The 80,941-nt window shown below is 62.5% G+C and carries 80 protein-coding genes and 1 tRNA gene (1 of these 81 only partly in view); 45 read left to right on the top strand and 36 right to left on the bottom strand.

Annotated elements, in window-relative coordinates; genetic code table 11:
• Positions 1-349 precede the first annotated feature (349 nt).
• Positions 350-440, top strand: a tRNA-Ser gene (locus tag ASD50_RS20265).
• Positions 441-554: 114 nt separating this feature from the next.
• Here ASD50_RS20265 and ASD50_RS20260 read toward each other — a convergent pair.
• Positions 555-1,448 carry an alpha/beta fold hydrolase gene (locus ASD50_RS20260; protein WP_056245447.1) on the bottom strand — a complete coding sequence of 298 codons (894 nt, stop codon included), beginning with the start codon at positions 1,446-1,448 and terminating at the stop codon, positions 555-557.
• A gap of 1,294 nt (positions 1,449-2,742) precedes the next feature.
• Between ASD50_RS20260 and rpsO the strand changes: the two genes are divergently transcribed.
• The 3 genes from rpsO to ASD50_RS20240 all read left to right on the top strand — a co-directional run bounded on the left by rpsO (position 2,743) and on the right by ASD50_RS20240 (position 6,540).
• Entirely contained in the window at positions 2,743-3,012 is a 270-nt protein-coding gene (gene rpsO / locus ASD50_RS20250; protein ID WP_056245440.1) for a 30S ribosomal protein S15, read from the top strand.
• A gap of 277 nt (positions 3,013-3,289) precedes the next feature.
• On the top strand, positions 3,290-5,437 hold the full coding sequence (gene pnp / locus ASD50_RS20245; RefSeq protein ID WP_056245436.1) for a polyribonucleotide nucleotidyltransferase: 2,148 nt from the start codon (positions 3,290-3,292) through the stop codon (positions 5,435-5,437).
• A 92-nt stretch (positions 5,438-5,529) separates the two neighbouring features.
• On the top strand, positions 5,530-6,540 hold the full coding sequence (locus ASD50_RS20240) for a class I SAM-dependent methyltransferase (protein WP_056245431.1): 1,011 nt from the start codon (positions 5,530-5,532) through the stop codon (positions 6,538-6,540).
• A 24-nt stretch (positions 6,541-6,564) separates the two neighbouring features.
• On the opposite strand, the gene fabI (ASD50_RS20235) is transcribed toward ASD50_RS20240, so the two are convergent.
• The 3 genes from fabI (ASD50_RS20235) to fabA are packed head-to-tail and all read right to left on the bottom strand — an operon-like array spanning position 6,565 to position 9,160.
• On the bottom strand, positions 6,565-7,377 hold the full coding sequence (fabI, locus tag ASD50_RS20235) for an enoyl-ACP reductase FabI (RefSeq protein ID WP_056245430.1): 813 nt from the start codon (positions 7,375-7,377) through the stop codon (positions 6,565-6,567).
• A gap of 12 nt (positions 7,378-7,389) precedes the next feature.
• Positions 7,390-8,610 (bottom strand): beta-ketoacyl-ACP synthase I, encoded by a 1,221-nt coding sequence (gene fabB, locus ASD50_RS20230; RefSeq protein WP_056245427.1) that lies wholly within the window; start codon positions 8,608-8,610, stop codon positions 7,390-7,392.
• Positions 8,611-8,641: 31 nt separating this feature from the next.
• Complete coding sequence (gene fabA, locus ASD50_RS20225) at positions 8,642-9,160, bottom strand: 3-hydroxyacyl-[acyl-carrier-protein] dehydratase FabA (protein ID WP_056245424.1); 519 nt, start codon at positions 9,158-9,160, stop codon at positions 8,642-8,644.
• Between the two features lie 253 nt (positions 9,161-9,413).
• On the opposite strand from fabA, the gene irrA reads away from it, so the two are divergent.
• Together irrA and ASD50_RS20215 are read left to right on the top strand one after the other, a co-directional pair.
• On the top strand, positions 9,414-9,839 hold the full coding sequence (gene irrA / locus ASD50_RS20220) for an iron response transcriptional regulator IrrA (protein WP_056245422.1): 426 nt from the start codon (positions 9,414-9,416) through the stop codon (positions 9,837-9,839).
• 20 nt (positions 9,840-9,859) lie between these two features.
• The gene (locus ASD50_RS20215) at positions 9,860-10,216 is read left to right on the top strand and encodes a DUF4260 domain-containing protein (protein ID WP_200952440.1); all 357 of its coding nucleotides are present in this window, start codon (positions 9,860-9,862) and stop codon (positions 10,214-10,216) included.
• A 205-nt stretch (positions 10,217-10,421) separates the two neighbouring features.
• Here the strand turns inward: ASD50_RS20215 and ASD50_RS20210 are convergent, their stop codons facing one another.
• Entirely contained in the window at positions 10,422-10,979 is a 558-nt protein-coding gene (locus ASD50_RS20210; RefSeq protein WP_056245415.1) for an SH3 domain-containing protein, read from the bottom strand.
• Between the two features lie 161 nt (positions 10,980-11,140).
• Here ASD50_RS20210 and ASD50_RS20205 point away from each other — a divergent pair, with 161 nt between their 5' ends.
• Complete coding sequence (locus ASD50_RS20205; RefSeq protein WP_056245413.1) at positions 11,141-12,142, top strand: 2-hydroxyacid dehydrogenase; 1,002 nt, start codon at positions 11,141-11,143, stop codon at positions 12,140-12,142.
• A gap of 10 nt (positions 12,143-12,152) precedes the next feature.
• Here the strand turns inward: ASD50_RS20205 and ASD50_RS20200 are convergent, their stop codons facing one another.
• The 13 genes from ASD50_RS20200 to ASD50_RS20140 all read right to left on the bottom strand — a co-directional run bounded on the left by ASD50_RS20200 (position 12,153) and on the right by ASD50_RS20140 (position 24,850).
• Positions 12,153-12,566, bottom strand: coding sequence for an aconitase X swivel domain-containing protein (locus ASD50_RS20200; protein ID WP_056245410.1), 414 nt, complete (start codon positions 12,564-12,566; stop codon positions 12,153-12,155).
• Positions 12,563-13,822, bottom strand: a complete 1,260-nt coding sequence (locus tag ASD50_RS20195; protein ID WP_082549763.1) for an aconitase X — start codon at positions 13,820-13,822, stop codon at positions 12,563-12,565. The genes ASD50_RS20200 and ASD50_RS20195 overlap by 4 nt, the downstream gene beginning before the upstream one ends.
• 1 nt (position 13,823) lies before the next feature.
• A complete protein-coding gene (locus ASD50_RS20190) occupies positions 13,824-14,582 on the bottom strand; it encodes a molybdopterin-synthase adenylyltransferase MoeB (RefSeq protein WP_056245407.1) in 759 nt (252 codons plus the stop codon).
• A gap of 31 nt (positions 14,583-14,613) precedes the next feature.
• The gene (gene recF / locus ASD50_RS20185; protein WP_056245403.1) at positions 14,614-15,756 is read right to left on the bottom strand and encodes a DNA replication/repair protein RecF; all 1,143 of its coding nucleotides are present in this window, start codon (positions 15,754-15,756) and stop codon (positions 14,614-14,616) included.
• A gap of 83 nt (positions 15,757-15,839) precedes the next feature.
• Positions 15,840-16,958, bottom strand: a complete 1,119-nt coding sequence (dnaN, locus tag ASD50_RS20180) for a DNA polymerase III subunit beta (RefSeq protein WP_056245398.1) — start codon at positions 16,956-16,958, stop codon at positions 15,840-15,842.
• A 172-nt stretch (positions 16,959-17,130) separates the two neighbouring features.
• The gene (dnaA, locus tag ASD50_RS20175) at positions 17,131-18,672 is read right to left on the bottom strand and encodes a chromosomal replication initiator protein DnaA (protein WP_056245394.1); all 1,542 of its coding nucleotides are present in this window, start codon (positions 18,670-18,672) and stop codon (positions 17,131-17,133) included.
• A gap of 802 nt (positions 18,673-19,474) precedes the next feature.
• The gene (gene rpsT / locus ASD50_RS20170) at positions 19,475-19,741 is read right to left on the bottom strand and encodes a 30S ribosomal protein S20 (protein ID WP_056245390.1); all 267 of its coding nucleotides are present in this window, start codon (positions 19,739-19,741) and stop codon (positions 19,475-19,477) included.
• Between the two features lie 169 nt (positions 19,742-19,910).
• Entirely contained in the window at positions 19,911-20,684 is a 774-nt protein-coding gene (locus tag ASD50_RS20165) for an enoyl-CoA hydratase (RefSeq protein WP_056245388.1), read from the bottom strand.
• Positions 20,685-20,724: 40 nt separating this feature from the next.
• Positions 20,725-21,612, bottom strand: a complete 888-nt coding sequence (gene mutM, locus ASD50_RS20160; protein WP_056245386.1) for a bifunctional DNA-formamidopyrimidine glycosylase/DNA-(apurinic or apyrimidinic site) lyase — start codon at positions 21,610-21,612, stop codon at positions 20,725-20,727.
• On the bottom strand, positions 21,605-22,861 hold the full coding sequence (locus ASD50_RS20155) for a phosphopentomutase (protein WP_056245383.1): 1,257 nt from the start codon (positions 22,859-22,861) through the stop codon (positions 21,605-21,607). The genes mutM and ASD50_RS20155 overlap by 8 nt, the downstream gene beginning before the upstream one ends.
• A 189-nt stretch (positions 22,862-23,050) precedes the next feature.
• A complete protein-coding gene (locus ASD50_RS20150; RefSeq protein WP_056245379.1) occupies positions 23,051-23,671 on the bottom strand; it encodes a TadE/TadG family type IV pilus assembly protein in 621 nt (206 codons plus the stop codon).
• A gap of 38 nt (positions 23,672-23,709) precedes the next feature.
• On the bottom strand, positions 23,710-24,294 hold the full coding sequence (locus ASD50_RS20145; protein WP_056245375.1) for a TadE/TadG family type IV pilus assembly protein: 585 nt from the start codon (positions 24,292-24,294) through the stop codon (positions 23,710-23,712).
• 136 nt (positions 24,295-24,430) lie between these two features.
• Positions 24,431-24,850, bottom strand: coding sequence for a pilus assembly protein N-terminal domain-containing protein (locus ASD50_RS20140; protein WP_056245372.1), 420 nt, complete (start codon positions 24,848-24,850; stop codon positions 24,431-24,433).
• A gap of 200 nt (positions 24,851-25,050) precedes the next feature.
• Between ASD50_RS20140 and ASD50_RS20135 the strand changes: the two genes are divergently transcribed.
• From ASD50_RS20135 to ASD50_RS20100, 8 genes are all read left to right on the top strand, one after another.
• Entirely contained in the window at positions 25,051-25,569 is a 519-nt protein-coding gene (locus ASD50_RS20135; RefSeq protein WP_056245367.1) for a prepilin peptidase, read from the top strand.
• 189 nt (positions 25,570-25,758) lie between these two features.
• Entirely contained in the window at positions 25,759-26,574 is an 816-nt protein-coding gene (gene cpaB / locus ASD50_RS20130; protein ID WP_056245364.1) for a Flp pilus assembly protein CpaB, read from the top strand.
• Positions 26,571-28,076, top strand: coding sequence for a type II and III secretion system protein family protein (locus tag ASD50_RS20125; protein WP_056245361.1), 1,506 nt, complete (start codon positions 26,571-26,573; stop codon positions 28,074-28,076). Before cpaB ends, ASD50_RS20125 begins: the two co-directional genes overlap by 4 nt.
• A gap of 14 nt (positions 28,077-28,090) precedes the next feature.
• Positions 28,091-28,828, top strand: coding sequence for a CpaD family pilus assembly protein (locus tag ASD50_RS20120; protein WP_056245818.1), 738 nt, complete (start codon positions 28,091-28,093; stop codon positions 28,826-28,828).
• A gap of 30 nt (positions 28,829-28,858) precedes the next feature.
• A complete protein-coding gene (locus ASD50_RS20115) occupies positions 28,859-30,139 on the top strand; it encodes an AAA family ATPase (RefSeq protein WP_056245355.1) in 1,281 nt (426 codons plus the stop codon).
• A gap of 29 nt (positions 30,140-30,168) precedes the next feature.
• On the top strand, positions 30,169-31,656 hold the full coding sequence (locus ASD50_RS20110) for a CpaF family protein (protein WP_056245352.1): 1,488 nt from the start codon (positions 30,169-30,171) through the stop codon (positions 31,654-31,656).
• A gap of 29 nt (positions 31,657-31,685) precedes the next feature.
• The gene (locus tag ASD50_RS20105; protein ID WP_056245349.1) at positions 31,686-32,699 is read left to right on the top strand and encodes a type II secretion system F family protein; all 1,014 of its coding nucleotides are present in this window, start codon (positions 31,686-31,688) and stop codon (positions 32,697-32,699) included.
• Positions 32,700-32,748: 49 nt separating this feature from the next.
• A complete protein-coding gene (locus tag ASD50_RS20100) occupies positions 32,749-33,786 on the top strand; it encodes a type II secretion system F family protein (RefSeq protein WP_056245347.1) in 1,038 nt (345 codons plus the stop codon).
• A 117-nt stretch (positions 33,787-33,903) separates the two neighbouring features.
• Here the strand turns inward: ASD50_RS20100 and ASD50_RS20095 are convergent, their stop codons facing one another.
• Entirely contained in the window at positions 33,904-34,728 is an 825-nt protein-coding gene (locus ASD50_RS20095; RefSeq protein ID WP_056245342.1) for a tetratricopeptide repeat protein, read from the bottom strand.
• 127 nt (positions 34,729-34,855) lie between these two features.
• Here ASD50_RS20095 and ASD50_RS20090 point away from each other — a divergent pair, with 127 nt between their 5' ends.
• The 3 genes from ASD50_RS20090 (at position 34,856) to ASD50_RS20080 (ending at position 37,558) form a co-directional block, all read left to right on the top strand.
• The gene (locus tag ASD50_RS20090; protein WP_056245341.1) at positions 34,856-36,220 is read left to right on the top strand and encodes a leucyl aminopeptidase family protein; all 1,365 of its coding nucleotides are present in this window, start codon (positions 34,856-34,858) and stop codon (positions 36,218-36,220) included.
• 88 nt (positions 36,221-36,308) lie between these two features.
• Positions 36,309-36,659 (top strand): MarR family transcriptional regulator, encoded by a 351-nt coding sequence (locus ASD50_RS20085; protein WP_056245338.1) that lies wholly within the window; start codon positions 36,309-36,311, stop codon positions 36,657-36,659.
• 38 nt (positions 36,660-36,697) lie between these two features.
• Entirely contained in the window at positions 36,698-37,558 is an 861-nt protein-coding gene (locus tag ASD50_RS20080) for an NlpC/P60 family protein (protein ID WP_056245335.1), read from the top strand.
• 909 nt (positions 37,559-38,467) lie between these two features.
• On the opposite strand, the gene moaB is transcribed toward ASD50_RS20080, so the two are convergent.
• The 7 genes from moaB to ASD50_RS20045 form a co-directional block, all read right to left on the bottom strand.
• Complete coding sequence (moaB, locus tag ASD50_RS20075) at positions 38,468-39,016, bottom strand: molybdenum cofactor biosynthesis protein B (RefSeq protein WP_056245332.1); 549 nt, start codon at positions 39,014-39,016, stop codon at positions 38,468-38,470.
• The gene (locus ASD50_RS20070; protein ID WP_056245329.1) at positions 39,003-39,908 is read right to left on the bottom strand and encodes a 4-(cytidine 5'-diphospho)-2-C-methyl-D-erythritol kinase; all 906 of its coding nucleotides are present in this window, start codon (positions 39,906-39,908) and stop codon (positions 39,003-39,005) included. Before ASD50_RS20070 ends, moaB begins: the two co-directional genes overlap by 14 nt.
• A 14-nt stretch (positions 39,909-39,922) precedes the next feature.
• Positions 39,923-40,108, bottom strand: a complete 186-nt coding sequence (locus ASD50_RS20065) for a hypothetical protein (protein ID WP_056245325.1) — start codon at positions 40,106-40,108, stop codon at positions 39,923-39,925.
• An 83-nt stretch (positions 40,109-40,191) separates the two neighbouring features.
• Positions 40,192-41,046 (bottom strand): S49 family peptidase, encoded by an 855-nt coding sequence (locus ASD50_RS20060; protein ID WP_056245815.1) that lies wholly within the window; start codon positions 41,044-41,046, stop codon positions 40,192-40,194.
• A gap of 60 nt (positions 41,047-41,106) precedes the next feature.
• A complete protein-coding gene (locus ASD50_RS20055) occupies positions 41,107-41,901 on the bottom strand; it encodes a tRNA1(Val) (adenine(37)-N6)-methyltransferase (protein WP_056245321.1) in 795 nt (264 codons plus the stop codon).
• On the bottom strand, positions 41,898-42,122 hold the full coding sequence (locus tag ASD50_RS20050; RefSeq protein WP_056245318.1) for a DUF2007 domain-containing protein: 225 nt from the start codon (positions 42,120-42,122) through the stop codon (positions 41,898-41,900). The genes ASD50_RS20055 and ASD50_RS20050 overlap by 4 nt, the downstream gene beginning before the upstream one ends.
• Before the next feature lie 69 nt (positions 42,123-42,191).
• The gene (locus ASD50_RS20045; RefSeq protein ID WP_056245314.1) at positions 42,192-43,838 is read right to left on the bottom strand and encodes an alpha/beta hydrolase; all 1,647 of its coding nucleotides are present in this window, start codon (positions 43,836-43,838) and stop codon (positions 42,192-42,194) included.
• Between the two features lie 184 nt (positions 43,839-44,022).
• Between ASD50_RS20045 and ASD50_RS20040 the strand changes: the two genes are divergently transcribed.
• Positions 44,023-45,039: a polyprenyl synthetase family protein gene (locus ASD50_RS20040; RefSeq protein WP_056245309.1), complete on the top strand. Its 1,017-nt coding sequence runs from the start codon at positions 44,023-44,025 to the stop codon at positions 45,037-45,039.
• An 8-nt stretch (positions 45,040-45,047) separates the two neighbouring features.
• Here the strand turns inward: ASD50_RS20040 and ASD50_RS20035 are convergent, their stop codons facing one another.
• Positions 45,048-45,479, bottom strand: a complete 432-nt coding sequence (locus ASD50_RS20035; protein ID WP_056245306.1) for a MerR family transcriptional regulator — start codon at positions 45,477-45,479, stop codon at positions 45,048-45,050.
• A 66-nt stretch (positions 45,480-45,545) separates the two neighbouring features.
• On the opposite strand from ASD50_RS20035, the gene ASD50_RS20030 reads away from it, so the two are divergent.
• On the top strand, positions 45,546-46,346 hold the full coding sequence (locus tag ASD50_RS20030) for a cation transporter (RefSeq protein ID WP_056245304.1): 801 nt from the start codon (positions 45,546-45,548) through the stop codon (positions 46,344-46,346).
• 47 nt (positions 46,347-46,393) lie between these two features.
• On the opposite strand, the gene ASD50_RS20025 is transcribed toward ASD50_RS20030, so the two are convergent.
• Positions 46,394-47,833: an FAD-binding oxidoreductase gene (locus tag ASD50_RS20025; protein WP_056245300.1), complete on the bottom strand. Its 1,440-nt coding sequence runs from the start codon at positions 47,831-47,833 to the stop codon at positions 46,394-46,396.
• A 285-nt stretch (positions 47,834-48,118) separates the two neighbouring features.
• On the opposite strand from ASD50_RS20025, the gene ASD50_RS20020 reads away from it, so the two are divergent.
• The 3 genes from ASD50_RS20020 (at position 48,119) to glyS (ending at position 53,481) form a co-directional block, all read left to right on the top strand.
• The gene (locus ASD50_RS20020; RefSeq protein ID WP_056245813.1) at positions 48,119-49,894 is read left to right on the top strand and encodes a tetratricopeptide repeat protein; all 1,776 of its coding nucleotides are present in this window, start codon (positions 48,119-48,121) and stop codon (positions 49,892-49,894) included.
• Positions 49,895-50,089: 195 nt separating this feature from the next.
• Entirely contained in the window at positions 50,090-51,019 is a 930-nt protein-coding gene (locus ASD50_RS20015; RefSeq protein WP_413813912.1) for a glycine--tRNA ligase subunit alpha, read from the top strand.
• A gap of 119 nt (positions 51,020-51,138) precedes the next feature.
• Entirely contained in the window at positions 51,139-53,481 is a 2,343-nt protein-coding gene (glyS, locus tag ASD50_RS20010; protein ID WP_056245294.1) for a glycine--tRNA ligase subunit beta, read from the top strand.
• 22 nt (positions 53,482-53,503) lie between these two features.
• Here glyS and ASD50_RS20005 read toward each other — a convergent pair whose 3' ends face one another.
• Positions 53,504-53,887 carry a hypothetical protein gene (locus ASD50_RS20005; RefSeq protein ID WP_156465196.1) on the bottom strand — a complete coding sequence of 128 codons (384 nt, stop codon included), beginning with the start codon at positions 53,885-53,887 and terminating at the stop codon, positions 53,504-53,506.
• A 90-nt stretch (positions 53,888-53,977) separates the two neighbouring features.
• On the bottom strand, positions 53,978-54,520 hold the full coding sequence (locus ASD50_RS20000) for a hypothetical protein (RefSeq protein WP_156465195.1): 543 nt from the start codon (positions 54,518-54,520) through the stop codon (positions 53,978-53,980).
• A gap of 153 nt (positions 54,521-54,673) precedes the next feature.
• Here ASD50_RS20000 and ASD50_RS19995 point away from each other — a divergent pair, with 153 nt between their 5' ends.
• From ASD50_RS19995 to ASD50_RS19985, 3 genes are all read left to right on the top strand, one after another.
• Positions 54,674-55,645, top strand: coding sequence for an L-threonylcarbamoyladenylate synthase (locus ASD50_RS19995; RefSeq protein ID WP_056245282.1), 972 nt, complete (start codon positions 54,674-54,676; stop codon positions 55,643-55,645).
• 9 nt (positions 55,646-55,654) lie between these two features.
• Positions 55,655-57,085 carry an FAD-binding oxidoreductase gene (locus ASD50_RS19990; RefSeq protein WP_056245278.1) on the top strand — a complete coding sequence of 477 codons (1,431 nt, stop codon included), beginning with the start codon at positions 55,655-55,657 and terminating at the stop codon, positions 57,083-57,085.
• Positions 57,086-57,266: 181 nt separating this feature from the next.
• Complete coding sequence (locus tag ASD50_RS19985) at positions 57,267-57,833, top strand: DUF6101 family protein (protein WP_056245273.1); 567 nt, start codon at positions 57,267-57,269, stop codon at positions 57,831-57,833.
• Between the two features lie 149 nt (positions 57,834-57,982).
• Here ASD50_RS19985 and ubiA read toward each other — a convergent pair whose 3' ends face one another.
• The gene (ubiA, locus tag ASD50_RS19980) at positions 57,983-58,966 is read right to left on the bottom strand and encodes a 4-hydroxybenzoate octaprenyltransferase (protein ID WP_056245272.1); all 984 of its coding nucleotides are present in this window, start codon (positions 58,964-58,966) and stop codon (positions 57,983-57,985) included.
• Between the two features lie 138 nt (positions 58,967-59,104).
• On the opposite strand from ubiA, the gene purD reads away from it, so the two are divergent.
• Together purD and arsC are read left to right on the top strand one after the other, a co-directional pair.
• Complete coding sequence (gene purD, locus ASD50_RS19975) at positions 59,105-60,385, top strand: phosphoribosylamine--glycine ligase (RefSeq protein ID WP_056245269.1); 1,281 nt, start codon at positions 59,105-59,107, stop codon at positions 60,383-60,385.
• Entirely contained in the window at positions 60,382-60,804 is a 423-nt protein-coding gene (arsC, locus tag ASD50_RS19970; protein WP_056245266.1) for an arsenate reductase (glutaredoxin), read from the top strand. Before purD ends, arsC begins: the two co-directional genes overlap by 4 nt.
• On the opposite strand, the gene ASD50_RS19965 is transcribed toward arsC, so the two are convergent.
• A complete protein-coding gene (locus ASD50_RS19965; protein WP_056245263.1) occupies positions 60,792-61,928 on the bottom strand; it encodes a glycoside hydrolase family 25 protein in 1,137 nt (378 codons plus the stop codon). The two genes, arsC and ASD50_RS19965, sit on opposite strands and share 13 nt — an antisense overlap.
• A 522-nt stretch (positions 61,929-62,450) precedes the next feature.
• Between ASD50_RS19965 and ASD50_RS19960 the strand changes: the two genes are divergently transcribed.
• A complete protein-coding gene (locus tag ASD50_RS19960; RefSeq protein ID WP_056245261.1) occupies positions 62,451-64,226 on the top strand; it encodes an acyl-CoA dehydrogenase family protein in 1,776 nt (591 codons plus the stop codon).
• Between the two features lie 28 nt (positions 64,227-64,254).
• On the top strand, positions 64,255-65,010 hold the full coding sequence (locus tag ASD50_RS19955; protein WP_056245257.1) for a crotonase/enoyl-CoA hydratase family protein: 756 nt from the start codon (positions 64,255-64,257) through the stop codon (positions 65,008-65,010).
• 98 nt (positions 65,011-65,108) lie between these two features.
• Here the strand turns inward: ASD50_RS19955 and pdxH are convergent, their stop codons facing one another.
• The 3 genes from pdxH to ASD50_RS19940 form a co-directional block, all read right to left on the bottom strand.
• Positions 65,109-65,714 carry a pyridoxamine 5'-phosphate oxidase gene (pdxH, locus tag ASD50_RS19950; protein ID WP_056245254.1) on the bottom strand — a complete coding sequence of 202 codons (606 nt, stop codon included), beginning with the start codon at positions 65,712-65,714 and terminating at the stop codon, positions 65,109-65,111.
• A gap of 204 nt (positions 65,715-65,918) precedes the next feature.
• Entirely contained in the window at positions 65,919-66,104 is a 186-nt protein-coding gene (locus ASD50_RS19945; RefSeq protein WP_056245252.1) for a hypothetical protein, read from the bottom strand.
• 68 nt (positions 66,105-66,172) lie between these two features.
• The gene (locus ASD50_RS19940; protein WP_156465194.1) at positions 66,173-66,442 is read right to left on the bottom strand and encodes a hypothetical protein; all 270 of its coding nucleotides are present in this window, start codon (positions 66,440-66,442) and stop codon (positions 66,173-66,175) included.
• A 370-nt stretch (positions 66,443-66,812) separates the two neighbouring features.
• Here ASD50_RS19940 and ASD50_RS19935 point away from each other — a divergent pair, with 370 nt between their 5' ends.
• The 4 genes from ASD50_RS19935 (at position 66,813) to ASD50_RS19920 (ending at position 69,885) form a co-directional block, all read left to right on the top strand.
• Positions 66,813-67,274 carry an RT0821/Lpp0805 family surface protein gene (locus ASD50_RS19935; protein ID WP_056245247.1) on the top strand — a complete coding sequence of 154 codons (462 nt, stop codon included), beginning with the start codon at positions 66,813-66,815 and terminating at the stop codon, positions 67,272-67,274.
• 124 nt (positions 67,275-67,398) lie between these two features.
• A complete protein-coding gene (locus tag ASD50_RS19930; RefSeq protein WP_056245244.1) occupies positions 67,399-68,331 on the top strand; it encodes a DnaJ C-terminal domain-containing protein in 933 nt (310 codons plus the stop codon).
• 99 nt (positions 68,332-68,430) lie between these two features.
• Positions 68,431-69,249 carry an enoyl-ACP reductase FabI gene (gene fabI, locus ASD50_RS19925; RefSeq protein WP_056245811.1) on the top strand — a complete coding sequence of 273 codons (819 nt, stop codon included), beginning with the start codon at positions 68,431-68,433 and terminating at the stop codon, positions 69,247-69,249.
• Positions 69,250-69,297: 48 nt separating this feature from the next.
• Positions 69,298-69,885 (top strand): histidine phosphatase family protein, encoded by a 588-nt coding sequence (locus ASD50_RS19920; RefSeq protein WP_056245805.1) that lies wholly within the window; start codon positions 69,298-69,300, stop codon positions 69,883-69,885.
• Positions 69,886-69,897: 12 nt separating this feature from the next.
• Here the strand turns inward: ASD50_RS19920 and ASD50_RS19915 are convergent, their stop codons facing one another.
• Positions 69,898-70,161, bottom strand: coding sequence for a DUF1344 domain-containing protein (locus ASD50_RS19915; RefSeq protein WP_056245241.1), 264 nt, complete (start codon positions 70,159-70,161; stop codon positions 69,898-69,900).
• Positions 70,162-70,346: 185 nt separating this feature from the next.
• On the opposite strand from ASD50_RS19915, the gene aroC reads away from it, so the two are divergent.
• The 11 genes from aroC to ASD50_RS19860 all read left to right on the top strand — a co-directional run.
• Positions 70,347-71,444 (top strand): chorismate synthase, encoded by a 1,098-nt coding sequence (aroC, locus tag ASD50_RS19910; RefSeq protein WP_056245238.1) that lies wholly within the window; start codon positions 70,347-70,349, stop codon positions 71,442-71,444.
• Between the two features lie 129 nt (positions 71,445-71,573).
• A complete protein-coding gene (gene ribB, locus ASD50_RS19905) occupies positions 71,574-72,671 on the top strand; it encodes a 3,4-dihydroxy-2-butanone-4-phosphate synthase (protein ID WP_056245233.1) in 1,098 nt (365 codons plus the stop codon).
• Between the two features lie 81 nt (positions 72,672-72,752).
• Positions 72,753-73,736, top strand: coding sequence for a hypothetical protein (locus tag ASD50_RS19900; RefSeq protein WP_056245231.1), 984 nt, complete (start codon positions 72,753-72,755; stop codon positions 73,734-73,736).
• Positions 73,737-73,806: 70 nt separating this feature from the next.
• Positions 73,807-74,733, top strand: coding sequence for a histone deacetylase family protein (locus ASD50_RS19895; protein ID WP_056245229.1), 927 nt, complete (start codon positions 73,807-73,809; stop codon positions 74,731-74,733).
• Between the two features lie 3 nt (positions 74,734-74,736).
• Entirely contained in the window at positions 74,737-74,988 is a 252-nt protein-coding gene (locus ASD50_RS19890; RefSeq protein WP_056245226.1) for an exodeoxyribonuclease VII small subunit, read from the top strand.
• A gap of 113 nt (positions 74,989-75,101) precedes the next feature.
• On the top strand, positions 75,102-76,022 hold the full coding sequence (locus ASD50_RS19885; protein WP_056245224.1) for a pirin family protein: 921 nt from the start codon (positions 75,102-75,104) through the stop codon (positions 76,020-76,022).
• A 91-nt stretch (positions 76,023-76,113) separates the two neighbouring features.
• Positions 76,114-78,027 (top strand): 1-deoxy-D-xylulose-5-phosphate synthase, encoded by a 1,914-nt coding sequence (gene dxs / locus ASD50_RS19880; RefSeq protein WP_056245221.1) that lies wholly within the window; start codon positions 76,114-76,116, stop codon positions 78,025-78,027.
• A gap of 122 nt (positions 78,028-78,149) precedes the next feature.
• The gene (locus ASD50_RS19875; protein ID WP_056245217.1) at positions 78,150-78,914 is read left to right on the top strand and encodes a TlyA family RNA methyltransferase; all 765 of its coding nucleotides are present in this window, start codon (positions 78,150-78,152) and stop codon (positions 78,912-78,914) included.
• A complete protein-coding gene (locus ASD50_RS19870) occupies positions 78,911-80,152 on the top strand; it encodes a class I SAM-dependent RNA methyltransferase (RefSeq protein ID WP_056245214.1) in 1,242 nt (413 codons plus the stop codon). Before ASD50_RS19875 ends, ASD50_RS19870 begins: the two co-directional genes overlap by 4 nt.
• 76 nt (positions 80,153-80,228) lie before the next feature.
• Positions 80,229-80,600, top strand: coding sequence for an antitoxin Xre/MbcA/ParS toxin-binding domain-containing protein (locus tag ASD50_RS19865; RefSeq protein ID WP_056245802.1), 372 nt, complete (start codon positions 80,229-80,231; stop codon positions 80,598-80,600).
• Positions 80,593-80,941 carry the 5' portion of an RES family NAD+ phosphorylase gene (locus ASD50_RS19860; protein ID WP_056245209.1) on the top strand. 164 nt of this gene lie beyond the right edge of the window, so only the first 349 of its 513 coding nucleotides appear in the window; the start codon lies at positions 80,593-80,595; its stop codon lies off the right edge, out of view. Before ASD50_RS19865 ends, ASD50_RS19860 begins: the two co-directional genes overlap by 8 nt.

Here is an 80,941-nt window from a genome sequence, read left to right as displayed (position 1 = left end):
AGACGCGCACCGCGCCTCTCCTTCGAAAGTGACATTACCCATCGATCCGCCCGGTTCAACAATGATCGTACCGCCAATGGGCTATGGTGAATGCTATCCACTGTTGTTGTTGAACAAATGACACGATTTAGGCCCGAGCCGAAAGCACTCGTTAACCATAGGGCGGTCCGACGCTCCTGCGCTGGGCTTTTTGTGGCCTCGAAGCATGGAATCAACCCGATCGCCGGCCGCACTTTGGCAAGTTGGCCTTGGTGGGAGCCGATATTTGCAAGGTTGGAGGCATTTTTCCAAGATTGCGGCGCACCCCTTATTGATTGTGCCGCCCCTTTTCTTTATCCACCGCCGCAACGGAGAGGTGGCCGAGTGGTCGAAGGCGCTCCCCTGCTAAGGGAGTAGAGGTCAAAAGCTTCTCGTGGGTTCGAATCCCATCCTCTCCGCCAGTCCTTATTTATCTCACGCCAATTCGCTTCGCTCGCGGCTCCGATAGGGTGCGCTGACCGCGCGATACCCCGGCCGGCTTGCGGGCGCTCCGCATCCGTTGAGGTGAGGGGTGATCAAGCACGCTGCGTCCGGTGGAGAAAGGCCGTGATGGTCTGCGGCAGGTTTCCCGTTTCCAGGAACGGGGCGTGGCCTTGCCCCGCGACGATGACGGTTTCCATGCCGGGATGGTGGCGCTGCATCGCCTCCAAGGTCGCGACCGAAAGCAAGCGGGAGTGTTCGCCGCGAATGGCGAGCATGGGGATTTGCGCCAGCGCATCGAATTGCGGCCACAGCGTCGACAGGGGTTGGGTGAAGTCGATCCCGGCAAGGGTATCCACCAGCGCCGGGTCGAAATCCGGCAGGAATTGGCCATTGTCCTCGCGGTAAAGGGCGGCGACCATGCGTTCCCAATCGTGTTGGCCAAGCGCCGGGAAGTCTGCGCCGTGAGCGGCTTGTTGCGCTGCGACCGCTTGTGCAAAGCCGAGTGGATGGGGTGAGCGCTGCAGATAGGAGCGGATATTGGCAAGCCCCGCGACCTCAATGACCGGGCCGATGTCGTTGAGAATGATGGCTTTCAGTATGCTTGGCTGCATCGCGCCGAGCACATTGATGATGAGGCCGCCGCGCGAGGTGCCGATGAAGGCCGCCTGCTCGATGCCGAGGGCGGAAAGTCCAGTGAGAATGTCTGCTGCTTCGATGCCGACATTATAGTTGTGCAGGTTCGGATCGTGATCGGACTGGCCGCGCCCGCGGTAGTCGAATGCCACCACCTGGCGGGGATTCGGGGAGCCCTGCGACAGATGGAGCGCCAGTTCATGGAAGTCGCGCGCGTTGCGGGTGAGGCCGGGGAGGCAGACGACTGGCCATAGGTCTGGCCGCGATTGCCCATAGATGCGGGCGTGAAGCCGCAATCCATCCGCGGATTGGTAGAAGAAGTCGGAATAGGTCTGGTTGTGCGCGGCGATCATGGTGGCGATTGGTATCGATATGGCGGGGAGGGGTCAAACGCGAGACATATCGTGCCGGGATGCGCCCAGGTGGGCCTTCTGCATCGCCATCGCTTTGCTCGCTTCCGGGATGACGAAGAGATGGTTGTGCTTGTTCATCGCCACGCCCGCTTTCGCGTCTGGGACTCTTTGCCCCGCYCTTAAGCTCCTCGCTACGCTCGTCGCTGGCGGGGACCCCGAGGAATGGCCAGACGGCTGGCCAAGGTTCGTGCTTTATGGTTGCCACGCCCGGCAAATGCCGTCTGGCCATTGTCAAAGAACTGACCATTGCCTTTGAAGCGCAGGTCGGGAAGACGGGCGGCCGTTCGGTCGCTCGTTTAGGTAGATAGCGCGGCCTCGCGGCCGCCCGTCCGGTGTCTGTCATCCCGTCGACCGGTCCCAAGACCGTCCGATGGGCTCACCCTGTCGCGACGATCAGACGAAATGCGTCTCCTGCCGCCACGGGTTCTCTTTCCTTTGTCATGGAAAGCCCGCCGCAGGACGCCGGCCTGTCGGATGCCCTCGGGTCCATTGGGCCGAACCAATGGGGGGAGGTCACCGCCGCCCTRACCGTTGCCCGGTGCGCAGCCGGTTCCCGCAAGAGCGATGGGACGGATTATGGGGGAGCGCGGAAGGGTGAGGATAAGTAGGGTGAAAGTTTCTGCGAGGAATGAGCAGGATCAAAGGGTTGGCGTGGGGTGTGGATAGGCAAGTGGGTAGTTCGGTCCACATCTGGCCCGCTTGGCGCTGCCCCTCACCCTTACCCTCTCTCCCTCCTCAGGGGGAGAGGGGGGCGTCGGCATTTGCGCCAGACACCCCTCATCCGACCTCGCTTCGCGTTGCTCGGTTCGGCCACCGCCCGGCCCTTCGCTATGGCTCAGGGCGTTCGTTGCTAGAAAAGCCAAATCGTTGGCTTTTCTTGGCCTTCGGCCACCGCGCCTCACCCCACAAGGGGCGAAGGTAAGGTTTGCAAAACCGCCTCTGCCAATCTCCAGCGTTGGTCATTTGCAGGAGCTGTTCATGCCAGCGGCTCCTTCGCCCCTCGTGGGAGAAGGTGGCCGAGCGAAGCGAGGTCGGATGAGGGGTAACGAAGCGTGGCGATACTGGCCTTCCACCCCTGCAACGCCGGCATGCGAATTGACGCTGGCTTTTTGCCGGCAATTGCACTATATGCGCCGCAGCATCGCGCCGGAAAGCGCGGTCATGAGTGGCCTTTGCTGGACGACATCCCGGCTCCAGGCGTCCCGTTTCCTCAAACATACAAAGGAAAAGCACGATGTCGATTACTGCCGAACGCAAGCAAGAATTGTTGGCCGAGTTTGCCACTGCCAAGGGTGACACTGGTTCCCCGGAAGTGCAGGTCGCCATCCTCTCCGAGCGTATCAAGAACCTTACCGAGCACTTCAAGGGCCACAAGAAGGACAACCACTCCCGTCGTGGCCTGCTCGCACTCGTCTCCCAGCGCCGCAGCCTGCTTGATTATCTCAAGCGCAAGGATGATGCGCGCTACCAGACGCTGATCGAGAAACTCGAACTGCGTCGCTGACGAAACTATCGGCGGGCTCTCGAAAGAGAACCCGCCGCTTGCATATTCGGGCCTGTGTAAAAAGGTAATAGGCCCAACCGGTTTCGACGCAGGAAAGGGCCACGTCGAAGCCGCCCATGGACGGTCATGGGGCAGGATTGCAGGTTGCTTGCCCCCGGCTTTGCGCCGGATCTTACAAGCTGCCCGTTGTCTTGCCCGTGGCTGCCCGAAAGAAGCCAGGAAAGCATAGTCGCGCATGAGAATTCTGCGCGGCCTTTCCGCATATGAAGGACAAGACATGTTCAACCAACACAAAGTGGAAATCGAATGGGGCGGCCGTCCGCTCATCCTGGAAACCGGCAAGATCGCCCGCCAGGCTGATGGAGCCGTGCTCGCCACCTATGGCGAAACCATGGTTCTGGCCACCGTCGTCTCGGCCAAGGAACCGAAGCCCGGCTTCGATTTCTTCCCGCTGACCGTGAACTACCAGGAAAAGACCTACGCAGCCGGCAAGATCCCCGGCGGCTATTTCAAGCGCGAAGGCCGTCCGAGCGAAAAGGAAACGCTGGTTTCGCGCTTGATCGACCGCCCGATCCGCCCGCTTTTCGCCGATGGCTACAAGAACGACACGCAGGTTGTCGTCACCGTCGTTCAGCACGATCTTGAGAACGATCCCGACATCCTGTCGATCGTTGCCACCTCCGCCGCGCTGACCTTGTCGGGCGTTCCGTTCATGGGCCCGATCGGCGGCGCCCGCGTCGGCTACATCAACGGCGAATATGTGCTGAACCCGCATCTCGACGAGATGCCGGAATCCAAGCTCGACCTCGTTGTCGCCGGCACTGCCGACGCCGTGCTGATGGTCGAATCGGAAGCCAAGGAACTCGACGAAAAGACCATGCTCGACGCGGTCATGTTCGGCCACCGCTCCTTCCAGCCGGTCATCGAGGCGATCATCAAGCTCGCCGAAGTGGCCGCCAAGGACCCGCGCGACTTCACCTCGCCGGATTATTCCGCACTCGAAGCCGAGATGCTGAAGATCGGCGAAGCCGAGCTGCGCGAGGCCTACAAGATCACCGACAAGCAGTCGCGCTATGCCGCCGTCGACGCGGTGAAGGCCAAGGTCAAGGCAGCGTTCACGCCGGCCGAAGGCGAGGAAGCCAAATATTCCTCCGAGCAGGTTGCGACCGTGTTCAAGGAACTGCAGGCCAAGATCGTTCGCTGGAACATCCTCGACACCGGCTCGCGCATCGACGGCCGTGACCTCAAGACGGTCCGCAAGATCGTTTCCGAAGTCGGCGTCCTGCAGCGCACCCACGGTTCGGCGCTGTTCACCCGCGGCGAAACCCAGGCGCTGGTCGTTGCCACGCTGGGCACCGGCGAAGACGAGCAGTATGTCGACTCGCTGACCGGCATGTACAAGGAGAAGTTCCTCCTTCACTACAACTTCCCGCCCTACTCGGTTGGCGAAACCGGCCGCATGGGTTCGCCGGGCCGTCGCGAAATCGGCCACGGCAAGCTGGCCTGGCGCGCAATTCGCCCGATGCTGCCGAGCGTCGAGCAGTTCCCCTACACGCTGCGCGTTGTCTCGGAGATCACCGAGTCGAACGGTTCGTCCTCGATGGCGACCGTTTGCGGTACCTCGCTGGCGCTGATGGATGCCGGCGTTCCGCTGGCAAAGCCGGTTGCCGGCATCGCCATGGGCCTGATCAAGGAAGGCGAGCGTTTCGCCGTTCTGTCCGACATCCTGGGCGACGAGGATCACCTTGGCGACATGGACTTCAAGGTGGCCGGCACGACTGGCGGCATCACCTCGCTGCAGATGGACATCAAGATCGAGGGCATCACCGAGGAGATCATGAAGGTTGCGCTCGAGCAGGCCAAGGGCGGCCGCGAGCACATCCTGGGCGAGATGTCGAAGGCGCTTTCCGGCGCCCGCTCCGAGCTTGGCGAGTTTGCGCCGCGCATCGAGGTCATGCACATCCCGACCGACAAGATCCGCGACGTGATCGGCTCCGGCGGCAAGGTCATCCGCGAGATCGTGGAAAAGACCGGCGCCAAGATCAACATCGAGGACGACGGCACGGTGAAGATCGCGTCTTCGAACGCCAAGGAAATCGAGGCGGCCAAGAAGTGGATCCACACAATCGTGGCCGAGCCGGAAGTGGGCGAAATCTACGAGGGCACGGTCGTCAAGACCGCCGACTTCGGCGCATTCGTCAACTTCTTCGGCCCGCGCGACGGCCTGGTCCACATCTCGCAGCTCGCCAGCGAGCGTGTCCAGAAGACCACCGACGTGGTCAAGGAAGGCGACAAGGTCTGGGTCAAGCTGATGGGCTTCGACGAGCGCGGCAAGGTTCGCCTTTCCATGAAGGTTGTCGATCAGGCGACCGGCAAGGAAATCGTTCGCGAGAAGAAGGCCGACGGCGAAGAAGACGCCGCCTGATAGGCCTCGCATGAAGGACAAAGCGGGCGCGCCGGAAGGTTGCGCCCGTTTTCTTTTGGGTGGCTGTTCAATGGTTCGGGTAAAGTTCTGCCATGACTGCTGAAGCGCTGAAGGCGCTGTTTTATCCGTTCGACGCGGAGACGCTGGCAGCGCCAGCCAAGGACGCCCGCGTGCTGTTTCTAGGCGCAGAGCCGGGGTTCCGGCTGCCGGAGGGTTTTGCGGCGGAAGTGCATTGCGTGCAGGGTTTTCGCCCGCACGTCCGGGCGCTTGAAGCGGCGGGGCGCCAGGTTGCACCGCGCGCGGACGGCGAGGGTTACGGTGCTGCGCTTGTGCTTGCCGGGCGGCATCGCGGGCAGAATGAGCTGTGGATCGCGGAGGCTTTGGAGCGCGTCGCGCCGGGCGGCCTGATCCTTGTCGCCGGCTCAAAGGACGACGGCATTGCCTCGTTGCGCAAGCGCATCGGCGTACTGGTGGACGTCGAGGATGCGTTGCCGAAATATCATGGCCTGGCGTTCTGGTTTCGATGCCCGGTCGAAAAAGATGCTGCGGCGACGTTGCGGGAGGCCAATCCGCCGGTGCTGGTCGATGGCCGATTTCGCACATCGCCCGGCATGTTTTCGCACGAGAAGATCGATGCAGGGTCAAAGCTGCTGGTCGAGAACCTGCCTGAGGGTGTTTCAGGCCGTGTTGCCGATTTCTGCGCCGGTTGGGGCTACGTTGCCGCCGAGGTCGCGGCGCGGTCGAAGAGCCTGAAGGCGCTTGACCTTTACGAGGCGGATTTCGAGGCGGTCGAGGCGGCGAAGAAGAATGTGCAGGCCGAATGCCCGGTGCGCTTCTTCTGGCGTGACCTGATCGCAGAGCCGGTCGAGGAGCGTTACGACTGGATCTTCATGAACCCGCCGTTCCATCAGGGCAGGGCGGCGGAGCCGGATATCGGAGTTGCGCTGATCAAGGCTGCGGCCAAGGCGCTGAAATCCGGCGGCAGGCTGGCGATGGTGGCGAACCGGCAATTGCCCTATGAGGCGACGCTTGCCGCCTCGTTCTCGACCGCAGGCGAGCTTGCCCGCGACAACCGCTTCAAGGTGCTGCTGGCGCGGCGATAGGCATGGCCGCCGGTTGTGGTTGGATCAGCCCTTGTCGCTGTCCATCCGCTTCAGCTCGTCCAGCGTCGGCATCGAGACGATGTGATAGCCGGAATCGACATAGTGGATTTCGCCGGTGACGCCGGACGACAGGTCGGACAAAAGATAGAGCGCCGAGTTGCCGACCTCGTCGAGCGAGATGTTGCGGCGAAGCGGCGAATTGCGCTGCTGGTAGCTGAACATATGGCGCGCATCCGAGATACCGGCGCCGGCAAGCGTGCGCACCGGTCCGGCGGAAATGCCGTTCACCCGGATGCCGCGCGGGCCGTAGTCGTTGGCGAGGTAGCGCACGCTGGCTTCGAGACCGGCCTTGGCGACGCCCATGACGTTGTAGTTCGGCATGACGCGCACCGAACCGGCATAGGTCAGCGTGATCATCGAGCCGCCTTCGCCCATGAGGCGGGCGGCATTGCGGGCGATTTCGGTGAAGGAATAGCAGGAGATGACCATCGTGCGGATGAAGTTGTCGCGCGTGGTGTCGGCGTAAGCGCCCTTCAGCTCGTTCTTGTCGGAAAAGCCGATGGCGTGGACGACGAAGTCCAGCCCGCCCCATGCCTTTTCAAGCTCGTCGAAAGTGGCCGTGACCGAGGCGCTGTCTTCGACATCGCACGGCACGACGAGCTTTGCGCCCAGCTGTTCGGCAAGCGGCTTGACGCGGCGGCCGAAGGCTTCGCCCTGATAGGTGAAGGCGAGGTCCGCGCCTTGCTCGGCAAGCTTCTGCGCGATGCCCCAGGCAATCGAATGGTCGTTGGCGACGCCCATCACGAGGCCGCGCTTGCCTTTCATCAAACCCTGCATGGTTGTGAACCTCTATGCCGAATAGCGTTGGAAAACCAACGTGGCGTTGGTGCCGCCGAAGCCGAACGAGTTCGACAGCACAGTATCTATCTTGGCATTGTCGATGCGCTTGCGCACGATCGGCATGCCTTCGAATTCCGGGTCGAGTTCCTCGATATGGGCGCTCTCGCCGATGAAGCCGCCCTGCATCATCAGGATCGAATAGATCGATTCCTGCACGCCGGCAGCGCCGAGCGAATGGCCGGTGAGGGACTTGGTGGAGGTGATGTTGGGCATCTTGTCGCCGAACACTTCGCGGATCGCGCCCATCTCCTTGGAATCGCCGACGGGCGTCGAGGTGCCGTGTGTGTTGATGTAGTCGACCGGGCCGGAAACGGTGGAAAGCGCCTGGCGCATGCAGCGGATCGCGCCTTCGCCGGAAGGAGCAACCATGTCGTAGCCGTCGGAGGTCGCACCATAGCCGACGACTTCGGCGTAGATCTTCGCGCCGCGCGCCTTGGCATGTTCCAGTTCTTCCAGGACCAGCACACCCGCGCCGCCGGCGATGACGAAGCCGTCGCGGTTGACGTCATAGGCGCGCGAGGCGCTGGCGGCCTTGTCGTTGTACTTGGACGACATCGCGCCCATCGCGTCGAACAGGTCGGACATGGTCCAGTCGAGGTCTTCATGGCCGCCGGCGAACACCATGTCCTGCTTGCCCCACTGGATCAGCTCGTAGGCGTTGCCGATGCAGTGCGCCGAGGTCGAGCAGGCCGAGGAAATCGAGTAGTTGACGCCGTGGATCTTGAACCATGTGGCAAGCGTTGCCGAAGCGGTGGACGACATCGCCTTCGGCACGGCGAACGGGCCGATGCGCTTGGGGCTGTTGTTCTTCAGCGTGATTTCGGCAGCTTCGACGATGGTGCGGGTGGAAGGACCGCCCGAACCCATGATGATGCCGGTGCGCTCGTTGGTGATGTCGCCTTCGCCGAGGCCTGCATCCACGATTGCCTGATCCATCGCGACGTGGTTCCAGGCGGCGCCTTGCGAGAGGAAGCGCAGCGCCCGGCGGTCGATCAAAGGCGTCGGATCGAGCGACGGAGAGCCCCAGACCTGGCAGCGAAAACCATGCTCGGCGAAGGAATCCGAGAAGCTGATGCCGGATTTCGCGTCATGCAGTGAAGCCTGCACTTCATTGGCATTGTTGCCAATCGAGGACACGATACCGAGACCCGTTACGACGACTCGTCTCATGGGCGGTTCCTTCCAGTTTGTCCGGCGCCGGTCAGGCGGCCGATCCCTGCTTCGACAGGCCGACCTTCAGGTCGGTCGCCTTGTAGATAGGCTCGCCATCGGCCTTGAGCCAGCCATCGGCAATGCCAAGCACGAGCCTGCCGCGCATGACGCGCTTGAAATCGATCCCGTATTCGACCTTCTTGACCGAAGGCGTGACCATGCCCTTGAATTTCACTTCTCCGGTGGAGAGCGCCATGCCCTTGCCTTCTTCGCCGAGCCAGCCGAGGAAAAAGCCGGTCAATTGCCACATGGCATCGAGGCCCAGGCAACCCGGCATGATCGGGTTGCCGATGAAATGGCAGGGGAAGAACCAGAGGTCCGGCTTGATGTCGAACTCGGCGCGGATGAAGCCCTTGTCGAACTCGCCGCCGGTCTCGCTGATCTCGGTGATTCGGTCGAACATCAGCATCGGCGGCGCAGGCAATTGTGCATTTCCCGGACCGAACAGCTCGCCACGGGCACAGGCAAGCAACTCCTCGTAACCGTAACTGGATTTCGCTGCCGCCATCAACACATCCCCGTTCAAGTCGGGCGGTCGGGCGCCCTTTTGTTGTTGTGTAGTAGCACAGTCCGTTTCAGGCCGGAAACCTGCACTCATCTAGCGATGTGGCTCTAACGCGCTGTTTTAGCCGGGTCAATGCGCGCTATTGATCGCTTTAGGGCGACAGAATATATCTGCTCTGGTAGCTTGGTTTGCATTGTTGTCCATTTTTGGCCCATATGGGCATGTTTGGATCGTTGAAACGGATTGTTGCGAACGGATGAGTTCGGTGGGTCAAAGCGAAAGGCACGCTGTGGATAAGCGGGTGCGAGATGCCGGTCTAAGACCGACTCGTCAGCGCGTTGCGCTGGCGGACCTGCTGTTTGCCAAGGGCGACCGCCATTTGTCGGCTGAAGAACTGCATGAGGAGGCGCTGGCGGCAGGCGTGCCGGTATCGCTCGCCACCGTCTACAACGCGCTTCACCAATTTACCGAAGCCGGGCTGTTGCGCATCCTGGCTGTCGAAGGGTCCAAGACCTATTTCGACACCAACACCTCGGATCACCACCATTTCTATATCGAAGGTGAAAACCGTATTTTCGATATCGAGAGCGGGCCAGTGAGCGTGGTCAACCTGCCGGAACCACCTGACGGCATGGAAATCGCCAACGTCGATGTCGTCGTCAGGCTACGCGCCAAGAAATAGCGAGCGAAGTTAACCGCCAAATGACAACGGCGCTGCTCAGGCTTGAGGGTGCCGCGCTGTGTCTTGCGGCGCTGGCGGGCTATTGGCTTTCAGGCGCAAACTGGTGGCTGTTCGCCATCTTGATCCTCGCGCCCGACCTCTCGATGCTTGGTTACCTCAAAGGCCCGCGCGTCGGCGCCTACGCCTACAACTGCTTCCATGTCACGCTTTGGCCGCTGGCACTGCTTGTCGGTGGCTATGTCGCAGGCAGTGCCCTGTGCGTCAGCATCGGGCTTATCTGGCTCGCCCATATCGGCATCGACCGGGCGCTGGGTTATGGGCTGAAGCTGCCGACGGATTTTCGCGATACGCATCTGGGCCGAATCGGCCGCGGCTGAAATCGCGACGGATGCGCCTGTGCCAGCTAGTGCATGTCTCCCGAAAGTGGGAACCGGTTTCGGGACAAAGACATGCATAAAATCAAGGAGCTAAAGCGTGTGAAGCGAATCTGAAAGATCGCGACACGCTTTAGGTCGTGGACTCATAAATATGATCGAAATGGCGCCTGGAACGACCGCAATCTGCCGCGTCGAACCGCTCGACCTAGTCCTTAACTTTTTCGCCGGGGTAGGCGCCCCATACCTGCGACTGGCTGATCCAGCCGGTCTGGCCGCCCAGGGTCATCTCGCACCACTGGCCGTCGCAGGATTTGATCGAACCGATCACGCCGGGCTCGACCATTGCCACGACGCCCGCGTCTTCGCGAGGCGCGCTATGGATGTTGATCTGCGTGCCCTTGCCGCGCTGCCACGGCGCGACGATCGCGGTGCGCTTGCCTGACAGCAAGGACTGGTTGATCCAGCCTTCCGAACCTTCCGCGTCGCGCACGCGCCGCCAGGTATCGTATTCCTGGATGATTTCCATCGGCAGGCCGGACTTGGTGTACATCCAGTCCACGGAGTAATTGACGCCGGGACCGACGCGGGAATTGACGCGCGCCGACTTCAGGCTGACGAATCGGGGCAATGGCAACCCGCTAGGGCCCAGCCGCACGTTCTGTGCGTTCGTCGCCGCCGATTGTGCAGACGCTGGCAGGGCGGCAAAACTGCTGCCCACGATCAATGCACTCAAGGCCAGGCGAAGCGACACGAGACCAGACACTTTCGTTCCCTTGCAATGGGTGAGGGTTCGTAACCCTGCTGCCCCTTTTTCTTTGTCATCCACGGCACCACTTGATACATGAGGCAATCGGGCCGCGACCGGTTTGCAGTTTCGCCCGTCTTGGTTAAAGAGGTCTCAACGTATCCGGGATCGAGGGAAATATGGCCGGCAAGAAGAAGCCTCTGGTCGTCATCACGCGCAAGCTGCCCGACCCGGTGGAGACGCGCATGCGCGAGCTTTTCGACGCGCGCCTCAATGTCGAGGACAGGCCGATGACGCAGCCCGAGCTTGTGGCTGCGGTCAAGGAGGCCGATGTGCTGGTGCCGACAGTCACCGACACCATCGACGCCGCCGTGATCGCGCAGGCGGGCCAGAACCTCAAGCTCATCGCGAATTTCGGCAACGGCGTCGAGAAGATCGACGTCGCCGCAGCGACCGCCAAGGGGATAACCGTCACCAACACGCCGGGCGTGCTGACCGAAGACACCGCCGACATGACCATGGCGCTCATCCTCGCCGTGCCGCGGCGGCTCACCGAAGGCGCAAACATTTTGCCGGACGGCAAGAAATGGGCCGGCTGGTCGCCGACCTGGATGCTGGGCCGCCGTATCTGGGGCAAACGGCTAGGCATTGTCGGAATGGGCCGCATCGGCACCGCGGTCGCACGGCGCGCCAAGGCGTTCGGCCTTTCCATCCACTACCACAACCGCCACCGCGTGTTGCAGGCGGTCGAGGATGAGTTGGAGGCGACCTATTGGGAAAGCCTCGACCAGATGCTGGCCCGCATGGACATCATCTCGGTCAATTGCCCCTCGACTCCGGCAACCTTCCATCTTCTGTCGGCCAGGCGGCTGGCGCTGATGCAGCCCAACGCCTACCTGGTCAACACCGCGCGCGGCGACCTGATCGACGAGGAATCGCTGGTAAAGCTGATCGATGGCGGCAAGATCGCCGGTGCGGGCCTCGACGTCTACGAAAACGAGCCGGCGCTCAACCCGAAGCTGCTCAAGCTCTCGGCCAAGGGCAAGGTGGTGCTTTTGCCGCATATGGGGTCGGCCACGCTGGAAGGCCGCATCGACATGGGCGAGAAGGTCATCATCAACATCCGCACCTTCTGCGACGGCCACCGTCCGCCGGACCGCGTGCTGCCGTTGAGGGCGTAAAACTCTTCCGTCAGTTTGGTAAGCTGATTGTACCGTTGGCCGCGACCTGAACGTTGCGGCCTTCGAATTTTTCGAAGGCGCTGCGGTCGAGCCGTATCGCGATCGGGCCTTGCCACGCCATTTCGCGCGCCACGATGAGGCCGAGCAAAAGGATGGCGTCCGGTTCGTGCAGGACGAGCGCGGCAGGCGCGTGGCCGTTGTGGACCAGTTCCAGAAGCACGGCGGATGCCGATGACGAGCCGATGGTGCCCGGCAGGAACAGGACGCGGCCCGCGATGCACTGACCGTGCTCAGGGTGCCGCACATCGGCGATGCGCCCGGTCTTCGGATCGACGCCGCCCCAGAAGCTGATCGGCTGGGTGAGGACCAGTGCCTCGCCTTCGCCGCTGCTGCCTGGAACAAGGATTTCGGCTCGTTCGCTCATGCCGCGCTATCCGTGAAGACGGGCTTGCCGGTGACCGCGCTTTCCACGCAATCGGCCAGCGAGCCGTAGAGCACCGCATAGCCGGTGTTGCCGGGCGCATAATGGGCGAACTTGCCGGAATTGGTCATGAGGACGCCGTTCGGCAGTTTGCCAAGGATCGGCGTCACCACCACGCAGGTGTCGGCGACGACGACGACCCCGCAAGCCTCCAGCGCCTTTCTGCGAGCCGTCTTGTCCAGCTCGGACACAACATGGCGCCCGGTGCAGGCGTGGATCGGAACGGCGAGCTTTCGGCCGGCAATCAGCCGTTCCAGACGCTCGAACTCCGCCAGCGACAGATGCGGACTGCCGATGGCGACCGCGTCGATGGTCTCGGCGTGCGCGGCGGTGGAGAGTCCGCGCTGTGCCGTGGCAATCATCTGCGAGGTGACCTTGATCGTACGCTCGGGCGCGACGTGGCCGAGGGCTGTCTCCACGTCGGGCGCTTCGGGCGTCACGCCGGCAATGTGGAACAAGCCGACGGCACCGGAGGAAGCGGCTGCGGCGCCGAAGGCTTTCAGCACGTCTTCGCCCGGGTGCGTCGCGATGCCTGCCACGACACCGATGGCGGTGCCGGTCTCGCGGCCATAGAGGCTGCCGAGGACCGGCCACGCGATTTCCGAGGCGAGGAAGGCAGGGGGCAGGGCGGAGACATTGAAGACGAGCCGGGCGCGCCGGTTTTCCGCCCGGTGCAGGCCGTAGTCGGGTGCGCGCCCGGCGATGGCGCAGGCGATGTCGAGGAAGTCGCCATAGCGGTTGGTGCGCGCGCCGAGCACGGAATTGCAGAAGACGACGGCGTTGGATTCGCCCCAGGCGACATCGCTGCCGAAGGCGGGCCGGTGGCCGGCCTGATAGGGTGTGCAGGTCCAGCTCTGTTCGCAGCCTAGCTTGCGGTAGGCTTCCATCATCCGCCGCGCCATGCCGCGCTGCGGTTCTTCCAGCCTGACGCGCGAGCAGCCCATGAGGTCGAGCGCGCCGACATTGAGCGTGGAGCGCACGGCGACTTGTGCTCCGCCTTCCACCAGTCTCTCGGCAAACAGCGTGCCGGAATCGCCGTGATAGAGCGCGCCGTCGATATGCGCGGAGGCGATCGGGATGAGACGCGGCGCGGCAAGCAGCCGGGCGCTTTCGGCAACGATGCGCATGGCGGCAGCGGCCCCTTCGCCGCGACCGCCGGAGGCGATGGCCTGTTCCTCGGCGGTCAGCGCGAGGGCCATGTCAGCGCCTCTTGTAGCGGATGGTGTCGAAGCGCGCGGCGAGCGCGTCGTAGAGCAGAAGCCGGCCGACGAGCGGCTCGCCGATGCCGGCGATGAGCTTGATCGCCTCCATCGCCTGAAGCGTGCCGATGACGCCGGTGAGCGCGCCGACCACGCCAGCGGCGGCGCAGGACGGCACGAGGCCGAGCGGCGGCGGCTCCGGGAACAGGTCGCGATAGGACGGGTTTTGCGTACCGTCGGCGGCCGTCTCGAACGGCTTCAGCACCGTTACCGAACCATCGAAGCGGCCGACGGCGGCGTGGACCAGAGGGCGCTTTTCCTGCTCGCAGGCGTCGGCAACCGCATAGCGTGTGTCGAAATTGTCCGAGCCGTCGATGACGAGGTCGTATTGCGCGACAAGGGCAGGGGCGTTTTCGGCGGTAAGGCGGAACGTATGCAGTTCCACGGCAACGGATGGGTTGATGCGGGCAATGCTCGCCTTGGCGCTTTCGCCTTTCGGGGTGCCGAGGGACGCCGTATCGTGGATCACCTGCCGTTGCAGGTTGGAGAGCGAGACGGTGTCGTCGTCGATGACGCCGAGCGTGCCGACGCCGGCAGCGGCGAGATATTCCAGCACCGGCGCGCCGAGGCCGCCAGCGCCGATGACCAAAACGCGCGCCTTCTTCAGCTTGCGCTGGCCCGCGCCGCCGATTTCCGGCAGCACGATGTGGCGCGCGTAGCGCTCAAGTTCTTCATCGGTAAGTGGCGGCAGTGGTGTCATCACCGGACCATAGCCTTGGGCAGAAATCTTGTCAGGCGCTATCGGTGGGGCCAGCAGTGCCGTGATCGACGGTAAGGAACTGCGCCCTGCCTTGCAGGCTGGAGAAAAGAGCGGCGTCGGTGCCGGTCATGAAGGTCTGGCAGGCGAGGTCTTCAAGGATCGAAAACAGGGCTGCGCGCCGACCGGCGTCGAGATGCGCGGCGATCTCGTCGAGGAGCAGGATCGGCGTCATGCCCGATATTTCCGCGGTCAGGCGTGCGTGCGACAACACGATGCCGACCAGAAGCGCCTTCTGTTCCCCGGTGGAGCACAGGTCGGCGGGCATCGCCTTGGGGCGATGGCGCACGACGAGATCGGAACGGTGAGGGCCGCTCAGCGTGCGGCCTGCCGCGCGGTCGCGTTCCCGGCCGGCGGCAAGTGCGCGGCGAAATTCCTCCTCGACATCGACAGCGGGCAGGTTGCCGATCCGGCTCTCGAGATCGCCGGCAAGCGCGATGTCGGCCTGCGGAAACGGTCCTTCGCCGGGCAGGCGCTCGATCATCGCGGTGAGTAGCCGCACCAGTTCGGCGCGCGCGGCGGCTATCGCCACGCCGGTTTCCGCCATCTGCGTTTCGATGGCTTCGAACCATGCGCCATCGCGGGAATTGTCGGCGAGCAGGCGGTTGCGCCCGCGCATCGCCTTTTCATAGTCGAGCGCGCGCTGGCCGTGACTGGCATCGATGGCCAGCACCATGCGGTCGAGGAAGCGGCGGCGGTCGCCGGCAGGGCCAGTGAAGAGGGAGTCCATCGCTGGCGTCAGCCAGACGACGCGCAGCCATTCGAGCAGGTCGTCGGCGGACCGCGCCGCAGCACCGTTGATGCGCACGCGCCGCCCGGTTTCGCCGGCATCCGCGCCTGCAAACCCAGTGCCGATATCGGCATCGCCATTCGGTCCATCAAGCTTGGCGTGGAGGGCGAAACCGCCGTCGCCACCTTCACGCGCCACCTCGCCGTAAGGAGCGCGGCGCAGCCCGCGGCCGGGTGTGAGAAGGGATATGGCTTCGAGGAGGTTGGTCTTGCCCGCGCCGTTGTCGCCGGTCAGCACGACGGCACCCGGCTTCAAATCAAGCGAGAGGGCCGCGTAGTTGCGGAAATTGGTCAGCGTGATCCGGCTGATATGGGTAATGAGCGCCATTGGCCCGGTGCCTTATGGCGCACTCCTCTGCCCTTTGGGACAGAGGCGGGCGACGTGACTAGAATGGGTAGGACGCCGAATGCTCACACCCGCATCGGCATCAGCACATAGAGCGTGTTCTGGTCGTTGGTATCGCGGATCAGCGTCGGCGAACCGGCATCGGCCAGCATGAATTCGGCGTCGCCGCCGCTGAGCTGGGCTGCGACGTCGAGAAGGTAACGCGCGTTGAAGCCGATCTCGATGGGGTCGGAGGAATAATCCGCCGCCAGTTCTTCCGTGGCGCTGCCCGAATCCGGGTTGTTGACCGCCAGCGTCAACTGGCCTTCGGCAATGGAGAGCTTCACGGCCCGCCCACGCTCGGAAGAGATGGTGGAGACGCGATCGACGGCAGCCGCGAAGGTCTGACGATCGATGGTGAGCTTCTTGTCGTTGCCGGTCGGAATGACGCGCTGGTAGTCGGGGAAGGTGCCGTCGATCAGCTTGGAGGTGAGAACGACGCTGCCGACGGTGAAACGGATCTTGGTGTCGGAAAGCTCTGTGGTGACGGCGATATCCGGGTCATCGACCAGCTTCTGCAATTCGCTGACCGTCTTGCGCGGAATGATGATGCCGGGCATGCCCTCGGATCCCGCGGGAGCATCGATTTCGGCCCGCGCCAGCCTGTGGCCGTCGGTCGCGACCGAGCGCAGCTTCAGCTTGCCGCCCACTTCATGGACATGCAGGAAAATGCCGTTGAGGTAGTAGCGCGTTTCCTCGGTCGAGATGGCGAACTGCGTCTTGTCGACAAGGCCCTTGAGAGCTGTTGAATCGAGCCGGAAGATATGCGGGAAGGAGCCGGCCGACAATTCGGGAAAATCCGACTGCGGCAGGCACTGCAGGCGGAAGCTTGAGCGTCCGGAGGTGACGGTCATGGCATTGCCGTCTTCGTCGGTCTTCAGCATGACCTCGGCGCCCTCGGCAAGCTTGCGCACGATGTCATAGAGCAGGTGCGCCGGCACGGTCGTGGCACCGGGGCGCTCCACCTTGGCAGGCGTTGCCTCGGTGATCTCGAGGTCGAGATCGGTCGCCTTCATCTCTAGGCTGGCGCCTTCCGCATTCAACAGCACGTTGGAAAGGATCGGAATTGTGTTGCGCCGCTCCACCACGCGGTGAACGTGGTTAAGGGACTTGAGAAGGTTTGACCGTTCCAGAATTACACGCATGATGAAACAGGCTCACTTGAAGGAAAGGGCAGGTGTCCGAATCGGCAACCTGCCTCAGTCTGAACTGGCATAGAATTTCGTCAAACTGACAGGAAAAAGCCCCCGAACGCAAGCCCGCGCGCTGCAATCGGAGGCTTTGTGGATAACGACAAAGCCTTGATGACGGGCTCGCCTATGCCTGATCGTTGATCAGCCTTCTAAGCAGTTCCAGTTCCTGCGCCAGCGTGTTGTCCGCGCCCGACAAATCCTCGATCTTGCGCACTGCATGGAGCACCGTGGTGTGGTCGCGACCACCGAAGCGCCGGCCGATTTCGGGCAGCGAACGCGGCGTCATCACCTTGGACAGATACATTGCAACCTGGCGCGGCTTGACGATAGTGCGGGTGCGCCGGTTGGAGAGAAGCTCGGTCTTGGACACATTGTAGTGGCGCGCGACGATGCGCTGGATGTCTTCGATGCGTACTCGCTTCGGTTCGCCGGTGCGGTAGATATGGCCGAGAATCTCATCGATACGGTCGATGGTGATCTGCGGCTCGAACGACTGCCGGAACAGAAGCTGATTGAAGGCCCCTTCCAGTTCGCGTCCGCTGCCCGTAACCGTGCGCGCGACGTGTTCCAGAATGTCTTCTGAAATGGCCAGCGACTGGTCTTCCGACTTGGCCGACGCAAGCCGCAGCTTCAACATGGCAAGCCGCATGGAAAAATCGGGCGCCGACATTTCCAGCGCAACACCGCCGTTAAGCCGCGAACGCACGCGAGGCTCCAGCGATTCCAGTTCCGATGGCGGCCGGTCGGCGGCGACAACCACCTGCTTGGCGCTGTCCAGCAGCATGTTGATCAGATGGCAGAACTCATGCTGGATCGACTTGCCCTGCAGGAACTGCATGTCGTCGATGATCAGAAGATCGATGTCGCGCAACTGCTCTTTCAATGTCAGCGCATTGTTGTCGCGGATGGCGGTGGCAAAGCGCCACATGAAATATTCCGCCGTCAGGTAGACAACGCGCGACCTCGGGTTCTGGCGCAGCGATTCCGCGGCGATTGCCTGCAACAGATGGGTTTTGCCGAGGCCGACCGTGGCATGCAGGAAAAGCGGATTGAAGCGCACGGCGCTCGACTGCGATTCCGCGACCGCACGAGCGGCGGCGAAGGCCACGCGGTTCGACGGGCCCTCGATGAAAGAGGCAAAGGTATAACGCGGATCAAGCGGCGAACCGAGTACGCTTTGGCGGAACTCCGGCTCCGCAGCCCCATTCCGGTTTGCGGGAGCGCGCTCGGGCTTGCCGGGATTTACTGTGCCAGCCGCGAGTACGGTCTGGGTCTGACGGGTCATCGTCTTGCGCTGCGGTGCATTTTCACCCTCGCCGCTGCGCGCGTGGCGCGTGGCAGTGCGGACGATGATCTCCACCTTGATGACGTCGGGATCTTCTTCCTTCCAAAGCTCGATGATCTGGTCGAGGTAGTGGCCGTTGATCCAGGAACGCAGGAATGCGGTTGGAACAGAAATGCGCACGACGCCTTTCGAAGCCTCAGCCAGCTTCATGCGCCCGAACCAGCTGGAATAGACCTCGGTTCCGAGGCGGGCCTTCAACTGCGCCTTGATGCGCTCGAACCTATGATCCACTGCTGCGGAAATCGTCAGGTCGTTTTCTTTGATCAAGTCCCCCGAAAGAGGGAGGTCGCCACCAATCTCCCTGTCGATGCCGCTCTGCATTCGCTACCCCTGTCCTATGCTCTGCCGCCACGATCGCAGTTGCCTGCGCCATGCCGCCTCGTTCTGTTGCGCCAAATAGCCGCCGCTGGCCAAAGGCGTTTGCCTGTAGTTGGCTCTTGCGAGCTCTTGGTCGTAGGTCCGGCAACACAAGGCAATACAAAACCGTCCGGCAATCCGCCGGTTCGGCTTCAACACCAAGTGCGCAAAACCCCGTTCCCCTTACCCGTACCGAAAAGGCAAACCCAACCTTCCGCGGAATAAGCTCCACGGCCTCAAACGTTTCCATTTTTGGTTAGGTCGAGGGCCGTTGGGCCCATCCCTTTCGATAGAGGGACACTACCGAAATCGTTGTGGAAAGGGCAAGGCCGCGTCTAACCGATTTTTAACGAATCTGGTTACCAGAAGACCACCAAAGGGTGCCCCTTTCGCGGGGCCGCTCGTGAAAGCTATTGTGATTCAACCCTTTTCCGCAAGCGTTGCCAAAAGGCTAGCTGGCGAGACTTTTTTTTTAATATTTCGCTTGACAGGCGATTGTCCCCCATCCGCCACATGCAATATGAACAGGCTGTGGATGACCTTCATTAAGAGTATGAATTTAAAGGACTTTTTGTGACAGATTGTATGTTAGGAATTGCTTTAGCGACCACAACATATTGAATATGCCGGCAAAATTTGGGGAGTTCCAAAACTACCGTTACGGTACCTTTGAGGCGACCATTCGGGATTTATGTCGACAAACGGAAAAACCCGATGCGAAGGCACCGGGTTCTTAAAAAAAATCAAAATTTTTAAATAAGCGGGATCAGGCCGACAGGGTCTTGAGACGCTGTGCAAGGCGCGAAACCTTGCGCGATGCCGTGTTCTTGTGCAGCACGCCCTTGGTGGCGGCGCGCATCAGTTCCGGCTGTGCGTTCTTGAAGGCGGCTTCAGCGGCAACCTTGTCGCCGGCGGCCAATGCTTCCTCGACCTGACGGACGTAGGTGCGAACGCGCGAGCGACGGTTCTTATTGACCGCGGCGCGGCGAGCTATCTTGCGCGTTGCCTTTTTGGCCGAGGAGGTGTTGGCCATGATGCCTCTCTTCTGATCTCAACGGTGAGCGCAAGCGGCGTACCGCGAGGCGCAAAAAACAAACGGGCAGCCATGGGCCGCCTCAGTTGGTGCGGCTTATAGTGCAGCTTTTCCGACCCGTCAATGTTGGCCCGAGTTCTTTTTGACGATATCGGCATGCCGCGCACATTTAGCGGTTCTTGAAGTCAGCCTTACGCTTTTCGGCGAAGGCCGCCATGCCTTCCTTCTGGTCTTCGAGCGCGAACATGGAATGGAATACGCGCCTTTCGAACCGCAGCCCCTCGGCCAGCGTGACCTCGTAGGAGCGATTGACGGCTTCCTTCGTCATAATGACTGCCGGCAAGGAGAAATCGGCGATCTTTGCAGCGGCTTTCAAGGCTTCCTCGACCAGGTCGCCTGCCGGCACCACGCGCGAGACGAGGCCGGAGCGCTCTGCTTCGGCGGCGTCCATCATGCGGCCGGTGAGGCACATGTCCATCGCCTTGGACTTGCCGACGAAGCGCGTCAGGCGCTGCGAGCCGCCCATGCCGGGCATGACGCCCAGCGTGATTTCCGGCTGGCCGAATTTGGCGCTGTCGGCGGCAATGATGAAGTCGCACATCATGGCGAGTTCGCAGCCGCCGCCGAGCGCGTAGCCGGCGACGGCCGCAATCATCGGCTTGCGCGTGCGCGTCAATTCTTCCCAGCCGGAGAAGAAGTCCTCCAGATAGGCCTCGACATAGCTTTTCGACTGCATTTCCTTGATGTCTGCGCCGGCGGCAAAGGCCTTTTCCGAACCGGTGACAACGATGGCGCCGACAGAGGCGTCGGCATCGAAGGCCTTTGTCGCGGCAAGGAGTTCGGCCAGAACCTGAGAATTCAGCGCATTCAGCGCCTTTGGCCTGTTCAACGTGATCAACCCGACCTTGCCGCGTTTTTCCGCGATGATGTTTTCATAGGTCACGGCGATGTCTCCCGATATGATGGCGTGCCTTGGCTGTAGCTTACTCCTGGCACGCGCGGCAATAGAAGGTTGAGCGGCCGCTTTGCACGATCCGTTCGACATGGCCGGCGCAACCCGGCGTCGGGCAGGCGACGCCTTCGCGGTCATAGACTGCAAATGAGTGCTGGAAATAGCCGAGCGAACCGTCCGTATGCATATAGTCGCGCAGCGAAGAGCCGCCCGCCGCGATTGCATCGGCGATGACGGAGCGGATCGCCTCGGCGAGTCGCTCGCTTTGCGCCTTGGCCTTGCGGCCCTTGGTGGCGATCGTGCCTGCGGCCCGCAATGGCGAAAGGCGCGCGCGCCACAGCGCCTCGGAGACATAGATATTGCCGAGCCCGGCGATCAGGCGCTGGTCGAGCAGGGCTGCCTTGAGCGGCGTTCGACGGTCCTTCAGCAATGAGGAAAGCAGCGCGCCGTCGAGCGTGTTGCCGGTCGGTTCCACGCCGAGGCCGGAAAGCATCGGATGCTCGTCGGGGACGGTTTCGCTGAACAGCATGAAGCCGAACCGGCGCGGATCGTTGAAGACCACGCGGTGCGAGCCTTGCGGGGAGGTGAGATTGAAGACGACGTGATCGTGCGCGCCATCCTTGGACCGCTCATAGTGGAATATGCCGGGCGTCGCGCTTTCCTCGCCAGCCTCGATGCGGAAGGAGCCGGTCATGCCGAGATGGCAGATCAGGGTTGGACCGCCATCCATGTGCATGGTGAGGTATTTGGCGCGGCGTCCGAGTGCGGTGACCGTCTTGCCCGTGAGCCGCTCGGCAAATTTTTCCGGGAACGGAAAGCGCAAATCCGGTCGCCGGGCCTCGACGCTGATGATGCGCGCGCCTTCCATGACGGGCTGCAACCCGCGCCGGACGGTTTCGACTTCGGGAAGCTCAGGCATGCTTGTTCACCGCCCCGCCGAGCGCCTTGTAGAATGAGGCGCCGTGCGGGCCAGGCGGCAATCCAAGATGCTCGGCAACCGTTTCGCCGATATCGGCAAAGGTTGGCCGCAACCCGATGGCGCCGCCGGCCATTCCCGGGACCATGCCGATGACCGGGATGCGCTCGCGCGTGTGGTCGGTGCCGTGCCAGGTCGGGTCGTTGCCGTGGTCCGCCGTCAAAAGGAAAAGGTCGCCGGGCTTCAGGCGGGCCAACGCCTCGGGTATGCGGCGATCGAAAGCTTCCAGGGCCGCAGCATAGCCTGCAACATCGCGCCGGTGGCCGAATTCGGTGTCGAAATCGACGAAGTTGGCAAAGACGAGTTCGCCGTCCCGGGCGTCGTCGATGGCGCCAAGCGCCTTGTCGAACATCGCCATGTTGCCGACACCCTTGCGGATTTCCGAAATGCCGCGATGGGCAAAGATGTCGCCGATCTTGCCGATGGCGATGACGCGGCTGCCGCGCCCGGTCAGGCGGTCGAGAAGGGTCGGTTGCGGCGGCGGAACGGCGTAGTCGCGGCGGTTGGGCGTGCGCGTGAACGTGGCCTTCGTCTCACCGACAAAGGGACGGGCGATGACGCGGCCGATATTGAGCGGGTCGCACAGCCGTCGCACGACCGCGCAGAACTCGTAGAGGCGCTCCAGTCCGAAATGCGTTTCGTGGGCTGCGATCTGGAGTACCGAGTCCACGGAAGTGTAGCAGATCGGCTTGCCGGTTCGGATGTGCTCTTCGCCGAAATTCTCGATGACCTCGATGCCGGATGCATGGCAGTTGGCCAGAATGCCCGGCACATTGCCTTGCCTGACCATGGCATCCGTCAGCGACTGCGGAAAGGTTGGCACGGTGTCTGGAAAATAACCCCAGTCGAAGCGGACGGGCAGCGCTGCGATCTCCCAGTGGCCCGACGGCGTATCCTTGCCGCTCGACACTTCTTGCGCCGCGCCATGAAAGGATGAAGCAGAAAGCTTTGAGCCCGGCTGGCCTTCAAGGGAGAAACCGGACGCGACCTTCGCGGCTTCGCCAAGGCCGAGCGCCATCATGTTCGGCAGCTGAAGCGGCCCTGCGCGCAAGGCGGCAACATCTGCCTTGCCTGCCGCACAGGCTTCGGCGATGTGGCCGAACGTGTTCGAGCCGGCATCGCCATAGCGGTCGGCATCCGCCGCGCCGCCGATGCCGAATGAATCGAGTACGAAAATGAATGCGCGCGCCATTTAAGCCTTGCCAAGCGGAAGCGTCGGCTAGGGAAGGCGTTACCGCTTCCGACTGCGCCTGGCGCGAATGAATGAAACGGCGTTGCGACAGGATAGATCGCAGCGCTGTTTCGTTGTCATCCAGACATAGGCATCAGTCCGACGCTTGGCAATTCGCAAGTGAACGGCTGATGGTTTTCCGAAGCCCGGTCAGCAGTTGGAGCAGGCGATTTCCTGCAGGACGCGGGGTCGCAGATAGTAGATTTCGTTCATCGGCGTATCGTTGAAGATGCCGGCAAGTCCGGTTGCCTTGTTGCCATCTACCGCCCAGGCAATGATCGGATTGTAGACAAGCTGGCTCTCGACCCTGATCAGGAACGTTCCCGCGACCTTGAGCGCAGGCGGCACCGAGGTGGGCGAATTCTTTGTGTAAGGCACTGTAAATTCAGTGCCGACGCCCTGGTAGGACCAGATGACCGTGGGGTTCGCGCCTGCGTCGTTCGATATCCTGATGCCGGTGATCTTGACCGTCGGAAACGAGCGGTCGTAGGGGCGCATTACCGACGCGCCGATCTTTATGATGTCCTGAAGTACGGTTGTGGAAACCTGGTCCTGCTGGGCGACGAGGTCGGCGACCATGCTGCCGAGCCGGCTGACCTTCTTGCTGGTTTCAATCGCCTGGACCGCCTCGACGGTGATGAAATACATGATGAGCAGGATCGGAGCGATGAAAGCGAACTCGACTGCCGCGACCGCCCGGCGGTCCCGCCCGAAATTCACCAGCCGCGACAGGAAGCCGGTCCTTTTTCGATGTGCCCCCGCACCCAGCATTTTTGTTGTCCCTTTGCCCGCCGATACCCGGATTGTTGTCAGAAAGGTTCGTTCTGCCAGGTCATGGTGGCGAAATGCAGCGTCGTTCCGTCACTCATGTTGGAGATATATTTGCTCATGAAGTCGGTTATGACCGGCCATTTGTAGAAGACGCGAAGCATGTTCTTCGTTCCTGCTTCACCGAGCTGCGTGGTGAAGGCGGTGTTTCCGCCGGCATAGAGCAGGGTGACCTGGTTGGACCCCTTGTCGATCATGAAACTATGCTTCGTTCCTTCGTTGAAGCTCGTCAGCGTGCGCAGATCGATCTTCAATCCCGGGCAGCCACTCGTCACAATGATTTCAAGACGGCTGCAGACGAGATTGCGAAGATCGGTTTCGTTGATGGTCCGGATCTGGCCCGTTCGCATCTGGCGGGCGATGTCGTCGGTGGCATTGGCCAGAACTTCCTGGCCAGCAAAGGAAATGCAGGTCTCAAGGACTGCAAAAACCAGCATGGAGAACGGAATGGCGAGCATCGTGAACTCGACGGCAACGCTGCCTTCGCGGTCCCGCCGAAATCTGGCCAGGAGACCGCTTCGCCTCGTGCTGCTGCGGCTGTCCACAATGCTGGAGACGCTACCCATGTCCGTTATGCCTCGACCCTTTACGGTTCGGGCAAACCTTATATGAGAGCTGTTGAAGTCCGGTTTGAATGACCGCTAAATTGCGCCGAGCGTGCTTAACTTTCCAATAACCGTACCGGATGCGGTCGCTGGCCGGCTACTGGTTGTTCATCTCGGCTTCGGAAATCCGTTCGGCATCGCTCTTGAACGAGCTTTCGCAATAAGGCGAACATGACATCGTCTGCACCTGCGAGCGGCGATAGATGCGCACCGTGGCTGCAGTCTGGCGAACGACGGTAACCTGCTCGTCGATGATAGGATTGCCATCCTTGTCGAGGATGACGAGGTTGGTGACCCCGAAGCCCCTGCCGGTCAGAACCACGGTCGAAGCGTCCTGCACCGAAGCATCCGCAATGGCCGGATTGCCGACCACGATTGTGTCGGCTGCGCGTGCGAGTTTGACGATCTTGGCCTGGTTCATGGTGACTTCGATACCGGAAGCCATTGCAGCTGATGAAACACAGGCAGCTCCAACCACCAGTGCCGCCGCAAGAAAAATCGATTTCGACATGGCCATCACCTGATCTCCGGACCCGCGAGTGTTCAACGGAATATGAACGGGATTGGTGAACCAACGGTTAAGCCGCACGACCGGAGGCGCAGCCGGCAGCCTCCGAACCTGCAATCCTCCCTTATTTTCCGATTTCTGCTCACCGATCCTTAACGCAGCGATTGTATGAGCATTGGCGTTGCTGATCGAATTCTCGTGTGGGACCCATGCTCGAGGCACTGATCTTTGTGGTTTTCCCCTTTTGCATGGTGTTTGCCGCCGTGTCGGACATGTTGTCCATGACGATCGCAAACCGGGTGTCGCTCCTGTTGCTGGGCAGCTTCGTGGTGATCGCTCCGCTGACGGGAATGGCCTGGACAGACCTTGGCTGGCATCTTGCAGCGGGTGCAATGATGTTGAGCGTAACCTTTGCGCTATTCGCCCTGGGCGGCATGGGCGGCGGCGACGCCAAACTCATGGCCGCGACGGCAGTATGGATGGGCTTCGATATCGCGCTTGTACAATATCTCGTCGTTGCCGCGGTGGTTGGCGGCCTATTGACGCTTGCAATTTTGATGTTCCGCAGCTCGATGCTGGCGCCGATTACAAAGGCCAACATGTTTCTGCGCCACTTCGCGGATGAAAAGACCGGCGTTCCTTATGGTATCGCGCTCGGCATTGGCGGCCTGATCGTTTATCCGCAGACGCCCCTCATGATCTGGGCGCTCGAACGGCTGTCGGCCTGATATTTCAAAGCAATTCCGATCTGGAGCTTGCCGCGCTTCCGCAGCGGGCCGCGCCAGCGCCTGTTCGGTACAATTTATATAAACGTTAAATTAATCACATTCGTAAGCATTGCATTAACCATAATTTGACGATTGCGGCTGCAAAGTCTCGCCTGGCTGAATGGTTTGCCAAGGGCGAGGTTCAAGCAGATGCCTGCATCCCGATTGATAATTCTGGGCGTGGCCGCAGTTGCTGCGGGCGGCGCGGGGTTTGTCGCCAAGAACATGGTGGCTCCTCCGCCGGCACAGGTGGTCGTCAGCCCCGGTCCACAGTCTCCTGCCGTTCCTGTGCAGGAAGTGGCTATCCTGTCAGGCGACGTCGCGATGGGAAGCCCGCTGGGCGACAATATAAAGTGGGCGCCTTGGCCAACCGGCACGATCGACCCCAATTTCATTACGCGGGCCAACGAACCTGACGCGATCGAAAAGCTGAAAGGCTCGGTCGCGCGCATGTCGATGTATAGCGGCGAGCCACTGCGTCGGGTCAAGCTGATCGACGAAGGTCAAAGTTTCATGTCGTCGATGCTGCCCGCAGGTGCCCGGGCCGTTGCGACTTCGATTGCCGCAGATACTTCCGCCGGCGGCTTCATCCTGCCGAACGATTTCGTCGACGTCATCATGACCCGCCGCTCGGACGCGGTTGGCGGGGGCACTGGTTTCAGCACTGAAACCATCCTGAAGAACATACGCGTACTCGCAATCGACCAGACCATCCAGGAAGACGAGGAAGGCAAGAAGACCAGGGTCGGCCAGACGGCAACCCTGGAACTCACGCCCGAACAGGCAGAGATCATCACCGTGGCGCAGCAGATGGCCGACCGGCTGACACTTGCGCTGCGATCCATCAAGGACACGCAGGAGACAAACCTGGACCAGGCCGACTATCTCGTGAACGGCGCAGGTCGCCGCGGCACGGTCCGGTTGATCAGGTCAGGCGAAATTTCCGAAGTGGGGGCAAGGAAATGATGTCATATCGCAAACTGCCGGCCACGCTTGCCGCGACACTGGCCCTGGTGTTCGTTGGGGCGAGCACGCTTCCGACAACCGATGCGAACGCGGCGGGAGGCACCCGGGTGGGTGCCACGTCCGCGAACCAGCGCGTCAAGCTGGGGCTTAACAAATCCGTCGTCATCGACCTGCCGAGCGATGCATACGACATTCTGGTGGCCAATCCCGCCGTTGCCGATGCGGTAACCCGCACCTCGCGGCGCATTTACCTGTTTGGCAAGTCGGTCGGGGAAACCAACATCTTCGTGTTCGGTCCCAACGGCGAACAGATCGTAAGCCTCGACCTCGCTGTCGAGCGCGACGTTGCCGGCCTCGAAGATTATCTCGAGCGTTTCATTCCGGGCTCGGACATCAAGGTCGAGTTGCTGAACGACAACGTTGTCCTGACCGGGACCGTCGAGACACCGCTGGACGCCAAGCGCGCCAGCCAGTTGGCGCAGGCCTTCGTCAAGGGTGGCGAGGCAACGACCGGCCAGTACTCGCAGACGGCCGCCGGTGGGTCCGCCAATGGCGGCGTCGATATCGACAATCCGGACTCGGAGCGCCAGGTAAGCGCCATCATTAACATGCTCCAGATCATGGGCGAGGACCAGGTCACGCTGAAGGTGACGGTCGCCGAGGTCAGTCGCTCCGTCATGAAGCAGCTCGGCGTCAACATGATCGGCAACGGCGGCAGCAACGGCATCGTCTGGAGCGCCCTGAGCCAGACATACCCCGGCCTCGGCAAGGTTCTTTCGGACTCAAATCTGACGATCGGAAACTCTGACCTGCGCGCCTACTTCAATGCAATGGAACAGTCGGGTGTCATGAAGACGCTGGCTGAGCCGACATTGACGGCGATCTCTGGCGAAAAGGCCACCTTCAAGGTTGGCGGCGAATACAACATCCTGAGCCAGGCCAGCAACGAGCAGAACGACGACGGCACCTCCGAGCGCACCTATACCCATCGAACGGTCGAATACGGCATCGGTCTCGAATTCCAGCCGGTCGTGCTTTCAGCTGGACGCATCAGCCTGAAGGTCAGGACTTCGGTTTCCGAGCCGACGACCGAAGCGTCGATCTCCATGCACGACTCGAACATCATCTCGATCCGCAAGCGATTGGCCGACACCACCGTGGAATTGCCTTCGGGCGGCTCCATGATGATCGCCGGCCTCGTCCGCGACGACATCCGGCAGGCTGTCAACGGCCTTCCCGGCCTGACCAAAATTCCGGTGCTCGGCACCTTGTTCCGCAGCCGGGATTTTGTCCGCAACGAATCCGAACTGGTGATCATCATCACGCCTTATCTGGCTCGCCCGGTCGCTCGAAACGATCTTGCCAAGCCTGACGACAACTTCAATGCCGCAAGCGACGGCGCCGGCATGTTCCTTGGCCGCGTCAACCGGGTTTACGGCACCATGCAGACGGATAGGCCCGCAGGACGCTATCACGGCGTTGTTGGCTTCATCTACAAATGAGCGGGGAAACGGGCATGTCCAAGACAGGTTTCCAGATGGGGACGACTGCTTCGGCTAAGCGGTCAACCGGTATGACCAGGCTCAAGCCGGCACTGCCAGCCCTGGTCGTGATCGCTACCGCCTTGCTGGCGGGATGCGCAAACCGCGACAGTGTCGTCGTCGGCTCGATCCCCGACGACTATCGCACCAATCATCCGATCATGATTTCGGAGAAGGACCAGAAGCTCGACCTGCCGGTTGCGGCCTCGACCAAGGGCATGACCCAGTCGCAGCGCCAGGTGCTGCTGGGCTTCTATGACGCCTATGACACCAGTGCGGCGCCAGTGCTGACGATCGCGACGCCATCGGGCTCGGCGAACGAACTGGCCGCCCGATCGGCAGCTCGCGATTTCGCCAAACTCGCGACCGCAAACGGTATCCGCCGGGACCGCATCGCGATGGTCTCCTATCAGGCGACATCCCTGGAAACATCGGCGCCGGTAAGGCTGGTCTACACGTCGATCCGCGCGCACACCGACAAATGCGGCCGCTGGCCGGAAGACATTACGGAGACGACCGAGAACAAGCACTACGCCAATTTCGGTTGCTCCTACCAGAACAACCTGGCCGCGCAGATCGCCAATCCGGCCGATCTTCTTGGGCCGCGCAAGCGCACCACGATCGATGCCGAGAACCGCAGCGAGGTCATCGACGCTTACCGCAAGCGCGGAATTCCAGATGAATTCATCCGTACTTCGGAAGTCGAGTACTAGGCCGCGCGAAGTCAAGGAAAGAGCACGATCATGAGCAATCTTGCCTATGAGCCCACGGACGACGCAGGCGAGCTCGCGCAGCGCGAAATCTCCGCCCTGCAGGCGCTGCGGCCGATACCGCGCATCTCCATCCAGGCATTCTGTGACACTGACGGCGTTGCCAATCCGATTGAACGCGCAGCCGAAGATCGCCGCATGGCGAAGGCGCATGTCAAGGTGCACATGGGCGGCATCGCGACGGCGATGGAGTTCTACCAGACTGCGCCGACGCCCAACCTGATCATGCTGGAATCGCGCAGCGAGCCGAAGCAGTTGCTCGAGCAACTCGCGCAGCTGTCGGAACACTGCGACCCCAGCACAAAGGTCGTTGTCATCGGCCATTACAACGACGTCGGCCTTTATCGCGAACTGATCCGCAACGGCATTTCGGAATACGTCATAGCTCCGGTGTCGATGGCGGACATCGTGAGTGTCGTCTCGACGATTTTTGTCGACCCGGAAGCGGAACCGATTGGCCGCTCAATTGCTTTTGTCGGCGCCAAGGGCGGCGTGGGATCTTCCACTGTTGCCCACAATGTCGCCTGGGCGGTCTCGTCCCTGTTCAAGTCAGAAGTGGTTGTGGCCGACCTCGACCTGGCCTTTGGCACCGCCAACATCAACTTCGATCAGGACCCGGCCCAAGGTATCGCCGAAGCGGTGTTTTCTCCGGAGCGGATCGACGAGGTTTACCTTGACCGCCTGCTTGCACAGTGCGCCGAACACCTGTCGCTGCTGGCTGCGCCATCAACGCTGGAGCGTGTCTACGACTTCGATTCCGATGCATTCTCGCAAATCATCGATACCGCACAGCGCACGGCGCCTATCCTCGTGCTCGACGTTCCCCACATCTGGAGCGGCTGGAGCAAGACCACGCTCATGAAGGCGGATGAGGTCGTCATCACGGCGACGCCCGAACTGGCCAACCTCCGCAACACCAAGAACCTGATGGACATGCTGAAGCGGCTGCGTCCCAACGATCCGTCGCCGAAGTTGATCATCAACCAGGCCGGCGTGCCGAAGAGACCTGAAATCACCGCGCAGGATTTCGCCGAACCACTCGGCATAACGCCGATGGCAGTCATCCCCTTCGAGCCGCAACTGTTCGGCAACGCCTCCAACAACGGGCGCATGCTTGGCGAGATGGACACAAAGAGCCCGGTGGTCGCCACGATCAACGAAATCGCTCACGTGCTGACGGGGCGCAGCGAGATCAAGGTCAAGAAGCGAGCCGGGCTGGGCAACATTCTGGGCAAGTTGAAACGCGGCAAGTAACGGTCGCTGGGCGGGACGGGTAGTCGATCATGTTTGGCAAAAGAGGCAACGACGATGCCGGCAGGCCGGTGACACCGCGGCCGGCTCCTGCATCTCCGCCGCAAAAGACGAATGACGGGGCGGCCGCGCTGGTTGCAGCCAAGCCGGTGGAGGCGAGCGCATCGGCAGCGCCGCGCCGCACCGTGGAAGCCCCGCCGATGGCCCCGGAGCCAAGGTCTGCCCAGCGCGAGCGCAACGAAAGCTACTACGATACGAAGAGCCAGGTCTTTGCGGCGCTGATCGACACGATCGACCTGTCGCAGCTTGCCAAGCTCGACCCCGAAAGCGCGCGCGAAGAAATTCGTGATATCGTCAACGACATCATTGCGATCAAGAACTTCGCGATGTCGATCGCCGAGCAGGAGGAACTGCTCGAAGATATCTGCAACGACGTCCTGGGTTACGGTCCGCTGGAGCCGCTTCTGGCGCGCGACGACATTGCCGATATCATGGTCAACGGCTCGCGCAACGTCTACATCGAAGTCAACGGCAAGGTTGAGCAGACCGGCATCCGCTTTCGCGACAACCAGCAGCTTCTCAACATCTGCCAGCGCATCGTCAGCCAGGTTGGCCGTCGTGTCGATGAATCCTCGCCGATCTGCGACGCGCGTCTTCCCGACGGCTCTCGCGTCAACGTTATTGCACCGCCGCTGGCTATTGACGGCACCGCGCTCACCATTCGTAAGTTCAAGAAGGACAAGCTGACGCTTGATCAGCTGGTCAAGTTCGGCGCCATCTCCCCGCAGGGCGCTGAGGTCCTGAAGATCATTGGCCGCGTGCGCTGCAACGTCGTGATTTCTGGCGGTACGGGTTCCGGCAAGACGACGCTGCTCAACTGCCTGACCAACTATGTCGACCGCGACGAACGTGTCATCACCTGCGAAGACTCTGCCGAATTGCAATTGCAGCAGCCACACGTCGTGCGCCTTGAAACACGCCCGCCCAACCTTGAGGGCGAGGGCGAAGTGACGATGCGCGACCTGGTCAAGAACTGCTTGCGTATGCGTCCCGAGCGCATCATCGTCGGCGAAGTGCGCGGACCGGAAGTGTTCGATCTTTTGCAAGCGATGAACACGGGCCATGACGGCTCGATGGGAACGATCCACTCCAACAGTCCGCGCGAATGCCTGAACCGCATGGAATCGATGATCGCCATGGGCGGTTATTCGCTGCCGCAGAAAACGGTGCGCGAGATCATTGTCGGCTCCATCGATGTGATCGTCCAGGCTGCCCGCCTGCGCGACGGTTCGCGCCGCATCACGCACATCACCGAGGTGATCGGTCTCGAAGGCGATGTCATCATCACGCAGGATCTGGTCGTCTACAATATCAAGGGCGAAGACGCGAGCGGGCGTCTGGTCGGCGAGCATGTGTCGACCGGCATCGGCCGGCCGCACTTCTGGGATCGCGCCCGCTACTACGGCGAGGAGCAGCGCCTCGCCAACGCTCTTGAAGCGATGGAGAAGCGCGCTGACTGAACGAACCCGGCAGCTGGGGCCTGACATTCATGTTCGGAATTGACAGTACCGTATTGGCATTCGTCTTGCTTGCCGGCCTTAGCGCCGGCGCCATCGCTTATGCGTTCCTGTTCAGCAGGATCAGCGACGAGAAAAACGTCGACAAGCGTCTGCAATCGATCAAGGCAGCAGAAACAGACCGTGCGGTTGTTAAGGCTTCGCGCGACCGCGTGGCCGAGGCTGCGAGGCGGCGCAAGTCCGTGCAGGATTCGTTGAAGGAACTGGACGACAAGCAGCGCGCCCAGAACGTCAATGTCAAGAAGCCGCCCCTCAAGGTCCAGATCCGCCAGGCCGGCATGAATGTGACGATCGAGCGGTTCTATCTCTATTCGGTTGTGTGCGGCCTGGTTGTGACCTTGCTCGCCTTCGTGGCCGGGCTGCCGCTGATCGTTCTGCCGGGCGTCCTTGTTGTCAGCGCGTTCGGTTTGCCGCGCTGGTTCGTCTCGTTTCGGCGTGGCCGCCGCGTGAAGGCGTTTCTCAAGGAGTTTCCAAACGCGCTGGACGTCATTGTTCGCGCCGTGAAATCAGGCTTGCCGCTGAACGACGGGATTCGCCTGATTGCCAACGAATCGCCTGAGCCGGTAAAGACCGAGTTCCGGCGCATCGTCGATTCCCAGCAGATGGGGCTTTCTATTCCCGAAGCGACGTTGCGCATGCCCGAAACGATGCCCTGCACGGAGGCAAGTTTCTTCGGCATCGTCATCCAGATCCAGTCGCAAGCCGGCGGCAATCTTTCTGAAGCGCTGGGCAATCTTTCCCGCGTGCTGCGCGACCGGAAAAAGATGAAGGCCAAGGTTCAGGCCCTGTCGATGGAAGCGAAGGCTTCGGCCGCAATCATCGGCGCGCTGCCGTTCATCGTCGGTCTACTCGTGTACTTAAGCAGCCCGACCTACATCATGCCGTTGTTCACAACCAGCACGGGACACCTCATTCTCGGTGTGTCGGCCTTCTGGATGTCGATCGGCATTTTCGTGATGCGCAAGATGATGAACTTCGAAGTCTAGGGTCAGGTCCTGACCCTGGCATATCGAGCCAATTGATGAGCAGCCACCCATGACCGACCAAGTCATCAAGACCCTGACCGATCCGACCTTCCTGATCGCCCTGCTCGTCGGCATTGCCGTGTTCGCCACCGTTTTCACGGTGCTTCCGGCTTTCGGCGGCAATCAGCTGAAGGCTCGCATGAAATCCGTAGCGCTCGAGCGCGATGAACTGCGCGCCAAGCAGCGCGCTTGGCTGGCCGCAAATGCCGAGAAGCGCAGCAGGGGAGGTGGGCTGCGCGAAGAGCAGTCGGTCGGTATGCGCAACATCGTCGAGAAACTCGACCTGAGACGCCTGCTGGCTGACGAGAACACAATGCGCCAACTCAGAGTGGCGGGTTTTCGCGGGCAGAATCCGCTGACCAAGTTCCTGTTCTTCCGCCTTGTCCTGCCTTTCGTGGGGTTGGCGCTGGCTGTCTTGATCATCTTTGGCCTCGGCTACCTGGCCGACAAGCCGACAATGATAAAAGTGCTGGTTTGCGTGGTTTCTGCTTATGCTGGTTTCTACGCGCCGATCCTCTACGTTTCGAACAGGGCGACCAAACGCAGGCAGTCGATCCAGATGGCTTGGCCGGATGCGCTCGACCTGATGCTTATCTGCGTGGAATCCGGCATGTCGGTCGAGGCCGCCATGCGCAAGGTGGCCGACGAAATCGGCGTACAGTCGGTAGAGCTTGCCGAGGAGTTCGTGCTGACGAACGCGGAACTGTCGTTCCTGCAAGAGCGCCGCCAGGCGTATGAAAACCTCGCCACGCGCACGGGTCTGGACTCAGTCAAGTCGGTGGCGCAGGCCCTGATCCAGGCGGAGCGCTACGGCACGCCGGTAGCGCATGCCTTGCGCGTGCTTGCCAGCGAAAGTCGCGACATGCGGCTGAACGAGGCTGAGAAGAAGGCCGCGGCCCTTCCGCCCAAGCTTACGGTGCCGATGATCCTGTTCTTCCTGCCGGTTCTCTTTGCCATCATCCTCGGCCCGGCCGGCATCCAGATCAGCCAGCGCGGCGTATTCGGCGACAAGCAGAATACATCGTCTGATACGAACACGCCGCAATAGTCGAAAGCGTATCCAGACAACAAAAAGGCCGTTCCGCGACATCGGGGAACGGCCTTTTGATTTGTCTCACTGGTCGCTTGCAGGCTTCCGGGCCTTGTTCAGGCCCGAGTCGAAAGGTCAGTTGGTGGTGGGCTTTTCGCCGTCCTGCGCCTTCAACTGGCTCCAGGCGTTCTGCTGCGACAGCATCGAACGCAGGTAGGTTACGTTGGCTTGCGCCTGCTCGGGCGCCAGTTCCTGCGAAGCTATCTGCTCGGCCTCTTCGAAACGGCCCTGCAATCCGACCACCAGCGCAAGGTTCTGGCGCACCCGGCTGTCAGAATTCGGCTGCTGGGTTGCTGACCGCAGATAGGTCTCGGCGGTCTTGAGGTCGCCGCTCAGCACGTAGGACATGCCGAGATTGGACAGGATGGATGGCTCGTTCGGCTTGAGGTCGAGGGCCTTGCGGTAGATCTGGCGCGCATCTTCCTTCTGCCCGATCTGATCGAGGATCGCGCCTTCGGCCGACATCAGCCGCCAATCGGGATATTCCGGTGTCTGCGCACGGCGCACGGCGTCAAGTGCCGGCTCAAGCTGGCCGTTGGCGGCCAGAGCCTTGCCGTAGGCTGCAAGGACGTCCCGGTCTTTCGGATAGGCGATGGCAAGCTTGCGCATGACCGCCAGCGACTGGTCGGCGTTGCCGTCCATCTGCAGCACGGTCGCGAACTTGATCGCAGTGGATTTATCGTTGGGGTTGGCAGCGTAGGAATTTCCTAGCTTTGCCGCGGCATCGCGCAACTGGTCGGTCGACATCGTCTCGATGGGCTGGCCGCTGGATCGCGAAATCGAGCCTGTGGTCATCTTGCTGGTCGATGCGCACCCGGCAACACCAGCCATCAAGGCAACTGCGAATGTCGTTGCAAGCAAACGCCTGTATGTCGCGGTATTTGTGCGCGTGAGCGGCATGGGAGCTAGACCTTCCGTTCGTGGCTGCGGCCATTCGAATGGCCGACTTCCCTTGGTGAGAAATATTCTGTTAACCCTAATTGTTGGTTAACGAGGCCGACTCGGGGCTTGGGTCGGAGGGGGAAAAATGGCGGTCGAGCTTGCGCCGAACAAATTTGCCAAGGCCTTGCCGGTTCACCTTGTGGCCAAGGACAGTTTGGAGACGGCGGGGCTCTCTCTTTCCACCGTGGTTTGGGCCAAGGCCAACGGATTTTCTGGCGAAGCGGGCAAGGTTCTCGTCCTTCCGGGGGAGGGTGGCGGTGTAAGCGGCGCGCTGTTCGGCGTCGGCAAGGGCGAGGGGGCGCTGACAGTCGGCGCCTTGGCAAAGGCTCTGCCGGAAGGAGACTGGCAATTCGCCACGGTGCCGCACAATCCCGAACTGGCCGCACTGGCGGTCGTCCTCGGCGGCTATGTTTTTACGCGCTACGGCAAGAAACCGAGCCGTGCCCTGCGCTTCGGATTGCCGGCCGGCGCCGATGCGGCAAGGGTGCGCCGCGTTGCCGACGGCGTTTTCCTCGCGCGTGACCTCGTCAATACGCCGACAAACGACATGGGTCCCGATGCGCTTGAAAAGGCGGTGCGTGACCTCGCAACCATCCATGACGCCGACGTCCGGGTGACGGCCGGCGAATATCTCCTGCGCAAGAATTTCCCGATGATCCACGCGGTGGGGCGCGCCTCTTCGCAGGCGCCGCGCCTCATCGATATGCGCTGGGGGTCCAAGTCCGCCCCCAAGGTGACCTTGATCGGCAAGGGCGTGTGCTTCGACACCGGCGGCCTCGACATCAAGCCTGCCGCCGGCATGCTATTGATGAAGAAGGACATGGGCGGCGCAGCCAACGTGCTGGGGCTGGCATCGATGGTCATGGCGGCCAAGCTGAAGGTCCGGCTGCGCGTTCTTATCCCTGCGGTGGAGAATTCCATTTCCGCCAACTCCTTCCGTCCCGGCGACGTTTTGATGAGCCGCAAGGGCACCACGGTTGAGGTCGGCAACACAGACGCCGAGGGCCGCCTGGTCCTTGCCGATGCGCTGACGCTGGCCGACGAGGACGAGCCGCAGATGCTGGTCGACATGGCGACCCTGACGGGAGCCGCGCGGGTGGCGCTCGGGCCGGACCTGCCGCCTTTCTATACGGACGACGAAAAGCTGGCCTCGGATATTTGCAGCGCTTCCGTGGCGGTGGAGGACCCGTTGTGGCGCATGCCGTTGTGGCGTGCCTATGATGCCAAGCTGTCGTCGAAGATCGCCGACATGAACAACGTCACCAGCGACGGTTTTGCCGGTTCGATCACGGCGGCGCTGTTCCTGAAACGCTTTGTCGAAAAGACGCACGCCTGGGTGCATTTCGACATCTTTGCCTGGAACCCGGTCGATCGCCCGCATGGACCTGCCGGCGGCGAGGCGCAAGGCATAAGGGCGCTGGAAAAGGTGATCGTCGATCGCTTCGGGTGAATTCAGGTAAGGACGGCCTGCGGACATTCAACCCCAGCGCTCCTTTGAATGAAACGGAACCGAAACAATTTGCCGCGATAGTGGACGGATGTCGATTACCATGCGTCCGATCCAGGCATTGCGGCTGTGGCAGCAGGTGGCGCTGCACGCGGTCAAGGACGATGCGCCAGACCTGACCATGCGCCAGATGGCGATCCTGTTCACGATCTATCTCGACCCGCCGCCGCACACGGTGCGCGGACTGGCCGCCAAGCTCAACGTCACCAAGCCGGTGATTACGCGCGCTCTCGACACGATGGGAGCGATGAAGCTGGTGTCGCGCCATCGCGACGAGAAGGACAAGCGCAACGTCCTGATCCGCCGCACCGTGGAAGGTGCGCTCTATGTCGAGCGCTTCGGCGATGATATCATCGCCAAGGCCCTCGACCTTCCCCTGTGATCGTCCCCTGTGATCGTCCTTTGTGAAAGCAGCTTGCCTTGACCGTCCGCGATACCCGCCTGCACGCCTTCCGTCCCGATCTTGCCGATGCCCGCCTCGAAGGCGAGGTCGTTGCCGAGCGCTTCGTCGCGGGGACGCCTGCGAGGGTTTCGGCGCCGGTTGCCGATGTCTTGAAGGAGCCGGCCGAGGGTGCCGGCATCAACACGCAATTCCTGTTCGGCGACGATGTGCTCGTCTTCGAGGCCGCCGGCGGCTTTGCCTGGGTTCAGGCGGAGCGTGACGGCTATGTCGGCTATGTCAGGAAAGACGATATCGCGGAACGGAGCGGAGGACCGACGCATATCGTATCTGTGCCGCGGACGTTTCTTTATCCCGGACCGGACCTGCGTTTCCCGAGGGCAGGTGAACTGTCGATGGGCTCGGCGGTGACGGTGACGGGCGGCGCCGAGACGCGCGGCACCCAATATGCGGTGCTGGAGGGCGGCCAGGCGGTGATCGCCAACCATCTGATGCCGGTGGCGGACCGCGCCGCCGACTACGTTGCGGTGGCCGAGACCTTCCTTGGCACGCCCTATCTTTGGGGCGGCGTTTCCGGCTTCGGCATCGATTGCTCCGGCCTTGTCCAGCTTTCCATGCGCATGGCCGGCCGTGACGTGCTGCGCGATTCCGACATGCAGGCGGCGGCACTTGGAGTGCCACTCGATCCGGGCGTGGATTTTTCCGGCCTGCGCCGTGGCGACCTCGTGTTCTGGAAGGGCCACGTCGCCATCATGACCGATGGCGAAAACATGATCCACGCCAACGGCCATACCATGCTGGTGTCGCGGGAGGGCCTGCGCGAGGCCATTGACCGTATCGGCTACCTCTATGGCGGCCCGACCGGGTTCAGAAGGCCGTAGGGCATATTTGTTCATCGCCACGCCCGCTTCCTCTCCTTCGTCATCCTCGGGCAAGCCTGAGCGTAGCGACAGGCGCGACCCGAGGATCCATGTCGTGAGGGTCGGGTTGGGTGGTTCCGAATGAGGGGCCTTCTTTTGCGCCATTTGCGTGCTGCCGGGATCTCACGGCATGGATCTTAGGGTCTGCGCGACGGCCTTCGGCCTGCTCCGCCCTAGGATGACGAAGAGATGGGTGTGCTTATTCATCGCCACGCTGCCTTTCGGCCCTAGCCATTGTCAAAGAACTGACCTCATCTGAGAGGTCGGGAGGACGGGCGGCCGTTCGGTCGCTCGTTTAGTTAAGTAGTGCGGCCTTGCGGCCGCCCGTTCATCACCCAGCCGCACACCGTCATGCGACCAATCCGGCACCGACGCCCTTCCCTGATACCCGGTGCGCACCAGGTCTCCCGCAAGGGCGATGGCATGGGTATGTCGGAAACGGCGAGGGTGGGGATAAGTGGGGTGAGAGTTTTTTGCGGAGGCGAGGCAAATCAAAAGTTTGGCTGGGTGGTGTGGATGGATTTGTCCACTATTCGAGCAGAAGCGCCACAGGAATTGTACCCCCCTCTGGCCTGCCGGCCATCTCCCCTCAAGGGGGGAGATCGGCAGCTTCAAGCTTGCAGCCGCCTCTGTGACCTCAGTACCGGATGAAAGCATGGCAATCGAGTGATCCCCCCCTTGAGGGGGAGATGGCCGGCAGGCCAGAGGGGGGTGCTTGGCTATGCATCCCGATCGGCAACCGGATCCACCCTCTCTACGTTGGGGAGGGCAAGAGGCGGCACTGCCGCCTATCGCGCAATGGATATCCCGAACATTCCGTTCTCGCAGCGCTCGGTAGGATGAGGGGTGAATCTTGACGACGCGGAAATGTCACTTGCCGCTGCGGCGCAGGTGTTCGTCGAGGCGCGGCATGATTTCCACGAAATTGCAGGGCATGTGGCGGTAGTCGAGCTGCGCTTTCAGGATGCCGTCCCAGGCATCCTTGCAGGCTCCTGGCGAGCCGGGCAGCACGAAGACGAAGGTTGCGTTGACGACGCCGCCGGTGGCGCGCGACTGGATCGTGGAGGTGCCGATCTTGTCGTAGGAGAGGCGGTGGAAGACTTCCGAGAAGCCGTCCATGCGCTTTTCGAAGATGGGTTCCAGCGATTCCGGCGTGACGTCGCGGCCTGTGAAGCCGGTGCCGCCGGTGGTGATGACGACATCGATGCCGTCATCCTTCGACCACGCCAGAACCTTGTCGCGAATCTTGTCCTTGTCGTCGGTGACGATGTCGCGGGCAGCCAGTGTGTGGCCAGCCTCCACGATCCTGTCGGCAAGTGTCTGCCCCGATTTGTCGTCGGCAAGCGTGCGGGTGTCGGAGACGGTCAGCACCGCGATGCCGACGGGAATGAATGCGCGGCCTTCGCTAGCTGTCGCCATTGCCATCGTTCTCCCATGCCATGCTGCGCGTCGCGGCGACGAACCAGCCGGGGTGCCTGGCTCTTAGGGCAACGGCGGCGCGCTTGGCGACGTTGCCGGTTTCGAACAGGCCGAAGCAGGTCGCGCCGGAACCCGACATGCGCGAAAATCCCGATCCCGCCTTGTCGAGAGCCTTGAGGACCTGTCCGATTACGGGCTGGACTGCAAACGCCGCCGGTTCAAGGTGATTATGCGTGGTTTCAAGCCAGTTTCGAAGTGAATGGAAATCCACTTTCGATGGAAGGGCGGGCAGGCTTGCGTTGTCGCGCTGCTCAAGCCGCTGGAAAATGTCGGGGGTTGATACCGCAACGCCCGGATTGACGAGGACCAGCGCCAGTGCGGGAAAGCCCGAAACGGGCTCGAGTTCCTCGCCGATGCCTGTTGCGACCAACGGGCGGGCAGTCAGGCACATCGGCACGTCGGCACCCAGCGTTCGGGCGATTTCGGCCAGCTCCTGCTGCCCGAGACCACAGGCCCATATCTGGTTCAGGGCCTTGAGGACGGCGGCCGCGTCGCTTGACCCGCCGCCGACGCCCGAGGCGACGGGCAGGTTCTTTTCGAGGCGGATCGAGATCGGGGGCAAGTTGGAAGCGCAAGCCTGCCTCAAGGCATCGCGGGCGCGAAGGACAAGATTGCTGCCGTCGTCAGGCAGGCCGGGGCCGAACGGGCCGGTGATCGAGAACGCATCCGCAGCCGCCGGTTCGAGATGGAGCCGGTCGCCAAAGCGGGTGAACACCGCCAGGCTTTCGAGGGTGTGGTAGCCGTCAGGGCGTCGGCCTGTGACGTGCAATGCAAGGTTGACCTTGGCAGGCGCAAGCACAGCCTCGGCCAGCGGCTCAGCCGGCGTCATCATAGGCTGAAGCGCGCTCAATCCTTGGACAGCCGGTATTCACCCGTTTCAGGATCCTTGACCAGCGTGCCGTGGGCACCGTTGGCGGCCTGTTTCTCCGCACGGCGGATCTTTGCGGTGACGCGCTCGGCCTCCCTGACGAAGGTGCGATAGCCGACATAGGCAACGACGCCGATGATGGCGAAGAAAATGATCTGCGGCATGTCAAAACTCCTCCAACTCTGCGTCGATCCCGATGGATCGATGGGTCGGGTGGTGCATCATCGTACCCGGTTGCGGCCCCGTGTCAAAGGCCGAACCGCGCCCAAAGCGCGCGTTCTTGTGCCGCATCGATGAAACCATCGGCAGCGCTGGCCGCGATATCGGACGAAATGCGGGACCCAAAGGGCGAGAAACGCGACAGCAGCCCGCGCTGGGCGCTGATGAGCTTGAGCTGGGTCTTGGGTCCATAGCGCTCCTTCAGCACCGAACGCATGTCGCCGAGTCCGTCGACGAGGCCGAGCTCCAGGCCCTTCTTGCCGGTCCAGAACAGGCCGGTGAACATGTCGGGATCGTCCCTGAGCTTTGCGCCGCGCCGGCTGCGGACCAGATCGATGAAGGTGTCGTGGATTTCGAGCTGGAGGGCTTTGAGCCGATCCACGTCTTCCTTCTTTTCCGGCTTGAAGGGATCGAGAACGGATTTGTTCTTGCCGGCGGTGTGGACGCGGCGCTCGACGCCGATCTTCTTCATCAGTTCGGGAAAGCCGAATGAGGCGGAAACGACGCCGATTGAGCCGACGATGGAGGAGGGGTCGGCGATGATCTCGTCGCCCGCAACCGCAATCATGTAGCCGCCGGAAGCTGCGACGTCTTCCACGAAGACCAGCACTTTCCTGTTCTTCTCGACGGCAAGGTCGCGGATGCGCTTGAAGATGAGGCGCGACTGCACCGGCGAACCGCCCGGCGAATTGATCGAAAACGCGACCGCAGGCGCTTCGAAGGCGAAGGCTTTCTCGATCAGCCCGGCGGTCGTGGCCAGCGAAAGCGAGGGCCGAAACTGGCCGCCGCCGGTCATGATGGCTCCGTGCAGGCGCACGACGGGAATGGTGACAACGCTTGAACGCCATGACTTCGGCAGCATGCGATTGATGAGGCGTTTCAAGGCAAAGGTCTCCGTGGTCGTGCGGGGCATGTAGGCATTCGGGCGGCTACCGCAATGCCGTCAATCGCCGAAAAGCGACGCAAGTCCGTTGTTGATCATGTCGGTATGCTGGGAAAAGCGGTCGCCATGCGTGTCGTGCAGGACAAGCGGCGGCTGTAGCGAAAGCTTGCCGCGCGCGCCGCGGATGGCCCGGACGACGATGCGGATGGCGGCGGCATCGGCGCGCGGGTGCACGGCCAGGATTTCGGTGTCGCCGAAGCGGCCCGAAAGCGCATCGAGGATGGGTCGCAGCGATTCCGGCCGCGCGATGATGGCGATGCCGCCGCGCGGGCGGGTGACGGCGGCCGCACTTCGCACCCAGCTTTCGAACAGGCCGTCTTCCATGACATGCGCCTGCCGCTTGAGATCGTCGGGCGTGGCCCTGTCCCAGGCGGCGTTGAAGGGCGGGTTCATGATGACGAAATCGAACGAATTGTCGGCAAGGCCGGCGGCGTTGCGAGCCGTGCCCACGAGCGTAACATCGGCGCGCAGCACCGACGCGCGATGGCCGAGATGGGCATTGGCGGGGTGGGCGAGCGTGGCGTCGGCAAAGGCCGCCATCTCCTCCGCGCGCTCGACGAGGACGGCGCTGGCGCTGGAGCAGCGGGTGAGCGCGGCAAGGCCGGCGGCGCCCGCGCCTGCACCGAAATCGGCCAGCCGGCCGGCGAAAGCGGAGGGGACTGCGGCGGCCAGCATCATGGCGTCCATGCCGGCGCGGTGGCCGCTTTTGGCCGGCTGCACCAGCCAGAAGCGCCCGCGGTGGAAGGCATCCACGGTGTGGGCCGGCATTACGTCAAGATCGGCCTCGGTGCTCATGGTTCGCGGATTTCGTTGGCGATGCCGGCATCGGTGAGGATCTTGCGCGCGGCATCGGCCTTTTCGGCATCGACCAGGATGCGGCGCGGCAGGATGCCGAGCGAGCCGTCGAGCACGCTCATGTTCTGGTCGGCGACGAGAAAGGCAATGCCGGCGTCGCGCATCAGCGACTCCACGAAGGAGATGATGACGGCATCGTTGGTGCGGACAAGTTCAATCATGGCGCAGGTTCGCAGGTTGCCGCGCTGATGTAAACGCAAGCGGGGCCGAGCGCCAGTGCCGGGCGTCGGTCATTTCTGCCGGAAATGCGCCTTCAGCCGGTCGATATCCTGAGCCGGCCAGCCCTTGACGTCGGTGACCTCGATCCATGCATCGATATAGTGCTGCGGCGCGTAGACATGGCCGTGGCCCATCGGGGCGGTGGTGGCGGTCGCCATGTCGACCAGCAATTGCAGGAAGCTGACGACGGGATACCAGCGCAGCGACGGCGAGACGTCCGGGCCGCGCGGCTCGCTCATCCATTCAGGCGCGCGGTAAAAGGACAGCGGGTCGAAGAAGGTGACGGAATCGCTGGCGTACTGGAGATAGACGACGCGCATCGGCCCCCAATGCGCGCCGGCAATGGCGAGCGCGTTTTGCTGGCTGGTGAAGCGCACGTAGGAGCCGTCGCGGAAGCGCGGCAGCCAGAATGGCGAGCCTTCGTTGCGCCGGTTGGTGATCGAGCGCCATATGCTGCTGGAGAAGGGCGGGCCGCTCAGCAATGCTCCCTGGTAGGGGTCGGCCAGGACCTCGAACAACTCGTTGGAGCGCTCGGTGTTCATGGCCCCCAGGCTGAGTCCGTAGAGGTAGAGCTTGGGCCGGTGGTCCTTGGGCAGCGTGGTCCAGTAGCCGTAGATCTCGTGGAAAAGCGCGCGCGAGGCTTCGCCGCCATAGCCCGGCTCGACAAGCAAAGAGAGCCAGCTTGCGAGGTAGGAGTACTGGATCGCGGCGCTGGCGACATCGCCGCCGTGCAGATATTCGAGCGTATCCATTGCCGCGGCATCGACCCAGCCGGTGCCGGTCGGCGTGACGATGACGAGGACGGAGCGGTCGAAGCCGCCGACGCGCTTCAACTCGTCCAGCGCCAGCCGGGCACGGGCCTCGGGCGTTTCGGCGGAGTTGAGGCCGGCATAGACGCGGATCGGCTCGCGCGCTTCGTGTCCAAGAAATGCGCCGATATCCTTGGCGAACGGGCCGGAGGCGATGAATTCGCGGCCCGCACGGCCAAGGTCGTTCCAGTCCAGCAGCGAGGCCGAACTTCCGGTCTTGGCCGGGTCGGTCGGCTGAACCGCGTCCGTCTCGATCAATTCGTCGAAGGCGCGGTAGGAACTGTCGGCGACGTGCAGGGCGTATCTGAGCAGCACGCCGTTGGCGAGGCTGGTGAAGATGGCGAGTGCCGCAGCGACACCGATGACGTTGGCGACGCGGCGCGGCACATAACGGCGCAGGCGTCCGGCGATGAGGCGAAGGGTGAGTTCGAACAGGCGGGCGACGACAAGAAGCAGCGCAAAGGTGACAAGCGCGATCAGCGCAATCCTGAGCGGATACACGCTGTCGACCGGCTCCATCCCCATGAGGTCGCGGATCGAGTTCTGCCAGCCCGTCGCCTTCCACAGGAACACGAACGCCACGAGGGCGCAGATTGCCGAAGCGCCTTGCTTGATCCATGTGCCGACGCTGCCCCTGGGTTGCGGCAGTTCCAGATAAGACCACAGCCACGAGGCAAAGACGCCGATGCCGTAGCCCGCGCCGAATGCGAACCCTGAAAGGACGCCTTGCACGAGATAGGCGCGCGGGATCAGCGACGGGGTGAAGGAGGCTGCGAAGAACAGCGTGCCCAAAAGCAGGCCAGTCGTCGAAAACGACAGCCAGAGCCGTGAAGCGAGGTTCTTGATCATGCTGCGGCTCTCGCGATCCGGGAGGGGGCTGCTACGTCACCAACCTAATGGTGCATCGTGCAAAGGGAAACCCTTGGCGCCGGACGCCGCGCCAATTCGCCACTTGCCGTAGCTGTGCCATCTCCCTAGAGTCTGGCGCGGTGGGTAGGCGCCGTCGCAGGCTTTTTTCAGACGGGAGTTCTGGTTGGGTATTGTTGTCAATCTCGAGGGCGGCAAGCGCGAAGCCGCTTCAATCAAGGATCTGATCGATCTGACCGCTTCGGACATGGGGCGTGTCAACGAACTGATATTGTCCAAGGCCGGCTCGGACGTGCAGATGATCCCCGAGGTTGCCAACCACCTGATTTCCTCGGGCGGCAAGCGCCTGAGGCCGATGCTGACGCTGGCTGCGGCGCAGATGTTCGGCTATTCCGGCGACAGCCATATCAAGCTCGCGACCAGCGTCGAGTTCATGCACACCGCAACGCTTCTCCATGACGACGTTGTGGATGAAAGCGGCATGCGGCGCGGCAAGAAGACCGCGCGCATGATCTGGGGCAACCAGGCAAGCGTGCTGGTCGGAGACTTCCTGCTCGGGCAGGCGTTTCGCATGATGGTCGATGTCGGATCGCTGGACGCGCTGGATATCCTCTCCTCGGCCGCATCGATCATCGCCGAGGGCGAGGTCATGCAGCTGGCGGCGGCCAAGAACCTCGAGACCACCGAGGACGAACATTTCGCGGTGATCAAGGCCAAGACCGCAGCGCTGTTTTCAGCCGCCGCCGAAGTCGGGCCGGTGATCGCCAATGCGTCGCGCACGGACCGCGCCGCGCTGCGCTCCTACGGCATGAATCTCGGCCTCGCCTTCCAGCTGATCGACGATGCGCTGGACTACGGCGGGTCGAGCCAGGATCTCGGCAAGAATGTCGGCGACGATTTCCGCGAGGGCAAGGTGACGCTGCCGGTGATCCTCGCCTACCGGCGCGGTTCGGCTTCCGAGCGTGCCTTCTGGAAGAAGGCAATCGAGGAAAATGTTGCCGACGATGCCGGCCTGGAAAAGGCGATCGGCCTGATGGCGCGCCACGGCGCGATCGCCGACACCATCGGCAGGGCACGGCACTTCGGCGAAATCGCCCGCGACGCGCTGGCGCCGCTGGAAGCGACGCCGCAGAAATCGGCGCTGATCGATGTCATCGATTTCTGCATCAGCCGCGTGAACTAAGAAGCTCCTTAGCCGACGGCCTCTTTCCAATCCTTGTGGGAATGGGAGCGGTCGGCCAGCGTTTCGATGACGCGGCAGTCGCCGATGCGCCCTTGGGCGCATTCCTCGACCATTTTCTTGAGTTCCTTGCGCAGCGCCTTGAGGCTGGCGATGCGCTGGTCCACTTCCCTGAGCCGTTCCTTGGCGATGTGGTCTGCCTGTGCGCAGGAATGATCGGGCTTATCCTGAAGCGAAAGCAGCGTGCGGATCGCATCGACTTCGAAGCCGAGTTCGCGCGCATGGCGGATGAAGGCGAGCCGGGCTACTGCCGGCTGTCCGTAGCGGCGCTGCTGGCCTTCGGTGCGCAGCGTCTCCGGCATCAGGCCAATCTGCTCGTAATAGCGGATGGTCGGTATTTTCACGTCCGCGCGCCGCGCCAACTCGCCAATTGAAAAGGCCATGAAAAATCCTCTTGATCCTCTAGTCACTAGAGAGATTACGGTGATTTTCAAATGGAGTCATCAAAGATGAGCGAACAGTGTTGCGGCCATGGCCAAGCGGAGGGGAAGGAGCAGCATTCCCACGCCAATGCCCCCGATCACGACCATGCCCACGAAGACGGCCATTCATGCAAGCACGATCATGAGCACTCGCATTCGGGGCAGGCCCCTGCAGCGGCGGATTCGGGCCATACTTGTTGCTCCGGCGGCGTGCCTGTTTTCGACGGCATGGACGTTCGCTACAAGCGCGTCTTGTGGGCGGTCATCGCGATCAACGGCGCGATGTTCCTGACCGAGATGACGGCAGGCCAGCTTGCCGGCTCGCAGGCGCTGAAGGCCGACGCGCTGGACTTCCTCGCCGACACCGTAACTTACGGCCTGAGCCTTGCCGTGATCGGAGCCAGCCTGCGTACACGGGCGACCGCTGCGCTGTTCAAGGGCCTGTCGCTCAGCCTGATGGCGGTGTGGGTGTTCGGCTCGACCGTCTACCAGACGCTGATACTCGGCTTGCCGAGCGCCGAGGTGATGGGCGTCATCGGCCTTTTGGCGCTGGCTGCCAACGTGGCCTCGGTGGTGTTCCTTTTGCCCTACAAGGACGGCGACGCCAACGTGCGCTCGGTCTGGCTATGCTCGCGCAACGACGCTATCGGCAATGTCGTGGTCATGGCGGCGGCGCTTGGCGTCTGGGGAACCTCGTCGGCATGGCCCGACCTTGCGGTCGCAGCACTTATGGCCGGTATTTTCCTGACGTCTTCGGTGCAGATTCTGCGCCAGGCATGGGCCGAATATCGGGTTGAAGGTCAACATTCGGCGCTGCCCGCCGAATAAGGTTGCAACCGGCGGGGAGACGATCTGTCCGCCGGTTGCCTGACCGATCAGGCTGCGCGCTTGCCTTCCATCGGTTTCACATTCTGGTTCATCCGGAACATGTTCATCGGATCATAGCGGCGCTTGATCTCGACCAGCCGCCTGTAATTCGCACCATAGGCCGCTTCGACACGATCGACTTCGTCTTCCGGCATGAAGTTGATGTAGGCGGTGCCGGCTGCGAACGGCTTGGCCGCTTCATAGATGCCGCGAGCCCAGCCGATGCAGGTCTTGTCCATGCTGGCCTCGCGCCAACGCGCATGGACGTTCATGACGAAATGCGAGCTTCGCTGCGGGAATGCCGTGGCATGCGGAGGCACGCGGCCTGCCGCACCGCCGACATGGCCGACGAATATCTCGCATTCGGGACCCGGAAGCTTGCGGATGGCCGAGGCGAGCACACCCACCGCCGAATCCGGCAGTTCGATGAAATCGTGGCTCTTCCAGTAGTTGCGGGCACCTGGTGTGAGCAGCGGGTCGAACGCCTGTTGCCAGCCGGTGAAAGGATTCGGGCCGACGACATCGGCGATCGGCTTGCCGATACCGCGCAGGCGCGCCATCGCCTTTTCGCCCTCCTTGATATCGCCGCCATAGCACATGGCCAGAACCACCACCTCCTTGCCGTGCCATTCGGCAGGCAGGAATGGCAGCGGCGGCGCTTGCCGCATGACCACCCAGCAGGTGAGCTCATCAGGGGCCTTTTCCAGGGCCGCGCGATATTCGCGCATGACGTTTTCGACGTCGGCGAACGGATGGACAACGAGACCGGACAGGACTTGCGGGCCGAATTTATGGAGCTGGAAGTCGAATGCCGTGACGATGCCGAAATTGCCGCCGCCGCCGCGCAACGCCCAGAACAGATCCGGATTTTCCGCCACGCTGGCGCGCACAAGCTCGCCCTTGGCCGTGACCACATCGGCGGAATGAAGGTTGTCCAGCGTGAGGCCGAACTTGCGCGTCGTCCAGCCGAAGCCGCCGCCGAGGGTGAGGCCGGAAATACCGGTGGTGGAGTTGATGCCGGTCGGCACGACCAGCCCGAAGGCCTGTGTTTCCTTGTCGACATCGGCAAGCGTCGCGCCCGGCTCGACGGTGGCGCGCCTGCCGGCCACGTCGACGCGCACGGATTTCATCGGCGACAGGTCGATCATCATGCCGCCTTCGCAGACCGCGGTTCCGGCAATGTTGTGGCCGCCGCCCCGCACCGAAACGAGCAGGTGGTTGTCGTGGGCGAAGCGAACGGCGCTGATGACATCGGATGCGCCGATGCAGCGCACGATCAGCCCCGGCTTGCGGTCGATCATGGCGTTCCAGATCGAGCGAGCCTCGTCGTAGGCTGCATCTTCCTTGCGTAAAAGAGTGCCGCGCAGTTGCGTCGAGAGCGCTTCGAGAGCCGCGGCCTTTATGCTTGTCTTTCCGAACTCAAGTGTTGTGAGGGTCAAATCTTTCATGGGTTCCTCCCGATTTGACTGCGGAATGCCCCCCTTTTGTTGCCCAGCGGATTGTGCGCCTATATTAGCAGCCGTACAAGTAAATCACTGTGTCTTCCGGCGGGAACGGCATCGCGCCGTGGGCTCGAAAACCGGATCGAAATGGCGGTGGAATTGCGAGTGACCTGATTGTGACGCGCTGGCGGATTGAAGCTGCATCGCAAAAAGGCCATGCTTTGCCGCGACATGAGGGATTGCGGCGGGTCCCGGCAGGTTGCCGGGGCGCTTTCGGCTGAAAGGAATACGATGCGGCAAAGACGCGTTCGCTGGCTCGCGGGCCTGGCTATGATGACGGGCCTGGTGTTTCCGGGGCAGGCCGCTATCGCCCAGGAAGCGGAAAAGCCTATTGAAATCACTTCGTTTTCCGGCGCTTTCCTGGCTGCCCGCGTAGCTGAAGGCGACAACGACCTCGATAACGCGATCACCTATTACAAGCAGGCGCTGGCCTTCGCGCCCGACGATACGACGCTACAGCAAAGCCTGATGCTGTCGCTGATAGCGCAGGGCCGTTTCGACGAATCGCTGCCCTATGCCGACAAGCTGAAGGAGGTGCCGGACGTCGAGCGCTTCTCGCGCCTGGCGCTGGCGGTCGATACGTTCCGCAAGAAGGACTACGCCAAGGCCGAGTATTGGCTGAAGCTCTCGCTGCAGGCTGATCTCGACCGTCTCATTGCCGGCGTGATGACCGGCTGGGCGCGTGCCGGCGCCGGCGACGGCACGGACGCCATGGCCTATGTCGACAAGCTGCAGGGGCCGGAATGGTTCGACCTGTTCAAGTCGTATCATCGCGCCCTGATCGCCGACGCCACCGGGCTGAAAGACAAGGCGCGCGAGGCCTATGAAGCGACGGTGAAGAATTCGGCGGCGGCGGGTGCGGCGCCCGAGACGTGGCTGCGCTGCGTCGAATCCTATGCCCGCTTCCTTGCCCGCAATGGCGAAAAGGACAAGGCGCTCGAAGCGCTCGACCAGGCCGAGACGTTCGTTTCCGGCAAGATCGAGATCACGGCCCTGCGCGAGCAGATCAGCAAGGGCGACAAGATCGAGCCGCTGGTGGCTGACCCTGCCGAGGGCGTTGCCGAAATACTGATCAACCTGGCGACCGCGCTGAACCGGGGCGGCGGCGAGCCGTTCGTGCGGCTTTACCTTGAATACGCGCTGGCGCTGAAGCCGAACAGCGATACCGCGCTGGTGCAGCTTGCGGCGGTGGCCGAGCAGCAGCGGGACGGCGAGCGCGCGATCAGTTTCTACAAGCGCATTCCTGAAACCTCGCCGTTGAAGGAAGTGGCCGAGCTCCAGCTTGGCCTCAACCTTGCCGACCTCAACCGCAACGACGAGGCGATCGCGCACCTGAGGAAGCTGGTCGAGGCGCGCCCCGACGAAATGCGCGGGTATATCGCTCTGGGCGGGGTCTATGCCTCCAAGGAGGATTTCCGCGCCGCCGCCGACCTCTACGACAAGGCGGTGGAGCGCCTGGCCAACCCGCAGCCGGAGAACTGGAACATCTTCTACCAGCGCGGCATCGCCTATGAGCGGCTGAAGGATTGGCCGAAGGCCGAGCCGAATTTCCGCAAGGCGCTGGAACTCAATCCGGAGCAGCCGCAGGTGATGAACTACCTGGGCTATTCCTGGGTCGACAAGAACATGAACCTCAAGGAAGCGCTGGAGATGATCCAGAAGGCCGTCGACCTGCGGCCAAGCGATGGCTACATCGTCGATTCGCTGGGCTGGGCCTATTACAAGCTCGGCCGCTTCGAGGACGCGGTGCGCGAACTGGAGCGCGCCGTTTCGCTGAAGCCGGAAGACCCGGTGTTGAACGACCACCTCGGCGACGCCTATTGGCGGGTTGGCCGCAGGTTGGAAGCGACCTTCCAGTGGAGCTACGCCCGCGACCTGAAGCCCGACCCGGACGTGCTTGCCTCGGTGCAGGAAAAGCTCGCCAAGGGCCTGCCGCCGATCGAGGCCAACACCGCGCAGGACACGCCGCCGGCAAAGCCCAAGCCGGCGCCGGCGCCGAAGGGGTAAGAGCCGGGACTTCCCGCAGGCGGCGGGAACCGGCCGGAACGGCGAAGTTCGAGGTTGGATTGCGCCGAAGCGACCATTGTCGCATGGCGCGCTCCGGCAGTCTGCCTTGACGCTTCCGGGCAGGGGCACTAGGGAAGGCCGCATCCTGCCATTGCCGCCGAGGCCATTCCCGTGAGCGCCGATCTTCCCGCCCATATGCATCCCAGCCGTTCGTTCCAGGGGCTGATCCTGACCCTGCACAACTACTGGGCAAACTACGGTTGCGTCGTGCTGCAGCCCTACGACATGGAGGTTGGCGCGGGCACTTTCCACCCGGCCACGACGCTGCGCGCGCTGGGGCCGAAGGCGTGGAACGCGGCCTATGTGCAGCCTTCGCGCCGGCCCAAGGACGGGCGCTACGGCGAGAACCCCAACCGGCTCCAGCACTACTACCAGTATCAGGTGATCCTGAAGCCCAATCCGGAGAACTTGCAGGAACTTTATCTCGGCTCGCTGAACGCAATCGGCGTCGATCCGCTGCTGCACGATATCCGCTTCGTCGAGGACGACTGGGAAAGCCCGACGCTGGGTGCCTGGGGGCTGGGTTGGGAGTGCTGGTGCGACGGCATGGAGGTGTCGCAGTTCACTTATTTCCAGCAGGTTTGCGGGATCGAATGCGCGCCGGTGGCGGGCGAACTGACCTACGGTCTGGAGCGCCTTGCAATGTATGTGCAGGGCGTCGACAACGTCTACGACCTCAATTTCAACGGCCGCGAGGGCGCCGAGAAGGTGACCTATGGCGAGGTTTTCCTGCAGGCAGAGCAGGAATATTCGCGGCATAATTTCGAGTTCGCCAATACGGCGATGCTGCTGAAGCACTTCGAGGACGCCGAGGGCGAGTGCAAGGCGCTGCTGGCCGCCGGTGCGCCTTCGTCGCAAGGCCAGCCGCACAAGATGGTGCTGCCGGCCTACGATCAGTGCATCAAGGCGAGCCATGTCTTCAACCTGCTCGATGCGCGCGGCGTCATTTCGGTGACCGAGCGGCAAAGCTACATCCTGCGCGTGCGCAACCTCGCCAAAGCCTGCGGCGAGGCGTTCCTTCTGACCGACGCCGGCGGATTTTCGCTCGTCGGGGAGGCTGCATAAATGCCTGATCTGCTGCTTGAACTTCGCTCCGAGGAAATTCCCGCCCAGCCGCACGACCGCAGCGCCGCAGGCGCGAGGACGTGCAAACAAGAAAATAGCATGCGGGTGGAAAAACTCTGATGCCCGACCTTCTGCTTGAACTTCGTTCCGAAGAAATTCCGGCCCGCATGCAGCGCAAGGCGGCGGGCGACCTGAAGAAACTGGTGACGGACGGGCTGGTGGAAGCCGGCCTGACCTATGAGGCGGCGCGCGAATACTGGACGCCGCGCCGGCTGACGCTGGACATTCGCGGGCTGACGGCGCGCTCCAAGGACATTCACGAGGAACGCAAGGGGCCGAGCACGAAGGCGCCCGAACAGGCGATCACGGGTTTTCTGCGGTCGGCGGGACTGAGCTCGATCAGCGAGGCGCACGTCCATACCGATCCGAAGAAGGGCGATTTCTACGTTGCCCATATCTCGAAGCCGGGCAGGGCGGCGGAAGAGATCATCGCCGATTTGATGCCGGGCATCATCAAGGCATTCCCGTGGCCGAAATCGATGCGCTGGGGCGCGGCGTCCGGCCCGAAGGGGATGAGCTATCGCGGCGTCGAAGGGCGCGGCGGCGATGCGCTGCGCTGGGTGCGGCCTTTGCAATCGATCCTGTGCACCTTCGGCCCGGAAACGGAAGAGCCGGTGGTGGTCGACTTCGAGGTCGACGGCATCCGTTCCGGCAACGTGACCTATGGCCATCGTTTTCACGCGCCTGACGCCATCACCGCCAAGCGCTTCGATGACTATGTGACCAAGCTGGAAGCGGCAAAGGTCGTGCTCGACGCTGACCGGCGCAAGGAAATCATCCTGTCGGATGCGAAGAACCTTGCCTTTGCCAATGGGCTGGAACTGGTCGAGGACGAGGGCCTGCTGGAAGAGGTGTCCGGGCTGGTGGAGTGGCCGGTGGTGCTGCTTGGCGAGTTCGAACAGGACTTCCTCGCCATCCCGCCGGAAGTGATCCGGCTGACCATCCGCGCCAACCAGAAGTGCTTTGTCTCGCGCCCGCAGGGCGAAGGCGAGGCGCTTGCCAACCGCTTCCTGCTCGTCGCCAACATCGAGGCGAAGGACGGCGGCAAGGAAATTGCCCACGGCAACGGCAAGGTGGTGCGGGCACGGCTTTCCGATGCGGTGCATTTCTGGAAGACCGACCAGGCAAATGTGCCTGACATCGACCAGTTGAAGGGCTCGGCGGAAAAGTTCGAGCTGGATCTGGCAAAGCCGCTCGACCAGCGCATGGCGCGCCTCGATCATCTCGGCGTGACCTTCCACGCCAAACTGGGCACACAAGGCGAACGGGTGGCGCGCATTCGCAGGTTAGCTGAAAGACTGGCGATGTTGACCAGGTTCGAGCCTGCTCTGGCCCGCCGCGCGGCGGTGTTGGCGAAGGCTGATCTGACCACCGAGATCGTCGGAGAGTTCCCTGAATTGCAAGGCGCGATGGGCCGCAAATACGCGCTGCTGCAGGGAGAGGATGCCTCGGTCGCGGCGGCAATCGAAGATCATTATAAGCCGCAAGGTCCGTCGGATCGTGTGCCGACCGATCCGGTTTCGGTCGCCGTGGCGCTGGCCGACAAGCTTGATACGCTGGTCGGCTTCTGGGCGATTGATGAGAAGCCAACAGGCAGCAAGGACCCGTTTGCATTGCGCAGAGCGGCACTGGGGGTGATCCGCATCGTTCTGGAGAGAGAGCTTAGACTGCAACTTGTCAAAATCACTAGCCTCTCAGCCGTGAGTTACTTTCAGAAATTTCAGAAAGAGGACTCTTGGCCTTACATAGATGCTGCAAGAAAGTTGACTTCGGTCGGGCTTGTTGATGAATCTCTATCTAACGAGGTCTTTCAACAGCTACTGGGCTCGCCTAGCCTGTCTGCTGCAATAAGTGCAGCGCGTGAGATGGTAGCAAGGATCAACTACGACCTCCTCTCATTCCTCCACGACCGTCTAAAGGTCTATCTGCGCGATCAAGGCGCAAGGCACGATCTGATCGATGCGGTGATCACACCTGAGTCCGATGATCTTCTCATGATCGTCCGTCGCGTCGAGGCGCTGGGCGAATTCCTTGAAACCGATGACGGCAAGAACCTGCTCGCCGGCACCAAGCGCGCGGCCAACATACTCGCTGCCGAGGAGAAGAAGGGCACCGCCGTTGCGGCTGCCGTCGAGCCTTCGCTGTTCAAGGAAGATGCGGAGAAAAAGCTGTTCGACGCGGTGAATCAGGCCGAGAAGAAAGCTGGCGAAGCGATTCAAAAGGAAGACTTTTCCGGCGCTATGCTGGCGCTTAGCGTTTTGCGTGAACCGGTTGATTCATTTTTTGAACAGGTGCTGGTCAACGACGACGACCTGGCGGTGCGGGCCAATCGCCTTGCGTTGCTGACGCGCATCCGCGCCGCGACCGATCAGGTGGCGGATTTCTCGAAGATTGCCGGGTAGCCGGGCCGGGAGCGGTGGGAGATCAGCGCTCCAGAATGATGACCTGCACGCTGCTGCTGTAGACATCGACCTGGATGAGAGGCCGGCCATTGGTGATGGCGCGGCGTGTGGCGGCGTCCATTGCACCGCGCTGTTCGAGCATCCTCTGGAGCCTCGAACGTTGCTGGTTGGTCTTGAACCAGCGGTCGTTTTCGTCCTCGCGGTCAACCTGCCCGAAGCGATGCCAGTTGGCGCGATCTTGCCTCACCATCTGCGCCGCGCTGTCGAGCGGGTAGCCGTCGCTGGCGAAATGGTCGTCCTGCGAGATGCGGGCGACATAGCTGCCGAGAAGCATGTCGGCCATTGCAGGCAGCGTCAGAAAACCAAGCGCGACGTTGGCCGCAAGCGGCTTCAACATCCAGTGCATGAACTCCCCCCACTCACGTTCTGGCAACTGTGAGGCAGGCTGCCTTGCGGAGCAGCCGATTGCAACTCATGCAAAAGGACGTGGGTGGAGCTAGCGCGCTTGTGGCGTAGGGTTGCGGTTCGCCGCCATTGGTTGCGCCGAAGTCGCTGGCGCTTCGGTAGGCGCAGTGGCGCCGCTTTCAGCAGAAGCCTGCTGAGGCTGAGCGCTGGCCGTTGCCGGCGCAAAGACGTCGCCGACGATGCCGCCGCGGATGACCATCGGCGCGAAGTGGGCCTTGGATGAAGTTTTCTTCGGAATGGCCGCGACCTTCTCATAGGTGACAGGCGGCCACGGCATGCCATAGGCGACGATGGAAGGGCTGACGACTTCCGGCTCGACGGCGGCCGTGGCAGGCAGTTGCTGCCAACTGCCCGGCGTCATCTGGCTGAGCGCCTTCTGAGACGGGTCGGTGGGGGTCTCTGGCTTGGCGGATTCCGTTGCGGCAACCACGATCGGGTCGGGCGCGCCCATGACCACGATGGACGGGGTCGAGGCCGGTGCAGGCTCGCCGAACGTGACGAAAGACGAGGCTGCCGCGCTGCCCGTCATGGCTGCAAGCGAAATCATTCCAATTGTGATGATACGCAAGGACAAGAGCTTGTTCCCCCAGCTTTCACCGCCAACATAGCGAAGGAGCGTTGATATCCGCTTGTGAGCACAGTTCGCATTTTAATGAATTGGCTTTTGCCGACGACGCTTGCCGCATCCTGCCCACCGCTGTAGGCAGGCGCCAGAAAGGTTTGGCTCGTGGCTGAGATACTTCCCGCCGACAAGGCACTGGACCGTGCGCTGGCGCTGCTTCAGGCGGGCGAGGTCGTCGCCATACCGACCGAGACGGTCTATGGCCTTGCCGGTGACGCCACCAATGGCGAGGCGGTCGCGCGCATTTATGAAGCCAAGGGCCGTCCGCGCTTCAACCCGCTGATCGCGCATGTCTGCGACCTGGAAATGGCCGAACGCATCGGCGTGTTCGATCCCTTGTCGCGCAAGCTGGCCGAACTGTTCTGGCCCGGACCGCTGACGCTTGTGGTGCCGCTCCAGCCGGATGCGGGCATCCATCCGCTGGCGACTGCCGGTCTGGACACGATCGCGCTGCGCATGCCGCGCGGCTTCGGCAACAGGCTGATCGCGGCACTCGGCAGGCCGCTCTCGGCGCCCAGCGCCAACAGTTCGGGCCACATCAGCTCGACCTCGGCGGAAGCGGTGGCGGCCGATCTCGGCAGGCGCATCAAGCTGGTGGTCGATGGCGGCGCAACGCCGGTCGGTGTGGAATCGACGATCGTCAGGGGCGAGGACGGAAAGCTGAAATTGTTGCGGCCGGGTGGCATCGCCGCCGAAGAGATCGAGGCCGCCACTGGCATGAAGCTGGAACGCGGCGCAAAGGGCATCCAGGCACCTGGCATGATGGCTTCGCACTATGCGCCGAATGCGGCGATGCGGCTGAATGCCATGAGCGTAGGCCAAGGCGAGGCGCTGCTCGCCTTCGGGCCAACGCGCGCCAAGGGTGCCGAGCGCGCGGCAATGACGCTCAATCTCTCGCCGACCGGCGATTTGCGTGAAGCGGCGACGAACCTGTTTTCCTTCATGCGCGAACTCGACGGCAGCGGCGCGGGCGTCATCGCCGTAGAGCCGGTTCCGATGCAGGGTCTGGGCGAAGCGATCAACGACCGGTTGGCGCGGGCCGCTGCCCCGCGTGACATGGCCGAGGCTGGAGCATAGGCTTTCAGAATGAACGATGCCGTTTCTCACCTCGATCCCGCCCTTGTCCAGCGCTTTGCCGACATTGTCGGCGACAGGTATGCATTGCACGCGCCGGACGACATCGCGCCCTATCTGATAGAGCCGCGCGGCCTGTGGCATGGCCGCAGCCAGCTCGTGCTGAGGCCGGGCAGCGTGGAGGAAGTGAGCCGCATCCTGCGGCTTGCCACCGAGACGCGCACGCCGGTGGTGCCGCAAAGCGGCAATACCGGGCTGGTTGGCGCGCAGGTGCCGGATGCGAGCGGCAGGCAAGTGGTGCTGTCGCTGTCGAGGCTGAACCGCATCCGAGAGATCGACGTCCAGTCCAATACGGTGACGGCGGAGGCGGGCGTCATTTTGCAGACACTTCAGCAGGCGGCGGACGGCGTTGACCGGCTATTCCCGCTTTCGCTGGGCGCACAAGGCTCGTGCCAGATCGGCGGCAACCTTTCCTCCAATGCCGGCGGCACCAATGTGCTGGCCTATGGCAATGCGCGCGAACTGTGCCTTGGCGTGGAAGTCGTTCTGCCGACGGGCGAGGTGTTCGACGATTTGCGCAAGCTGAAGAAGGACAATACCGGCTACGATTTGAAGAACCTGTTCGTCGGGGCAGAGGGCACGCTGGGCGTGATCACGGCTGCGGTGCTGAAGCTGTTCCCGAAGCCGAAGGGCCGCGAGGTGGCCTTTGTCGGCCTGCCGTCGGCTGAGGCCGCCCTTGCCCTGTTTGGAGCGGCTGGCGCACGGGCGGGCAGCGCGCTGACGGCGTTCGAGCTGATCGGCAAGCGGCCTTACGATTTCACGCTTGCGCATGCGAGCGGCGTGGTGCGCCCGCTGGAAGGCGACTGGCCCTGGTATGTGTTGACGGAGATTTCCTCGGGCCGCTCGGCAGAGGACGCGCGCGCGCTCATCGAAGACATATTGTCGGCAGCATTCGATGCGGAAATCATCGGCGATGCGGTGATCGCCTCAAGCCTTGCGCAAAGTTCTGCGTTCTGGAATTTCCGCGAACTGTTGCCGGAAGCGCAGAAGCCGGAGGGCGCATCGATCAAGCACGACATTTCCGTGCCGATTTCCTCCATACCGGCTTTCATCGAGCGGGCGGAAAAGGCCGTGGCCTCGGTGAGTCCCGGCGCGCGTGTCGTCTGCTTCGGCCATATGGGCGACGGCAACCTGCATTATAATATCTCGCGCCCGGAGGGCGGCGACGACCATGCCTTCCTCGACCTCTATCACGCCATGAACAAGGCTGTGCATGACGTGGTGCGGGCGCTCGACGGGTCGATCTCGGCTGAGCACGGCATCGGCCAGTTGAAGCGCGACGAACTGATCGCGACAGCCCCGCCGATGGCGATCGACCTGATGCGGCGGGTGAAGCGCGCCTTCGATCCGGCAGGCATCATGAATCCCGGTAAGGTTATCTGATCCTTTCCAATTCTCGGGGCCGGTCGGATTCCGCTAACCATTTGGCAGATCAGCAAAATTTAACCGACTTTTTTAAGCCCGCCGGTAAGGTGGGCACGCTACCGTCTGATCCATAACGAGGCTGGAAAACGGCCCGGGGAGAACCGGAAAACCGGCTCTCAGGAGAGACAGGAAGGCACTGATGAAATCTGGACTGAAGCCAGTCTGGGCGGGACGCAACATGCGCCTCGACCCGTTCCGCTTGCCGCAAGTGGTGAGCTACGCGACCCGCGACGACCACGGTGACGTGACCTCCACGATCGATCATCGTGGCGCTGTCATCCGCCGCACGCTCGAGATGAGTGGCCTTCCCGCCATTATCGCGCTGCCGGCCAATGCCTTCCGGGGTGTGGCCGCGCGCGCCATGGAAGACGAGGACGGCAACGTCACCGTGACGCTGGAATTGTTGCACAACGACCCGATGCTTTCGGTGCCGCTTCTGGTGGCTGACGATCTCGATGACGTCGCTGCCGACTGGCGCGCATGGGCCGACGCCTACAGGCTGCCCATGCTTCTGATCGAGGCCGATGGCGAGGCGCGCACGCTGGAGGAATCCCTTGGCGCGGCGCTGAAGACGCTGCCGCCGCAGGAACGCCGCAAGGGTCGCGTTTCCAACCAGAGGCGGCCGCGCTTCCTTGCCCGCCGCCGCGCTGGTGACCTTGGCCTCAGGCTGGTGGTCGATGGCGAGGAAATCATCGCCGCCGAATAGATTCAGGTGATGGCGGCCTGCTAATGGCGCTTTCCTGCGCTTCCGGTGCTCATGTACCAAACGTACATTCCGCTCCGGTTCTCGAAAATCACCATTCTCGGCTCGCCCTGACCTGAATCTGGGGCCCAGCCTAGGTCAATTGCGGGCCGCTACAACAGCGGCTTGAGCGCTGCCCATGCCGCGCCGCCGACAATGCCGAGGAAGACCAGCCAGCCGACCTGGTTGTTCGATTTGAACAGGCGCAGGCACTGGTCGGGATTGTCGATGTCGAGGGTGGAGATCTGGCGCGCCATGTGCGCGCCGGCTGCGATCAGCCCGGCCATTACCGGAACGGGCGCCTGCGCATTGGCGAAGGCCACCGCAAAGCACATCAGCGCACCCGCATAGAGGCCGGCCAGCCAAGCCTTGGTGTTGTCGCCGAACAGCCGCGCGGTGGAGCGCACGCCGACGATGGCATCGTCCTCCTTGTCCTGATGCGCATAGATGGTGTCGTAGCCGATCACCCACAGGATCGAGCCGATATAGAGCATGATGGCCGGTGCATCGATGTCGCCGAACTCGTTTGCCCAGCCCATCAGCGCGCCCCAGGAAAAGGCAAGGCCGAGAACGAGTTGCGGCCAGTCGGTGAATCGCTTCATGAATGGGTAGATGGCGACGATCACCAAGGACGAGATGCCGAGCCCGACGGCAAAGCTGTTGAGCTGCAACAGGACGGCAAGGCCGATCAAAGCCTGGATGACGAGGAAGGTCCACGCCTGGCGGCGGCTGACTTTTCCCGATGGCAGCGGGCGCGAGCGCGTGCGCTCGACGGCGACGTCGATGTCTTCATCGACGATGTCGTTGTAGGTGCAGCCTGCGCCGCGCATGGCGATGGCGCCGATGAGGAACAGCACAAGCGTGTAGGGCTGCGGCAGAAGCGTCAGGATCGGATCTGTCGGGCGGGCATAGGCCGTGGCGGCGAGCGCTGCCGACCACCAGCATGGCCAAAGCAGCAACTGCCAGCCGATAGGCCTATCCCAGCGCGCAAGCTGCGCATAAGGCCACAGCCACCGCGGCAGCACCCGGTAGACCCAGTGCCCGCTTGGCGCATCGGCGACACGCCCCTGGGCGGCTTTCGACTGAATGGTTTCCATGACGCTGGAGTGGCAGCGCCGGGCGGTGCAGTCAAGACGACGAATTGCCCTTGATAAGTCGAGGCAAAGCTTGACCGGGCGGCTGGGGACACATACCGGAAGTTTCGCCATCGGATTGGACAGCGAGGTACAGCCAGCATGAACGTTCTTCTTCTCGGCTCGGGCGGCCGCGAGCATGCGCTGGCGTGGAGGCTCGCCGCTTCGCCAATGTTGACCAAGCTCTATGCCGCGCCGGGCAATCCCGGCATCGCGAAGGAAGCGGAGCTGGTTGCGGTTGACATAACCGACCATGCGGCGGTGGCGCGGTTTTGCCTGGGCAACAACATCGACCTCGTCGTCGTCGGGCCGGAAGCGCCGCTTGTTGCCGGTATTGCCGACGACCTGCGCGCCAAGGGCATCCGCGTCTTTGGCCCATCGAAGGCTGCGGCGCAGCTTGAGGGATCGAAGGGCTTCACCAAGGATTTGTGCGCGCGCTACGGCATTCCGACCGGAGCCTATGGCCGCTTCGACAGTCTGGCGGCGGCCCGGGCCTATGTCGAGGAAAAGGGCGCGCCGATCGTCATCAAGGCGGACGGGCTTGCGGCCGGCAAGGGCGTGACCGTTGCGATGACGCTTGCCGAGGCGCTTGGCGCGCTGGAAGCCTGCTTCGACGGCTCGTTCGGCAGCGCGGGCGCCGAGGTTGTGGTGGAGGAATTCCTGACCGGCGAGGAGGCGAGCTTTTTCTGCCTTTGCGATGGCGCCACGGCGCTGCCGTTCGGTACAGCGCAGGATCACAAGCGCGTCGGCGAGGGTGATACCGGGCCGAACACCGGCGGCATGGGCGCCTATTCGCCGGCACCGGTGATGACGCCGGAAGTGGTCGAACGCACCATGCGCGAGATCGTCGAGCCGACTATGCGCGGCATGGCCGAAAAAGGCATGCCGTTTTCCGGCGTGCTGTTCGCCGGCCTGATGATCGACGGCAAGGGCGCGCCGAAACTGATCGAGTTCAATGCCCGTTTCGGCGATCCCGAATGCCAGGTGCTGATGATGCGCCTGAAGGAAGATCTGCTGACGCTGCTGAACGCAGCGGTGGATGGCCAGCTTTCGCATATGTCGGCGCGCTGGCGCGACGAGACGGCGCTGACGGTGGTGATGGCGGCGAAGGGCTATCCGGCCTCACCGGAAAAGGGTTCCGTCATTCGAAATACCGAGGCCGCAGCGGGCAAGGGCGTGGAGATATTCCATGCCGGCACCGCTTTGCGGGATGGCGAACTTATTGCCAATGGCGGACGCGTGCTCAACGTGACGGCGACCGGCCTGACTGCCGGCGAAGCGCAGACGAAGGCCTATGCCGCTGTTGACCTCATCGATTGGCCGCAGGGTTTCTGCCGCCGCGACATCGGCTGGCGCGCGGTCGACAGGGAATTCGTGAAATGAGCGTGACCATCTACCACAATCCCGCCTGCGGGACTTCGCGCAACACACTGGCGATGATCCGTGCCTCGGGCGAAGAGCCGGAGATCATCGAATATCTGAAAGCGCCGCCGACGCGGCAAAGACTGGTTGAATTGCTCAGGCTGTTGGGCATGAAGCCGCGCGAACTGTTGCGCAAGAAGGCCACGCCCTATGCGGAACTTGGGCTGGACGATCCGAAATGGAGCGACGATGAGATCGTCGATTTCATGATGGAGCATCCGATCCTGATCGAACGCCCGATCGTCATAACGGAAAAAGGCGTTGCGCTGACGCGGCCGTCGGAAACGGTTCTCGACCTGCTTGCCAATCCCGATATCGGTGATTTCACCAAGGAAGACGGCGAGATCGTCAAGGCGCGACAGGCCGCTCAGGGCCAGTAAGGTCGCGCGTCTTTCTTGATCGATCCGGTCGCGATCGGGTCGATACCGGGATCGGCTTTGGCGACAAGCGCCGCCCGGCCCTCCAGCCTGACGAAGGCGTATTCCACCATGCCGTACCGATAGGGATCGTCCCCAGCTAGTTTCGCCGCCACCGGAGGCAGTGTCCAGGCAGCTCGGAATTTGGCCCAGCCGCTGCTGACTGCGGCGACAAGCTCTCCGACGGTGGGCGGCGTGGCAACCGCAGCATAGGTGATCTCGACCTTGCCCTTGAGCCCTTCGCTACGCGCGATGGGGACCGGGACACTGGCCAGATAGTCGGTCGGCACGTCGATGAGATGGCCGAACGGCCATTGGGCGCGCAATTCATCGGCGGCCATCGGGGCGACGTTCACATCGATGTCCAGCGGGGTGCCGGGCGGGCGGTAGGGGCAACGGCGGCTGTTGCAGTTGGCTTGCGCCGAAAACTGCCACAGCGCGTAGCCATCCCAGTTGCCCTTCGGGAAATGCATGTCGATGTCGGGCTTGTAGCGGGCATACCAGAGCGGCAGCCGCGATAGGAGACGGTAGCGAAAGCGGTTGTCGGCAATGTGCTTGGCGGTCGAGCCGTTGGTGTAGAGAATGGGGAAGCGCCCGATGCGGCGATGGACCTGACGCACGAACTCTTCGGCGTCGTCCAGCGACATCCACTGTCCGGGATCGTTGTCCTCGATGTCGAGGGCAAGCAGGTCCTCCGGCGCCGGTTCGGCGAAGTCGATGAAGTTGTTGGCCTGATCGACCGGATTGCCGGGGCGGGCGAGATGATAAGCGCCCCATTCAAGGCCGAGCGCCTTCGCCACGGTGCGGCGGGTGTGGAACAACTCGCGCGCCACCGCATGGCGTTTCCACAATGCCTTGCAAAGCTTGATGGCTTCTTCGTCGCCGGAACAGGCGTAGGGCGGCGGTAGGCCGTCGGAGGCCTTGTTGATGAAGCCGACGATGCGCTTGTCGGAGGCGAGCGCGTTCCAGTCGATGGAGTTGTACTCGTAGGCGTCTATGACCAGCGCCCGGTTGGGCTTCTTCCACGGTTCGGAGAAATCGGACGCCTGGGCAGGCAAAAGAGCGGCAAGCGTTGTCGCTGCCGCCATCAGTGCTGCCCGCAAGAAAGGTCGCCCCGGAAATCCCAAGCCTGATTCCCTCATGATTTGCCGCAAATACTGGAGATTTATGGTTAACGAATTGCTTGCAGGGCTAATCAAACCGGCAGCCACCCATGAAATGGCTAGCGCTTGCCTGCGGGCATGAACGGTTCGGGCGCTGGCTGCTGCTGTACGCTGCCTTCAGCGATCCGCTTGTTGTGATGGACCAGTGAACATTTGGGCGAGCAGAGCAGGCCGCGATCCGACCAGTAGGCCGGGCCGTTTTCGGGCTTGCCTTCGCAATATGCAAATCCCTCGGCCCTGAAGGGGCGGCCGCATTCAATACAATGGTCTGATCGAGCGAGCATGGCGATGTCTTTCGCAATCCTGTATGTATCGCACAAGAGGCGGATTTATAAAATCAGCGTGACAATTATTGACGTTTACGTAAAGTGCAGTCCAACAAGGCTGGCCGTAGCGTTTTGATCGGCTGGTGCCTGAAAATGATGGCAGTCACAGGAGCTAAAGCGGATGTATCGCGCACCCGTCGAGGAAATAGCCTTCACATTGAAACACGTGGCCGGCCTGAGGGAAGCTTTGGCGGCAGGTACATTCGGCGACCTCAGCGAAGACCTGATCGACGCCGTGCTTCATGAAGCGGGACGGTTCGCCTCGGAAGAAATCGCGCCGCTTTACAAGGCAGGCGATGAGAAGGGCGCGGTGCTGAAAGACAGTGCGGTGACCACGCCTGCGGGCTGGCGAAACCTGTATAAGAACTGGGCCGAAGGCGGCTGGAATGCGGTGGCGGCACCGGAGGAATATGGCGGGCAAGGCCTGCCGATGATGCTTTCGGTTGCCGTACTCGAAATGTGGAATTCGGCATCGGTTGCCTTTTGCCTCGGCCCGATGCTGACGATGGGCGCGGTCGAGGCGCTGGACAAGCACGCGACCGAAGAGCTCAAGCAGACCTACCTCGCCAAGCTGGTTTCCGGCGAGTGGATGGGAACCATGAACCTGACCGAACCGCAGGCCGGTTCCGATCTGGCGGCCCTGCGCACCCGCGCCGAGCCTGCCGGCGACGGCACCTATCGCATTTTCGGCCAGAAGATATTCATCACCTATGGCGAGCACGATTTCACCGACAACATCGTGCATATGGTGCTGGCGCGCCTGCCGGATGCGCCTGCCGGAACACGCGGCATTTCGTTGTTCCTGGTGCCGAAATTCCTCGTCAACGAGGATGGTTCGCTGGGTGCTCGCAACGACTTGTTCTGCTCGGGATTGGAAGAAAAGCTCGGCATTCACGGCTCGCCGACCTGCACCATGATCTATGGCGACGGCTTTGCCGGCGACAAGCCGGGCGCTGTCGGCTGGCTGATCGGCGAGGAGAACAAGGGGCTGGCCTGCATGTTCACGATGATGAACAACGCCCGGCTCAATGTCGGCATGCAGGGCGTCGGCATTGCCGAGATGGCATTCCAGAAGGCGCTCGCCTATGCCAACGAGCGCAGGCAGGGCAAGGCCGCCGGATATTCCGGCAACGGCATGGCCCCGATCGTCTATCATCCGGACGTGCAGCGCAACCTGCTGACCATGAAGGCGCTGACGCAGATTTCGCGCGCCATCAGCTATAGCTGTGCCCATGCCATCGATATGGCGCGGGTGTCGGAAGGCGCAGCTCGCGCAAAGTGGCTCGACCGCGCCAATCTGCTGACGCCGTTGGCCAAGGCGTTCTCGACCGACGCCGGTGTCGATGTCGCTTCGCTCGGCATCCAGGTGCATGGCGGCATGGGCTTCATCGAGGAGACGGGCGCGGCAGCACTCTACCGCGATGCGCGCATTGCGCCGATCTACGAAGGCACCAACGGCATCCAGGCGATCGATCTTGTCGCGCGCAAGCTGCCGCTGCGCGAAGGCGAGGAAGTGCACAGCTACATCGACGACCTTGTAGCAATCGCAAGTGCGGTGCGCACGTCCGGGCAGGGCGGTTTCGGCCAGACGGCAGACCTTCTCGACCAGGCGCTGGACGATCTTTCCGAGGCCACGCGGTTCCTGCAGTACCAGCTCGAAAATGGGCAGGTCGAGGAGGCTCTCGCGGGGGCGACGCCCTATCTCAGGCTGTTTTCGCTTGCCGCCGGCAGCGCCTATCTGGCGCGTGCGGCGATTGCCGACCCGTCCGAACCGCGCCTTGCGCTCTGCCGCTTCTTTGCCGAAAATATGCTGGCCGAGGTGGCTGCGCTCAAGGACCGGGTCATCGAAGGGGCTTCGAGCCTTATCCAGGCGGGCAAGACGCTGATTTCAGTCTGAAACCGTTCCATCCAGAGGCACAAAGATTTTGACAGACCATATCCTAATCGAACGGCGCGGCGCGGTGCAGATCATCCGCATGAACCGGCCGGAGAAGAAGAATGCGCTGACCCGCGCCATGTATGCCGCGATGTCGGCGGCGCTTAGCCAGGGTGACGCCGACCCGTCGGTCCGCGTCAATGTCTTCCTTGGCGTGCCGGGTGCGTTTTCCGCGGGCAACGACCTTGCCGACTTTCTCGCTGTCGCGACTGGCGCGGAAGGCGGCAACGAGGTCTGGGATTTCCTGATGGCGCTTGCCAATTCGCAAAAGCCCATGGTTTCGGGCGTCGACGGCATTGCGGTGGGTATCGGCACGACGCTCAACCTGCATTGCGATCTGACCTTCGCCACGCCGCGCACGGTGTTCCGCACACCCTTCGTCGATCTGGGCCTTGTGCCGGAGGCTGGCTCGAGCCTGCTTGCGCCGCAGATTCTCGGCCGGCAAGGGTCGTTTGCGCTGCTGGGGCTGGGCGAGGGGATTTCGGCCGAGCATGCCAGGCGGGTGGGGTTGATCTACGACGTGGTCGAGGAAGACGGCCTTGAAGGCGCGGTGCTGGCCGCCGCGGAAGATATTGCCGCCAAGCCACCCGAGGCGTTGAAAATCGCGCGCGACCTGATGCGCGGTCCGCGCGACGAACTGGTGGCCCGTATCCGGGAAGAGGCCGAGCATTTTCGCCAGCGGCTGAAGTCAAGCGAGGCGCACGCGGCCCTGTCGGCCTTCATGAGCCGGAAGAAGGCAGGGTAAGGAGCGGTCCGCGAAGTGGCCGAAAAGCCAGCGATTTGGCTTTTCGGGTGACGAACCTCTGGGCCGCTGGCGGAGGGCCGGGGAGACGGCGCCAAGCGTTACGGATAAAGCCGGGTCTTGCCCCATCCGCCGTCGGGTTGACGGGTGAACACGATGCGGTCGTGCAGGCGGAACGGCCGGTCGTGCCAGAACTCGATGGTTTGCGGCATGATGCGGAAGCCTGACCAGTGTTTCGGACGCGGGATTTCGCCGATGGCGTAGCGGGCGGTGTATTCGGCCACCGCCTTTTCCAGCGCGAAACGGCTTTCGAGCGGCCTTGACTGCTTCGAGGCCCAGGCGCCGATGCGGCTGCCGCGCGGACGGGATGCGTAGTAGGCATCGGCTTCTGCGTCGCTGGCGATCTCGACCGGACCGCGCACGCGCACCTGCCGCCGCAGCGATTTCCAGTGGAAGCACATCGCCGCCTTCATGTTGCCGAGGATTTCGCGGCCCTTGGCGCTTTCGAAATTGGTGTAGAAAGTGAAGCCGCGCTCGTCGAACCCCTTGAGCAGCACCATGCGCACGTCGGGCAGGCCGTCGGCGTCCACCGTGGCCAGCGCGACGCCGTTTGGATCATTGGGTTCGGACTTGGTGGCGTCGTCCAGCCATTGCCCGAACAGGCGATAGGGTTCGGCGGCTTCGGTGAAATCTGGTTGCGACGTCAATTTTGCATTGCCTTTGAAGAGGGCCCGGTAAGTCGGGCGGAACTGGTTGCAGCTTTCCGCGTGCTAATGACACCGGTCAGGCCAGGATACCCTAGCCTTACGCGTTGCCGTCAGGCAAACCGGATTCGCTGTCTGGACCTATAGCTCTTCATTGTTGTTTCATCGCGATTGCCGACAGTTGCCTGCCGCTGTCGGCTGTTGCGGCTAGACAGGCTCGCAGTCGCGCTCGGTGCCGCCGGCAATGTCAGATCCGAGCATTTCGACGTTGGCCACCGGGAAGGTTCTCTGGGCCACTTCAACGATGTTTTCGATGTGGTCCGAAGCCAGATATTCGTCATCGATCTCGACGCAAATCCTCAAGGTGACGATGACGGATGTCGGCATCTTCATTCGGTCCAGCTTTCCCTGTCGGGATAACATTGTTGGCCAAGCGCGCCCTTGTCGACGGCGGCGAGACGTCAGGCTTCCGCCTGATAGTCTTTCCTCGAACGCAGGTGGCCCCGGTAGAACCAGAACTCGCGCGTTGAGCCGTCATCGGTGGTGGACATGGCGCGCACATAGTCGCCGCTGCTTTCCAGCACGACCGCAGTCAGCGGCCGGGTGCTGATGATGCAGTTCGAGTACTGCGCCATGGCCTCCACGGCGCGCAGTTTCGCCAATCCGAGAAACCGGTCGAGGTCTGCGATCGTGTCACAGATCGAGTACGGGCCGCTGCCCGCATTGCTCACCAGGACCCCTGCCTTGTAGGCCTAGGGCTTGGCTCTGGCATCTGCCGTGCCCGAGGCGAGCACTGCGGCGGCCAGCACCGCATATTTAAGCATTTCACGCCTGCAAAAGGCACTTTTTGCCTAGTGCGCCTCCCAAAATTAATCTAGATTAGTGCTACACTCTAAAGCATCTCTTTTACAACAAGTTTGTTTGAGTCCCCGTTGCCGTTGGGGCCGTTTAGCCGAAGCAAGGTTCACAAGTGCTTGAATGGCTCGAAAACGGGCTGTTTTTCCTCGTGATCCTGCACATGGCCTCGTGCGGCAATCTTCTGTTAACCCGCAGTCGTTCATAGTTTATTCAAACTTTATTTCCGGGCCGGGAGACTGCCGATTGTCGCGTAGCGCGCAGCCTTTTGACAGTTGGCAATATCCCAATATCGCGTCGTTCGGCGTGAAGATCGTCACCCTTGCTTGTGTTGCCGCGCTGGCCGGTTGCGGTGTGGGCGGTTTCAGCCTGGAAAAGGCCGAGGTCGATCGTGCGATCATCACCAGCAACGTGCAGGCGAGCGCGACGGTGACGGACGGCGGCATGGTCGCCGACCAGTTGACGATCCGCAATGCGGTATCCTCCGCCGACCTTGAGGAAAGTGCCGGCCGCTCGCTGTCATGGGCAAATGCCGATACCGGCTCGCGCGGTTCGATCACGGGGCTGACGGAAAGCCGCAACAAGGGCGAGTTGTGCCGCGAGTTCGCCGCGACGCGGGAGAGCTTCGACGGCATTGCCCTCTATAACGGGCGCATCTGTATGGTCGGTGCCGGCGTCTGGCGTATCGATGACTTCAAGGCGGCGTAATCCGGGATCAGGGCGTATTTGACCGGTCCTGATCCTAGCCTGTTTTCGTGCAGCACTGGAATTTCTTCCTATTGAAGCGCATATAACGTCAGACCCTAACCCCTCTCGCTAGCAGGCAGGATTGATGCGCGACCCCTATGAGGTGCTGGGCGTTGCAAAGAACGCTTCGGCCAAGGAAATAAAATCGGCTTACCGCAAGCTCGCCAAGAAGGATCATCCGGACCAGAATCCGAACGATCCCAAGGCGAAGGATCGCTTTGCCGCCGCCAACCAGGCTTACGAGATCCTCGGCGACGAGAAGGCGCGCGCCGCGTTCGACCGTGGCGAGATCGATGCCGATGGCAAGCCGCGCTTCCAGGGCTTCGAAAGGGCTGCCGGGGGTGATCCGTTTGCCGGGTTCCGTCGCCAGCAAGGCCCCGGTGGCTCCAATTTCGAATTCCGCAGCGGCGGTGCCGGGCCGCAAGGTTTCGACAGCGACATTTTCAGCCAGATATTCGGTGGCGCGTTCGGCCAGCAGCAGGCGCGCGGCCAGGAGCAGTGGCCCGGCGGCGACCGCAGGCGCGCGGCCGCGCAGGGCGCCGACTTGAACGTGGTGCTGGACGTTACGATCGAGGAAGCCGCCACCGCGCCAAAGGTGACGGCACAGTTTCCCGATGGCCGCAAGATTGCGGTCAAATTGCCGACCTATGTCGAGGATGGCCAGACGATCCGGCTCAAGGGACAGGGCGAGCAGGGACCGGGCGGCGCCGGCGATGCGCTGGTGAAGATCAGGTTCCGCCGTCATCCACGCTACCGGATCGAAGGGCGCGACCTGCACGCTGACTTGCCGGTGTCGCTGAAGGAGGCCGTGCTTGGTGCGAAGCTGCCGGTCGAGACCCCGGCCGGCAAGCTGGCGCTTAACGTGCCGGAATGGTCGAGTTCCGACAAGGTGCTGCGCCTCAAGGGCAGGGGATTGCCGGAAAAGGCCGGCGGTCATGGCGATCTCTACGTCCATGTGCGCATCATGCTGCCGGAAGGTGGCGACAAGGACCTGGAAGCCCTGATGCGGAACAAGTGATGCGACTTCACGTTGTCGGCAGGCGTTTGGGTGCTTGAAGCCGCTGTAAGGCTGTGCGATAGGGCACCTCCCAAGCAAAAACGTGCGGAGAACGCTGAAATGGCGGGTGGACAGGGCCTTATGGCCGGCAAGCGCGGCCTTATTTTGGGCGTCGCCAACAATCGCTCTATCGCTTTCGGCATCGCCAAGGCCTGCGTCGACCAAGGCGCCGAGATTGCGCTGACCTATCAGGGCGAGGCGTTCAAGAAGCGCGTCGAGCCTTTGGCGGCGGAACTGGGCGCTCATGTCAGCGGCCATTGCGACGTCACCGATCCGGCAAGCCTCGATGCGGTGTTCGCCGATGTCGCCGGCCATTTCGGCAAGATCGACTTCCTCGTCCATGCCATCGCTTTTTCCGACAAGGAGGAGCTTGATGGCCGCTATGTCGAAACCACGCGCGCCAATTTCAATCGCACGATGGAAATCTCGGTGTTTTCCTTCACCGACATCGCCAAGCGTGCCGAGGCGATCATGAACGACGGCGGTTCGCTTTTGACCTTGACCTACTACGGCGCGGAGAAGGTCATGCCGCACTACAACGTCATGGGCGTTGCCAAGGCGGCGCTGGAGGCGAGCGTGCGTTATCTGGCCGTGGATCTCGGCGGGCGCGGCATCCGCGTCAACGCCATCTCAGCCGGCCCGATCAAGACGCTGGCTGCCTCCGGCATCGGCGATTTCCGCTACATCTTGAAGTGGAACGAATACAACTCGCCGCTGAAGCGCACGGTGACACCGGAAGAAGTCGGCGATTCGGGGCTCTACCTGTTGTCCGACCTGTCGCGCGGCGTCACCGGCGAGGTTCATCACGTCGATTCCGGCTATCATGTCGTCGGCATGAAGGCGGTGGATGCGCCGGATATTTCGACGGTAAAAGACTAAATCCCAATTCCGGGCTCTGTCCCGCTACGCGAACGAGTGCCAGACGCCATGTCTCCGCTTGTCTATATCGTGCGCCACGGCCAGACCGACTGGAACGTGGAAGAACGTCTGCAAGGGCAGGCGGATATCGATCTCAACTCACGGGGCCGCAGCGAGGCAACGGGAAATGGCAAGAGGTTGGCCGAACTGATTGCCGACCCGCAGGATTTCGATTTTGTCGCCAGCCCGATGATCCGCACCCGCCATACGATGGAACTGGTGCGGCAGGCGATGGGGCTGCCTGCCCAGGGCTACAGCACTGATCCGCGCCTGATGGAGATGAATTTCGGCGATTGGCAAGGCTATACGATTGCCGAGGTGGAGGAGCGCTATCCGGGCTCGACGCGGGGACGTGTGCTGGACAAGTGGGACTTCAGGCCGCCGGGCGATGCAGCCGAGAGCTACCAGATGCTTTTGGAGCGCGTGCGTCCGCTATTCGAGGCGCTGGATCGTCAGACAGTGTGCGTAACCCATGGCGGGGTTATACGGGCGCTGTTCCGGCTCGTGGAGAAGGTGTCGAAGGCCAAGGCCGGATCGCTCGACACCCCGCAGGACCGCATCCTGCGCTGGCAGGACGGCCATCTCGAATGGCTTTGATCTGAGCGCGGCCTATTCCGGCAACTGCATATCGGTGATGACGTTGCCGGCGTCGGTTACGTCGAAGGCGATGACGATATCCATTCCGGGCTGAAGCGAATCGACATCCATTTCGGCGTTCAGCTTGTAGGCCTTGCCGTCATCCAGCGTCAGCGTCATCGCTTCCTTGTCGACTTTCTTGATCACGCCTTCCGTCTGCCCTGCAAAGGCGGCGGTGGAAATGAAAAGCACAGCGGCAATGGCGCCAAGGAGCGTACGCCCGATCCGGGTAAGCATTGTCGTCCTCTTGGTTTCTTGCGCCCGGCCGATTTGGCGGCAGGCGATTTGGGGCTCAGCGAAGAGTGCAGAAACCAGCCCAATGTGTCAAAGCTTGGACAGCGCTGATCACAGTTTGACCACTGCAAAAAACGCCAATAGAAGGCGCAGACGAACCGATCAGACGCCGGGCAGGGCCAGTTTCCATGTCTCACAACACTTTCGGTCATCTTTTTCGCGTGACCACCTGGGGCGAGAGCCATGGCGCGGCCCTGGGCTGCGTGGTCGACGGCTGCCCGCCCGGCATCCGCTTCACGCTTGCCGACATCCAGGCCGAACTCGACCGCAGGCGTCCGGGCCAGTCGCGTTTCGTGACGCAGCGGCGCGAGCCGGACGAGGTGAAGGTGCTATCCGGTTTCGTGTTCGACGAGGACGGCGTGACCATGATCACCACCGGCACGCCAGTTTCGATGATGATCGAAAACGTCGACCAGCGCTCCAAGGACTATGGCGAGATCGCACGCCAGTACCGCCCGGGCCATGCCGACTACACCTATGATGTGAAATACGGACTGCGCGACCATCGTGGCGGCGGCCGCTCCTCGGCGCGCGAGACGGCGGCGCGAGTGGCGGCGGGTGCCTTGGCGCGCAAGGTCGTGCCCGGCCTTGTGGTGCGCGGCGCGCTTGTTTCGATGGGTGAGAAGAAGATCGACCGCGCGAACTGGAACTGGAATTTCATCGGCGATGCCGAAAATCCGTTCTTCACGCCGGACCCCGCCTCGGTACCGGTGTTCACGGCCTATCTCGACGGCATCCGCAAGGCCGGCTCCTCGGTCGGCGCTGTGATCGAGATTGTCGCTGACGGCGTGCCCGCAGGCCTGGGTGCGCCGATCTATGCCAAGCTCGACCAGGATATTGCGTCCAACCTGATGTCGATCAATGCCGTGAAGGGCGTCGAGATCGGCAATGGCTTCGAGGCAGCGACCATCACCGGCGAACAGAACGCCGACGAGATGCGCATGGGCAATGACGGCAAGCCTGTGTTCCTGTCGAACCACGCCGGCGGTATTCTTGGCGGCATCTCGACCGGCCAGCCTGTCATAGCCCGCTTTGCGGTCAAGCCTACTTCGTCGATCCTGACGCCGCGCAAGTCGATCGACAAGGACGGCAACGACGTCGATGTCATGACCAAGGGCAGGCATGATCCGTGCGTCGGCATCAGGGCTGTGCCTATTGGCGAGGCGATGGTTGCCTGCGCTATTGCCGATCACTATCTGCGCCATCGCGGGCAGACGGGAAGATAAGGGAGTAGGGGAATAGGGCAGTACGGCAGTGGGGGCGGACCGCCACTTGCCACTTCCTCTTGGTTCCCTATTGCCCTATTGCCCTATTGCCGTACTGCCTTATTGCCTTGCTAGCGAAGCGAGAATCCCATGCCTTACGACCAGAAGAAAATCGTTGAAGCCTTGCGCTCTTTCGAGCGCGGCGAAATCGTCGTGGTGATGGACGACGACGGGCGCGAGAACGAAGGCGACCTGATCGTGGCGGCCGTTCACTGCACGCCGGAAAAGATGGCCTTCATCGTGCGCCATACCTCCGGCATTGTTTGCGCGCCGATGCTGCGCGAAGACGCCAAGCGGCTGAACCTTGCGCCGATGGTGGCGGACAACGATTCCGCCCACACCACCGCGTTTACGGTCAGCGTCGACTTCAAGCACGGTACCACGACCGGCATTTCGGCGGACGACCGCACGCTGACCGTGCGCAATCTGGCCAATGGCAATGTCGGCGGCGCAGATTTCGTGCGCCCCGGCCACATATTCCCGCTGATCGCCCGCGAAGGCGGGGTGTTGATGCGTTCGGGCCATACGGAAGCTGCGGTCGACCTTTGCAAACTGGCCGGCCTGCCGCCGGTGGGCGTGATTTCCGAACTGGTCAATGACGACGGCACGGTCAAGCGCGGCCCGCAGGTGGCGGCGTTTGCCGAACAGCATGGATTGAAGCAGGTATCTGTGGCCGATCTGATCGCCTATCGCCAGCGCCAGGAAACGCTGGTCGAGCGCGTTGCCTGCACCGATATCGACACGACCGGCGGCAAGGCCAAGCTCTATGCCTACACCCTGCCGTGGGACCCGATGCAGCATCTGGCCATTGTCTTCGGCGATATCCGCGACGGCGTCGAGGTGCCGGTTCGCCTGCATCCTGAAGATGTGGTGGCCGATGTTTTCGGCACCCGCCATCGGCTTGACGACATCATGCGTTCGATGGGCGAGCAGAAGCGGGGCGTCATCGTCTATCTGCGCGAGGGATCGGTCGGCGTGGCGCATCAGGACCGCAAGCGGCCTTCGGCTGACCATGAGGATCATGAGGAAGCCCGCCGCCGCGAGAACGAATGGCGCGAAATCGGGCTTGGCGCGCAGATCCTCAAGGATCTCGGCATTTCCTCGATCAACCTGATCGCGTCGCGCGAACGGCACTATGTCGGGCTGGAAGGCTTCGGCATTCACATCGCCAGCACCGAGATCGCGTAGCGGGCCACGCCGCTGCCGCCCTGTTGACCCACCGAGGCATTGTCTTCATCCTCCCGCCGCTGGCGAGGAGAGAATCGGGCGATGTGGGATTTCAGCGTCGGTACCTCACTGTCCATGATGGCGCGGACGTGGCCGTTCATCCTGCTGCGCATGGTCGTCTATTTCGGCATTACGCTGGCCTATATCCTTGCAACGGGATCGGGGGCCGGCGTCGGCTATGGGGTTGGCCACATATCTTCCGACCCTGACGGGCCGGCTTCGTTTGCCGTATGGGGCGGCATCGTCGGCTTCGGCCTTGTGTCGATAGCCGTCTACTGGATCCGGGAATATATCCTCTACATCGTCAAGGCAGGGCATATCGCCGTCATGGTGCATCTGGTCGACGGGCGCGAGGTTCCGGGCGGCCAGAACCAGATCAGCTATGCGAGGGAAGTGGTTACGCAGCGCTTCGCCGAGGCGAACGTGCTTTTCGTCGTGGACCAGTTGGTGAAGGGAGCGATCCGGGCAATCACCGGGTTGATCGGCGGCGTCGCGGCCTTCCTGCCGATCCCCGGCCTCGACGGGCTTGTGCGTTTCGCCAACACGGTGGTGCGCATTTCGCTGACCTATGTCGACGAAATAATCCTTGGCTACAACATCCGGGTGAACTCTTCATCGCCCTTCGAGAGCGCCCGCCGAGGCGTCGTGCTTTACGCGCAGAACGGCAAGGTGATGCTGAAGAACGCCATCTGGCTGGCGGTGATCATGTGGGTGGTGTCGTTCCTGGTCTTCCTGTTCATGATCGCGCCGGCTGGAGCGCTGCTCTACTTCATGCCGGGCCAGCTCGGCGGCTGGGCTTTCGTCTTCGCCATCGTATTTGCCTGGGCATTCAAGGCCGCTCTGATCGAGCCGTTTGCCATTGCTTCGTTGATGCAGGTCTATTTCCGCACGATAGAGGGCCAAGTGCCCAATCCTGAATGGGATCGCAAATTGGCGGAAGCTTCCTCGAAGTTCCGCGAACTGAAAGACAAGGCGATGGGTTCGTTCGGAAGCGCCGCTACGGCCAGACCGGCGGAGCGCACCTGATTCTGTTGATCGTTGCGCCTTCGAAGCGTGAAATCATGGCCAAGAGCCGCCCTCGCGCCTATATCGGGGCATGGTCACGCGCCTTTATACCCATCCGATCTATCTTGAGCATATAACGCCGCCCGGTCACCCGGAGCGTCCCGACCGGCTGCGCGCCATCGAGCGTGCGCTGGACGACGAGGCGTTTGCCGCGCTCGACCGCGTGCAGGCCCCGGAAGGCGACGAGGCGACCATTCTCTATGCTCATCCGGCCGCTTTCGTGGACCGGGTGCGGGCCGCCATTCCGGACACCGGCATTGCGCGCATCGATGCCGATACCACGGCGAGTCCAAAAAGCTGGCAGGCCGCGCTGACGGCGATTGGCGCGGCAAACGCTGCCGTCGACGATGTGTTCGAGGGCAGGGCGACCAATGTCTTCGTTGCGGCAAGGCCGCCCGGACACCATGCCGAAAAGACCACGGCGATGGGCTTTTGCTTCTTCAACTATGCCGCCATTGCCGCCCGCCATGCCCAGAAGAAACATGGTGCGGAACGCGTCGCCATCGTCGATTGGGACGTGCATCACGGCAATGGCACGCAGGACATCTTCTGGGACGATCCGAGCGTGCTCTATTGTTCGACCCACCAGATGCCGCTTTATCCGGGCACCGGCGCGAAGAACGAGACGGGTGCCGGCAATATCGTCAACGCACCGCTGGCTCCGCAAACCGGTTCGGAAACCTTCCGCGAGGCGTTCGAGACGCGCGTATTGCCGGCGCTGGACAAGTTTGCGCCCGACCTGATCATCGTTTCCGCCGGTTTCGACGCGCATCACCGTGATCCGCTGGCCGAGATCAACCTGGACGAGGATGATTTCGACTGGGCAACCGGCCAGTTGATGGATCGTGCGGGACGCCATAGCGGCAACCGTCTCGTCAGCCTGCTGGAAGGCGGCTACGATCTGCAGGGACTGGCATTTTCGGTCGCGGCCCATGTCGCGCGCATGATGAAGGGATAGGACATGGCCGGCGAGGCGAACGAGGACGTCAAGGCGATGAGCTTCGAGCAGGCGCTCGATGCGCTGGAGAAGATCGTAGTCGATCTGGAGCGCGGCGACGTGGCGCTCGACCAGTCGATCCGCATCTATGAGCGGGGCGAGGCGCTGAAGGCGCATTGCGACCGCTTGCTCAAAGCTGCCGAGGACAAGGTCGAGAAGATCCGGCTGTCGCGCGACGGCAAGGCTGTCGGCACCGAGCCACTGGACGGCGAGTAGATCTGCTTTTTGCAAGCCGCGGCGGGTAAACAGTCCGTCGCGGCTTTGCGGCTTTCCCGGTTTGCGCATGGCGCATAGAGTGCATCGCATGTGCTGAAACAGGGAGCCGCGTGATGAGCTTCTTTCCCGGAAACGATCCGAATATCGGCGATGCCTTCGCCTGCGACGCCATCGAACTGATGGTGATCCCCAACGCCCGAGACATTGACGGCTTCCAGGTGCGGCGCGCCTTGCCGACGGCAAAGCGGCGGCTGGTGGGCCCGTTCATCTCTTTCGACCGCATGGGGCCGGCGATCCTGAGGGCAGGGCAGGCGCTGGACGTGCGCCCGCATCCGCATATCGGTCTTTCGACGGTGACCTACCTGTTCGACGGCAAGATAAGGCACCGCGATTCACTCGGCACCGAGATGGTCATCCAGCCGGGCGATGTGAATTTGATGACGGCTGGCCGTGGCATCGTCCATTCCGAGCGCACGCCGGAAGAATTGCGCGGCGCGCCGATGTCGGTGTCCGGCTTGCAGACGTGGCTTGCGCTGCCGGACGGCAAGGAAGAGGTTGCGCCGCTGTTTGAAAACACGGCCAGCGCGGCCCTGCCGCAATTCGACGCTGACGGGGTGAGCGGCCGCATCGTCATCGGCGGCTTTTCCGGCCTGAAATCGCCCGTGCATGCAGCATCCGAAACGCTCTATGCCGATATCAGGCTTGCGCCGGGCGCCAAGGTGCAGATTCCAGCCGATGCCGAGGAGCGCGCAATCTACACGCTGGAAGGCGAGGTTTCGATCTCTGGCGACCGCTTTCCGGCCGAACGGTTGCTGGTGTTCAAGCCGGGTGACGAGATCGTGATATCTTCGGAACACGGTGCGCACTTCATGCTGTTCGGCGGCGCTTCGCTCGGTTCCAAGCGCTACATCTGGTGGAATTTCGTGTCGTCGTCGAAAGAGCGCATCGAACAGGCCAAGGAAGAATGGAAAACCGGCCGCTTCGACATCGTGCCGGGCGACGAGGAGGAGTTCATCCCGTTGCCGGAAGGCTGAGGCGCGCTACGGGACGTCACGGCGCATTTACATTGTAGCTTGTACGGCATATCCCGCTTGTCACCGACAGGAATATGGATGGGCTGCCGACGTGAACCCTAGACCCGACACCCCGCTTCTGGACAAGGTGACCGTTCCGGCGGATTTGCGCGGTTTGCCTGAAACCGCACTGCCGCAACTGGCAGCCGAGTTGCGTACGGAAATGATCGACGCGGTCTCCCAGACCGGCGGCCATCTCGGCGCGGGATTGGGTGTCGTCGAACTGACGGTGGCGCTGCACTACGTCTTCAACACACCGCAGGATCGCGTCATCTGGGATGTCGGCCACCAGGCCTATCCGCACAAGATCTTGAGCGGCCGTCGCGACCGCATCCGCACGCTGAGGCAAGAGGGCGGGCTGTCCGGCTTCACCAAGCGCGACGAGAGCGCCTACGATCCGTTTGGCGCGGCGCATTCTTCCACCTCGATCTCCGCCGGCCTCGGCATGGCGGTGGCGCGCGACCTTTCCGGCGGAAAGAACAACGTCATTGCCGTCATCGGTGATGGCGCGCTGTCGGCGGGCATGGCCTATGAGGCCTTGAACAATGCGGGCGCATTGGGCTCGCGGCTGATCGTCATCCTGAACGACAACGATATGTCGATTGCACCGCCCGTGGGTGCGATGAGCGCCTATCTGGCGCGCCTTGCTTCCGGCCGGACCTATCAAGGCTTTCGCGAATTCGGCAAGAAGCTGACGGGCTATCTCGGCGAGCGGGCCGACCGGGCGATCACCCGCGCCGTGGAACATGCGCGCGGCTATGTCACCGGCGGCACGCTGTTCGAGGAAATGGGCTTCTTCCATATCGGTCCCATAGACGGGCACAATCTGGAACACCTCGTACCCGTCCTGAAGAACGTGCGCGACCACGGCACGGGCCCTGTGCTGATCCATGTCGTGACGCAGAAGGGCAAGGGCTATGCGCCGGCCGAAGCCGCCGCCGACAAGTATCACGGCGTCAACCGCTTCGACGTCATCACCGGCGCGCAGGCGAAGGCTCCAGCCAATGCGCCGAGCTACACCAAGGTGTTTGCCCAAAGCCTGATCCAGGAAGCGCGCGAGGATGAGCGGATCGTTGCCGTGACCGCCGCCATGCCGGGCGGCACCGGCCTCGACCTGTTTGGCGAGGCCTTCCCTGGTCGTACCTTCGATGTCGGCATCGCCGAACAGCATGGGGTGACCTTTGCCGCCGGATTGGCGACGGAGGGCTATAAGCCGTTCGCCGCGATCTATTCGACCTTCCTGCAACGCGCCTACGACCAGGTCGTGCACGACGTGGCGATCCAGAAACTGCCGGTGCGTTTTCCTATCGACCGTGCCGGCTATGTCGGTGCTGATGGCGCGACGCATTGCGGCGCGTTCGACACGACTTTCCTTGCTTCCTTGCCGGGCTTCGTCGTCATGGCGGCGGCGGATGAAGCCGAGTTGCGCCATATGGTGCGCACCGCCGCGAGCTATGACGAAGGTCCGATTTCCTTCCGCTATCCGCGCGGCAATGGTGTCGGCGTCGAGATGCCCGAACGCGGTTCGGTGCTGGAAATCGGCAAGGGCCGTATCGTGAAGGAAGGCACCAAGGTTGCGCTGCTATCGTTTGGAACGCGCCTTGCCGACTGCCTGCTGGCAGCCGAGGAACTGGGCGCGGCAGGGCTTTCGACCACCGTTGCCGACGCACGTTTCGCCAAGCCGCTGGATGAGGGTCTGGTGCGCCGGCTTGCCCGCTCGCACGACGTGCTGGTGACCGTGGAGGAGGGCGCGATTGGCGGCTTCGCCAGCCATGTGCTGCATTTCCTCGCGCATGAAGGGCTGCTCGAAAGCGGCCTCAAGGTGCGCCCGCTGGTGCTGCCCGATGAGTTCACCGACCACGGCAAGCCGGAAAAGATGTACGCCGCTGCCGGCCTTGATGCGGCGGGCATCGTGCATGCCGTCTTTGCCACGCTTGGGCGTTCGGTTGGCGCGCAGCGCGCCTGATTTACTGGATTAGGCCGGTGAATCGGTTTGCAAGCATGGCAACATAAGTCTCTGGTTCGAATCGATTTTGTTCGATTGAGATGGCGCTTGCCTTCGCCCTCGGCTTTCGCCAATGAAGGCCGATGAAGCCTTTCCAGCCAGCCAGTGCGCGCCAGCGGCTTGACGAACTGCTCGTCAATCGTGGGCTGTTCGCCAGCCGTTCGCGTGCCCGCGATGCGGTCGAGCGGGGCACGGTGAGTGTGGATGGCGCGGTGGTGCGCAAGGCGGGCCAAGCTGTTTTGCCAGATGCGTCTATCTCCGTGGACGATCCCGCCCAGGCCTATGTATCTCGGGCGGCGCTGAAGCTGATCGCCGGCCTCGACCATTTCCGGTTCGATGTTTCGGGTTGCGAGGCGCTTGATGTCGGCGCTTCGACCGGTGGTTTCACGCAGGTGCTGCTGGAACGTGGCGCGGCGCATGTGACGGCGATAGATGTCGGCCATGGCCAGATGCATGACGGCATCGCCAACGATCCGCGCGTGACGTCCGTAGAGGGCCTGAACGCCCGCAACCTGTCGTCTGCTGACCTTGGCGGCCGGACACCCGATTTCATCGTCTCCGATGTCAGCTTCATTTCGTTGAAACTGGCGCTGCCGCCGGCGCTGATGTTGGCCAAAGCCGGCGCGCGGGCGCTGCTTCTGGTCAAGCCGCAGTTCGAAGCCGGCAAGGACGCAATCGGCAAGGGCGGATTGTTGAAGGATGCGGCGGATGCCGGGCGGGTGGCTGCGGATTTGCAGGCGTGGCTGGGCGCTCAGCCGGCCTGGCGCGCGCTTGGGCTTTGCCCCTCACCTATCGAAGGCGGCGACGGCAACCGCGAATTCCTGCTTGGGGGCGTCAAGGACAGATGAGCACGCGCTTCACCATCGAGAGGCTTGGCGCGCAGGGCGACGGTGTCGCCAGCGTTGAGGGCGGTCACGTCTTCATTCCCTTCACCTTGCCGGGTGAGATGGTGACGGCCGCGCGCGAACGGGATCGCGCAACGCTGATGGCGCTGCTTGAACCGTCGCCGCTGAGGGTCGAGCCAGCCTGCCGTCATTTCGGCGAATGCGGCGGCTGTGCCGTCCAGCATCTGGAAGACGGCGCCTATCGCGCATGGAAGCGCGAAAAGGTCGTTCAGGCGCTGAAGGCGGTCAGGATCGGCTGCGAGGTTGGCGAGCTTGTGCCGTGCGCCCCGCATACGCGCCGCAGGGTGACGCTGAGCGCGCGCCGCACCGAAAAGGGCATGCTGCTTGGCTTCAATCGGCATCTGTCGGCGGAGATCGTTCCGCTGGACGAATGCCCGGTGACGCTGCCCGGGATCGTTGACGCGTTCGATACGCTGCGCAAGCTGGCGGGTGAAATCTGCGCCACGCCGCGCTCGTTCCACATGTCTGTCACGGCGACGGCCTCCGGGCTCGATGTGGCGGCTGCCGGGTCCGGCAAGATGGAAGATCGCCAGCGCAGGTCGGCATCCGACTTCGTTCTGCGTCACGGGCTGGCCCGGCTCTCCGTGGATGGCGAAATCATCGTCGAGCCGAAGAAGCCGGTGGTGATGTTCGGCGCGGTTGCCGTTGCCGTTCCGCCCGGCTCGTTTCTGCAGGCCACGGAACCAGCGGAGCAGGCAATGATTGGCCTTGTCGGCGCGCATCTTTCGCGGGCCAAGAAGGTCGCCGACCTCTTTGCCGGTTGCGGCAGCTTCGCGCTGCGGCTTGCCGCGAAGTCGGAGGTGCACGCGGTGGAAGGCGATGCGGCCGCTCTTTCCGCGCTCGACAAGGCGTTTCGGTTCGCCTCTGGATTGAAGCGCGTGACGGGGGAGCGCCGCGACCTGTTCCGGCGGCCGCTGACCTTCAAGGAATTGAACGCCTTCGATGGTGTCGTCTTCGATCCGCCGCGCGCCGGTGCGGAAGACCAGTCGAAGCAGCTTGCGCGCTCGGACGTGCCCTTTGTTGCCGCCGTATCGTGCAATCCGGTAACGCTTGCCCGCGATCTCGCCATACTTGTCGCTGGCGGTTACCAGTTGAAAAGCGTGACGCCGATCGACCAGTTCCTGTGGTCGCCGCATGTCGAGGCGGTGGCGCTGTTGGAGAAGCCGAGGAAGCGCAGATAAGGCCCCGTGCTTGAATTGCGCGGGCTTTGCGCTTATTTTGACACTACATTGTCAATTTATGCATGGAGAAGTCATCATGACCTCCGCGGTCCTCGAAATCCCGGCCTCGCGCTTTGGTGAAGGCAAGTCGCCATTCTTGTCGGCGCGGCGCGTGGCCGAGTTGCTTGGCGTGAACCTCAGCGAACTGGCCGGCCTGATCGGCGTCGCCCGCAACACGCTGGCGGCGAAGGCTGGCGCGCGCAAGGTGGATGCGGCACTTAGCCCCGTGGTCCGAATTCTGGCGATGGCCGGCGAAATGGCCGGCGACGAGCAGCGCGCCGCGATCTGGTTCAAGCATCAGCCTATCCCCGGCTGGGCTGGCAAGACTGCCTACGATCTCGTAGGCGAGGGCAAGGCCGACAAGGTTCTGGCCTATCTGGAGGCAGTGCGTTCCGGCGTCTATGCCTGACGCTTCGCCGAAGCTGACCCTGTGGCGCGCCTTCGTGCCGCAATGGGCGCATCTGCCTCTGTCGGGCGAAGGTGCGGCCCGTTTCGGCGGGCGCTGGAATCCGGTTGGTGTGCCGACGATCTATGCCGCCCGCGAGCTATCCACGGCGTGGGCGGAATACAATCAGGGCTTCGTCCAGCATCCCGCACTGATAGCGCAACTGGAGCTGTCGGGCGCGCGGCTGGCCGACCTGACCGACGAAGCGGTGCTTGCCGGATTGGGTGCCAGCGAGGCGATCCACAAATGCGAGTGGCGCGATACGCTCGACCGCAAGGAAGTTCCGCAAACCCATAAGCTGCGCA

Origin of the sequence: Mesorhizobium sp. Root552 (genome assembly GCF_001427285.1) — a bacterium.
GTDB lineage: Bacteria > Pseudomonadota > Alphaproteobacteria > Rhizobiales > Rhizobiaceae > Mesorhizobium.
This window is presented reverse-complemented; position numbering and strand designations above follow the sequence as displayed.

Excerpts from the sequence above, each read along its gene's own strand:
- ASD50_RS20260 (WP_056245447.1), bottom strand. The coding sequence starts at position 1,448 with ATGATCGCCGCGCACAACCAGACCTATTCCGACTTCTTCTACCAATCC.
- rpsO (WP_056245440.1), top strand. The coding sequence starts at position 2,743 with ATGTCGATTACTGCCGAACGCAAGCAAGAATTGTTGGCCGAGTTTGCC.
- pnp (WP_056245436.1), top strand. The coding sequence starts at position 3,290 with ATGTTCAACCAACACAAAGTGGAAATCGAATGGGGCGGCCGTCCGCTC.
- ASD50_RS20240 (WP_056245431.1), top strand. The coding sequence starts at position 5,530 with ATGACTGCTGAAGCGCTGAAGGCGCTGTTTTATCCGTTCGACGCGGAG.
- fabI (WP_056245430.1), bottom strand. The coding sequence starts at position 7,377 with ATGCAGGGTTTGATGAAAGGCAAGCGCGGCCTCGTGATGGGCGTCGCC.
- fabB (WP_056245427.1), bottom strand. The coding sequence starts at position 8,610 with ATGAGACGAGTCGTCGTAACGGGTCTCGGTATCGTGTCCTCGATTGGC.
- fabA (WP_056245424.1), bottom strand. The coding sequence starts at position 9,160 with ATGGCGGCAGCGAAATCCAGTTACGGTTACGAGGAGTTGCTTGCCTGT.
- irrA (WP_056245422.1), top strand. The coding sequence starts at position 9,414 with ATGAGTTCGGTGGGTCAAAGCGAAAGGCACGCTGTGGATAAGCGGGTG.
- ASD50_RS20215 (WP_200952440.1), top strand. The coding sequence starts at position 9,860 with ATGACAACGGCGCTGCTCAGGCTTGAGGGTGCCGCGCTGTGTCTTGCG.
- ASD50_RS20205 (WP_056245413.1), top strand. The coding sequence starts at position 11,141 with ATGGCCGGCAAGAAGAAGCCTCTGGTCGTCATCACGCGCAAGCTGCCC.
- ASD50_RS20200 (WP_056245410.1), bottom strand. The coding sequence starts at position 12,566 with ATGAGCGAACGAGCCGAAATCCTTGTTCCAGGCAGCAGCGGCGAAGGC.
- ASD50_RS20195 (WP_082549763.1), bottom strand. The coding sequence starts at position 13,822 with ATGGCCCTCGCGCTGACCGCCGAGGAACAGGCCATCGCCTCCGGCGGT.
- ASD50_RS20190 (WP_056245407.1), bottom strand. The coding sequence starts at position 14,582 with ATGACACCACTGCCGCCACTTACCGATGAAGAACTTGAGCGCTACGCG.
- recF (WP_056245403.1), bottom strand. The coding sequence starts at position 15,756 with ATGGCGCTCATTACCCATATCAGCCGGATCACGCTGACCAATTTCCGC.
- dnaN (WP_056245398.1), bottom strand. The coding sequence starts at position 16,958 with ATGCGTGTAATTCTGGAACGGTCAAACCTTCTCAAGTCCCTTAACCAC.
- dnaA (WP_056245394.1), bottom strand. The coding sequence starts at position 18,672 with ATGCAGAGCGGCATCGACAGGGAGATTGGTGGCGACCTCCCTCTTTCG.
- rpsT (WP_056245390.1), bottom strand. The coding sequence starts at position 19,741 with ATGGCCAACACCTCCTCGGCCAAAAAGGCAACGCGCAAGATAGCTCGC.
- mutM (WP_056245386.1), bottom strand. The coding sequence starts at position 21,612 with ATGCCTGAGCTTCCCGAAGTCGAAACCGTCCGGCGCGGGTTGCAGCCC.
- ASD50_RS20155 (WP_056245383.1), bottom strand. The coding sequence starts at position 22,861 with ATGGCGCGCGCATTCATTTTCGTACTCGATTCATTCGGCATCGGCGGC.
- ASD50_RS20150 (WP_056245379.1), bottom strand. The coding sequence starts at position 23,671 with ATGCTGGGTGCGGGGGCACATCGAAAAAGGACCGGCTTCCTGTCGCGG.
- ASD50_RS20145 (WP_056245375.1), bottom strand. The coding sequence starts at position 24,294 with ATGGGTAGCGTCTCCAGCATTGTGGACAGCCGCAGCAGCACGAGGCGA.
- ASD50_RS20140 (WP_056245372.1), bottom strand. The coding sequence starts at position 24,850 with ATGGCCATGTCGAAATCGATTTTTCTTGCGGCGGCACTGGTGGTTGGA.
- ASD50_RS20135 (WP_056245367.1), top strand. The coding sequence starts at position 25,051 with ATGCTCGAGGCACTGATCTTTGTGGTTTTCCCCTTTTGCATGGTGTTT.
- cpaB (WP_056245364.1), top strand. The coding sequence starts at position 25,759 with ATGCCTGCATCCCGATTGATAATTCTGGGCGTGGCCGCAGTTGCTGCG.
- ASD50_RS20125 (WP_056245361.1), top strand. The coding sequence starts at position 26,571 with ATGATGTCATATCGCAAACTGCCGGCCACGCTTGCCGCGACACTGGCC.
- ASD50_RS20120 (WP_056245818.1), top strand. The coding sequence starts at position 28,091 with ATGTCCAAGACAGGTTTCCAGATGGGGACGACTGCTTCGGCTAAGCGG.
- ASD50_RS20115 (WP_056245355.1), top strand. The coding sequence starts at position 28,859 with ATGAGCAATCTTGCCTATGAGCCCACGGACGACGCAGGCGAGCTCGCG.
- ASD50_RS20110 (WP_056245352.1), top strand. The coding sequence starts at position 30,169 with ATGTTTGGCAAAAGAGGCAACGACGATGCCGGCAGGCCGGTGACACCG.
- ASD50_RS20105 (WP_056245349.1), top strand. The coding sequence starts at position 31,686 with ATGTTCGGAATTGACAGTACCGTATTGGCATTCGTCTTGCTTGCCGGC.
- ASD50_RS20100 (WP_056245347.1), top strand. The coding sequence starts at position 32,749 with ATGACCGACCAAGTCATCAAGACCCTGACCGATCCGACCTTCCTGATC.
- ASD50_RS20095 (WP_056245342.1), bottom strand. The coding sequence starts at position 34,728 with ATGCCGCTCACGCGCACAAATACCGCGACATACAGGCGTTTGCTTGCA.
- ASD50_RS20090 (WP_056245341.1), top strand. The coding sequence starts at position 34,856 with ATGGCGGTCGAGCTTGCGCCGAACAAATTTGCCAAGGCCTTGCCGGTT.
- ASD50_RS20085 (WP_056245338.1), top strand. The coding sequence starts at position 36,309 with ATGTCGATTACCATGCGTCCGATCCAGGCATTGCGGCTGTGGCAGCAG.
- moaB (WP_056245332.1), bottom strand. The coding sequence starts at position 39,016 with ATGGCGACAGCTAGCGAAGGCCGCGCATTCATTCCCGTCGGCATCGCG.
- ASD50_RS20070 (WP_056245329.1), bottom strand. The coding sequence starts at position 39,908 with ATGATGACGCCGGCTGAGCCGCTGGCCGAGGCTGTGCTTGCGCCTGCC.
- ASD50_RS20065 (WP_056245325.1), bottom strand. The coding sequence starts at position 40,108 with ATGCCGCAGATCATTTTCTTCGCCATCATCGGCGTCGTTGCCTATGTC.
- ASD50_RS20055 (WP_056245321.1), bottom strand. The coding sequence starts at position 41,901 with ATGAGCACCGAGGCCGATCTTGACGTAATGCCGGCCCACACCGTGGAT.
- ASD50_RS20050 (WP_056245318.1), bottom strand. The coding sequence starts at position 42,122 with ATGATTGAACTTGTCCGCACCAACGATGCCGTCATCATCTCCTTCGTG.
- ASD50_RS20045 (WP_056245314.1), bottom strand. The coding sequence starts at position 43,838 with ATGATCAAGAACCTCGCTTCACGGCTCTGGCTGTCGTTTTCGACGACT.
- ASD50_RS20035 (WP_056245306.1), bottom strand. The coding sequence starts at position 45,479 with ATGGCCTTTTCAATTGGCGAGTTGGCGCGGCGCGCGGACGTGAAAATA.
- ASD50_RS20030 (WP_056245304.1), top strand. The coding sequence starts at position 45,546 with ATGAGCGAACAGTGTTGCGGCCATGGCCAAGCGGAGGGGAAGGAGCAG.
- ASD50_RS20025 (WP_056245300.1), bottom strand. The coding sequence starts at position 47,833 with ATGAAAGATTTGACCCTCACAACACTTGAGTTCGGAAAGACAAGCATA.
- ASD50_RS20020 (WP_056245813.1), top strand. The coding sequence starts at position 48,119 with ATGCGGCAAAGACGCGTTCGCTGGCTCGCGGGCCTGGCTATGATGACG.
- ASD50_RS20015 (WP_413813912.1), top strand. The coding sequence starts at position 50,090 with ATGCATCCCAGCCGTTCGTTCCAGGGGCTGATCCTGACCCTGCACAAC.
- glyS (WP_056245294.1), top strand. The coding sequence starts at position 51,139 with ATGCCCGACCTTCTGCTTGAACTTCGTTCCGAAGAAATTCCGGCCCGC.
- ASD50_RS20005 (WP_156465196.1), bottom strand. The coding sequence starts at position 53,887 with ATGCACTGGATGTTGAAGCCGCTTGCGGCCAACGTCGCGCTTGGTTTT.
- ASD50_RS19990 (WP_056245278.1), top strand. The coding sequence starts at position 55,655 with ATGAACGATGCCGTTTCTCACCTCGATCCCGCCCTTGTCCAGCGCTTT.
- ASD50_RS19985 (WP_056245273.1), top strand. The coding sequence starts at position 57,267 with ATGAAATCTGGACTGAAGCCAGTCTGGGCGGGACGCAACATGCGCCTC.
- ubiA (WP_056245272.1), bottom strand. The coding sequence starts at position 58,966 with ATGGAAACCATTCAGTCGAAAGCCGCCCAGGGGCGTGTCGCCGATGCG.
- purD (WP_056245269.1), top strand. The coding sequence starts at position 59,105 with ATGAACGTTCTTCTTCTCGGCTCGGGCGGCCGCGAGCATGCGCTGGCG.
- arsC (WP_056245266.1), top strand. The coding sequence starts at position 60,382 with ATGAGCGTGACCATCTACCACAATCCCGCCTGCGGGACTTCGCGCAAC.
- ASD50_RS19965 (WP_056245263.1), bottom strand. The coding sequence starts at position 61,928 with ATGGCGGCAGCGACAACGCTTGCCGCTCTTTTGCCTGCCCAGGCGTCC.
- ASD50_RS19960 (WP_056245261.1), top strand. The coding sequence starts at position 62,451 with ATGTATCGCGCACCCGTCGAGGAAATAGCCTTCACATTGAAACACGTG.
- ASD50_RS19945 (WP_056245252.1), bottom strand. The coding sequence starts at position 66,104 with ATGAAGATGCCGACATCCGTCATCGTCACCTTGAGGATTTGCGTCGAG.
- ASD50_RS19930 (WP_056245244.1), top strand. The coding sequence starts at position 67,399 with ATGCGCGACCCCTATGAGGTGCTGGGCGTTGCAAAGAACGCTTCGGCC.
- fabI (WP_056245811.1), top strand. The coding sequence starts at position 68,431 with ATGGCGGGTGGACAGGGCCTTATGGCCGGCAAGCGCGGCCTTATTTTG.
- ASD50_RS19920 (WP_056245805.1), top strand. The coding sequence starts at position 69,298 with ATGTCTCCGCTTGTCTATATCGTGCGCCACGGCCAGACCGACTGGAAC.
- ASD50_RS19915 (WP_056245241.1), bottom strand. The coding sequence starts at position 70,161 with ATGCTTACCCGGATCGGGCGTACGCTCCTTGGCGCCATTGCCGCTGTG.
- aroC (WP_056245238.1), top strand. The coding sequence starts at position 70,347 with ATGTCTCACAACACTTTCGGTCATCTTTTTCGCGTGACCACCTGGGGC.
- ribB (WP_056245233.1), top strand. The coding sequence starts at position 71,574 with ATGCCTTACGACCAGAAGAAAATCGTTGAAGCCTTGCGCTCTTTCGAG.
- ASD50_RS19900 (WP_056245231.1), top strand. The coding sequence starts at position 72,753 with ATGTGGGATTTCAGCGTCGGTACCTCACTGTCCATGATGGCGCGGACG.
- ASD50_RS19895 (WP_056245229.1), top strand. The coding sequence starts at position 73,807 with ATGGTCACGCGCCTTTATACCCATCCGATCTATCTTGAGCATATAACG.
- ASD50_RS19890 (WP_056245226.1), top strand. The coding sequence starts at position 74,737 with ATGGCCGGCGAGGCGAACGAGGACGTCAAGGCGATGAGCTTCGAGCAG.
- ASD50_RS19885 (WP_056245224.1), top strand. The coding sequence starts at position 75,102 with ATGAGCTTCTTTCCCGGAAACGATCCGAATATCGGCGATGCCTTCGCC.
- ASD50_RS19875 (WP_056245217.1), top strand. The coding sequence starts at position 78,150 with ATGAAGCCTTTCCAGCCAGCCAGTGCGCGCCAGCGGCTTGACGAACTG.
- ASD50_RS19870 (WP_056245214.1), top strand. The coding sequence starts at position 78,911 with ATGAGCACGCGCTTCACCATCGAGAGGCTTGGCGCGCAGGGCGACGGT.
- ASD50_RS19865 (WP_056245802.1), top strand. The coding sequence starts at position 80,229 with ATGACCTCCGCGGTCCTCGAAATCCCGGCCTCGCGCTTTGGTGAAGGC.